The organism is Paraburkholderia podalyriae, from assembly GCF_014397785.1.
GTDB classification, from domain to species: domain Bacteria; phylum Pseudomonadota; class Gammaproteobacteria; order Burkholderiales; family Burkholderiaceae; genus Paraburkholderia; species Paraburkholderia podalyriae.
The window spans coordinates 1-99,979 of sequence record NZ_VZQQ01000023.1 but is presented as its reverse complement, the minus strand read 5'-3'; the positions used below and the strand labels follow the sequence as shown (position 1 = coordinate 99,979).

General features: G+C 64.4%; 89 protein-coding genes, 1 tRNA gene and 2 pseudogenes. 58 read left to right on the top strand and 34 right to left on the bottom strand.

Features of this window, described 5'->3' with window-relative positions; all coding sequences use genetic code 11:
- Together F6X42_RS24980 and F6X42_RS24975 are read right to left on the bottom strand one after the other, a co-directional pair.
- Window positions 1–209, bottom strand: a pseudogene (locus F6X42_RS24980) (hypothetical protein); the annotation flags it as partial.
- A 330-nt stretch (window positions 210–539) separates the two neighbouring features.
- Complete coding sequence (locus tag F6X42_RS24975) at window positions 540–1,736, bottom strand: M20 aminoacylase family protein (protein ID WP_187636760.1); 1,197 nt, start codon at window positions 1,734–1,736, stop codon at window positions 540–542.
- 187 nt (window positions 1,737–1,923) lie between these two features.
- On the opposite strand from F6X42_RS24975, the gene F6X42_RS24970 reads away from it, so the two are divergent.
- On the top strand, window positions 1,924–4,002 hold the full coding sequence (locus F6X42_RS24970; protein ID WP_187636759.1) for a molybdopterin-containing oxidoreductase family protein: 2,079 nt from the start codon (window positions 1,924–1,926) through the stop codon (window positions 4,000–4,002).
- A gap of 149 nt (window positions 4,003–4,151) precedes the next feature.
- Window positions 4,152–5,825: a long-chain fatty acid--CoA ligase gene (locus tag F6X42_RS24965; RefSeq protein ID WP_187636758.1), complete on the top strand. Its 1,674-nt coding sequence runs from the start codon at window positions 4,152–4,154 to the stop codon at window positions 5,823–5,825.
- Between the two features lie 125 nt (window positions 5,826–5,950).
- Here the strand turns inward: F6X42_RS24965 and F6X42_RS24960 are convergent, their stop codons facing one another.
- The gene (locus F6X42_RS24960) at window positions 5,951–7,120 is read right to left on the bottom strand and encodes a porin (protein ID WP_187636757.1); all 1,170 of its coding nucleotides are present in this window, start codon (window positions 7,118–7,120) and stop codon (window positions 5,951–5,953) included.
- A gap of 304 nt (window positions 7,121–7,424) precedes the next feature.
- On the opposite strand from F6X42_RS24960, the gene coq7 reads away from it, so the two are divergent.
- The 18 genes from coq7 to lpxC all read left to right on the top strand — a co-directional run bounded on the left by coq7 (window position 7,425) and on the right by lpxC (window position 27,878).
- Complete coding sequence (gene coq7 / locus F6X42_RS24955) at window positions 7,425–8,063, top strand: 2-polyprenyl-3-methyl-6-methoxy-1,4-benzoquinone monooxygenase (RefSeq protein ID WP_187636756.1); 639 nt, start codon at window positions 7,425–7,427, stop codon at window positions 8,061–8,063.
- Between the two features lie 457 nt (window positions 8,064–8,520).
- Complete coding sequence (gene mraZ, locus F6X42_RS24950; RefSeq protein WP_013090620.1) at window positions 8,521–8,949, top strand: division/cell wall cluster transcriptional repressor MraZ; 429 nt, start codon at window positions 8,521–8,523, stop codon at window positions 8,947–8,949.
- A 15-nt stretch (window positions 8,950–8,964) separates the two neighbouring features.
- Window positions 8,965–9,918 (top strand): 16S rRNA (cytosine(1402)-N(4))-methyltransferase RsmH, encoded by a 954-nt coding sequence (rsmH, locus tag F6X42_RS24945; RefSeq protein WP_187636755.1) that lies wholly within the window; start codon window positions 8,965–8,967, stop codon window positions 9,916–9,918.
- Entirely contained in the window at window positions 9,915–10,265 is a 351-nt protein-coding gene (gene ftsL, locus F6X42_RS24940; RefSeq protein ID WP_187636754.1) for a cell division protein FtsL, read from the top strand. Before rsmH ends, ftsL begins: the two co-directional genes overlap by 4 nt.
- Window positions 10,262–12,127, top strand: a complete 1,866-nt coding sequence (locus F6X42_RS24935) for a peptidoglycan D,D-transpeptidase FtsI family protein (protein ID WP_187636753.1) — start codon at window positions 10,262–10,264, stop codon at window positions 12,125–12,127. Before ftsL ends, F6X42_RS24935 begins: the two co-directional genes overlap by 4 nt.
- Window positions 12,124–13,686, top strand: a complete 1,563-nt coding sequence (locus F6X42_RS24930) for a UDP-N-acetylmuramoyl-L-alanyl-D-glutamate--2,6-diaminopimelate ligase (RefSeq protein ID WP_187636752.1) — start codon at window positions 12,124–12,126, stop codon at window positions 13,684–13,686. Before F6X42_RS24935 ends, F6X42_RS24930 begins: the two co-directional genes overlap by 4 nt.
- A complete protein-coding gene (locus tag F6X42_RS24925; protein WP_187636751.1) occupies window positions 13,683–15,095 on the top strand; it encodes a UDP-N-acetylmuramoyl-tripeptide--D-alanyl-D-alanine ligase in 1,413 nt (470 codons plus the stop codon). Before F6X42_RS24930 ends, F6X42_RS24925 begins: the two co-directional genes overlap by 4 nt.
- A gap of 17 nt (window positions 15,096–15,112) precedes the next feature.
- Window positions 15,113–16,282, top strand: a complete 1,170-nt coding sequence (mraY, locus tag F6X42_RS24920; RefSeq protein ID WP_187636750.1) for a phospho-N-acetylmuramoyl-pentapeptide-transferase — start codon at window positions 15,113–15,115, stop codon at window positions 16,280–16,282.
- 25 nt (window positions 16,283–16,307) lie between these two features.
- On the top strand, window positions 16,308–17,819 hold the full coding sequence (gene murD, locus F6X42_RS24915; RefSeq protein WP_187636749.1) for a UDP-N-acetylmuramoyl-L-alanine--D-glutamate ligase: 1,512 nt from the start codon (window positions 16,308–16,310) through the stop codon (window positions 17,817–17,819).
- Window positions 17,816–19,081, top strand: coding sequence for a putative lipid II flippase FtsW (gene ftsW, locus F6X42_RS24910; RefSeq protein ID WP_187636748.1), 1,266 nt, complete (start codon window positions 17,816–17,818; stop codon window positions 19,079–19,081). The genes murD and ftsW overlap by 4 nt, the downstream gene beginning before the upstream one ends.
- Window positions 19,078–20,202, top strand: a complete 1,125-nt coding sequence (gene murG / locus F6X42_RS24905) for an undecaprenyldiphospho-muramoylpentapeptide beta-N-acetylglucosaminyltransferase (RefSeq protein ID WP_187636747.1) — start codon at window positions 19,078–19,080, stop codon at window positions 20,200–20,202. The genes ftsW and murG overlap by 4 nt, the downstream gene beginning before the upstream one ends.
- The gene (gene murC / locus F6X42_RS24900; protein WP_187636746.1) at window positions 20,199–21,602 is read left to right on the top strand and encodes a UDP-N-acetylmuramate--L-alanine ligase; all 1,404 of its coding nucleotides are present in this window, start codon (window positions 20,199–20,201) and stop codon (window positions 21,600–21,602) included. The genes murG and murC overlap by 4 nt, the downstream gene beginning before the upstream one ends.
- Before the next feature lie 7 nt (window positions 21,603–21,609).
- A complete protein-coding gene (locus tag F6X42_RS24895; protein ID WP_376776422.1) occupies window positions 21,610–22,557 on the top strand; it encodes a D-alanine--D-alanine ligase in 948 nt (315 codons plus the stop codon).
- Between the two features lie 23 nt (window positions 22,558–22,580).
- The gene (locus F6X42_RS24890; RefSeq protein ID WP_187636744.1) at window positions 22,581–23,333 is read left to right on the top strand and encodes a cell division protein FtsQ/DivIB; all 753 of its coding nucleotides are present in this window, start codon (window positions 22,581–22,583) and stop codon (window positions 23,331–23,333) included.
- Between the two features lie 27 nt (window positions 23,334–23,360).
- Window positions 23,361–24,593, top strand: coding sequence for a cell division protein FtsA (gene ftsA / locus F6X42_RS24885; RefSeq protein WP_008921172.1), 1,233 nt, complete (start codon window positions 23,361–23,363; stop codon window positions 24,591–24,593).
- A 116-nt stretch (window positions 24,594–24,709) separates the two neighbouring features.
- Complete coding sequence (gene ftsZ, locus F6X42_RS24880) at window positions 24,710–25,912, top strand: cell division protein FtsZ (protein WP_184006597.1); 1,203 nt, start codon at window positions 24,710–24,712, stop codon at window positions 25,910–25,912.
- Between the two features lie 259 nt (window positions 25,913–26,171).
- Window positions 26,172–26,675 (top strand): peroxiredoxin, encoded by a 504-nt coding sequence (locus F6X42_RS24875; protein ID WP_187636743.1) that lies wholly within the window; start codon window positions 26,172–26,174, stop codon window positions 26,673–26,675.
- A gap of 285 nt (window positions 26,676–26,960) precedes the next feature.
- Window positions 26,961–27,878, top strand: a complete 918-nt coding sequence (lpxC, locus tag F6X42_RS24870) for a UDP-3-O-acyl-N-acetylglucosamine deacetylase (protein WP_187636742.1) — start codon at window positions 26,961–26,963, stop codon at window positions 27,876–27,878.
- A gap of 60 nt (window positions 27,879–27,938) precedes the next feature.
- Here the strand turns inward: lpxC and F6X42_RS24865 are convergent, their stop codons facing one another.
- Complete coding sequence (locus F6X42_RS24865; protein ID WP_187636741.1) at window positions 27,939–28,421, bottom strand: DciA family protein; 483 nt, start codon at window positions 28,419–28,421, stop codon at window positions 27,939–27,941.
- A 1,213-nt stretch (window positions 28,422–29,634) separates the two neighbouring features.
- Between F6X42_RS24865 and ltrA the strand changes: the two genes are divergently transcribed.
- The 5 genes from ltrA to mutT all read left to right on the top strand — a co-directional run bounded on the left by ltrA (window position 29,635) and on the right by mutT (window position 37,092).
- Window positions 29,635–31,335: a group II intron reverse transcriptase/maturase gene (gene ltrA, locus F6X42_RS24860; RefSeq protein ID WP_187636740.1), complete on the top strand. Its 1,701-nt coding sequence runs from the start codon at window positions 29,635–29,637 to the stop codon at window positions 31,333–31,335.
- A 201-nt stretch (window positions 31,336–31,536) separates the two neighbouring features.
- On the top strand, window positions 31,537–34,359 hold the full coding sequence (gene secA, locus F6X42_RS24855) for a preprotein translocase subunit SecA (protein ID WP_187636739.1): 2,823 nt from the start codon (window positions 31,537–31,539) through the stop codon (window positions 34,357–34,359).
- A 153-nt stretch (window positions 34,360–34,512) separates the two neighbouring features.
- Window positions 34,513–35,754, top strand: a complete 1,242-nt coding sequence (gene argJ, locus F6X42_RS24850) for a bifunctional glutamate N-acetyltransferase/amino-acid acetyltransferase ArgJ (RefSeq protein ID WP_187636738.1) — start codon at window positions 34,513–34,515, stop codon at window positions 35,752–35,754.
- Between the two features lie 37 nt (window positions 35,755–35,791).
- Window positions 35,792–36,661 (top strand): ATP-binding protein, encoded by an 870-nt coding sequence (locus tag F6X42_RS24845; RefSeq protein ID WP_184022871.1) that lies wholly within the window; start codon window positions 35,792–35,794, stop codon window positions 36,659–36,661.
- Window positions 36,658–37,092, top strand: coding sequence for an 8-oxo-dGTP diphosphatase MutT (gene mutT, locus F6X42_RS24840; protein ID WP_187636737.1), 435 nt, complete (start codon window positions 36,658–36,660; stop codon window positions 37,090–37,092). Before F6X42_RS24845 ends, mutT begins: the two co-directional genes overlap by 4 nt.
- An 87-nt stretch (window positions 37,093–37,179) precedes the next feature.
- On the opposite strand, the gene F6X42_RS24835 is transcribed toward mutT, so the two are convergent.
- The 9 genes from F6X42_RS24835 to F6X42_RS24795 form a co-directional block, all read right to left on the bottom strand.
- Window positions 37,180–37,383: a DNA gyrase inhibitor YacG gene (locus F6X42_RS24835; protein ID WP_187636736.1), complete on the bottom strand. Its 204-nt coding sequence runs from the start codon at window positions 37,381–37,383 to the stop codon at window positions 37,180–37,182.
- 123 nt (window positions 37,384–37,506) lie between these two features.
- On the bottom strand, window positions 37,507–38,262 hold the full coding sequence (gene zapD, locus F6X42_RS24830; protein ID WP_187636735.1) for a cell division protein ZapD: 756 nt from the start codon (window positions 38,260–38,262) through the stop codon (window positions 37,507–37,509).
- A 226-nt stretch (window positions 38,263–38,488) separates the two neighbouring features.
- The gene (coaE, locus tag F6X42_RS24825; protein ID WP_187636734.1) at window positions 38,489–39,103 is read right to left on the bottom strand and encodes a dephospho-CoA kinase; all 615 of its coding nucleotides are present in this window, start codon (window positions 39,101–39,103) and stop codon (window positions 38,489–38,491) included.
- 3 nt (window positions 39,104–39,106) lie between these two features.
- Complete coding sequence (locus F6X42_RS24820; RefSeq protein ID WP_187636733.1) at window positions 39,107–40,048, bottom strand: prepilin peptidase; 942 nt, start codon at window positions 40,046–40,048, stop codon at window positions 39,107–39,109.
- A gap of 27 nt (window positions 40,049–40,075) precedes the next feature.
- Window positions 40,076–41,314 (bottom strand): type II secretion system F family protein, encoded by a 1,239-nt coding sequence (locus F6X42_RS24815; RefSeq protein ID WP_187636732.1) that lies wholly within the window; start codon window positions 41,312–41,314, stop codon window positions 40,076–40,078.
- Window positions 41,311–42,567, bottom strand: coding sequence for a GspE/PulE family protein (locus F6X42_RS24810; protein ID WP_187636731.1), 1,257 nt, complete (start codon window positions 42,565–42,567; stop codon window positions 41,311–41,313). Before F6X42_RS24810 ends, F6X42_RS24815 begins: the two co-directional genes overlap by 4 nt.
- A gap of 147 nt (window positions 42,568–42,714) precedes the next feature.
- Complete coding sequence (locus F6X42_RS24805) at window positions 42,715–44,013, bottom strand: HlyC/CorC family transporter (protein ID WP_187636730.1); 1,299 nt, start codon at window positions 44,011–44,013, stop codon at window positions 42,715–42,717.
- Between the two features lie 221 nt (window positions 44,014–44,234).
- A tRNA-Pro gene (locus F6X42_RS24800) sits at window positions 44,235–44,311 on the bottom strand.
- A gap of 49 nt (window positions 44,312–44,360) precedes the next feature.
- Window positions 44,361–45,353, bottom strand: coding sequence for a polyprenyl synthetase family protein (locus F6X42_RS24795; protein ID WP_187636729.1), 993 nt, complete (start codon window positions 45,351–45,353; stop codon window positions 44,361–44,363).
- A gap of 283 nt (window positions 45,354–45,636) precedes the next feature.
- Here F6X42_RS24795 and rplU point away from each other — a divergent pair, with 283 nt between their 5' ends.
- From rplU to proB, 4 genes are all read left to right on the top strand, one after another.
- Window positions 45,637–45,948, top strand: coding sequence for a 50S ribosomal protein L21 (gene rplU / locus F6X42_RS24790; RefSeq protein WP_007180329.1), 312 nt, complete (start codon window positions 45,637–45,639; stop codon window positions 45,946–45,948).
- 25 nt (window positions 45,949–45,973) lie between these two features.
- Complete coding sequence (rpmA, locus tag F6X42_RS24785; RefSeq protein WP_008923994.1) at window positions 45,974–46,234, top strand: 50S ribosomal protein L27; 261 nt, start codon at window positions 45,974–45,976, stop codon at window positions 46,232–46,234.
- A gap of 236 nt (window positions 46,235–46,470) precedes the next feature.
- A complete protein-coding gene (gene cgtA, locus F6X42_RS24780) occupies window positions 46,471–47,592 on the top strand; it encodes an Obg family GTPase CgtA (protein WP_187636728.1) in 1,122 nt (373 codons plus the stop codon).
- A 68-nt stretch (window positions 47,593–47,660) separates the two neighbouring features.
- Window positions 47,661–48,779, top strand: coding sequence for a glutamate 5-kinase (gene proB, locus F6X42_RS24775; protein ID WP_187636727.1), 1,119 nt, complete (start codon window positions 47,661–47,663; stop codon window positions 48,777–48,779).
- Between the two features lie 131 nt (window positions 48,780–48,910).
- Here proB and F6X42_RS24770 read toward each other — a convergent pair whose 3' ends face one another.
- Both F6X42_RS24770 and F6X42_RS24765 read right to left on the bottom strand, forming a co-directional pair.
- Complete coding sequence (locus tag F6X42_RS24770) at window positions 48,911–49,468, bottom strand: CNP1-like family protein (protein WP_187636726.1); 558 nt, start codon at window positions 49,466–49,468, stop codon at window positions 48,911–48,913.
- Window positions 49,469–49,544: 76 nt separating this feature from the next.
- A complete protein-coding gene (locus F6X42_RS24765) occupies window positions 49,545–50,294 on the bottom strand; it encodes an RNA pyrophosphohydrolase (protein ID WP_187636725.1) in 750 nt (249 codons plus the stop codon).
- A 305-nt stretch (window positions 50,295–50,599) separates the two neighbouring features.
- Between F6X42_RS24765 and F6X42_RS24760 the strand changes: the two genes are divergently transcribed.
- Window positions 50,600–52,336, top strand: a complete 1,737-nt coding sequence (locus F6X42_RS24760) for a proline--tRNA ligase (RefSeq protein ID WP_187636724.1) — start codon at window positions 50,600–50,602, stop codon at window positions 52,334–52,336.
- 12 nt (window positions 52,337–52,348) lie between these two features.
- Window positions 52,349–52,948 carry a MarC family protein gene (locus tag F6X42_RS24755; RefSeq protein WP_187636723.1) on the top strand — a complete coding sequence of 200 codons (600 nt, stop codon included), beginning with the start codon at window positions 52,349–52,351 and terminating at the stop codon, window positions 52,946–52,948.
- Between the two features lie 90 nt (window positions 52,949–53,038).
- Here the strand turns inward: F6X42_RS24755 and F6X42_RS24750 are convergent, their stop codons facing one another.
- Window positions 53,039–53,590 (bottom strand): hypoxanthine-guanine phosphoribosyltransferase, encoded by a 552-nt coding sequence (locus tag F6X42_RS24750; protein WP_187636722.1) that lies wholly within the window; start codon window positions 53,588–53,590, stop codon window positions 53,039–53,041.
- A gap of 158 nt (window positions 53,591–53,748) precedes the next feature.
- Entirely contained in the window at window positions 53,749–55,116 is a 1,368-nt protein-coding gene (gene ffh, locus F6X42_RS24745) for a signal recognition particle protein (RefSeq protein ID WP_187636721.1), read from the bottom strand.
- A gap of 80 nt (window positions 55,117–55,196) precedes the next feature.
- Here ffh and F6X42_RS24740 point away from each other — a divergent pair, with 80 nt between their 5' ends.
- The 7 genes from F6X42_RS24740 (at window position 55,197) to F6X42_RS24710 (ending at window position 63,425) form a co-directional block, all read left to right on the top strand.
- Window positions 55,197–56,120, top strand: a complete 924-nt coding sequence (locus F6X42_RS24740; RefSeq protein ID WP_187636720.1) for a cytochrome C assembly family protein — start codon at window positions 55,197–55,199, stop codon at window positions 56,118–56,120.
- Window positions 56,121–56,130: 10 nt separating this feature from the next.
- Complete coding sequence (locus tag F6X42_RS24735) at window positions 56,131–56,439, top strand: PP0621 family protein (RefSeq protein ID WP_187636719.1); 309 nt, start codon at window positions 56,131–56,133, stop codon at window positions 56,437–56,439.
- Window positions 56,436–57,032: a 1,6-anhydro-N-acetylmuramyl-L-alanine amidase AmpD gene (gene ampD / locus F6X42_RS24730; RefSeq protein ID WP_187636718.1), complete on the top strand. Its 597-nt coding sequence runs from the start codon at window positions 56,436–56,438 to the stop codon at window positions 57,030–57,032. Before F6X42_RS24735 ends, ampD begins: the two co-directional genes overlap by 4 nt.
- 533 nt (window positions 57,033–57,565) lie before the next feature.
- On the top strand, window positions 57,566–60,568 hold the full coding sequence (locus F6X42_RS24725) for a ribonucleoside-diphosphate reductase subunit alpha (protein ID WP_187636717.1): 3,003 nt from the start codon (window positions 57,566–57,568) through the stop codon (window positions 60,566–60,568).
- A 560-nt stretch (window positions 60,569–61,128) separates the two neighbouring features.
- Window positions 61,129–62,364, top strand: a complete 1,236-nt coding sequence (locus F6X42_RS24720) for a ribonucleotide-diphosphate reductase subunit beta (protein ID WP_187636716.1) — start codon at window positions 61,129–61,131, stop codon at window positions 62,362–62,364.
- Window positions 62,365–62,451: 87 nt separating this feature from the next.
- A complete protein-coding gene (locus F6X42_RS24715; protein WP_187636715.1) occupies window positions 62,452–62,769 on the top strand; it encodes a hypothetical protein in 318 nt (105 codons plus the stop codon).
- A gap of 29 nt (window positions 62,770–62,798) precedes the next feature.
- Window positions 62,799–63,425, top strand: coding sequence for a histone H1-like DNA-binding protein (locus tag F6X42_RS24710; RefSeq protein WP_187636714.1), 627 nt, complete (start codon window positions 62,799–62,801; stop codon window positions 63,423–63,425).
- A 261-nt stretch (window positions 63,426–63,686) separates the two neighbouring features.
- Here F6X42_RS24710 and F6X42_RS24705 read toward each other — a convergent pair whose 3' ends face one another.
- The 10 genes from F6X42_RS24705 to F6X42_RS24660 all read right to left on the bottom strand — a co-directional run bounded on the left by F6X42_RS24705 (window position 63,687) and on the right by F6X42_RS24660 (window position 72,067).
- Complete coding sequence (locus F6X42_RS24705; protein ID WP_187636713.1) at window positions 63,687–64,163, bottom strand: outer membrane lipoprotein; 477 nt, start codon at window positions 64,161–64,163, stop codon at window positions 63,687–63,689.
- Window positions 64,164–64,188: 25 nt separating this feature from the next.
- Window positions 64,189–65,127, bottom strand: a complete 939-nt coding sequence (locus F6X42_RS24700; RefSeq protein WP_187636712.1) for a carbohydrate kinase family protein — start codon at window positions 65,125–65,127, stop codon at window positions 64,189–64,191.
- 93 nt (window positions 65,128–65,220) lie between these two features.
- Window positions 65,221–65,733, bottom strand: coding sequence for a thiol peroxidase (tpx, locus tag F6X42_RS24695; RefSeq protein ID WP_187636711.1), 513 nt, complete (start codon window positions 65,731–65,733; stop codon window positions 65,221–65,223).
- A gap of 72 nt (window positions 65,734–65,805) precedes the next feature.
- The gene (locus F6X42_RS24690; protein ID WP_187636710.1) at window positions 65,806–67,185 is read right to left on the bottom strand and encodes a zinc-ribbon and DUF3426 domain-containing protein; all 1,380 of its coding nucleotides are present in this window, start codon (window positions 67,183–67,185) and stop codon (window positions 65,806–65,808) included.
- 47 nt (window positions 67,186–67,232) lie between these two features.
- A complete protein-coding gene (gene prmA, locus F6X42_RS24685; protein ID WP_187636709.1) occupies window positions 67,233–68,135 on the bottom strand; it encodes a 50S ribosomal protein L11 methyltransferase in 903 nt (300 codons plus the stop codon).
- Window positions 68,136–68,138: 3 nt separating this feature from the next.
- Window positions 68,139–69,503, bottom strand: coding sequence for an acetyl-CoA carboxylase biotin carboxylase subunit (accC, locus tag F6X42_RS24680; protein WP_184006568.1), 1,365 nt, complete (start codon window positions 69,501–69,503; stop codon window positions 68,139–68,141).
- Between the two features lie 117 nt (window positions 69,504–69,620).
- Window positions 69,621–70,082, bottom strand: coding sequence for an acetyl-CoA carboxylase biotin carboxyl carrier protein (gene accB, locus F6X42_RS24675; RefSeq protein WP_187636708.1), 462 nt, complete (start codon window positions 70,080–70,082; stop codon window positions 69,621–69,623).
- Window positions 70,083–70,161: 79 nt separating this feature from the next.
- Window positions 70,162–70,617, bottom strand: coding sequence for a type II 3-dehydroquinate dehydratase (aroQ, locus tag F6X42_RS24670; protein ID WP_175149027.1), 456 nt, complete (start codon window positions 70,615–70,617; stop codon window positions 70,162–70,164).
- Window positions 70,618–70,824: 207 nt separating this feature from the next.
- Window positions 70,825–71,397: a TlpA family protein disulfide reductase gene (locus F6X42_RS24665; protein WP_187636707.1), complete on the bottom strand. Its 573-nt coding sequence runs from the start codon at window positions 71,395–71,397 to the stop codon at window positions 70,825–70,827.
- A gap of 19 nt (window positions 71,398–71,416) precedes the next feature.
- Window positions 71,417–72,067, bottom strand: coding sequence for a UDP-N-acetylmuramate--alanine ligase (locus F6X42_RS24660; protein ID WP_187636706.1), 651 nt, complete (start codon window positions 72,065–72,067; stop codon window positions 71,417–71,419).
- A gap of 188 nt (window positions 72,068–72,255) precedes the next feature.
- Between F6X42_RS24660 and mpl the strand changes: the two genes are divergently transcribed.
- The 16 genes from mpl (at window position 72,256) to pyrF (ending at window position 90,179) form a co-directional block, all read left to right on the top strand.
- Window positions 72,256–73,650, top strand: coding sequence for a UDP-N-acetylmuramate:L-alanyl-gamma-D-glutamyl-meso-diaminopimelate ligase (gene mpl / locus F6X42_RS24655; protein ID WP_187636705.1), 1,395 nt, complete (start codon window positions 72,256–72,258; stop codon window positions 73,648–73,650).
- Complete coding sequence (locus F6X42_RS24650; RefSeq protein ID WP_187636704.1) at window positions 73,647–74,261, top strand: YqiA/YcfP family alpha/beta fold hydrolase; 615 nt, start codon at window positions 73,647–73,649, stop codon at window positions 74,259–74,261. The genes mpl and F6X42_RS24650 overlap by 4 nt, the downstream gene beginning before the upstream one ends.
- Before the next feature lie 215 nt (window positions 74,262–74,476).
- On the top strand, window positions 74,477–76,606 hold the full coding sequence (locus F6X42_RS24645) for a ribonuclease catalytic domain-containing protein (RefSeq protein WP_187636703.1): 2,130 nt from the start codon (window positions 74,477–74,479) through the stop codon (window positions 76,604–76,606).
- Window positions 76,603–77,466, top strand: coding sequence for a shikimate dehydrogenase (gene aroE / locus F6X42_RS24640; RefSeq protein ID WP_187636702.1), 864 nt, complete (start codon window positions 76,603–76,605; stop codon window positions 77,464–77,466). Before F6X42_RS24645 ends, aroE begins: the two co-directional genes overlap by 4 nt.
- Window positions 77,467–77,491: 25 nt before the next feature.
- Window positions 77,492–78,226, top strand: a complete 735-nt coding sequence (gene mtgA / locus F6X42_RS24635; protein ID WP_187636701.1) for a monofunctional biosynthetic peptidoglycan transglycosylase — start codon at window positions 77,492–77,494, stop codon at window positions 78,224–78,226.
- A gap of 359 nt (window positions 78,227–78,585) precedes the next feature.
- On the top strand, window positions 78,586–79,614 hold the full coding sequence (locus tag F6X42_RS24630; RefSeq protein ID WP_187636700.1) for an IclR family transcriptional regulator: 1,029 nt from the start codon (window positions 78,586–78,588) through the stop codon (window positions 79,612–79,614).
- Window positions 79,611–80,726, top strand: a complete 1,116-nt coding sequence (locus F6X42_RS24625; protein WP_187636699.1) for a 2-dehydro-3-deoxygalactonokinase — start codon at window positions 79,611–79,613, stop codon at window positions 80,724–80,726. The genes F6X42_RS24630 and F6X42_RS24625 overlap by 4 nt, the downstream gene beginning before the upstream one ends.
- 45 nt (window positions 80,727–80,771) lie before the next feature.
- Window positions 80,772–81,452: a 2-dehydro-3-deoxy-6-phosphogalactonate aldolase gene (locus F6X42_RS24620; protein WP_187636698.1), complete on the top strand. Its 681-nt coding sequence runs from the start codon at window positions 80,772–80,774 to the stop codon at window positions 81,450–81,452.
- Window positions 81,449–82,237 (top strand): SDR family oxidoreductase, encoded by a 789-nt coding sequence (locus F6X42_RS24615; protein WP_187636697.1) that lies wholly within the window; start codon window positions 81,449–81,451, stop codon window positions 82,235–82,237. Before F6X42_RS24620 ends, F6X42_RS24615 begins: the two co-directional genes overlap by 4 nt.
- A gap of 120 nt (window positions 82,238–82,357) precedes the next feature.
- The gene (locus F6X42_RS24610; RefSeq protein ID WP_187636696.1) at window positions 82,358–83,356 is read left to right on the top strand and encodes an arabinose ABC transporter substrate-binding protein; all 999 of its coding nucleotides are present in this window, start codon (window positions 82,358–82,360) and stop codon (window positions 83,354–83,356) included.
- Window positions 83,357–83,508: 152 nt separating this feature from the next.
- Window positions 83,509–85,083 (top strand): L-arabinose ABC transporter ATP-binding protein AraG, encoded by a 1,575-nt coding sequence (araG, locus tag F6X42_RS24605; RefSeq protein WP_187636695.1) that lies wholly within the window; start codon window positions 83,509–83,511, stop codon window positions 85,081–85,083.
- A 54-nt stretch (window positions 85,084–85,137) separates the two neighbouring features.
- Window positions 85,138–86,154: an L-arabinose ABC transporter permease AraH gene (gene araH, locus F6X42_RS24600; RefSeq protein ID WP_187636694.1), complete on the top strand. Its 1,017-nt coding sequence runs from the start codon at window positions 85,138–85,140 to the stop codon at window positions 86,152–86,154.
- 42 nt (window positions 86,155–86,196) lie between these two features.
- Window positions 86,197–86,997, top strand: coding sequence for an SDR family NAD(P)-dependent oxidoreductase (locus F6X42_RS24595; protein WP_187636693.1), 801 nt, complete (start codon window positions 86,197–86,199; stop codon window positions 86,995–86,997).
- Complete coding sequence (locus F6X42_RS24590; protein WP_187636692.1) at window positions 86,994–87,935, top strand: SMP-30/gluconolactonase/LRE family protein; 942 nt, start codon at window positions 86,994–86,996, stop codon at window positions 87,933–87,935. The genes F6X42_RS24595 and F6X42_RS24590 overlap by 4 nt, the downstream gene beginning before the upstream one ends.
- Before the next feature lie 220 nt (window positions 87,936–88,155).
- Window positions 88,156–89,217 carry an aldose 1-epimerase gene (locus F6X42_RS24585; RefSeq protein WP_187636691.1) on the top strand — a complete coding sequence of 354 codons (1,062 nt, stop codon included), beginning with the start codon at window positions 88,156–88,158 and terminating at the stop codon, window positions 89,215–89,217.
- Between the two features lie 146 nt (window positions 89,218–89,363).
- The gene (pyrF, locus tag F6X42_RS24580) at window positions 89,364–90,179 is read left to right on the top strand and encodes an orotidine-5'-phosphate decarboxylase (RefSeq protein WP_187636690.1); all 816 of its coding nucleotides are present in this window, start codon (window positions 89,364–89,366) and stop codon (window positions 90,177–90,179) included.
- Window positions 90,180–90,230: 51 nt separating this feature from the next.
- Here the strand turns inward: pyrF and F6X42_RS24575 are convergent, their stop codons facing one another.
- From F6X42_RS24575 to thiL, 4 genes are all read right to left on the bottom strand, one after another.
- Window positions 90,231–90,761: a cupin domain-containing protein gene (locus tag F6X42_RS24575; protein WP_187636689.1), complete on the bottom strand. Its 531-nt coding sequence runs from the start codon at window positions 90,759–90,761 to the stop codon at window positions 90,231–90,233.
- A gap of 30 nt (window positions 90,762–90,791) precedes the next feature.
- The gene (locus F6X42_RS24570) at window positions 90,792–91,292 is read right to left on the bottom strand and encodes a CinA family protein (protein ID WP_187636688.1); all 501 of its coding nucleotides are present in this window, start codon (window positions 91,290–91,292) and stop codon (window positions 90,792–90,794) included.
- Window positions 91,293–91,399: 107 nt separating this feature from the next.
- Window positions 91,400–91,975, bottom strand: coding sequence for a phosphatidylglycerophosphatase A family protein (locus tag F6X42_RS24565; RefSeq protein ID WP_187636687.1), 576 nt, complete (start codon window positions 91,973–91,975; stop codon window positions 91,400–91,402).
- Window positions 91,965–92,966 (bottom strand): thiamine-phosphate kinase, encoded by a 1,002-nt coding sequence (gene thiL / locus F6X42_RS24560; protein ID WP_187636686.1) that lies wholly within the window; start codon window positions 92,964–92,966, stop codon window positions 91,965–91,967. Before thiL ends, F6X42_RS24565 begins: the two co-directional genes overlap by 11 nt.
- 140 nt (window positions 92,967–93,106) lie before the next feature.
- Here thiL and F6X42_RS24555 point away from each other — a divergent pair, with 140 nt between their 5' ends.
- The 3 genes from F6X42_RS24555 (at window position 93,107) to F6X42_RS24545 (ending at window position 96,859) form a co-directional block, all read left to right on the top strand.
- A complete protein-coding gene (locus F6X42_RS24555) occupies window positions 93,107–95,446 on the top strand; it encodes an NADP-dependent malic enzyme (protein ID WP_187636685.1) in 2,340 nt (779 codons plus the stop codon).
- Window positions 95,447–95,868: 422 nt separating this feature from the next.
- On the top strand, window positions 95,869–96,282 hold the full coding sequence (locus tag F6X42_RS24550) for a ribonuclease (protein ID WP_187636684.1): 414 nt from the start codon (window positions 95,869–95,871) through the stop codon (window positions 96,280–96,282).
- A 16-nt stretch (window positions 96,283–96,298) separates the two neighbouring features.
- Window positions 96,299–96,859, top strand: coding sequence for a barstar family protein (locus F6X42_RS24545; protein WP_187636683.1), 561 nt, complete (start codon window positions 96,299–96,301; stop codon window positions 96,857–96,859).
- Window positions 96,860–96,987: 128 nt separating this feature from the next.
- Here the strand turns inward: F6X42_RS24545 and F6X42_RS24540 are convergent, their stop codons facing one another.
- From F6X42_RS24540 to F6X42_RS45970, 3 genes and pseudogenes are all read right to left on the bottom strand, one after another.
- A complete protein-coding gene (locus tag F6X42_RS24540; RefSeq protein ID WP_187636682.1) occupies window positions 96,988–97,728 on the bottom strand; it encodes a 16S rRNA (uracil(1498)-N(3))-methyltransferase in 741 nt (246 codons plus the stop codon).
- A gap of 19 nt (window positions 97,729–97,747) precedes the next feature.
- Entirely contained in the window at window positions 97,748–98,161 is a 414-nt protein-coding gene (locus tag F6X42_RS24535) for a VOC family protein (RefSeq protein WP_187636681.1), read from the bottom strand.
- 103 nt (window positions 98,162–98,264) lie between these two features.
- Window positions 98,265–98,438, bottom strand: a pseudogene (locus F6X42_RS45970) (polyamine aminopropyltransferase); the annotation flags it as partial.
- Between the two features lie 82 nt (window positions 98,439–98,520).
- Here F6X42_RS45970 and F6X42_RS24530 point away from each other — a divergent pair.
- Window positions 98,521–99,672: an IS110 family RNA-guided transposase gene (locus F6X42_RS24530; protein ID WP_187636680.1), complete on the top strand. Its 1,152-nt coding sequence runs from the start codon at window positions 98,521–98,523 to the stop codon at window positions 99,670–99,672.
- Window positions 99,673–99,979 lie beyond the last annotated feature (307 nt).

The window sequence follows — 99,979 nt, the reverse complement described above, 5'->3', positions numbered from 1 at the left end:
GCATCGGCCAGGTAACTGGTCAGCAGCATGATCTGCGTGAGAGTCTGTGCGTCGCTCTTCGTGCCGACGCCGCGGCGCAGCGCATCGAGCGACAGATGAACTCGCAACGCGAGATCGTCGGCGATCTCGCGTGCGATAGGCAACAGCATGGCCTTGACATGCCGCGCGCGGGCAGCGCCACTGTTGCGGAAAGGAATCGGTTGTGCCATGGAGATCCGAGGGGTTTGCCTGAGCACATGCAATAACGGCGCGCTTCGCAAAAGGTTGAGCCTTCATTGCGCTTTGCCAGTTCACAGGCGACTGCGGCCCCGCCCCCAATCATCTGCTCGACAACCGATAGTTTCCGCTCCAATGGATGCCGTCGGTTCTGGCGCCAGGCGGTCAGCTCGACGGTCCGAGACGCCGTGTCCGTCTCCCCGCTGTTTGGGACAATGGCGGTCATTCGTGTCCTTCGCAGCCGATGATTGCACCTTCCAGGCAAGGGGGAACGGCACAGATTAGCTGCATACCCCCACGCGTCTCGATGCTTCACCAATTCACTACTTCCCCTGCGCCAAAAACTTTTGCGCCAGCCGAACCCAATACGTCGACCCGACCGGCAATAGCTCGTCGTTGAAGTCATAACTCGCGTTGTGCAGCATACAAGGGCCCGCACCGTGGCCGGCTTCTCGGTGGCCGCCAACGCCGTTGCCCAGGAACGCGTAGCAACCCGGTTTCGCCAGCAGCATGAACGAAAAATCCTCCGCACCCATGGTCGGTTCAACCGCGTCATCGACATTTTCCGCGCCCACGACCTCTTTCATGACCGACGCCGCAAAACGCGCTTCCTCGCTGCTATTGATCGTCGGAGGATAGTTCCGGTGGAAGTGGATCTGGACAGAGCAATCGTATGCTTCGGCTGTGCTCTGCGCGATCTTGCGCATGCGTGACTCGATCAGGTCGAGCGTTTCGGCGGCGAAGGTCCGCACGGTCCCAGCGATCCATGCGACATCCGGCACGATGTTGACCGCATCGCCGGCATGTATCTGCGTTATCGACAACACCGCGGTATCCAGCGGCTTTTTGTTTCGCGTGATGATGCTTTGCAGCCCGCTAGCAATTTGCACCGCCGTAAAGACTGGATCGTGGCCATTGTGCGGCAGCGCCGCATGCGAGCCGACGCCCTTGATTTCGATGCGAAATTCATTGCTCGACGCCATGATCGGGCCTTCGGTCACGCCGAAGTGGCCCGCCGGCATGCCTGGCCAGTTGTGAAGGCCGAACACGGCGTCCACGGGGAATTGGGTGAACAAGCCGTCGTCCATCATGGCCTTCGCGCCGGCGCCCCCTTCCTCGGCCGGCTGAAAAATGAACACGATCGTGCCGTCGAAATCACCATGTTTGGCCAGATAGTGCGCGGCGCCGAGCAGCATCGCCGTATGTCCGTCGTGGCCGCATGCGTGCATCTTGCCGTCGTTTTTCGAGCGATGATCGAAGCTGTTGAGTTCCTGGATCGGCAGCGCATCCATGTCGGCGCGCAGACCAATCGCACGCGCGCCGTTTCCGCGCTTCAATACGCCGACCACGCCGGTTTTGCCCAAACCGCGGTGGGTCTCGATGCCCCAGGATTCAAGCGAACGCGCGACGAGATCAGCAGTCGCCGTCTCTTCATAGCGCAACTCCGGGTGGGCATGGATGGTTCGTCGAAGGGTCTGGATTTCGCCGCGAGCGGCCTGAATTTCGGGGATGAGTTTCATGATGGAGTGATTAAGCGTTGGTGCTTGGCTAGCGTGACATCGCTGTGGACCAGGTCGGCCCGGGCACTTCGGATAATTCATTCTACGCCGAAGGCTTTCTTGGCGGCACCATCGAGGTCGGCCGGCTGTTGACGTAATAAAATTCCATTCTTTCGTACCGCTCACTGCTCACCAGGACAGATCGCCGATGAACGCCCCGACCGAATTCGCGCGCGCCGTGTGCCCGCACGATTGCCCCGACACGTGCGCGATGCGCGTGACCGTCGACAACGGACGGGCGATCAAGGTCGCCGGCGACCCCGACCATCCGCCGACTCAGGGCGTGCTGTGCACGAAGGTCGCTCGCTACGCGGAGCGTGTGTACCATCCCAACCGATTGACGACGCCGATGAAGCGCGTCGGCCGCAAGGGCGAGGGACGCTTCGAGCCGATCAGCTGGGACAAAGCTTTCGACCTTGCCGCAAGCCGCCTCGGCGAAATTGCCCATCGTGCGCCGGAAGCGATTCTGCCCTACAGCTACGCGGGCACGATGGGCCTGGTGCAGGGCGACAGCATCGCGCAACGCTTCTTCCACAAGCTGGGCGCATCGCAGTTAGATCGCACGATTTGCGCGGCCGCGGGCGCTGCGGGCCTCAAATACACGTACGGCGCCGGCATCGGTATGCACACCGAGTTTTTCGCCGAGAGCGAGGTGATCCTGATCTGGGGCGCCAATCCGATCGCATCGAACCTGCATTTCTGGACGCGCGCGCAGGAAGCCAAGCGTCGCGGCGCGCGGCTGATCGCAATCGATCCATATCGTTCGCTGACCGCGGAGAAATGTCATCAACACATTGCGCTGAAGCCCGGCACCGACGGGGCTCTCGCGCTCGGCATCATGAACGTGCTGATCACCGAGGATCTGCTCGACCACGCATACATCGCGTCGCATACGCTGGGCTTCGCCGACTTGAAGGTGCGCGCGCTCAGCTATCCAGTGTCACGCGTGAGTGAGATTTGTGGCGTTGAAGAACAGGAAGTCGCCGATCTCGCGCGACTTTACGCCAGTACGAAAAAAGCCGCGATCCGCCTGAACTACGGTCTGCAGCGGGTGCGTGGCGGCGGCAATGCGGTGCGCGCGATCGCCTGTCTGCCATCGCTGACGGGCGCATGGCGCGCGCGCGCGGGCGGGGCGCTATTGTCGTCGAGCGGCTGGGCGCCGGTCGACTCGCATGCATTGCAGCGTCCCGACCTGAAGCCGGGCTGGCCGTCGAAGCCGAGCCGCGTAATCAATATGAATGCGATCGGCGACGCATTGCTGCATCCCGGCGACGCCACGTTCGGCCCCAAGGTCGAGGCGATCGTCGTCTACAACTCGAATCCGGTCGCGGTCGCACCGGACTCCGAACGCGTCGCGGCCGGCTTTGCGCGTGAGGATCTGTTCACGATCGTGCTCGAGCATTTCCAGACCGACACCGCGGATTATGCCGACTTGCTGCTGCCCGCCACGATGCAACTCGAGCATCTCGATGTGCACAAGTCATACGGCCACACGCATGTGATGGTCAACCTGCCCGCCATCGCGCCGTTCGGCGATGCACGCCCGAATACCGAGATCTTCCGAGACCTCGCGCGCGGCATGGGCCTGACAGAACCGGCGCTCTTCGACAGCGACGAAGCCGTCGCTCGAGCTGCATTTCGCTGGGACGACAAGACGCTGGACGGTGTCGACTGGCCGACGCTGAAGCAAGCCGGCTGGGCCCGTCTCAATCTGCCCGACGCGCCATTTGCCGACGGCGGTTTTCGCACGCCATCCGGCAAGTGCGAGTTCTATAGCGAGCGCTTGGCACAGCAGGGCCTCGACCCGCTGCCGGACTATCTGCCACCCTACGAATCGGCCGACGGCGCGCCCGAACTGGCGGCCCGCTATCCGCTCGCGATGATTTCGCCGCCCGCGCGCAACTTCCTGAATAGCACCTTCGTGAACATCGAGAGTCTGCGCGCGACGGAAGGCGAGCCGCATCTGGACATCCACCCGGTCGACGCGCACGCACGCGACATCGGTGACGGCGATCAGGTGCGCATCTTCAACGATCGCGGCTCGATGCAGGCGCGCGCCCGCGTGACCGAACGGGCTCGCGAAGGCCTGGTCGTCGGGTTGTCGATCTGGTGGAAGAAGCTCGCGCCGGACGGCCGCAACGCGAACCAGCTGACGAGCCAGGCGCTGACCGATCTCGGCGGTTCCGCGACGTTTTATGACTGTCTCGTCGAAGTCGAGCGGGCCTGAAAACCGCGCCGCACCTTGAAGCTGGCGACCAGCCTGACGAGTTCGAGGCCGCCGTCTAACCTCATCGCTTTGGCCATTGGCCGCAATATGCCATGCTACGATTCGCTTTTAGCACGACCATTCGAAAATAATTCAGGAGACGCTGCAGCATGGAGAAAATCTGGCTGAAATCTTATCCGCCCGGCGTTCCCGCAGAGATCGACCCGACACGCTATTCGTCGGTGGCCGAGTTGCTCGACGAAGCCTTTCGCGAACACCGCGCGAAGCCGGCGTTCGTGTGCATGGGAAAGCAGATAAGCTACGGTGAACTCGACGAACTTTCGCGCAATCTCGCGGCGTGGCTGCAGTCGAAGGGGCTTGTGCGCGGCGCGCGTGTCGCGATCATGATGCCGAACGTGCTGCAGTATCCGGTCGCGATCGCCGCGATTCTGCGCGCGGGCTATGTGGTCGTGAATGTGAATCCGCTGTACACGCCGCGCGAACTCGAACATCAACTGAAGGACAGCGGCACTGAAGCGATTATCCTGCTCGAGAATTTCGCGGGGACCTTGCAGGCAATCGTGCGCAATACGCCGATCAGGCATGTGGTCGTCGCGGCGATGGGCGACCTGATGGGCATCAAAGGCCCGGTCGTGAACTTCGTCGTGCGCAAGGTAAAGAAGATGGTGCCGACGTGGAGTCTGCCCGGGCACGTCAGGTTCAACGACGCGGTCTCGGAGGGCGCGCGCCTGACGTTCGAGCCGGTCCGGCAGGGGCCCGACGACATCGCGTTTCTGCAATACACGGGCGGCACCACCGGCGTGGCCAAGGGCGCGACGCTGCTGCACCGGAACCTGATCGCGAATGTGCTGCAGTCGGAGGTCTGGCTCAATCCGGTGCGCGCAAACCGCACGGATATCGATCAGTTCATCACGGTCGTCGCACTGCCGCTATATCACGTGTTCGCGCTGACCGTGTGCGGGCTGCTGACGATCCGCACCGGTGGTCTCGGAGTGCTGATTCCGAATCCGCGCGATATTCCCGGCATGATCAAGTCGCTCGAGGGGTATGCGATCACGACGATTCCCGCGGTCAACACGCTTTACAACGCGATGTTGAACAGCCCCGACTTCCACAAGCTCGACTTCTCGAAGCTGCTGACCGCGAACGGCGGCGGCATGGCGGTGCAGGAGGCGGTCGCGAAGCGCTGGTTCGAGCTGACGCGCACGCCGATCGTCGAGGGCTACGGGCTGTCGGAAACGTCGCCTTGCGTGACCTGCAATCCCGTCACCGCCACCGAATACAACGGCACGATCGGCCTGCCGCTGCCGTCGACCGAAGTCTCGATCCGCGACGACGAAGGCAACGAAGTGCCGCCCGGTCAGCCCGGCGAGATCTGCATCCGCGGCCCGCAGGTGATGGCGGGCTACTGGAACCGGCCCGACGAAACCGCCAAGGTGATGACGGCGGATGGCTTCTTCAAATCGGGCGACGTCGGCATCATGAGCGCGGACGGCTTCGTGAAGATCGTCGATCGCAAGAAGGACATGATTCTGGTGTCCGGCTTCAACGTGTATCCGAATGAAGTCGAGGACGTCGTCGCAAAGCTGCCGGGCGTGTTCGAGGTCGCGGCGGTCGGCGTGCCCGATCAGCATTCGGGCGAGGCAGTGAAGCTGTTCGTCGTGAAGAAGGATCCGTCGCTGACCGACGAACAGATCTTCGCGTACTGCAAAACGCAGCTGACCGGCTACAAGCGGCCCAAGGTCGTCGAATTCCGCACCGAGCTGCCGAAGAGCAATGTCGGCAAGATTCTGCGCCGCGAACTGCGCGACGGCCGGGCTTGAGCGAGCAAGGAATGAAAAGCCCGGCGTACGAAAGTGCGCCGGGCTTTTTGTTGCCCCTCTTAAAACCCGCGCATAAAAAAAGGCGCCCGAAGGCGCCTTGAGACAAACTGCGTATTGACGACTTATTAGAACTTGTGGCGGATACCGATGCGAGCCGTGAACTGGTTGTTGGTCGTCGAACCGGTCAGGCCGTTGATGGCGGCCGTTGCCGTGACCACCTGGCCCGCTGTGTTGACCGTGTCGCCCAGAGCGTGCTGGTACACGCCGACCAGGTACACGTCGGTACGCTTGGACAGGAAGTAGTCCACGCCCAGTGCGCCCTGATGGTACTGAGCACGCGAGTTGCCTTCGATCTGCGTGCCGCGCGTGTAGTCATACGCCGCGCCGACCAGCAGTGCCGGGGTCAACTGATACTTGAAGTTGATTTCGCCGTTGTTGAACGTTGCCTTCTGGCCAGTGAACGGCGACGCGTAGGTCTTGCCGAGGTTGCCGAACTGGATGTTCGAATACGTCAGGCCGATGGTTGCCGCGCCAAACGTGTAAGCACCGCCCGCGCCGATGACCTGGTACGTGTTAGCCGATGCGAAGCCAGCGTAGACCGGGGTCGTCACAGCAGCAGCAGCGGCGGTCGTCGTGCCGCCGTTGTTGAACAGACCACCCGTCGCTGCCGGCGTACGTGCGTTCAGGTAACCAACGCCCAATTGCAGCGGACCGTTGTTATAGCCTGCACCCAACGACCAGATCTGGTTGCCGGAGAAGTTGCCTGCCTGGCCGCCGAAGCTATACGTGCCGCCGAACGTCAGGCCGCCGTAGTTCGCGCTCGTGTACTTGACCGTGTTGTTGGTGCGATACGCGTTGTTGAAGTTGTCGATGTCGCCCGGGTGAGCGGCGATGTAGCCGCCCCACTGATCACCCGATTCGAACGGACCCACGTAGTCGACGACGGAATCGTACTGACGACCCAGCGTGACCGTGCCGAAGTGGCTCGACAGACCGACGTATGCCTGACGACCGAACATCAGGCCGCCTTGACCGAGCTTGCCGTTCGTCGTGTCAAAGCCGTTTTCCAACACGAACAGGGCCTTCAGACCGCCGCCCAGATCTTCAGTGCCACGCAGGCCGAAACGCGAGCCTTGCAGGACACCGCTGGACATGTTGTACAGATGCTTACCACCCGAGTTGGTGTTCATATTGATACCAACGTCAACGATGCCGTACAGGGTCACGCTGCTCTGAGCATGAGCGACGCCTGCGAACGCGCCCAAGGCTGCGAGAGCGAGAAGCGACTTTTTCATCGAATGATCTCCAAGGAATACGAATCTTTTGTACAAGGCGAAATATTTAGTTAGTGCTGACGTCCTTGCTTGTCCAACTTCGCGAGAAGTTGCCACGTAATGTAACAAAAGGCATACATGGCACAAAGAAAAAGGAGCCGCGCCGGAAGGCTGCTGTTTCGTTTACGCAACATGGTCTAGAATCCGAAATTAACCGCCCGTTTCATGCGGATTCGTGCTTGCCGGAAGCGAGTTTCGCGTCGCAAGGCCTTGTCGCACGGACCTTCCTGAACCCTGCGGCGGTTGTCGAATCAGGGAGCGCTTTATGTTGCTGGACGAGTTGATTGGCGAGTTTGATCGGGGTTTACGCTCACTGACCGGAGTCTCGCGGATGAGCCGTCCGCTGCCGCTTGCGCAGACCTCCGCGGCGACGGCCGAGGCGTCCGAACTCTCGCCCGCGGAGCGCGCGCATGCGGCGGGTTTGATGCGTGTGAACCACGTCGGCGAAGTGTGCGCGCAGGCGCTTTACCAGGCGCAGAAACTCGCCACCGACTCGCCTTCATTGCGCGCCATGTTCGATCACGCCGCATCGGAAGAAGAAGATCATCTGGCGTGGACCGCCAAACGCCTCGAAGCGCTCGACTCGCGTCCGAGTCTGCTCAATCCGCTGTGGTACACCGGCGCGCTCGCGATCGGTCTCGCCGCGGGACGTCTCGGCGATCGCGTGAGTCTCGGCTTCATGGCCGAAACGGAGCGTCAGGTCGAGCAGCATCTCGACAGTCATCTCGATCAGTTGCCGGTCGCGGACCATGAATCGCGCGCGATCGTCGAGCAGATGCGCGTCGATGAAGCGCGGCACGGCAAGGCCGCGATGGACGCGGGCGGCATCGAGTTGCCGTTTCCGGCGCGTGCGTTGATGCGCGCGATGTCGAAGGTAATGACGCGCACCGCTTATTACATATGAGCCTGTCTGACGCTTTGCTGCGCCGACCGGAGCACCGCATGTATCGCCAGCACTGTCGCTGAACGCTTTCTTCGCAAGTGGGACGGCGCCGCGCGCGCCGTTCGTCATCCGTCCCCGCAACGCCATCTTTTCCCTTCCAGACGTCCTTAACGATCTCTTTCAATCCGTGCTGTTTCCTCGCACTTTTCACGTATTACCTTCACAAGTTGCACTAGCTCGTTCATTTATAACGATTTTCCGTTTTATCCGGGACGTGAAGGAGTCGCGCTAAGTCCTTGTTCTAGCAAACAAAATCCGCTCGAAAAGCGGGCCGCTCCCTTGACCCATGATTAGCGTTACTCTAAAGTGGGAGACAGTGTGAGAAAGTGTATTTTTGTGTGTTCCCGACATCACTTTCGGGTAGATTTTCACGGACCGGGCGAGCGGCGCAAATGGCGTCGCAATAGGGGAGAGCGAAGTGTTCCAAGGGGCGTCGGCGCTGACGCTCGATGCGAAAGGGCGGATGTCGATTCCCTCTCGTTATCGGGATGCGCTGCAAACACAGGCAGAGGGCCGGGTGACGATCACCAAGCACCCGGACGGCTGCCTGTTGCTCTTTCCGCGCCCCGAATGGGAAATCTTCCGTGACAAGGTCGACAAGCTGCCCATGAACGCGGCTTGGTGGAAGCGCATTTTTCTCGGCAATGCAATGGATGTGGATATGGACGGCGCAGGCCGCGTGCTCGTGTCGCCGGAGTTGCGCGCGGCTGGCTCGCTAGAGAAAGAAGTGACGTTGCTCGGCATGGGCCGTCACTTCGAGTTGTGGGATGCACAGATCTACGCCGCGAAGGAACAGGCGGCGATCGCCGAGGGCATGCCCGACGCGTTGAAAGATTTCACGTTCTGATCGCGGCTTATTTATATGGCACCTGCGATGAGAAACGAATTGCAGCATCGCACGGTGCTGTTGAACGAAGCGGTCGATGCGCTGGTCACGCGCGCCGACGGCACGTATGTGGACGGCACGTTCGGCCGTGGCGGTCATAGCCGCCTCGTGCTGGAGCGGCTCGGTGAAGCGGGGCGGCTGATCGCGTTCGATAAAGATCCGCTCGCGATCGCGACGGCGCAGAAGATCGCCGATCCGCGCTTTGCCATCGTGCACGAGAGTTTTGCTTCACTGCGCGCCGCGATGGCGGAGCGCGGAGTAGGGCGTGTGTCGGGGGTGTTGCTGGATCTGGGCGTATCGTCGCCGCAAGTCGACGATCCGGAGCGGGGCTTCAGCTTCCGCGCCGACGGCCCGCTCGACATGCGGATGGACCCGACGCGCGGCGAGTCCGCGGCTGACTGGCTCGCGCGGGCCACGGTGCAGGAATTGACGGAGGTGATACGAGATTATGGGGAAGAACGGTTTGCTTTTCAGATTGCAAAGGCGCTTGTTGCTCGCCGGGCAGAGTCCGACCGTCTTGGGCCTCTCGTCAGCACGGGCGAGCTTGCCCAAATCGTGGCTAACGTCGTCAAAACCCGTGAGAAGGGCAAGGACCCGGCAACCCGCACCTTTCAGGCTATACGGATTCACGTCAATCAAGAGCTTGCGGAGCTGCAAGTCGTTCTAGAGGCAGCGTTGTCGTTGTTGGAGCAAGGGGGGCGGCTGGTGGTCATCAGCTTTCATTCGCTCGAGGACCGGATCGTCAAGCGATTCATGCAGGCGCACTCGAGCACGCCGGCGGTCGACCGCCGTCTGCCGATCCGCGCGGTCGACCTGCCGAGCCCTCCGCTGAAAATCATCGGCCGCGTATTCGCGAGCGACGCCGAAGTCGCCGACAACCCGCGCGCCCGTTCTGCCGTGATGCGTGTGGCGGAGCGGATCGCGCCATGAACCGCCTCAATATTTTCCTGCTGATCATCGTGATGGGCTGTGCCTTGTCGGTCATCAACGCGACCAATCAGCAGCGTCAGATCTTTATTCAGCTGCAGCGCGCGCAGTCGCAGGAGCGCCAGCTGCAGCAGGACTATTCGCAGCTTCAATATCAGCAGAGCGCGCTGTCCAAGACCTCGCGCATCGAGCAGCTCGCCACCGCCTCGCTGAAGATGCAATCGGTCACCACCGGCCGCACCCAGTACCTGACGCTCGCCCCGGGTGCCGCGACGGCGATCGACGCCCCCATTCCGACTTCCGCGCCGGCCTCGGCGCCGGTCGCGACCCGTCGCGGAGCCACGCGATGAAAAAATCGTCGGCCCACAAGAGCGTTGCGTTTTCGGCCAATCCGATTCTGTCGGTGCGCCTGCCGATGTGGCGCTCGAAGCTCGTCGTGTTCCTGCTGTTCATGGCGTTCGTCGCGCTGGCCGCGCGCGCGTTCTGGATTCAGGGCCCGGGCAATGCGTTCTATCTGAAGCAGGGCGAAATCCGCTATCAGCGCCGCATCGACATGCCGGCCACGCGCGGCAAGATTCTCGACCGCAACGGCCTCGTGCTCGCCACGAGTCTGCCGGTGCGCGCAATCTGGGCGATTCCCGAATCGGTGCCCGACGACCTCGGCGCCGACAAGCTCGACGCGCTCGGCAAACTGCTCGGCATGACCACGAAGGAGCTGCGCGCGAAGCTGTCGGAAGACAAGACCTTCGTCTATGTGAAGCGCCAGGTGCCGGTCGACGTCGCCGACAAAGTCGTTGCGCTCGACATCCCCGGCATTTACTCGCGCGCCGAATACAAGCGCTTCTATCCGGAAGGCGAGATCACCGCTCACCTGATCGGCTTCACGAACGTCGAGGACGAGGGCCAGGAAGGTGTCGAGCTCGGCGACCAGAAGCTGCTCGCGGGTATGTCGGGCAGCCGTCGCGTGATCAAGGACCGGATGGGCCACATCATCGAGGACGTGGACGAGCAGGTCGTGCCGCACAACGGCCAGGACGTCGATCTGTCGATCGACAGCAAGATCCAGTACATCGCCTATACCAACCTGAAAGCGGCCGTCGAGAAATCCAGGGCAAAGGCCGGCGCGGCGATGGTGATCGACGTACGTACCGGCGAAGTGCTCGCGCTCGTCAACTACCCGACCTACAACCCGAACGACCGCTCGCACCTGACCGGCGACCAGCTGCGCAACCGCATCCTGACCGACACATTCGAGCCGGGCTCGATCATGAAGCCGTTCACGGTGTCGCTCGCGCTCGATCTGCACCGCGTGACGCCGACTACACTGGTAGATACGGGCAACGGCCACTTCGTACTCGACGGCGCGCAGATTACCGACGACAGTGGCTTCGGCGTGCTGACGGTCGGCGGCGTGATCCAGAAGTCGAGCAATATCGGCGCAACCAAAATCGCGATGCAGCTGCGGCCCGAAGAGATGTGGAACATGTATACCAGCGTCGGTCTCGGCCAGGCGCCGAAGGTCGGTTTTCCGGGCGCGGCGGCGGGCCGCCTGCGTCCGTGGAAGAGCTGGCGCCGCATCGAGCAGGCGACGATGTCGTACGGCTACGGCCTGTCGGTGTCGCTGTTCCAACTCGGCCGCGCGTACACCGCGATCGCGCACGACGGCGAAATCATGCCGGTGACGATTTTCCACGCGCCGGGCGACCAGCCGGCCACCGGTCCGCAGATCTTTTCGCCGACCACCGCGCGTGAAGTGCGCGCGATGCTCGAAACCGTGGTGTCGCCGCAAGGCACGTCGCCGGATGCGGCGGTGCCCGGCTATCGCGTCGGCGGTAAGAGCGGTACCGCGTACAAGCACGGGCCGCACGGCTACGACCACTCCAAATATCGCGCGTCGTTCGTCGGCATGGCGCCGATGCCGAATCCGCGCATCGTCGTCGCAGTGTCGGTCGACGAGCCGACCGCGGGCAGCCACTTCGGCGGCCAGGTGTCGGGTCCGGTGTTCTCGGGCATCGTCGGCGATACGCTGCGCGCGCTGAATGTGCCGCCCGACATGCCCGTCAAGCAGATGGTCGTATCCGACGATTCGGCGCCGGCCGCGCCCAGCGCGCCGGTCACGCAGTCCCAGGCCAAAAAGCTGTCGACGAGCCCCGGCGTGAAGAAGATGACCATTTCCGCCAACCCGAAAAACCATCCAGGAGTCGTGCGATGAGCGCGCTGCGCGAGCAACATCCAGCGCACCGGCAGATCGCCGACGCCCTCGCCTGGCTGCACGCGCACGTGCGGCCAGGCGCGCATCTGCACGCCGACACGCGCTCGCTCGCGGCCGGCGACGCGTTCTTCGCGTACGCGGTCGACGGCGCGGACAACCGCGCGTTCATCGACGCGGCATGCGAGCGCGGCGCGGCCGCCGTGCTGGTGCAACCCGAAGGCTTCCGCGGCACGCTCGATACATCCGTCGCCCACGCGGTGCCGGCGTTGAACGAACTCGCCGGCACGATCGCGAGCGCGTGGTATCGCGATCCGAGCGACGCGATGCTGGCGGTCGGCATCACCGGCACGAACGGCAAGACTTCGTGCAGCCAGTGGGTCGCCGCGGCGCTGTCCGCGCTCGGCACGCGCTGCGCGATCGTCGGCACGCTCGGCACCGGTCTCGTGGGCCAGCTCGTGGCCACCGGCTTCACGACGCCCGACGCACCGCAATTGCAACGCAGCCTCGCGCAATTGCGCGACGCGGGCGCGCAGGCGGTGGCGATGGAAGTGTCGTCGCATGCGCTGCATCAGGGGCGCGTGAACGGTACCGCTTTCGACATCGCAGTGTTCACGAACCTGACGCAGGACCATCTCGACTATCACGGCACGTTCGATGCGTATGAAGCCGCCAAGGCGCGCCTGTTTGCCTGGCCCGAGTTGCGCACGGCCGTGATCAATTGCGACGATGCCGCCGGCCGGCGTTTGCTCGCGAGCACGCGTGGTCACGCGCGCACGATCGCCTATGGCATCGAGGCTGGACAACACAGCGCTGACGCTGAACGCACATCGCAAGCCGACGCGTGGCTCACCGCATCGAACGTGCGTGCCACCGCAACCGGCACCGCGTTTCATCTGAACACGTCGGACTGGGGCAACGCCGAAGTCGAAGTGCAAACGCTCGGCCTCTTCAATGTCAGCAATCTGCTCGCGGTGTTCGGCGTGCTGCTCGCCGCCGACGTGCCGTTCGACGCGGCGCTCGCCGAACTGGCGAAGCTCGAACCGGTGAACGGCCGCATGCAGCGTTTGGGCGGCCGTCCGCAGAACGACGAACCGCTCGTCGTGATCGATTACGCGCACACGCCCGATGCGCTCGAAAAAACGCTCGAAGCACTGCGCCCGATCGCGACGGCGCGCGGCGGCGAACTCGTCTGCATGTTCGGCTGCGGCGGCGACCGCGATGCGACCAAGCGTCCGCTGATGGGCGCGATCGCCGAGCGGCTCGCGGACAACGTCGTCGTGACGAGCGACAACCCGCGCAGCGAAGATCCGCTCGCGATCATCGAGCAGATTGTCACGGGCATGCGGGACGCCTCGAAGGCGCGCCGCATCGAGGACCGCGCGAGCGCGATCCTGCAGGCGATCCGCGGCGCCGCGGGCGAAGACGTGATCGTGCTGGCCGGCAAGGGGCACGAAGCCACACAGGAAATCATGGGCAAGAAACGCGCTTTCTCCGATCAGGACCACGCGCGCCTCGCGCTCGCCGCGCGGGCGACACAAACACGCGGAGGTGGCGAATGACCATGTTCTCGCTACGGGCAGCTGCCGCGCAGATCCCCGGCGCGAGCGTCGTCGGCGACGACGGCGTGCGCTTCGAGCGCGTGTCGACCGACAGCCGCAGCGCCGGTCCCGGCGATCTGTTCATCGCGATCAAGGGCGATCGTTTCGATGCGCACGACTTCCTGCCGCAAGTGGCCGAGCGCAACGTCGCGGCCGTGCTCGTCACGCGCACGCCGCTGAACTGGAGCGTTCCCGCGATCCGCGTCGCCGACACGCGCGCAGCGCTTGGCGCGCTCGCGCGCGGCTGGCGTCGTCAGTTCGATCTGCCGCTCGTCGCGGTCACGGGCAGCAACGGCAAGACCACGGTCAAGGAAATGATCGCGTCGATCTTCGCGGCCGCGGTCGGCACGGATGCGCGTCTCGCGACCGCGGGCAATTTCAATAACGACGTCGGCCTGCCGCTCACGCTGTTCCGTCTGCACGCCGCGCATCGGCTCGCGGTGGTCGAACTCGGCATGAACCATCCAGGCGAAACCGAACAGATCGCGAAGCTCGCCGAGCCGACGGTCGCCGTCGTCAACAACGCGCAGCGCGAGCACCAGGAATTCATGGCGACCGTCGAAGCGGTCGCGCTCGAACACGCGAGCGTGATTCACACGCTGTCGCCGGAAGGCACGGCGGTATTCCCCGCGGACGACGCATACGCGAGCATCTGGCGCGTCGCCGCCACCGGCAGTCGCATCATCGATTTCGCGTTGAACAGCGCGGAGCGCACCACCGAAGCGGCAGTGAAGGGCAGGTTCGACGGCAAGCGTCTGTCCATCGGCACGCCGCAAGGCCATCTCGACGTCACGCTGCAGGTGCTTGGCAATCACAACGCGCACAACGCGCTCGCGGCGGCCTCGGCCGCGTTGGCAGCGGGTGTGTCGCTCGACGCGATCCAGCGCGGCCTCGAATCGTTCGGCGCGGTGAAGGGCCGTCTGCAGGTCAAGCAGGCCGCGCTCGGCACGCTCGCGGGCGCGACCGTGATCGACGACACCTACAACGCGAATCCCGATTCGATGCGCGCCGCGATCGACGTGCTCGCGTCGTGTGCATCGCCGCGTGTGCTCGTGATGGGCGACATGGGCGAAGTCGGCGACAACGGCCCGGCGTTTCATCGCGAAATCGGCGCGTATGCGAAAGAGCGCGGTATCGACGCGCTGTATGCAATGGGCGACGCGTCGCGCGACGCCTGCACCGCATACGGCGCGCTCGCGCACCACGTCGCCGATGTCGGCGCGCTGATCGCGCAACTGCAGCAGGCCGGCTTCGGCGCTGCGGCAACGCTTCTCGTGAAAGGCTCGCGCTTCATGCAGATGGAGCGCGTGGTGGACGCCGTTACGAGTCCACAACCCAACGCCGCGGGCACGACGCCCGCTGCACATTGAAATAGAAGGATCCAGGCATGCTACTGGCGCTGGCGCAATGGCTGCAGAATGACGCAAGCTTCTTGCGCGTGTTCAGTTATCTGACGTTTCGCGCGGTGATGGCGACCATCACCGCGTTGTTGATCGGGCTCGTCTGCGGCCCGGCGGTCATTCGCAAGCTGACCGCGATGAAGGTCGGCCAGGCCGTTCGCAAGGACGGCCCGCAAACTCACCTCGTCAAATCGGGCACGCCGACGATGGGCGGCGTGCTGATCCTGCTCGGCATCGCCGTGGCCACGCTGCTGTGGGCCGATCTGACCAACCGCTTCATCTGGATCGTGATCCTCGTCACGTTCGGCTTCGGCGTGATCGGCTGGGTCGACGATTACCGCAAGGTCGTCTACAAGGACCCGCGCGGCATGTCGTCGCGCGAGAAGTATTTCTGGCAATCGGTGATCGGCCTGTTCGCGGCGGTTTATCTCGCGTTCAGCGTCTCCGAGGCGAGCAATGTGCGCGTGTTCGACCTGTTCATGGCGTGGGTGCGCAGCGGCCTGTCGATGGGGTTGCCCGCGCGCGCCGATCTGCTGGTGCCGTTCTTCAAGTCGATCACTTACCCGCTCGGCGTGTGGGGCTTCATCGTGCTCACGTATCTGGTGATCGTCGGCGCGAGCAACGCGGTGAATCTGACCGATGGCCTCGACGGCCTCGTGATCATGCCGGTCGTGCTGGTCGGCGCGTCGCTCGGCGTGTTCGCCTACGTGATGGGCAGTTCGGTCTATTCGAAGTACCTGCTGTTTCCGCACATTCCCGGCGCGGGCGAATTGCTGATTTTCTGTTCGGCGATGGGCGGCGCGGGTCTGGCCTTCCTTTGGTTCAACACGCACCCGGCGCAGATGTTCATGGGCGACGTCGGCGCACTCGCGCTCGGCGGCGCGCTCGGCACGGTCGCGGTGATCGTGCGTCAGGAAATCGTGCTGTTCATCATGGGCGGCATCTTCGTTGCGGAAACGCTGTCGGTGATGCTGCAGGTCACGTGGTTCAAATACACGAAGCGCCGGTTCGGCGAAGGGCGGCGGTTCTTCAAGATGGCGCCGCTGCATCACCATTTCGAATTGTCGGGCTGGAAGGAAACGCAAGTGGTCGTGCGCTTCTGGATCATCACGTTGATGTTGTGCCTATTTGGTTTGTCCACGCTCAAATTGCGTTAAGCAGCAGTATTTAAGGAAGCAGGCGATGTTCGGCGAGAAGTTTCGGGATCGGCAAAAGCCGATGGTGCTCGTGCTGGGACTGGGTGAATCCGGTCTCGCGATGGCGCGCTGGTGCGCTAGGCACGGCTGTCGGCTGCGCGTGGCCGATACGCGCGAAGTGCCGCCGAACCTGTCCTCGCTCGAAGCGCATGGCGTCGATGCCGATTTCGTCGGCGGTCCGTTTTCGCCGGTGCTGCTCGAAGGCGTCGAGCTGGTCGCGATCAGCCCGGGACTGTCGCCGCTGGCCGCTGATCTGCTGCCGCTGATTACGGCGGCGCGCGAGCAGGGCATTCCGGTGTGGGGCGAGCTCGAACTATTCTCGCAGGCGCTGCGCACGCTCGGCGAGTCCGGCTACGCGCCGAAGGTGATCGCGATCACCGGCACGAACGGCAAGACCACGACGACGAGCCTGACCGGCTTGCTGTGCGAACGCGCGGGCAAGAAGGTCGCGGTGGCCGGCAACATCAGCCCGTCGCTGCTCGACAAGCTCTCCGGAGCGATCGACCAGACCGCGCTGCCCGAGGTGTGGGTGCTCGAACTGTCGAGCTTCCAGCTGGAGACGTCGCATACGTTTACGCCTGACGCGGCGGCCGTGCTGAACATCACGCAGGATCACCTGGACTGGCACGGCGGACTCGACGCATACGCGGCCGCGAAGGGCCGCATCTTCGGTACACAGACGGTGCGCGTGCTGAACCGCGACGACGCGCGCGTGATGGCGCTCGCGCCTGCAGGCGGCGACGCCGAGATCGTCACGTTCGGCGTGACCGAGCCGAAGAACGACGGCGACTACGGCCTGCTGCGCGACAACGGCATGGTGTGGCTCGTCGAAGCGCAAGATCGCGACGCGAGCAACGAAATCACGCCGAAGCGCCGCCGCAAGAACGAGGCGGCCGCCACGCCCGACATTGCGCTGAAGCGTCTGATGCCCGCGGACGCGCTGCGTATCCGTGGCTTGCACAACGCCGCCAACGCGTTGGCCGGGTACGCGCTCGCGCGCGCGATCGGCCTGCCCGGCGCACCGCTCTTGCACGGCCTGCGCGAGTATCGCGGCGAGCCGCACCGCGTGGAACTGATCGCGTCGATCGACGGCATCGACTACGTGGACGACAGCAAGGGCACCAACGTCGGCGCGACGGTCGCCGCGCTCGACGGTCTCGCGCAACGCGTCGTGCTGATCGCCGGCGGTGACGGCAAGGGCCAGCAATTCGAGCCGCTCGCCGCACCGGTGATGCGCTGGTGTCGCGCGGTGATGCTGATCGGCCGCGACGCGCCGCAGATTCGCGCAGCGCTCGAACATTGCGGCGTCGCGATGACCGATCACGCGACGCTGGAAGACGCGACACGCGCGGCCACCGCGCTCGCGCAGCCCGGCGATGCGGTGCTGCTGTCGCCCGCGTGCGCGAGCTTTGACATGTTCAAGGGTTACGCACACCGTGCGGCGGTATTCCGCAGCACGGTCGAAGATATCGCGGCCGAACGGGGGACGATGATATGAGCTGGTCGGAACGTTTCGGCTCGCGCGATGCCGCCGGCGGCAACGGCGCCGCCACCCGCACGTCCACCCGCACGGGCGGCAGCGGTCTCGCGAGCGCGGTCAACGGCGTGCGGCCGCTGCGCTCGCGCATGCTCGACTACGATCATTCGCTGCTGTGGGTCGTCGTCGCGCTGCTCGGGCTCGGCGTCGTGATGGTGTACTCGGCGTCGATCGCGATGCCCGATTCGCCGAAGTACGCGTCGTATCGTGATTGGGCGTTTCTCGTGCGCCAGATCGTCTTCGTGCTGATGGGCGCGGCGGTCGGCGTCGCGTCGTTCCGCATTCCGATTTCGACGTGGGACAAGTACGCGCCGAAGCTCTTCCTGATCTCGCTCGTCGCGCTCGTGATCGTGCTGATTCCGCACGTCGGCAAAGGCGTGAACGGCGCGCGCCGCTGGATTCCGCTCGGCATCACGAACATGCAGCCGTCGGAAATCATGAAGCTCGCGGTGACGATCTACGCGGCGAACTACACGGTCCGCAAGCAGGAATACATGCACAGCTTCGCGAAGGGCTTCCTGCCGATGGCGGTCGCGGTCGGTCTGGTCGGCATGCTGCTGCTGCTCGAGCCGGACATGGGCGCGTTCATGGTGATCGCCGCGATCGCAATGGGCGTGCTGTTCCTCGGCGGCGTGAACGGCAAGCTGTTCGGCGGCCTCGTCGCGACCGCGGTGGGCACGTTCACGTTGCTAGTGTGGGCGTCGCCATGGCGTCGCGAGCGGATCTTCGCGTACCTCGATCCGTGGGACGATCGCTACGCGCAGGGCAAGGCATATCAGTTGACGCACTCGCTGATCGCGTTCGGGCGCGGCGAGTGGTTCGGCGTCGGGCTCGGCGGCAGCGTCGAGAAGCTCAACTATCTGCCCGAAGCGCATACCGACTTCATTCTCGCGGTGATCGGCGAGGAGCTGGGTTTCGTCGGCGTGCTGGTCGTGATCCTGATGTTTTACTGGATCGTGCGCCGCTCGTTCGAGATCGGCCGTCAGGCGCTCGCGCTCGATCGCACGTTCGCGGGTCTCGTCGCGAAGGGCGTCGGCATCTGGTTCGGTGCGCAGACCTTCATCAACATGGGCGTGAACCTCGGTCTTCTGCCGACCAAGGGTCTGACCTTGCCGCTCGTCAGTTACGGCGGTTCGGGCATTTTGCTGAACTGCGTGGCGATCGCGGTGCTGATGCGGGTCGACTACGAGAACCGGGTGTTGATGCGCGGGGGCAAGGTATGACGGCTCTGCCACAACGCACGCTGATGGTGATGGCCGGCGGCACCGGGGGACATGTGTTCCCGGGGCTCGCGGTCGCGCATCTGATGCAGGCGTGGGGCTGGAAAGTCGTATGGCTCGGCAACCCCGCGGGCATGGAAGCGACGCTCGTACCGAAGCATGGCATTGCGATGGAGTACGTGCGCTTCGGCGGCGTGCGCGGCAAGGGTCTGAAGACCAAGCTGATGCTGCCGGTGAACCTGCTGCGCGCGTGCACGCAGAGCTTGAGCGTGCTGCGTCGCGTGAAGCCCGACGTCGTGCTCGGCATGGGCGGCTACATCACGTTCCCGGCCGGGCTGATGACCGCGCTGAGCGGCCGGCCGCTCGTGCTGCATGAACAGAATTCGATCGCGGGTCTCGCGAACAAGGTGCTCGCAAAGCTCGCGAAGCGCGTGCTGGTCGCGTTTCCGAATGCGCTGCCGCACGGCGAATGGACCGGCAATCCGATTCGTGAGGAACTTGCGCTCGCGAATGCACCCAAAGCACGCTACGCGCAGCGTAACGGTCCGCTGAACGTGCTCGTCGTGGGTGGCAGTCTCGGCGCCGCCGCGCTGAACGAAGTCGTGCCGCGCGCGCTCGCGCTGCTTGGCGCCAACGAGAGGCCGCGCATCGTGCATCAGGCGGGCGCCAAGCATATCGACGCGCTGCGCGAGAACTACGCGGCCGCGGGCTTGCAGGCGGGCGCGGACGTCTCGCTCGTGCCGTTCATCGACGACATGACGAGCGCCTACGCGCAGGCCGATCTGGTGATCTGCCGCTCGGGCGCGATGACGGTATCGGAGATTTCGGCGGTCGGCGTCGCGGCGCTGTTCGTGCCGTTCCCGTACGCGGTCGACGATCACCAGACCACTAATGCAGCGTTCCTCGCCGACAACGGCGCGGCGCTGGTCGTGCAACAACGCGATCTGTCGGCGGAAATGCTCGCCGACTGGTTGCGCAGCCAGACGCGGGAAAGTCTCGCGCAAATGGCGGAGCGTTCGCGCTCGCTCGCGAAACCGGACGCCACCGAACAGGTCGCGCAGATCTGCGCGACGGTGGCGGGCGCGGGTTCGGCGGCGGGCGTGAGCCCAGAAGGAAAGCAATGAAACACATCGTCAAACACATTCATTTCGTCGGCATCGGCGGCGTCGGCATGAGCGGCATCGCCGAAGTGCTCGTCAATCTCGGCTATCAGGTGAGCGGCTCGGATCTGTCGGGCAACGCGGTCACCGAGCGCCTCGCCGCACTCGGCGCGCGCATTTCGATCGGGCACACGGCGGAGAACATCGAGGGCGCGAACGCGGTGGTGGTGTCGAGCGCGGTGCGCAGCGACAACCCGGAAGTGCTGGCCGCGCGTCATCGCCGCATTCCGATCGTACCGCGCGCGGTGATGCTCGCCGAGCTGATGCGTCTGAAGCAGGGCATCGCGATTGCCGGCACGCACGGCAAGACCACGACCACGTCGCTCGTCGCGAGCGTGCTCGCCGCGGGCGGGCTCGATCCGACCTTCGTGATCGGCGGGCGGCTGATCAGCGCGGGCGCGAATGCGCGCCTCGGCACCGGCGACTTCATCGTCGCCGAGGCGGACGAATCGGACGCGTCGTTCCTGAACCTGTTCCCAGTGATCGAAGTCATCACGAACATCGACGCCGATCATATGGACACCTATGGTCATGACTTCGCGCGTCTGAAGCAGGCGTTCATCGAATTCACGCACCGTCTGCCGTTCTACGGCATCGCGGTGCTGTGCGTCGACGATCCGAACGTGAAGGAGATCCTGCCGTTCGTATCGAAGCCGATCATCCGCTACGGTTTCGCGGCCGATGCGCAGGTGCGCGCGGTCAACGTCGAAGCGCGCGAAGGCCGCATGCATTTCACCGCGATGCGCGAAGACGCGGCGCCGCTCGACATCACGCTGAACCTGCCGGGCGAGCACAACGTGCAGAACGCGTTGGCCGCCATTGCAATTGCGACTGAACTCGAAGTGAAAGATGCCGATATCCAGCGAGCGCTCGCGGATTTCAACGGCGTCGGCCGGCGCTTCCAGCGCTACGGCGAAGTGCCGGTTGTCGTCGACGGCCAGGCCGCGGGCTGCTACACGCTGGTGGACGACTACGGTCATCACCCGGTCGAAATGGCCGTCACGGTCGCGGCGGCGCGCGGCGCATTCCCGGGTCGGCGTCTGGTGCTGGCGTTCCAGCCGCACCGCTTCACGCGCACGCGCGACTGCTTCGAGGATTTCGTCAAGGTGCTGTCGACCGTCGACGCGCTCGTGCTGACCGAAGTCTACGCGGCCGGCGAAGCGCCGATCGTTGCCGCGGACGGCCGCGCATTGGCGCGCGCGCTGCGCGTGGCGGGCAAGGTCGAACCGGTGTTCGTCGACACGGTGGACGAAGTGCCGGACGCGCTGTCCACGGTGGTGCGCGACGGCGATGTGGTGATCACGATGGGCGCGGGTTCGATCGGCGGTGTGCCGGTTCGGCTCGCTCAGGAACAGAAGGTGTGACATGAACATGATTCATTCGGAAGAACTCGCGAAAAAATTTGGCAAGGTCGCAGTGCTGCTTGGCGGTGATTCCGCCGAGCGCGAGGTGTCGCTCAATTCCGGGCGTCTCGTGCTGCAAGGTCTGCGCGACGCCGGCGTCGACGCGCATCCGTTCGATCCGGCCGAGCGTCCGCTGTCCGCGTTGAAGGATGAAGGCTTCGTGCGCGCGTTCAACGCGCTGCATGGCGGCTACGGCGAGAACGGCCAGATCCAGGGCGCGCTCGACTTTTACGGCATCCGCTACACCGGTAGCGGCGTGCTCGGCTCGGCGCTCGGTCTCGACAAGTTCCGCACCAAGCTCGTGTGGCAGCAACTCGGCATTCCGACGCCACCTTTCGAAGCGGTGCTGCGCGGTGACGACTACGAAGCGCGCGCCAGGGAGATCGTCGCGAAGCTCGGTCTGCCGCTGTTCGTGAAGCCGGCGAGCGAAGGTTCGAGTGTTGCCGTGATCAAGGTGAAGAGCGCGGACGCGCTGCCGGCCGCGTTGATCGAAGCCGTGAAGCACGATCGGATCGTCGTGGTCGAGAAGAGCATCGAAGGCGGCGGCGAGTACACCGCGTGCATCGCCGGCAATCTGGACCTGCCGGTGATCCGCATCGTGCCGGCCGGCGAGTTCTACGACTACCACGCGAAGTACGTCGCCAACGACACGCAGTATCTGATTCCGTGCGGTCTCGGCGCCGAAGAGGAAGCGCGCCTGAAGGTGCTCGCGCGCCGCGCGTTCGACGTGCTCGGCTGCACCGACTGGGGCCGCGCGGACTTCATGCTCGATGGCGAAGGCAAGCCGTACTTCCTCGAAGTGAATACAGCGCCTGGCATGACCGATCACTCGCTGCCGCCGAAAGCGGCGCGCGCGGTCGGCATCAGCTATCAGGAACTGGTGGTCGGCGTGTTGGCGCTGACGCTGCAGGATTAACCAAGGCAATCGCAAGCAACACCATGTGGAACAACGTTCGCCAGCTCAATCTCGCCAGCAATGCGTTGCACGCATTGCTGGTGCTCGTGCTGCTGGCGGCGGGCGGTTACTGGCTGATCCAGCGCCCGAATTTCGCGCTGCGCGAGATCCAGATCGACGGCGACACCGAGCACATCAATTCGCCGACGGTGCGCGCCGGCGTCGTGGGGCGCCTGAAGGGCAACTTCTTCACGGTCGATCTCGACGTCGCGCGGCAGGCGTTCGAGCAGATGCCGTGGGTGCGTCACGCGAGCGTGCGGCGCGTGTGGCCGAATGCACTGGCTGTCACGCTCGAGGAGTACAAGCCGCTTGGCACGTGGGGCAGCGATCAGCTGGTGAGCGTCGACGGCGAGCTGTTCACCGCGAACCAGGGCGAGCTCGACGGAGACCTGCCGGCGTTCGACGGCCCGGACGGTACGGCGAAGGAAGTCGTCGCGCGCTATCACGACTTCCAGAAGTGGTTCTCGGCGATCCACGAGACGCCCGAGGAAGTGACGCTGTCGCCGCGCTACGCGTGGACGGTGAAGCTGTCGAACGGCACGCAGGTGGAGTTGGGCCGCGAACGCAATCAGGACACGCTGGCCGATCGCAGCAAACGCCTGACCGCGGCATGGAGCGCGGTGACGCAACGTTGGGGAAAGGATATCGAGTATGCGGACTTGCGCTATCCGAACGGTTTCGCGATTCGTGCCGCTGGCATGCGCTTCATCAGCGAATCCGACAAGGGCAAGAAGTAAACGGACATCACACGCACTGAGCACGCTATGAGTAAAGACTATAAGGATCTGCTGGTCGCCCTCGACATCGGGACGTCGAAGGTAGTGGCCATCGTCGCCGAGTTGAAGGGCGAGGGTCACTACGAGGTGATCGGTCTCGGCCAGAGCGAATCGAAGGGGCTCAAGAAGGGCGTGGTGGTGAATATCGAAGCCACCGTGCAGTCGATTCAGCGCGCGCTCGAGGAAGCCGAGCTGATGGCCGACTGCAAGATCACGAACGTGTTCACCGGCATCGCCGGCAGCCATATCCGCAGCTTCAATTCGAGCGGCATGGTCGCGATCAAGGAGAAGGAAGTCACGCAGGCGGACGTCGCGCGCGTGATCGAAACGGCCAAGGCGATCAACATCCCGACCGACCAGCAGGTGCTGCATATCCTCACGCAGGAATTCATCATCGATGGTCAGGAAGATGTGCGCGAACCGATCGGCATGAGCGGCATCCGTCTCGAAGTGAAGGTGCATATCGTCACCGGAGCGGTCAGCGCGGCGCAGAACATCGTCAAGTGCGTACGCCGCTGCGGTCTCGAAGTGAACGACCTGATTCTGCAGCCGCTCGCGTCGTCGCTCGCGGTGCTGACGGAAGACGAAAAGGAACTAGGCGTGGTGCTGGTCGACATCGGCGGCGGCACGACGGACATCGCGATCTTCAGCGAAGGCGCGATTCGCCACACGGCCGTGATTCCGATCGCCGGCGACCAGATCACGAGCGACATCGCGATGGCGCTGCGCACGCCGACGCCGGATGCCGAAGACATTAAGGTCGACTACGGCATCGCCAAGCAGGCGCTCGCCGATCCGGACGAGATGATCGAAGTGCCGGGTCTCGGCGAGCGCGGTCCGCGCACGCTGTCGCGCCAGGCGCTGGCGGCCGTGATCGAGCCGCGCGTCGAGGAGCTGTTTTCGCTCGTGCAGCAGGTGGTGCGCGAGTCGGGTTACGAGGAATTGCTCAGCTCGGGCGTCGTGCTGACGGGCGGCGCGTCGATGATGATCGGCATGGTCGAGCTTGGTGAGGACATTTTCCTGAAGCCGGTGCGCATTGGCGTACCAGAGTATGCGGGCGGTCTCGCCGACGTCGTGCGCAATCCGCGCTATTCGACGGCGATGGGCCTGCTCGTCGAAGGACGCTCGCAGCGTATGCGCGGGCGCAAGGTTGCGGTGCAGTCGGGGTCGATGGGACAGGTGTTCTCGCGCATGAAGGACTGGTTCCTCGGCAACTTCTGACCACGGGTTTCGAGAAATTCGCGCTGGTGCCGGCGGCCGGCGCGCGACAGGGGGTTGCCCGATCTCCTGCCGGATAACGCCGAGTGGCGGTAACTTTTTATCTTGACGGAGGCAACATGGAATTCCAGATGCTGGAAACCGAAACGAGCGGCACGATCATCAAGGTCGTCGGAGTCGGTGGCGCTGGCGGCAATGCCGTTCAGCACATGATCAACAAAGGCGTGCAAGGCGTCGATTTCATCGTGATGAACACGGACGCGCAGGCGCTGTCGCGTTCGCGCGCCACCGCAGTGATCCAGCTCGGCAACACGGGTCTGGGCGCGGGCGCCAAGCCGGAAATGGGCCGCGCCGCCGCTGAGGAAGCACGCGAGCGTATCGCCGACGCACTGCGCGGCGCGCACATGGTGTTCATCACCGCCGGTATGGGTGGTGGCACCGGCACGGGCGCGGCACCGGTCGTCGCGCAGATCGCAAAGGAAATGGGTATTCTGACCGTTGGCGTCGTCAGCAAGCCGTTCGAATTCGAAGGCGGCAAGCGTATGCGCGTGGCGGAAGCCGGTTCGCAGCAACTGGAGGATCACGTCGACTCGCTGATCGTCGTGCTGAACGACAAGCTGTTCGAGGTGATGGGCGACGACGCCGAGATGGACAAGTGCTTCCAGTGCGCTGACGACGTTCTGAACAACGCGGTCGCGGGTATTGCGGAAATCATCAACGTCGACGGTCTCGTCAACGTCGACTTCGAAGACGTGAAGACCGTGATGGGCGAGCAGGGCAAGGCGATGATGGGCACGGCGACCGTTGCCGGCGTCGATCGCGCGCGTCTCGCGGCCGAACAGGCCGTCGCGAGCCCGCTGCTGGAAGGCGTCGATCTGTCGGGCGCGCGTGGCGTGCTGGTCAACATCACGTCGAGCCGTTCGCTGCGTCTGTCGGAAACGCGCGAAGTGATGAACACGATCAAGAGCTATGCCGCGGAAGATGCAACGGTGATCTTCGGCGCCGTGTACGACGATGCGATGGGCGACGCGCTGCGCGTGACGGTCGTCGCAACGGGCCTCGGCCGCGCGGCGAAGAAGCAGCAATCGGCACCGATGACGCTGCTGCGCACCGGCACCGACAACCAGCCGATCGGCGCGATGGCGCATGCGGCGTACGCACCGGCGGCAGGCCATGCCAGCACGGCCGACTACGGCGCGCTCGATACGCCGGCAGTGTGGCGCACGTCGCGCGACACGGCGGCCTCGCATGTGCAGGCGCTGCAGGAAAAGGGCGTCGATACGTACGACATTCCGGCATTCCTGCGCAAGCAGGCGGACTGAGCGCACGGGCTTCGTTGCCGCGCTGCGAGTTGTGCCGCAGTGCAGCGCTGGCGGACGAATGCACGAGCGTGGCGGGTGAACGGCAAGCAGGTCGCGTATCGTCTGATTCGCGGCAGGGGCAACTACCCTCTGCGAATTAGCGAAGCGGACGGAGTGACTGCCGCCGAACGGCATGGCCTGGAGTTGAATGGGCCGAACCGGAATTCACTGCGACACGAGGACGTGCGAGCGTGCTTCGCATCGATGCAAAGGACTGAGCATGATCAAGGAAGGTGAAAAGCTGCCCGACGCGACGCTTTTCGAGTACGTCGAAGACGACCGGGCGGGCTGCACGATCGGACCGAACAGTTTCGACGTGCGCGAGCAGACGGCGGGCAAGCGCGTGGCGATCTTCGGATTGCCCGGCGCGTTCACGCCGACCTGTTCGGCCAAACATGTACCGGGCTATGTCGAGCATGCCGAGCAGTTGCGCGCTGCCGGCATCGACGAAATCTGGTGCGTGTCCGTCAACGACGCGTTCGTCATGGGCGCGTGGGGACGCGATCAGCACACCTCGGGCAAGGTGCGCATGATGGCGGACGGTAGTGCGGCTTTCACACGGGCGCTTGGTCTGGAGCAGGATCTGTCGGCGCGCGGCATGGGAGTCCGTTCCCTGCGCTACGCGATGGTGGTCGACGACGGCGTGGTCAAGACGCTGAACGTCGAGGCTGCCGGCAAATTCGAAGTCAGCGATGCGGCGAGTATTCTCGCCACGTTGAGCTAGTTGCTGAGCTCGCACCTTCGCCGCGACCCGCGCTTATGCCGCGTGGCGCCATGGCAACGGTGATTGCGACGCTTTTGTGACAGGCCGTTACGCGGGCCGATGACCGGAAACGCCTCCGTTCCGGGGCATCGGCCCATCACGCTTTGCGTCGCTGTGCCCCGCTGGTAATGCAGCGAAACAGTTTGATACGTTCCTCGCAAAGACGATGGTTTGGGGATTGGAGTATAATTCGTGCTATGAATTAAAAAGTCCTGATTAGGATTTTCAATCGAATAGAAGACCACCATGTTGAAGCAGCGCACAATCAAATCGATCGTCAAGACTGTCGGCATCGGCTTGCACTCCGGCCGCAAAGTCAATCTGACGCTCCGTCCGGCGGCGCCGGGCACTGGCATCGTGTTTTCGCGCGTGGATTTGCCCACGCCGGTGGACATTCCTGCGTCGGCGATGGCGATTGGCGATACGCGTCTGGCTTCCGTGTTGCAGAAAGACGGCGCGCGCGTGTCGACCATCGAGCATCTGATGTCCGCCTGCGCCGGTCTTGGCATCGACAATCTTTACGTCGAGGTCACCGCCGAGGAAATCCCGATCATGGACGGCAGCGCGGGTTCGTTCGTGTTCCTGATCCAGTCGGCGGGAATCGAAGAACAGAACGCGCCGAAGAAATTCATCAAGGTCACGAAGCCGGTCGAAATTCGCGACGGCGACAAGTTCGCACGCCTCGATCCGTACTTCGGCTTCAGGCTCAAATTCACGATTGACTTCCGCCACCCGGCTGTGGACAAAACCGGCCAGGCGCTGGAAGTGGATTTCGCCAATACGTCGTATGTACGCGAAATCGCGCGTGCCCGCACGTTCGGCTTCGCGCATGAAGTGGAAATGATGCGTGAGCTCGGCCTCGCGCGCGGCGGCAGCATGGACAACGCGATCGTGCTCGACGAATACCGCATCCTGAACAACGACGGCCTGCGTTACGAGGACGAGTTCGTCAAGCACAAGATGCTCGACGCGATCGGCGACCTGTACGTGGTCGGTCACCCGCTGCTCGCGTCGTACACCGCGTACAAGTCGGGCCACGGTCTGAACAACGCGCTGCTGCGCGAACTGCTCGCGCACGAAGACTCGTACGAAATCGTCACATTCGACGACACACAGAAGGCCCCGCGCGGCTTCGCGTACGAAACGCAGACGGCGTTCGCATAACGCCGGTGTGACTGGCAAGCAGATGAAAACGGCCCCGCGGGGCCGTTTTTCGTTGAGTGTTCAGCGATTGCGCCGATGCCGCGCGGCCATGCGCGCGAGTGCTTCCTGCAGCGGTGATGGCGCGAGCGATTCGCTCAACGCCCGCAGCGCGTCGGCGCCGGCCGGCGTCATGCGCGCCTGCTTGACGGGCGGCGGTTCCTTCAGCGGCTGAGGCCGCACGCGAATCTTCAGCGCCTGCACGGGCCAGCCGCGCTGCTGCAAATCCGCCAGCAGCCGCGGCTCCAGATGCCGCAGACGGGCCGCGAGCGCGTTATGCGCGGCGAACAGAGCCAGTACGCCTTCCTTGATGAAGCCGGGTTCGACGCTCGTCGCCAGATAATCGGGCAGCAGCTCGCGCAGATCCTTCTCGAGCGCGGCGATCTGCTCGACGCCCGCGCGCAGCGCGGCGAACGCATCCGTGCGGCCGAGTACCTCGGCAAGCGGTTGCGGGCGGCGCCGATCGAACTGCTTCGGCGGCCTTGAAAAGGACGAAAAACGGCTCATGTTTGGGATTGACGACCCGAGCTCGCCCCATGCGCGCTCACCCCGAGATTGTACCGCGCGGGCAGCTCGCCAAACCGGTCCGCGGCGCGCTGGAGATTGCCGGGCGGGGCTGGCGGAGGCCGGCGCCGTCAAGCCTGTGACACGAGCGCAGCCGGAGGCGCGTGCTAAAATGCCCGATTCGGTGCGACACGCACGCTCGTGTCCGGCTGCTCCACGTTACGGAGCATCGACTAGAGGGTTATTGAGGTAACTCACCATGCCCTCCGCAGGCGGCCCCCCTGTGGGCCGCACTTTAGGAAGCGGATGCAACCCTATGGGAAGCATCCTTGTAGTGAAATTGGAAACCGGAGCAATCAGCCGGGAACCTTGTTGCATGGGCTTGATTACCGTCAGGTCCCGCCCAGTCAGCGGCTTCACCTCCGCCGACAGGGCGGGGTGATGTTTGCAATTCCCGAGCCTTCAGGCAAGGGTTTCGCTAAACGATACGAGCGAAAGCTCGGTGTGTCATTGTTCGACCTCGTTTGTTGGAAGACGAGGGTAGTGAACCTGCTGTACGACCAGCAGTAGCCTAGGAAGACATGCGTTACTGGCAACGGTGGGGTGTGAAGCTCTTCTGACAATGTAGCCCCCGGACGTTTCGGGCAGATTGGTTCCGCGAGGAGGCGGTCTGGATACTCCTAGCAGCAAGGGGGTAAGGCGCTAGGCTGGCTGATAGGGTTAACGGAAGTGAACTGCTGATAAACCTCGTTAGCATTGTGTGCCAAAGCTGCTGATAGGCACTAACCAAAAGGTATGCGGTTGGATAGCCCGCTCGAATCTCGGGTTACGTCGTTCGTGATACCGCCGGGGAATAGGCAGAACCTAAGTCAGTCGTGTGACATGCCGGGAACGTGGTAAGCCTGTATGGTTGCCAGCGCAGTAAGGCTGGCAGGCGAACCGCAAGGGACGCTGTTGATTGTGCAGGTATGGGAGGACGGAAAAAGCGAAAGCCGGGCTGTAATGGTTCGGATAGGGGTTGGAACATCACCCCACGCGAAAGCGGGCAGACTTCCGTCTGGTCTACCGTCGCAAGACGGCTGACTACCCTCTGTAACTTGGTCAGATGCAGGTGCATGCGCCTGCATTGAGTTTTGTTGTTCCCCAGCGGGGTGTATCTACCCCGCTGGGGGAGATGCGCCTTCTGTCTGGGGACTTTTCCAGGTAGGAGAGCAGCATGAAAGTATCTGGTCGAAAGACCGGATCTGCGCTTTCCCGCGCGCCGGACAACTGGTACGCCGTAGATTGGCGACGGGTTGAGCGGAACGTGAGAGGGATGCAGATTCGAATTGCGAAGGCGACGCGGGAAGGTGACTGGCGCAGGGTGAAAGCCCTGCAACGGATGCTAACTCGCACGTTGTCTGCGAAGCTGTATGCGGTACGACGTGTTACGCAAAACCAGGGTGCGCGAACGGCTGGAGTCGATCGCGAGCTATGGGATTCGCCTGAGAGCCGGTGGGAAGCCATCGGCAGGTTGAAGCGGCGCGGATACAAGCCTCTGCCATTACGGAGAGTCTTTATCCCCAAGGCAAATGGGAAGGAACGTCCACTGGGCATTCCGACCATGCGGGACAGGGCGATGCAAGCTCTGCATCTGCTGGCCTTGGAGCCAGTGTCGGAATCGACGAGCGACCTGAACTCTTACGGGTTCAGGTTGAATCGTTCGACAGCCGACGCGATGTCCCAAATCCGCGTCTGTATGTCCCAAGAGGCCTCGGCCAAGTGGGTGCTAGAAGCGGATATCAAGGGGTGCTTCGACCACATCAGTCATGACTGGTTGGAAACCAATGTCCCGATGGACAGAGGAATCCTCCGGAAATGGTTGAAGGCCGGCCTGATTTATCAAGGCCGGCTACGGGCGACTGAGGCCGGTACGCCGCAGGGAGGCATCATCTCCCCGACGTTGGCTAACGTAACGCTGAACGGGCTGGAACGAGAACTGGCGGTGCATCTCGGTGCAAAACTGGGGATCATGAAAGCCCGAAGGCTGAAGGTAAATGTGGTGCGGTACGCGGACGACTTCGTGATAACCGGTGACTCGAAAGAGATACTGGAGCAAGAGGTCCGACCTTGGGTGGAGGCATTCCTTGCGGTTCGAGGGTTGCAGTTATCGGAGGAAAAGACGCGGATCACTCACATTGACGACGGCTTTGATTTCCTTGGGTGGAATTTCCGGAAGTACTCGGGAAAGATGCTCATCAAACCGAGCAAAAAGAACGCGAAAGCGTTCTACAGCAAGGTGGCGGAAACGATTAGCAGCAACAAGACGGTGAAGCAGGAGGAGATGATCCGACTGCTAAACCCAATGTTGCGCGGATGGGCGCAGTATCACCATCCGGTTACGGCCAAAAAGGCGTACACCCGCATGGAGCATCTGGTGTTCCGGAGGCTCTGGTGGTGGTCCAAGCGGCGACATCCGCGAAAGAGCAGCAGTTGGGTGCGACAGAAGTACTTCCACTCAATCGACGCTCGACAGTGGGTGTTCGCGGTCCGGACGGTTCGAGACGATGGCAGTTGGGGCCTGATGGAGTTGTACCAACTCAGCGGTACGGCGATCAGGAGACACAAGAAGATCCAAGGAGAATTCAATCCCTTTGATCCGAAGTGGGAGCAATATGGCGAGCAACTGCGGCAGACGCGTCTGTGGGATTCGATGCGCTACCGGAAACAGTGGGCAAAGCTGTACATGTCGCAGAGCGGGTTGTGTGCGCACTGCGGCTGTGCCTTGACGGACGAAACAGGCTGGCACGACCATCATCTGGAATATCGGATGCATGGCGGGTCAGACAAGTTGTCCAACCGGGTCTTGCTTCACCCGCACTGTCACCAGCAGGTACACGTTGGTAAACTTGTAGTAACTAAGCCGGTTCTGTCGTAGACAGAACTTTGTTTGTAGATTTGAGCCGTATGCGGGGAAACTCGCACGTACGGTTCTCGGGGGGCCCGATCTTCGCAAGAAGGTCGGGCTACCCGACAATTCACTCTTGGACTAAGCCGCCGAGGACTTTCCGACCGAGGCGCGGTAGGCGCGAAGCGCACACCGCGAGCCAGCCGAAGCCGCGACGCAGACACCGATCCGATGACCACCGGTTTTCTACAGAAGATTTTTGGCAGCCGTAATCAGCGGCTAGTCAAGCAATATCAAAAGACCGTCGCGGCGATCAATGCGCTCGAGCCGCAGATCGAGCAATTGACGGATGACCAACTGCGCGCCAAAACGGGTGAATTCCGCCAGCGCGTCGCGAGCGGCGAATCGCTCGACAAGATCCTGCCGGAGGCGTTCGCGGTCTGCCGCGAGGCCAGCAAGCGGGTGCTGAAGATGCGCCACTTCGACGTGCAGCTGATCGGCGGTATGGCGCTGCACTACGGCAAGATCAGCGAAATGCGCACCGGTGAGGGCAAGACGCTCGTCGCGACGCTGCCGGTCTACCTGAACGCGCTGTCGGGCCGCGGCGTCCACGTGGTCACGGTCAACGACTACCTCGCGCAGCGCGACGCGGAATGGATGGCGCGTCTGTATAACTTCCTCGGTCTGTCGGTCGGTATCAACCTGTCGCAGATGGAGCACACGGCGAAGCAGCAAGCGTACGCCGCTGACATCACCTACGGCACCAACAACGAATTCGGCTTCGACTACCTGCGCGACAACATGGTCTACGAGACCGACGCGCGCGTGCAGCGCAGCCTGAACTTCGCGGTCGTCGACGAGGTGGACTCGATCCTGATCGACGAAGCGCGTACGCCGCTGATCATCTCCGGCCAGGCCGAAGATCACACCGAACTCTACGTGCGCATGAACGCGCTGCCGCCGCTGCTCGAGCGCCAGATCGGTGAAGAGAAGGCGGACGGCACCGGCGTCGAGAAGCCGGGCGACTACACGCTGGACGAAAAAGGCCGTCAGGTCTTCCTGACCGAGTCGGGCCACGAAAAGGCCGAGCGCCTGCTCTCTGAGTGGGGCCTGATCGGCGACGGCGAAAGCCTGTACGCGCCGCAGAACATCACGCTGATGCACCACGTGTACGCCGCGTTGCGTGCGCACACGCTGTTCTTCAAGGATCAGCACTACGTCGTGCAGAACGGCGAAGTGATCATCGTCGACGAATTCACCGGCCGTCTGATGGCCGGCCGCCGCTGGTCGGACGGTCTGCACCAGGCGGTCGAGGCGAAGGAGCACGTGAAGATCCAGAGCGAGAACCAGACGCTCGCATCGATCACGTTCCAGAACTACTTCCGCATGTACGCGAAGCTGGCCGGCATGACCGGCACGGCCGACACCGAAGCGTACGAATTCAACGAGATCTACGGTCTCGAAACGGTCGTGATCCCGACCAACCGTCCGCCGAAGCGGATCGACAAGCAGGATCAGATCTACAAGACCGCGAAGGAACGCTACGACGCGGTGATCCGCGACATTCGCGAGTGCTTCGAACGCGGTCAGCCGGTGCTGGTCGGCACGACGTCGATCGAGAACTCGGAGCTGCTGTCGCATCTGCTAAAGCAGGTCAGCTTGCCGCACGAAGTGCTGAACGCGAAGCAGCACGCGCGCGAAGCGGAGATCGTCGCCGAGGCGGGCCGTCCGCAGCGCATCACGATCGCGACCAACATGGCCGGCCGTGGTACGGACATCGTGCTCGGCGGCAACGCGGAGAAGCAGGCGTCGTTCATCGAGCAGGACGAAACGCTCGCCGAGGACGAAAAGCAGCGCCGCATCCAGAAGCTGCACGACGAATGGCAGACGCTGCACGATCAGGTGAAGGCCGCAGGCGGTCTGCACATCATCGGTACCGAGCGTCACGAGTCGCGCCGTATCGACAACCAGTTGCGCGGCCGTGCGGGCCGTCAGGGCGACCCCGGTTCGTCGCGCTTCTATCTGTCGCTGGAAGATCCGCTGCTGCGCATTTTCGCGGGCGATCGCGTGCGTGCGATCATGGACCGGCTGAAGATGCCGGAAGGCGAGGCGATCGAAGCGGGCATCGTGTCGCGCTCGATCGAATCGGCGCAACGCAAGGTCGAGGCGCGCAACTTCGATATTCGTAAGCAATTGCTCGAATACGACGACGTGTCGAACGACCAGCGCAAGGTGATCTACCAGCAGCGCAACGAATTGCTGGAAGCGAACGACATCACCGAGACCATCACGGCGATGCGTCACGGTGTCATCAGCGACATCGTGCATCAGTTCGTGCCGGCGGGCAGCATCGAAGAGCAGTGGGACGTGCCCGAGCTCGAGGAAGTGCTGCGCAACGAATGGCAGCTCGACCTCGCGATCCAGGAAATGATCAACGAGTCGAACTCGATCAGCGTGGAAGAGATTCTCGAAGCGGTCGAGGCCGCCGCGGACGAAGGGTACGAGGCGAAGGTCCAGTTGGTCGGCCGCGAATCGTTCAGCGCGTTCGAGCGCTCGATCATGCTGCAGACACTCGACCGCGCATGGCGCGAGCATCTGGCCGCGCTCGATCATCTGCGTCAGGGCATCCATCTGCGCGGCTATGCGCAGAAGAACCCGAAGCAGGAATACAAGCGCGAGGCGTTCGAACTGTTCGCTGCGATGCTCGACGCCGTGAAGCTCGAAGTCACGCGCATCGTGATGAACGTGCAGATCCAGTCGCCGGAGCAGCTCGAAGCGGCCGCGGAGCACATGGAAGAGCAGGGCGGTCATCTGGAGAACGTCGAATTCCGTCATGCCGAGTTCGCGGAAGCCGGCGCCGCGGCGCCCGTCGCGGCCGAAGCGGCCACCGCCGCGATGATCGGCGACGCGATGAGCCACGGTCACGGCCACGGCGCCGCGCCGCAGGCGGCCGTGCGCATGAACACCGACAGCGTGCCGAAGGTCGGCCGCAACGACCCGTGCCCGTGCGGCAGCGGCAAGAAGTACAAGCAGTGCCACGGCAAGATCGCCTGATGGCGATGCGGCGCGCTTCCGGGCGCGCCGTGTCGTTTTTGAGCGCCGCTTGGCCGTTTTGATTTCGCGGGTGACCCGGCAGCACGCCCGGATCATCAGTTCCGTTTCCCCGATGCCGGCGTCCGCCGGCATTTTCTTCGACAGGTCGCGACCATGGCTGTCAACTTTCCCTCGATCGATCCCCCTCAACTCCACCCCGTAGCCGGCGTCTCGCTCGGCTGGGCGGAAGCGAATATCCGCAAGCCGAACCGGAAGGACGTGCTCGTCATTTCCTTCGACGAAGGTGCGACGGTAGGCGGCGTGTTCACGCAGAACCGCTTCTGCGCGGCGCCCGTCACGGTCTGCCGCGAGAACCTGCAGCGCGTGCGCGCGGGCGGCAAGCCGATTCGCGCGCTGGTGATCAACACCGGCAACGCGAACGCGGGCACCGGTGAGCCGGGCCTCGCGGCGACGCGCGAAACCTGCGCGGAACTCGCTCGTCTCGCCGACATCGCGCCCGAGCAGGTGCTCCCGTTCTCGACGGGGGTGATTCTCGAGCCGCTGCCGGTCGATCGTCTGAAGGCCGGTTTGCCGGCCGCGCTCGCGAATCGCAAGGAAGCGAACTGGTACGACGCGGCGCAGTCGATCATGACGACCGACACGCTGCCGAAGGGGAGCTCGCGCCAGGTCACGATCGACGGTCACACGGTCACGCTGACCGGCATCAGCAAGGGCGCTGGCATGATCAAGCCGAACATGGCGACCATGCTCGGCTTTCTCGCGTTCGACGCGGCCGTCGCGCAGCCGGTGCTGGACGAGCTCGTGAAGCACGTCGCGGACCGCTCGTTCAACTGCATCACGATCGATGGCGATACGTCGACCAACGATTCGTTCATCCTGATCGCGTCGGGCAAATCGAGCCTGTCCGCGATCACGTCCACCGATTCGCCCGCTTATGCAGCGCTGCGCGACGCGGTGACCGACGTCGCTCAGAACCTCGCGCAACTGATCGTGCGCGACGGCGAAGGCGCGACCAAATTCATGACCGTGCATGTCGAAGGCGGTTCGAGCGTCGGCGAATGCCGCCAGATCGCTTACGCGATCGGCCACTCGCCGCTCGTCAAGACGGCCTTCTATGCATCGGACCCGAACCTCGGCCGCATTCTCGCGGCCATCGGCTATGCCGGCGTGGACGATCTCGATGTCGGCAAGATCGATCTGTATCTGGACGACGTGCTGGTCGCGACTGCCGGCGGCCGCAACCCGACCTACCGCGAAGAAGACGGGCAGCGCGTGATGAAAAAGAGCGAGATCGGCATCCGCGTCGTGCTCGGCCGCGGCAATGCGCAAGCCACGATCTGGACCTGCGATCTGTCGCACGACTACGTGAGCATCAACGCCGACTACCGCTCGTAATCAGGTTCAAAGCGCGGCCGCGGGCCGCCTACTTACCATGGACAAACTCGAACAGTTTCTGAACCGGGCCGAAGCCGTGCTCGGCCGCCTGGAAGCGATGCTTCCGCCCGCCGCGCCGGACATCGATTGGTCGGCTGCGGTCGCTTTCCGCTGGCGCAAGCGTCAGGGGCGCGGCTACTTGCAGCCGGTGCACGCCATTTCGCCGATCACGCTCGACGACCTGCAGAACATCGATCGCCAGAAAGGGTTGATCGAACAGAACACGCGCCAGTTCGTGCGCGCTCAGCCGGCCAACAATGTGCTGCTGACGGGCGCGCGCGGTACCGGCAAGTCGTCGCTGATCAAGGCGTGTCTGAACGCGTACGCGAAAGACGGCCTGCGCCTGATCGAAGTGGACAAGGACGATTTGCACGACCTCGGCGACATCGTCGATCTGATCGCCAAACGTCCGGAGCGCTTCGTCGTGTTCTGCGACGACCTGTCGTTCGAAGAAGGCGAGTCGGGCTACAAGGCGCTGAAGGTCGCGCTCGATGGCTCGGTCGCGGCGCAGTCCGACAACGTGCTGATCTACGCGACGTCGAACCGCCGCCATCTGCTGCCCGAGTACATGAGCGACAACGAGACCTATAAGCACACCTCGGACGGCGAAATTCATCCGGGCGAACTGGTCGAAGAGAAAATCTCGCTGTCCGAGCGTTTCGGGCTGTGGGTCAGCTTCTATCCGTTCAAGCAGGACGACTACCTGACGATCATCGCGCACTGGCTGCGCCATTTCGGTTGCGACGACGCCGAGATCGAATCGGCGCGCGGCGATGCGCTGGTGTGGGCGCTCGAACGCGGCTCGCGCTCGGGGCGGGTCGCGTGGCAGTTCGCGCGCGACTGGTCCGGCCGTAAGACGCCAGCATGAGCGAAACACGCGAGAACGCCGGCAAAATCGGCGCGGGCCGTCCGGTCACCGAAGTCGCGGTCGGCGTGCTGATGCAGCCAGATGGGCGGTATCTGCTTGCGCAGCGTCCGGCCGGCAAGCCGTACGAGGGCTACTGGGAGTTTCCGGGCGGCAAGCTCGAAGCGGGTGAATCGGTCGAGGCCGCGCTTGTGCGAGAGTTGCACGAGGAGTTGGGAATCGAGGTCGAGGTGAGCCATCTGTGGCATACGCTCGAACACGATTATCCGCACGCCTATGTGCGCCTCTTCTTTTGCAAGGTGACGCAGTGGTCGGGCGAACCACACGGGCGGGAAGGACAGGCTTTCGCGTGGCAGAGCTTGCCTGCGGATGTCTCGCCGCTGCTGCCGGCCACGATCCCGGTGCTGGAGTGGCTCGCGGCCGAGAAGAAGTGATCGATTGAACGAAGTGGTTGAAAAGGCCAGGCGGTAGCGGGCGCTGTCTCGGCAGCGTCGGTCCGCGTGGCTTTTTTACCGGCCCGCTCAGTGCGGGTTGTAGTCGCCGCGCGGGGTTTCCTCTTCGGACGAAGACCCTTCCTGTTCGTTGCCGCCAATGCGGTATTTTTCGGCGGCCCATGCGCCGAGATCGGTCTGCTTGCAGCGCTCGGAGCAGAAAGGACGGAAGCGGCTCTCAGGGGTCCAGCGGACATCTTTACCGCAGGTAGGACATTTGACGACGGTAGGCATACGGTCGGACGGTCAATCGCGAACGGAACAAGTAACGAATATAGGGCTATTTCGCGCCGCTTCAAAGGCGCGTTCCGTCAAATTCGGCGTGCGCTTCTGGATGCGGCGGTAGTTGATCATCCGTTACAAACTGCACAGCGTAAGCTGGAACGGCACGTCGACGTCGACCGCGCGTGGCCGCAGATCGCCGTCCTGCACTGTGAAGCGCACCCACAGCATGTACTTGTTGGCGCTCGCTTCAGGAATCACGCGCAATTCAGGAGCAATGCGAACCTGCATCAATTGATACGAGCGGCCCGACAGCATTTGCTGATAGCTGCCTTGCATCGCCATGACCTTCGACGCCTGGCCCGACTCGCGCGCGAGCCGCAGCACGATCGTGGCCGCGTCGCGCAGCGGCAAAAGCGGTGTCACCCACTTGGCGATGTCCTGGCGACGCTGATCGGGATGCAACTGTTGCCAGGCGTAATACGACGGCAGGTCGAATTTGCAGGTACCACCGGGGATGATTGCGCGGCTGCGAATGCTCGCGAGCCACTCGTTGTCTGCAAGATGCTGGCCGGTTTTGCCTTGCATCTGCGTGAGACCCGCGAGGGTCTGCTCGATTTCGCCGAGCACCGCTTCGAGCGCGCTCTGCTCGATGCCCGGATTGCCCCGAAACGGCGCGAGCGTTTGCCGTTGCCGCTCGAGCTCTTTCATCAGATCCGACTTCAGATCCGCGCGACCCGCCACTTCGGAGATTTCGAATAGCGTTGTCAGTGCGACGTGATGTTCCCTCGCGTCTTCCTGAGTCAGAAAGAACGTGAAACGCTCGAACAGATCTTCGAGCCGCAACAGCGTCCGGATTCGCTCATTGAAGGGGTACTCGTAAAGGATCAAGCGGGCTCGCCTCGGGCGTGGTCGGTGACAGGAATGCAAAACATTCTAATGCCGCGGGACTACCCAAGCAATCACGCACTTTTTCTGCGCGCTTTTGCAACTTTTTTCGTGAGTTCACGGTGTTCCTGAGCGCTTCGGCTCTCGCGTGCGCGCAAAGTTCTCCTTCACAGGGCGTCGTATGCGCTTCATGCCCGCGGCGAAATGGCCGACCTGTGCCCGGCGCGCGCTATAACTCGGCGTCGCCCTTCGCAAGCGACAGATACGCTTGATGGTGAGCGTCCACCTGCGCCTCGAGTTCCTCGAGCGGCGCATTGTCATTGACGATCACGTCGTCGGCGGCGGCGAGGCGCGCTTCGCGCTTGACCTGGCGCGCGATGATCGCGAGCACCTGCTCACGGCTGAAGCCGTTGCGGCTCATCACACGCGCGATCTGCGTGTCGACGGCGCAATCGACGGTGAGCACGCGATTCACCCGGTTCTTCCATGTCCCGGACTCGACCAGCAACGGCACCACGACGATCACATAGGGCCCTTGCGCTTCGCGCTCTTCGCGCTCGGTTTCCGCGCGAATCAACGGATGCGTGATGGCTTCGAGACGCTTGCGCGCGGTCTCGTCGCTGAACACGAGCGTGCGCATGCGCGCGCGATCGAGCGAGCCATCGGCGGCGACGAACTCCGCGCCGAATTCGGCGGCAATGTGCGGCATCGCCAGGCCATGCGGCGCGGTGATGCGATGCGCGATCACGTCCGTGTCGACGAGCGGTACGCCGCGCACGGCGAACAGATTGGCCACCGTCGATTTGCCACTACCGATGCCACCTGTGAGTCCGACAACGAACATGGTTCAGCCTCCGAGAGCCAGGTAAAGCGGCGTGCCGACAAATAGCGTGAGCGCACCGCCAGCAGCGAGAAACGGCCCGAACGGCAGCGGCTCCTCGAAGCGCATACGGCCGCGCCACGTCGCCGCGAGGCCGATCACGGCACCGGCCACCGCGGCGATCAGCACGATCTGCGGCAGTGCGGGCCAGCCGAGCCACGCGCCGAGCGCGGCGAGCAGCTTGAAGTCGCCATAGCCCATGCCTTCGAAGCCGCGCACGAGCCTGAAGACCCAATGTACGGCCCACAACACCAGATATCCGAAGATGGCCCCGAGCACCGCGTCGTGCAGATTCGTGAACATGCCGTTGAAATTGACGATCAGGCCGGCCCACAACAGCGGCAGCGTCAAGGAATCGGGCAATAGATGCGTGTCGATGTCGATCGCGCTCATCGCGAGCAACGTCGCACACAGGCCGAAGGCGGCGAGTGCCATCAGCGTCGGGCCGAACGCTGTCAGTGCGCCTGCCGCGAAAGCGGCGCTCGCAATTTCGAGCAGCGGATAGCGCGCGCTGATGTGCGTGCCGCACGCGGAACAACGGCCGCGCAACAGCAGATAGCTCAGCACCGGCAAGTTTTCCCAGGCGCTCAACACGTGGCCGCAATGCGGGCACGCACTACGGGGCACCCACAGGTTGTAGCGCGCGGGCAGTCCGTCGTCGGGCTGCGGCTCGTCGGTGGCCTCGTTGATTTCGGCGAGCCACGCGCGCTCGAGCATGATCGGTAACCGATGCACGACCACGTTCAGGAAGCTGCCAATCACGAGGCCGAGCGCGATCGCGAACGCGACCTGCACGCCGGCGGGCAGGCTCGCGAACGCGACGCCGATATCGCTGGCAAAGCGGCCCGGCAGTAAGCCCGCGAGCAGGCTGGAAGAAGTTTGTGACACGAGCGGAGGAGGAGCCTGCATGGTGATGGAGTGGATTCGGCTGCGATGCTACACCACGTTGCCGAGTTGAATAATGGGAAGATACATCGCGATGACGAGGCCGCCGACCAGCGTGCCGAGCACGACGATCACGAGCGGTTCGCACAGGCTCGATAGCGTGCCGATCCTGTCGTCGACCTGGCGATCCGCAAGCGACGCGACATCGAGCAGCATTCTGTCGAGCGCGCCGGATTCCTCGGCGACCGCAACGGGCTGCACGACCTCGGGAGGAAAGCAGTGGGCCGCGCGCATCGCCGCGGCGAGTCGTTCACCGCGGCGCAGTCTCATGGCGATGGTTGCCGTTGCACGATCGAAGAATGCATTGCCGGTCGCCTGCGTGAGCGAATCGAACGCGTCGGCGAGCGGTGTACCGGCGGACAGCAACGTGCCGAGCGCGCGACTCCAGCGCGCGGCGCACAACGTGCGCAGCAGCGGGCCGGCCACCGGCAGGTTGAGCGACACGCGCCCGAAGCGGATGCGCGCGCTTGCCGAACGGCGCAGCACCAACGAGATGGCCGAACTCGTTGCGACCATCAGTACGAACAGCGGCACACTCCAGCGCGCGGCGGCCGTCGAGAGCGCCAGCACGAACTGCGTCGGCGCGGGCAGCTTCGCGCCGAAGCCATCGAAAATCTGCTTGAACGTCGGCACGACCCACACCAGCAACGCAGCGGTAATCGCGACCGCGAGCAGCAGGATCGCGACCGGATAGGTGAGAGCCGCGCGCACTTTCGCGCGCTGCGCGGCGGCGCGTTCGCGATCGTCGGCGAGGCGGGCGAGCACGGTGACGAGCGCACCTGCCGCTTCGCCCACTTCGACGAGCTGGCAGTACAGCGCATTGAACTGCGCCGAGTGCCGCTGCAAGGCCGCCGAAAAGCGCAGGCCGGCGGTGATGTCGCGCGCGACGGTGCCGACGATGCGCGGCATGCCTTGCCGCTGGCCCGACGTCGGCGCCTGCGCGAGTAGCTCAAGCGCGGGCGCGAGCGGCAAACCGGCACGCAGCAGACTGGACAGTTGTCGCGTGAATAGCGTGACATCGGCAGCGCTGGTCTTCGGGAGTGGCGCCGGCCCTTGCGTTGCGAGTTCGACGATAAAGAGGTTGTCGCGTTTGAGTATCGTGCGCGCGGCGCTCGCGTCGGGTGCGATCAGCGTGCCGCTGCGGCGCACGCCGTCCGCGTCGACGCCGCGCCATTTGAAGCGCAGTTCGGCTGCGACCGGCTGTGTCGGTGACAGCGCGGCGGTACTCATGCGACCTCCGTGGCGGCGAGCGCTTCAGCGAGACTTGTGGTGCCGTCGCGCACACGCGCAAGCGCCGCGTCGCGTAACGTAGCGACCTGTTCGGTCTGGGCGAGGCGTGCCAGCTCGTGCGCCCCCGCGCTTGCGACGATCAGCTCGCGCATCGCATCGGACACCGGCATCACCTGATGGATGCCGACGCGCCCCCGATAGCCGATACCGTGGCAAACCGCGCAGCCGGTCGCCGCATACGGTTGCCAGCCGTCGAGCGCATGTTCGCCGAAGCCCGCGGCATGGAGCGCAGCCGCTGAATGCGGCGCGGGCGCGCGGCACGCGACGCACAGTCGCCGCACGAGGCGCTGCGCGGTCACTATGCGCAGTGCCGCTGCAAGGTTGTACGGCTCGACACCGATATCGATGAGCCGCGCGATGGCCGCGGGCGCGTCGTTCGTATGCAGCGTGGACAGCACGAGATGACCGGTTTGGGCGGCCTTCACGGCGACGTCGGCGGTTTCGTTGTCGCGAATTTCGCCGACCATGATGATGTCCGGGTCCTGACGCAGGAAAGCCCGCAGCGCGACCGCGAAAGTCAGTCCGGCTTTTTCGCGCACGCTGACCTGGTTGATGCCGGCCAGCTGGATCTCGGCCGGGTCTTCCACTGAGCAGAGGTTGCGCGCCTCGCCATTCAGCAGATTCAGGAAGCAGTACAGCGACAGCGTCTTGCCGCTGCCTGTCGGTCCGGTGACGAGCATCAGGCCGTGCGGTGCGCGGATCGCGGCGTCGACGGTATCACGCTGTGCCGGATTGAGGCCGAGCGAATCGAGCGAGAGATCGGCGGGCAACGCGTCGAGTCGCCGTAGCACGAGCTTTTCGCCGAACAGCGTCGGCAGCGAATTGACGCGGTAATCCTCGAACCGTCCTGGCGATGTCGCGAGGCGTAGCCGGCCGTCCTGCGGCACGCGTCGCTCGGCGATGTCCATGCGCGCGAGCACCTTCACACGCGTGACGAACGCGTCGCGCAGATGCGCGGGCGGCCGCGGGATTTCATGCAGCACGCCGTCGATACGTAGCCGCACACGCCAACCATGCTCGGCCGGCTCGATGTGGATGTCCGACGCATTGCGCCGCGTCGCTTCGTGCAACGTGTCGGTCAACAGACGCACGGCTGGGGCGTTGTCGGGATCGTTCAGACTCGTTGCGCTGGTTTCGCCGTCGACAGCGGGTGGGCGCGGCAATGCCGCGGCGGTGGCAAAGGGTGTTTGCATGAGAGACCGGTGATGAGCCGCCTGTAGAACATGACGGCTTCATCTTCCGGTTGCGGGCGTCCGAATGCCATTCGGCCATTCGGCTAATGGTGCGTGTCGCGAGCCTGTGCGATGCTGACTGTGAATCAGCGAGCGCCGGCGACAGGTTCAGCTGGACCGTGCTTTACCGGTCTTCGTGCGCGACGGCGATTTGAACAGCTTGACGGTGCGGATCGCCTGATCGTCGCTGCGCATCACTTCGAGCTTGGTGTCGCCGATGCGCACGCAGACGTCGCCGTCGGGGATGTCTTCGAGGATTTCGAGAATCAGGCCGTTGAGGGTCCTGGGGCCGTCGGTGGGCAGCGCGAGTTGCAGCCAGCGGTTCAGCTCGCGCAACGGCATGCTGCCCGCGACGATGCATTCGCCCGCCTCGTTCCAGCCGCCGCGCGAACTGGCGCCACGCGGAATCGACGTGGTGAATTCGCCGATCAACTCCTCGATGATGTCCTCTGGCGTGACGAGACCTTGCAGTTCGCCGTATTCATTGACGACGAGCGCGATCCGCTGCCGGCTCTCCTGAAAGTATTGCAGCTGCTGGAACACCGGCGTGCCGCTCGGCACGAAGTACGGCTCGGCGAGCAGCTCGCGCAGGGTATCGCGTTCAAGCTCCTGGTTGTGCAGCGCTGACAGCGTCTTGCGCACGTGTAGCACACCGAGCACGCGGTCGATGTCGCCCTGGTAGACGATCAGCTTGTTGTGATAGCAGGTCTCCAGTTGATGCAGGATCTGTTCGAACGGGGCGTCGAAGTCGAGCGCCTCGATACGGCGGCGCGGGATCATCACGTCATCGACGGAGATGTTTTCGAGGTCGAACAGGTTCAGCAGGATGCTGCGGTGTTTGGTCGGCATGAAGCTGCCCGACTCGAGCACGATGGTGCGCAGTTCCTCGGTGGACAGCCGCTGGTCGCGCGCGCCCTTCGTATTGATGTGCAGCACGCGCAGGATGCCGGTGGCGAACAGGTTGACGAACCAGATCAACGGTCTTGCGACGCGCATCAGCGGGGCAATCAGCAGGCTCGCGGGTAGCGCGATTTTCTCGGGAAACGTCGCGCCGACGATCTTTGGCGTGATTTCCGCGAAAACGATGATGAGGAATGCGACGATACCGGTCGCTATCGACAGCACGAGGCTATTGCGGCCGAACGTATGCAACGCGACAGATGTGGTCAGTACCGGAATGATCGTGTTGAACAGGTTGTTGCCGATCAGGATCACGCTCAGCAACTGATCGGTTTTCGCGAGCAGGCCTTGGGTCGTTTTCGCGCCGAGCGTGTTTTTGCTGGCGAGATGTTTGAGGCGATGACGATTGAGCGCCATCATCGCTGTCTCGGAAATGGAAAAGAAGGCGGAGCAGACGAGCAGCAGAAGGACGGCGCCGATCTGCGCCCATAAAGGAAGTTGTTCCACGCGTCGGGAAAAATAAGGGAAAGGATGGAGAGAATATAGCAGAGGGGGCTGTGCGTTCCACCGTGGACGGCGGCTGCCGCGAGAGCTGCGATATGCGCGCCGCCAGAAGGGAAAGACAGCGGCGCAGCGCAGTATTGAAGCAGCGAAATTCGCCGCGCAAAACAAAAAACCGCCGAGCAATGCTGCGGCGGTTTTTGAAACCTGAGTGAACAAGGTGAATCTGGTCGGGGTGAGAGGATTCGAACCTCCGGCCTCTACGTCCCGAACGTAGCGCTCTACCAGGCTAAGCTACACCCCGATTTGGTACTGCCGACTCGACTCGGACTGATTCGCCGGTTCAGTCTCGTTCAAGACTGCCTTGCCGTCGAGTAAGAGCATAATTCTAGCAGGCTCTCTTTAAAAATGGAATGGGGAAACGAGGAAATTGCTGCTGCGGCTGCCTGAGCTTCCTGTTTCGCGCACTCGAGAGTGTGGTCGAGTGCGCCCGAGCGCGTGATCGCGTCGAAAATCGTATCGAACCGGTCGGTGCCGCCTTGCTCGATTGCTTCGCGCGCGAGCGCCGACTGCTCCGGCGTACCGCGTTCGATCAGATAGATGAGCGGAAGCGTCGGTTTGCCTTCGCGCAGATCGTCGCCGGCGTTCTTGCCCATCGACTCGGCCGTACCCGTGTAATCGAGCCAGTCGTCCATGATCTGGAACGCGGTACCGATGCGGCGGCCGTATTCCGCAGCGGCGGCTTCGGTTTTCGCGTCGGCGCCGGCCAGCACCGCGCCGAGCTGAGCGGCCGCCTCGAACAACTTTGCGGTCTTGTAGCGGATCACCTGCATGTATCGGGCTTCGTCGACGTCCGCATCGTGCATGTTCAACAACTGCAGAACTTCGCCTTCGGAGATGATGTTGGTCGCCTCCGACAGGATCTCCATCACGCGCATCTTGCCCACGCCGACCATCATCTGGAACGAGCGTGAATACAGAAAATCGCCGACCAGAACGCTCGCGGCATTGCCGAACAACGCGTTGGCGGTCTGGCGACCGCGCCGCAGGTCGGACTCGTCGACCACGTCGTCATGCAGCAGTGTGGCCGTGTGGATGAATTCGACGACCGCGGCCAGCTCGTGCCGGTGCCCCGTCGTGTCGCCAAGCGCGCCCGCCACCAGCAACAACAGCGCGGGCCGCAGCCGCTTGCCGCCGGCGCTGATGATGTACTCGGAAATCTGATTGATCAGCATCACGTCCGACGCAAGACGTTGCCGGATGACGCGATTGACCTGCTGCATGTCTTCGGCGATCGGAGCAAGCAGGCTGGCGACGTTGGGGGAGGGGGTGGCAGTCGACGACATGATGGCTGAATTGGGTAGTGCCGCGAATTATAAGGTGATCGGGGCGTTTCCGGGTCGTCGGGTGCGGCGCGGATGCGTTTCGCATGGCGCAAGGACTGCCCCCGAGGCCGTCTGCGGGGCACCGCGCGTCGCTGGTTACCGCATGCGACCATCTGTGAGAAAGCGAGAAGCCGGACAGTAGACGGTTTGGTGAGCAGGTTTTGACCGAGCAGCTAACTCTATGTATAATCGACAGTTTCCGCGCGCGGTGCGTGGGAAAAATGAATACAGAGTGAGGTTCTCAATGTACGCGGTCATAAAAACCGGTGGCAAGCAGTACAAGGTTGCCGTCGGCGAAAAACTTAAAGTAGAACAGATACCGGCAGACATTGACGCTGAAATCACGCTCGACCAGGTTCTCGCAGTGGGCGAAGGCGAATCGATTAAGTTCGGTACGCCGCTGGTCAGTGGGGCTTCCGTCAAGGCTACCGTCGTGTCGCAAGGTCGTCACGCCAAAGTGACGATCTTCAAGATGCGTCGCCGGAAGCACTACCAGAAGCATGGCGGCCACCGCCAGAACTATACCGAACTGCGCATCGACGCGATCAACGCGTAAGCGCATCGGTTAAGGAGCAAATCAAATGGCACACAAAAAGGCAGGCGGATCGTCCCGGAACGGCCGCGACTCTGAATCGAAGCGCCTCGGCGTCAAGGTTTACGGCGGCCAGGCTATCAATGCTGGTGGCATCATCGTGCGTCAGCGCGGTACGCGCATGCACGCTGGTGAGAACGTCGGCATGGGCAAGGATCACACCCTGTTCGCGCTGAAGGACGGCCACGTCCAGTTCTCGACGAAGGGCGCGGCGAAGAAGCACACCGTTTCCGTCGTCCCGGCAGCCTGAGTTTTATCAGGCACGGGCTTCAGGACCGGAAAAGGCCCCGCGAAGTTCGCGGGGCCTTTTTTATTGCGGCGCCTCTTTCGAGTGGCGGCGAAGCCGCGCAGCTAACCGCTTGTCGCCGGCGACTATGCCGTTCGGTCGATTGATCAATGCACGGCGCGCGCGGCAAAATAGCAGAATCCAATCAGTATCAACCCCCTGCATCGAATCGGGCAGTACACCACGGGATGGAGTAACGCATGAAGTTCATTGACGAAGCGAGGATTGAAGTCATCGCCGGCGACGGAGGGGATGGCAGCGCGTCGATGCGCCGCGAGAAATTCGTTCCGTTCGGCGGTCCCGATGGCGGTGACGGCGGCCGGGGCGGCAGCGTGATCGCGGTTGCTGACCGCAACATCAACACGCTGATCGATTACCGCTACGCCAAAAAACATCTGGCGCGCAACGGCGAAAACGGCCGCGGCTCGGATTGTTACGGCAAGGGCGGCGACGACATCACGTTGCGCATGCCGGTCGGCACCACCATCACGGACATGGAAACCGGCGAACTGATCGCCGATCTGACTGAGCACAACCAGAGCGTGCAGATCGCGCAAGGCGGAGCCGGCGGCCTCGGCAATCTGCATTTCAAGTCCAGCACGAACCGCGCGCCGCGTCAGAAGACCGACGGCAAGCCGGGCGAGCGCCGGATGGTGCGCCTTGAACTCAAGGTGCTGGCCGACGTCGGTCTGCTCGGCATGCCGAATGCCGGCAAGTCGACGTTTATCTCGTCGGTATCGAACGCGAAGCCGAAAATCGCCGATTACCCGTTCACTACGCTCGCGCCGAATCTCGGCGTCGTGCGCGTGGGGCCGAGCCGCAGTTTCGTGATCGCCGACATTCCGGGGCTGATCGAAGGCGCGGCGGAAGGCGCCGGCCTCGGCCATCAGTTCCTGCGTCACCTGCAGCGCACTGGCCTGCTGCTGCACATCGTCGACATTGCGCCGTTCGATGAATCGATCAATCCGGTCGTCGAAGCGAAGGCCATCGTCAACGAACTGCGCAAGTACGACGATGAGCTTTACCAGAAGCCGCGCTGGCTCGTGCTAAACAAGCTGGACATGGTGCCTGAGGACGATCGCGAAGCGCGCGTGGCGGCTTTCCTCGAAGGTTTCGGCTGGGACGGTCCGGTGTTCGAGATCTCGGCGCTGACAGGTCAGGGCTGTGAAAATCTTTGCTACGCGGTGTTCGACTACCTCGCCGAGCATTCCGACGCGCAACGCGCGGCCGAAGCCGAAGACCTCGCCTCCGACGTGCGTTTCCGCGAGGGGACGCAAATACCGGCCGCGACCGGCGAAGCCGGCACCGATCCGCAGGAATAACAAATCGAGCGCCGGCGCCAGCGGCGGGCGTCGACATGCGTACGCATCATCTTGGGAGGCAGCGCACAATGCGTTCCGTCATCGCAGATTCACGGCGATTGGTCATCAAAGTCGGTTCGAGCCTCGTCACGAACGACGGGCGCGGCCTCGATCATGCGGCGATCGGCCGCTGGGCCGCGCAGATTGCCGCGCTGCGCGCGCAGGGCAAGGAAGTGGTGTTGGTCAGCTCGGGTGCGATCGCCGAGGGCATGCAGCGGCTTGGCTGGACGAAGCGGCCGCGTGAAATCGATGAGTTGCAGGCGGCCGCGGCGGTCGGTCAGATGGGCCTCGCGCAGGTGTACGAAAGCCGCTTCGCCGAGCATTCCATCCAGACCGCGCAGATCCTGCTTACGCACGCCGACCTCGCCGACCGCGAGCGCTATCTGAATGCGCGCTCCACGCTGCTCACGCTGCTGCGACTCGGTGTCGTGCCGATCATTAACGAGAACGACACGGTCGTCACCGACGAAATCAAGTTCGGCGACAACGACACGCTCGGCGCGCTGGTCGCCAATCTGATCGAGGGCGACGCGCTGATCATTCTGACGGACCAGCAAGGCCTCTTCACCGCCGATCCGCGCAAGGACCCGAACGCGACGCTCGTCCAGCAGGCCGACGCCGGCGCGGCAGAACTGGAGGCGATGGCGGGTGGAGTGGGCTCGAGTCTCGGCCGCGGCGGCATGCTGACCAAGATTCTCGCCGCGAAGCGCGCGGCCCATAGCGGCGCCAATACGGCGATCGCAAGTGGGCGCGAGGCGGACGTGCTGCTGAGGCTGGCGGCGGGCGAGGCGATCGGCACGCAACTGATCGCGCGCACCGCGCGCATGGCGGCGCGCAAGCAATGGATGGCCGATCACCTGCAGGTGCGCGGCCACGTAGTGATCGACGACGGCGCGGTCGAAAAACTGACCGCCGGCGGCAAGAGCCTGCTGCCCATCGGCATCGTCGGCGTGCAGGGCGCGTTTGCGCGCGGCGAGGTGATCGCCTGCCTGAGCGCGTCGGGGCGCGAGGTCGCACGTGGTTTGACGAACTACAGCAGCGCGGAAACCAAGCTGATCCAGCGGCGTCCGAGCGGTGAGATCGAGTCGGTGCTCGGCTATATGCTCGAGCCAGAGCTGATTCATCGCGATAATCTCGTGCTGATTTGATCTCCTAGGCGGCACGCGCATCGTTCACATAAAGAGCCCGCAAAAAAGCCGTTCCAGCGCAGGCTAGAACGGCTTTTTGTCGTCACGCGCAAGGAACTCGCCTGAACCAGGCGCGTGCCGCGCAAACGGAGTCAATGAATCTGCGACGTCTGCGTGCGCTTGTAGCGAATATTCTCGACGATGTGCTGCGCTGTGCCGGTCGGAATCTTGTTCGCGCACATATAGTCCTGATACAGCGCGGCCTGGTACGCGTTCAGCGCGCCGTTTTCGATCCGCGAAAACTGGTTGGCGACCGTGGTGTCCCAGCCGTCGTGATCGGCGTTCAGGCCCGCGTACTGGCGCCATTCATACGTGTCGCAGCGAATGCCCTCGTAATTGACGTTGCGCGCGCCGCCCGGGCTCGTGACGACCACCGTGTAACGCACGACGCCGTCATCGCCGACGCTGACCGACTTCGGGTCGACCGCGAATTGCAACGGCGTATTGCCGGAGACCTCGAATGGCAGCAGGTTCGCGTCGGTGGGGAGCGGCGGCAACGTGTCGACCTTGTTTTCAACCCAGTTGCTCTTGCGATCGAGCAGATAGGTGAACGCGCCGTCGTCTTTGTTGGTCGGTTTGCCGGCGCTCGAACAGCCTGCCAGCAGAGCGCCGGTGGCGACGCACGCCACGGCGAGTGCAAATGCTTTCAATATGATTCCCTCGAAAGACGGACGCGGCTCGAAAGCCGCGCCAGAGAGAGGCGGCGTGAGCCGCCGCCTGGAATGGTTAATCGCGCACGCCTCGTCGGACTAACGGGGCGACTGCCTCGTCGGCTTCGGCCGTTTCGCGCTCGTGCTCCGGTCTCACGTTCGCATCCCGTGGGCCGGGACCGCAATCCGGCACGACCAGCACGCGCGTCGAAGTTTCGACACTGACTGAACTAACGGTCGTGACGGTAGTGACCATCGTGCCTACCATGGAATCCGGCGGGCTTTGCATCGACGACGCTATCCGGGGATAACGCGACCCATGATGCCCGCCAGGTCTTTCCGCACGCGGCGCAGGCCGGCGCATGAAACGGGACAGCTCCGTCAGCGCCAACTGATACACATCCCGCTTGAACTCGATCACACAGTCGAGCGGCACCCAATACTCGTTCCAACGCCACGCATCGAACTCAGGGTGGGCGGTGGCGCGCAAACAGATGTCGCAGTCGCGTCCTACCATCCGGAGCAAAAACCAGATTTGTTTCTGGCCGCGGTAATGACCGCGTACTTCGCGCTTTATGAACTTGTCAGGCACCTCATAACGCAACCAGTCGCGCGTGCGACCGATCACCTTGACGTGCTCAGGAAGCAGCCCGGTTTCTTCGTGTAACTCCCGATACATCGCTTGCACGGGGGTCTCACCATATTTGATGCCCCCTTGCGGAAACTGCCAGGAATGTTCACGGAGCCGTTTGCCCCAAAACACCTCGTTGTGCGCGTTCAAGAGGATGATGCCGACGTTCGGGCGAAAGCCTTCACGATCCAGCATACAACCACCTTCGAATCCTTTAAAATTGCTTTGATTATAAACAGATAACGGACCCTACGCACCGGAACGCATAAGGATGGAGCGATTCGCCGCAACAAGCCCGTGTTTGCGGTAGCCTGTCGGTTTTCCGTGCCGATCCCTTGTCAGAGAGGCTTTGCGCGGCGGTTTCGGCGCCGTGCGGGGGCAGCGCGCCGCCGGTCGCGCGAACCGTACCGGCTGCGCCACCGGATCTGTGTCGATTTTTCCCATGTTTTCACCCTTTTTTGGCGGTCCCCACCGGAAGCCGCCGCTTTTGGACACTTTGAATGAAAGCCTCCCGTTTCTTTATCGGCACCCTCAAAGAAGCGCCCGCCGACGCCGAAATCGTCAGCCACAAGCTCATGGTGCGCGCGGGCATGATCCGTCGCGTCGCGGGCGGTATCTATAACTACCTGCCGGTCGGCCTGCGTTCGATCCGCAAGGTGGAAGCAATCGTGCGCGAGGAAATGAACCGGGCAGGCGCCATCGAGCTCTTGATGCCGGCCGTGCAGCCGGCCGAACTGTGGCAGGAATCGGGCCGCTGGGAGCAGTACGGTCCCGAGCTGCTGCGCTTCAAGGACCGCAAGCAGGCCGATTTCGTGATGGGCCCGACGCACGAGGAAGTGGTCACCGACATCGCGCGCAATCAGATCAAGAGCTATCGCCAGCTGCCGGTCAACTTCTATCAGATCCAGACGAAGTTCCGCGACGAGATCCGTCCGCGGTTCGGCGTGATGCGAGGCCGCGAGTTCATGATGAAAGACGCGTACTCGTTCGACAAGGACGCTGAGGGTCTGCGCGAGTCGTATCGCAAGATGTACGACGCGTACGTGCGCATCTTCACGCGCCTCGGGCTCGAGTTCCGCGCGGTGGCGGCGGACAACGGCTCGATCGGCGGCAGCGGCTCGCATGAATTCCACGTGATCGCCGATATCGGCGAAGACGACATCGCGTATTGCCCGACCTCGGATTTCGCCGCGAACGTCGAGGCAGCCGAAGCGCTGCCGCTGATCGCAGAGCGCGCGGCGCCGGCAGAAGAGATGAAGAAGACCGCGACGCCCGGCAAGGCGAAGTGCGAGGCGGTTGCCGAACTGTTGAACATTCCGCTCGAACGCACGATCAAGTCGGTCGTGCTCGCCACTGAGAACGAAGGCGCCGAGCCGACGATCTGGCTGCTGATGCTGCGCGGCGATCACGATCTGAACGAGATCAAGGCGGCCAAGCTACCGGGCCTCGGTATTTTCCGTATGGCGACCGAAGCCGAGATCGTGGAGACGTTCGGCACGCCGCCGGGCTATCTCGGTCCGATCAACACGAAGAAGCCGGTCAAGGTGATCGCGGACAGCACGGTCGCGAACATGAGCGACTTCGTGGTCGGCGCGAACGAGGTCGACTATCACATTACCGGTGTGAACTGGGGCCGCGACCTGCCGGAGCCGGTCGTCGCCGACATCCGCAACGTGAAGAAGGGCGATCCGTCGCCGGACGGCAAAGGAGTGCTCGACATCTGCCGCGGTATCGAAGTGGGCCACGTGTTCCAGCTCGGCACCAAGTACTCGGAAGCGATGAACGCGACCTGCCTCGACGAAACCGGCAAGCCGCGGCCGATGGAAATGGGCTGCTACGGCATCGGCGTCACGCGTATTCTCGGCGCCGCGATCGAACAGAATTTCGACGACAAGGGCATCATCTGGCCGGAGTCGATCGCGCCGTTTGAAGTCGTGCTGTGCCCGATGGGCTACGACCGCAGCGACGCGGTGCGCGAGCAGGCCGACAAGCTGTACGCGGAGCTAGTCGCGGCCGGCATCGACGTGATCCTCGACGATCGCGGCGAGCGTCCGGGCGTGATGTTCGCCGACTGGGAACTGATCGGCGTGCCGCATCGACTGGTGATCGGCGACCGCGGTCTGAAGGACGGCAAGATTGAGTATCAGGGCCGCCGCGATGCCGAAGCGACGCTGCTGCCGGTCGCGGACGCCGCGCAGACGGTGATCGTCAAAGTGCGCGCGGCGCTCGCGAACTAAGCGGAGCGGGCAGTGGAGTACACCTTCCTGTCCGCGACCGTGCTGCTGATCCTGATCACCGATCCGCTCGGCAACATCCCGATCTTCGTCAGCTGTCTGCGGGGTGTGTCGCCGGAGCGGCGCACGATCGTGATCCTGCGCGAGGTCGCGATCGCGTTTGCGATCCTGCTGGTGTTCATGGTGCTCGGGCAGAGCTTTCTGCGCATGATGAGCCTGAGTGACCAGTCGCTGCGGATCGGCGGCGGCATCGTGCTGTTTCTGATCGCGCTGCGGATGGTGTTTCCGCATCCGGACGGTCCGTTCGGCGGCGACGCGCGCGGCGGCGAGCCGCTGATCGTGCCGCTGGCGATTCCGGCGCTGGCGGGCCCGTCGGCGCTCGCAACGGTCATGCTGCTGACCTCGCAGGCGCCGGGCAAGACATTCGAGTGGGTCGGCGCGTTGACCGTCACGATGATCATCTGCGCGATCGTGCTGATGCTCGCCGAGCGCATTCAGGCGCGGCTCGGTGAACGGGTGATGGCGGCGTTCGAGCGGCTGATGGGCCTCGTACTCGTCGCGATTTCGGTCGAGATGATGCTCGGTGGTATCCGCTCTTTCGTGCACAAGCTGTGAAGCGGGAGTCGGCTTGCGAGTTGCCATCGTCGCAGCAATAAAAAGCAGCCATCCAGGCTGCTTTTTTTCGCCGGTTCGCGGATGCGCCGCTCACGCCCCCTCGGTCAGCGCCCGAATGGTCGGGAGGTTGCGCCAGTAGCCTTTCGCATCCATCCCGCAGCCGAACACGTACCGGTCCGGCACTTCGAAGCCGCAGTAATCGGGGCGCAGCGGCTTCGCCTTCGGAATGATCTTCTCGCACAGCACCGCGGACAGGAAGCGCTTCGCGCCCATCGCGAGAATGCGGTCGCGGATCGCGGCCATCGTCTCACCTTCGTCGAGGATGTCGTCGAGCACGAGCACCACACGATCCTTGACCGCCTCGGCCGGCGCGACGCGCCATTGCATCTCGTTGCTGCCCTTCGTCGTATTGCGGTAGCGCGTCAGGTGGATGTAGTCGAACTCGAGCGGGAAGTCGAGGTGCGGCAGCAGCATGCCGGTGAATACCGCGGCGCCGCCCATCACCGACAGAACGAGCGGGAAGTCCTCGCTGATCTCGTCGCGGATGGCGGCCGCCATGCGGGCGATCGACGCAGTGACGTCCGAGGCCGAAACGATCTCTTCGGAGCGTTGAAAAATATGGAGGGCTTCTTCGCGGTTCATGACGTCTGACGGACGGTAACTGTATACATGGTGTGGGAGGCAACATCCCGGGGGACATTCCTGCGAGAGGCGACGCGATGCGCTACAGAATAAACCCGCACGATGCCGAAGTCAGCCGCGCCGCGCATCGGCGCGCGCGAGCGCCGTTCCCATCCAGCTTAGCGCATGCCGGGCATCATGCCTTTCATGCCGCGCATCATCTTCTGCAGGTTGCCGCCCTTGAGCTTCTTCATCATCGTGCGCATCTGTTCGTACTGGTTCAGCATGCGGTTGACTTCCTGCACCTGCACGCCCGCACCCGCGGCGATGCGGCGCTTGCGGGTCGCCTTGATCAGTTCGGGCTTGGCGCGCTCCGCCGGCGTCATCGAGTTGATGATGCCTTCCATGCGGCGCATCTGCTTCTCGGCCTGGCTCATGTCGGCGCCGGCCGCGGCCTGCTGGAACTGCGCGGGCAACTTGTCCATCAGCGACGACAGGCCGCCCATACCCTTCATTTGCGTGAGCTGCGCGCGGAAATCGTTGAGATCGAAGTCGCCGCCTTTCTTGACCTTGTCGGCGAGCTTCTGCGCGGCCTGCACGTCGACGCCACGCTGCGCTTCCTCGACCAGCGCGAGAATGTCGCCCATGCCGAGAATCCGGCTCGCCATGCGGTCCGGGTGAAACACTTCGAGGCCGTCGAGTTTTTCGGCGACACCCACGAACTTGACCGGTTTGCCCGTCACGTGACGCACCGACAGCGCCGCGCCCCCGCGCGAATCACCGTCGAGCTTGGTCAGCACGACGCCGGTGAGCGGCAGCGCGTCGCTGAACGCCTTCGCGGTGTTGACCGCGTCCTGGCCAAGCATCGCGTCGACGACGAACAGCGTTTCGGCCGGCTTCAGCTCGGCGTGCAGCGCGGCGATTTCATTCATCATCGCTTCGTCGATACCGAGACGGCCGGCCGTGTCGACGAGCAGCACGTCGTGATAGTGGCGCTTGGCCCAGTCGAGCGCAGCGCGCGCGATGTCGACCGGCTTCTGGTTCGGCTCCGACGGGAAGAAGTCCGCGCCGACCTGCTCAGTCACCGTTTTCAGCTGCGCGATAGCGGCGGGACGATAGACATCGCACGAAACGGTCAGCACCTTCTTCTTGTACTTCTCGCGCAGCAGTTTTGCGAGCTTGCCGACCGTGGTGGTTTTGCCGGCGCCCTGCAGGCCCGCCATCAGGATGACTGCGGGCGGTGTGACGGCGAGATTGAGTTCGGAGGCCTTGCCTTCGTAATCGCCGCCGATCACCGCGGTCAGTTCGCGCTGCACGACGCCGACGAGCGCCTGACCCGGCGACAGGCTGGAGATCACTTCCTCGCCGAGCGCCTTCTCCTTGACCTTCGCGATGAACTCGCGCACGACGGGCAGCGCCACGTCGGCCTCGAGCAGTGCGAGACGCACTTCGCGCAGCATTTCCTGGGTGTTCGCCTCGGTGAGCCGGGCTTCGCCGCGCAGCGTCTTGACGACGCGCGCCATCCGTTGAGTCAGATTGTCGAGCATGGGGAGCGATGAACGTGGAGCCCGCGCAGCGCGCGAAGCGCAAGACGTCGCGGAGCAGGGCCCTAGTGTAAACTTCGAATATGGATATTGTACTGTATGCCCTCACCGCGCTTCTCTATGGCGGCCTTTCCGTGGCCGGCTGGCGCTCGCATCGGCACGCGGCTGTGCGGCCGCTGCTCGAGAGCGTGCCGCCGCTGCCCGCTCATGCCGCCGGCGCGGGCGCTTCGGTGGCCTCCGGCGTGAGCGCGCCAGGGCGCGCGCTGCTGTTGGTCGCGCTGCTCGCTCACGGCGTGCTGCTGCATACCACGATCTTCCCGCAGAACGCGATGGTGTTCGGTTTCGCGTTCGCGCTGTCGGCGATGTTCTGGCTCGGCGCCGGCATTTACTGGATCGAGAGTTTCTTCTTCCCGCTCGACGGCTTGCGGCTGCTGGTGTTGCCGCTCGCGTGCGTCGCCTCGCTGCTGCCGCTCGCGTTCGGCGGCGTGCGCGTGCTGCCGTATGCGGCCGCGCCGATGTTCAAGCTGCATTTCCTGATCGCGAATATCGCATACGGTCTGTTCGCGATCGCGGCACTGCACGCGGTGCTGATGCTGGCGGTCGAGCGGCGCTTGCATGCGATGCGCGGTGCTCTCGCGCAGCGCCACGCGGCGGCGGGCAACGGCTGGTGGTCGAGCTGGCTCGACACGCTGCCGCCGCTGCTCACGCTCGAGAAGCTGCTGTTCCGTCTGATCGGCGCCGGCTTCGTGCTGCTCACGCTGACGCTGCTGTCGGGCATCCTGTTCAGCGAGCAGTTGATCGACCGCGCGTTGCGGCTCGATCACAAGACCGTCTTCGCGATTCTTTCGTGGGTGATGTTCGGCGCGCTACTGACCGCGCGCAAGGTGTCCGGCTGGCGCGGCCGTGCGGCATTGCGCTGGGTGCTGGCCTCGTTCGTCGCGCTGTTGCTCGCGTACGTCGGCAGCCGTTTTGTTTTCGAGGTGCTGTTGCACCGGCCTGTAGTGTGAGCGTGTCCCCATGCGACAAATCTTTTTGCTGATTCTGCTGTTCATCGTCGGTCAATGGCTCGTGAAGGCGCTGCGCCGCCACGACGCGCACACCGCGCAACGCACCGGTGCCCGTGGCGCTAACGGTGCCGGCGCCGCGAATGGCGGCGTGCATGCGTCGAACGGACAGCCGCAGCTTGCCGAGCCGATGATCCGCTGCGTCGAGTGCGGCGTGCATGCGCCGGAGAGCGACTCGGTCAGCGTCGCCGGGCAGGCGTTCTGCTGCGCCGCGCACGCACAGCGCCACGGCGCGCGTCCGAGCGGTCGCGACGCCCGATGAGCGGCGCGTTCACCGTCGATGCCGACGGTTGGGTTGCCGCCGCACGCAAGCTCCCCTCGCCGAATTTCGAAGCGCGGCCGCAAGGCGCGGTGCCGACGCTGATCGTCGTCCACAACATTAGCCTGCCGCCGAACGAGTTCGGCGGCACCGCGATTGCCGAGCTGTTCCAGAACACACTCGACTGCGACGCCCACCCGTACTACGACACGCATCTGCGCGGCGTGCGCGTGTCCGCGCATTTCGTGGTTCATCGCGACGGCGCACTCGAGCAGTTCGTGTCGTGCAACGAGCGCGCGTGGCACGCCGGGCCGTCGAATTTTTTCGGCCGCGAGCACTGCAATGATTTCTCGATCGGCATCGAGCTCGAAGGCAGCGACACCACCGCCTTCGAAGCGGCGCAATACCGCACGCTCGCCGCGCTCGTGAGCGCACTGAAGGCGCGCTATCCGATCGACGCGCTTGCCGGTCACTCCGACATCGCGCCCGGCCGCAAGACCGATCCCGGTCCACATTTCGAGTGGCCGCGACTGCAGCGCGACACCTCGCTCGACGGTCGGTATTTCCCCTATCTCAAGTTTTTCGAAACGCGGTAATCCCCCTTCGCACGATCTTGCGTGATCCATAGAGAACGAGGCGCAGCCTGCTTCTGCGGGGAGCTTCTGCGCGCCGCACGAGGCAAAAGTCAAGACGGGCGACGCAAATAAAACGATTTGACCTGTCTTGAATCTCCACTATACTTGGTGCCGACAACTGAGTTTCGCACTATATCTTGTGTTGTGCGGTGAATAACCATGTGCATAACCGAGTGAATAAGAGTGGATATGTCCGCGGTGCCCCGCTCCTCGAGCATGGCGCCGCAAGCATTCCAGGCAGCGAAAAAAATTCCTGGGGCGCAGCCGGTAGGGGATCTCCGGCCGCATCCACAAGCATTCACGAAAGGACCAGCCAGTGATCGCGACCCACCCGATGAAGACCGCCATCAAATCGAACCAGGCTTCCTCGCAGTTGCATCCCGCCAACCGGCGTAGCCGGCCTTCCTGCACCTCATCGCTCGCGCACGCGGCGGCGCGGCGTTCGATTTAATCCGCGGCACCCGCCGCCATTTCCAAGACCAGGAGCTTTGCACATGCAAACCACCGACAACGTGACGACCCGGTACGAGGGCTCACCGACTGGCCAGGCGTTCGGCCAGACTCAAGGCGCGCAGGCGCTCGCGCCGCAAGCGAACTACGCCGACTACAAGGTGATCCGCCGCAACGGCAGCGTGGTGTCGTTCGAGCCGTCGAAAATCGCGATCGCCGTGACGAAGGCGTTCCTCGCCGTCAATGGTGGTCAGGGCGCGGCATCGGCGCGTGTGCGTGAACTGGTCGAGCAACTCACGCAGAACGTGGTGCGCGCGCTGGTGCGCAGCCGTCCGAACGGCGGCACGTTCCATATCGAAGACATTCAGGATCAGGTCGAACTCGCGCTGATGCGCGGCGGCGAACACAACGTCGCGCGTGCTTACGTGCTGTATCGCGAGAAGCGCAACCAGGTGCGCGCGCATGACGAGCATGCGGACGCGGCCAACACGCCCGGTCTGACCGTGACCGACAACGGCATCACGCGTCCGCTGGATATGGCTGCGCTGCAGGGCATCATCGAATCCGCGTGCGCGAACCTCGGCGACGCGGTGAGCGCCGAGCCGATCGTCGCGGAAACGGTGAAGAACCTGTACGACGGCGTGCCGATGAGCCAGGTGTACGACTCGGCCATCCTCGCTGCCCGCACGATGATCGAAAAGGACCCGGCCTACAGTCAGGTCACCGCGCGTATCCTGCTGCACACCATCCGCCGTGAAATCCTCGAAGAGGAAGTCACGCAAGCCGAAATGGGCGAGCGCTATGCCGAGTACTTCCCGCAGTTCATCAAGCGCGGCGTGCAAGCCGAGCTGCTCGACGACAAGCTGCTGCAGTTCGACCTGAAGCGCCTCGGCGCCGCGCTCGACGCGGACCGCGACCTTCAGTTCGGCTACCTCGGTCTGCAGACGCTGTACGACCGCTACTTCCTGCATCACGACAACGTGCGTATCGAGATGCCGCAGGCATTCTTTATGCGTGTCGCGATGGGTCTGTCGCTGAACGAGATCGACCGCGAAGCGCGCGCGGTCGAGTTCTACAACGTGCTGTCGAGCTTCGACTTCATGAGCTCGACGCCGACGCTGTTCAACTCGGGCACGCGCCGCTCGCAGCTGTCGTCGTGCTACCTGACCACGGTCGACGACGACCTCGACGGCATCTACGAAGCACTGAAGGAAAACGCGCTGCTGTCGAAGTTCGCCGGCGGCCTCGGCAACGACTGGACCCGTGTGCGCGCGCTCGGCTCGCACATCAAGGGCACCAACGGCAAGTCGCAGGGCGTCGTGCCGTTCCTGAAGGTCGTCAACGACACGGCGGTCGCCGTCAACCAGGGCGGCAAGCGCAAGGGCGCGGTGTGCGCGTACCTCGAATCGTGGCACCTCGACATCGAGGAATTCCTCGAGCTGCGCAAGAACACCGGCGACGACCGTCGTCGCACGCACGACATGAACACCGCGAACTGGATTCCCGATCTGTTCATGAAGCGGGTGATGGAAGGCGGCGACTGGATACTGTTCTCGCCGTCCACCTGCCCGGATCTGCACGACAAGTTCGGTGCCGAATTCGAAGCGGCTTACACGGCTTACGAAGCCAAGGTCGCGCGCGGCGAGATCAAGCTGTTCAAGAAGATCCCGGCGGCGCAGCTGTGGCGCAAGATGCTTGGCATGCTGTTCGAAACCGGCCATCCGTGGATCACGTTCAAGGATCCGTGCAACGTGCGCTCGCCGCAGCAGCACGTCGGCGTCGTCCATTCGTCGAACCTGTGCACGGAAATCACGCTGAACACCAGCGACGCCGAAATTGCCGTCTGTAACCTCGGCTCGGTGAACCTCGTCGCGCACCTGAAGGAACAGGCCGACGGCACGCTCGCGCTCGACCACGACAAGCTGAAGCGCACGATCAGCGTCGCGATGCGCATGCTCGACAACGTGATCGACATCAACTACTACGCGGTCGCCAAGGCGCGTAACTCGAACCTGAAGCACCGTCCGGTCGGCCTCGGCATCATGGGCTTCCAGGACTGCCTGCACGTGCTGCGCACGCCGTACGCGTCGCAGGAAGCGGTCGAGTTCGCCGATCGCTCGATGGAAGCGGTTTGCTACTACGCGTACTACGCGTCGACCGAGCTCGCCGAAGAGCGCGGCCGCTACTCGAGCTACCGCGGCTCGCTGTGGGATCGCGGCATCCTCCCGCAGGATTCGGTGGCGCTGCTCGCTGAAGCGCGCGGCGGTTATGTCGAGGTCGATTCGAGCGAGTCGATGGACTGGCCCGCGCTGCGCTCGCGCATCTCGACCTACGGCATGCGCAACTCGAACTGCGTCGCGATCGCGCCGACCGCGACGATCTCGAACATCATCGGCGTGTCGGCGTGCATCGAGCCGACCTATCAGAACCTGTACGTGAAGTCGAACCTGTCGGGCGAGTTCACGGTGGTCAACGACTACCTGGTGCGCGACCTGAAGGCACGCGGCCTGTGGGACGAAGTGATGGTCGCCGACCTGAAGTACTTCGACGGCACGCTGTCGCGCATCGACCGCATCCCGGCCGATCTGCGTGCGATCTACGCGACCGCGTTCGAAGTCGATCCGGTATGGCTCGTCGAGTCGGCCTCGCGTCGTCAGAAGTGGATCGACCAGGCGCAGTCGCTGAACATCTACATGGCGGGCGCATCGGGCAAGAAGCTCGACGAGATCTACAAGCTCGCATGGCTGCGCGGTCTGAAGACCACCTATTACCTGCGCACGATGGCGGCGACGCACGTCGAGAAGTCGACGGTCGCGCACGGCGCGCTGAACGCGGTGAGCTCGGGTCATGACGGCTCGGGTGGCGCGGCAGGCGGCTTCGGCATGGACGGCGGCGCAGCGGGTGGTGTGGGCGGCGGCTTCCAGGCTGCTGCAGCGGTCGCAGCGACTGCCGCGGTCGCGGTCGAAGCGGCACCCGAAGCGGAGGGTCCGGTCTGCATGATGCGTCCGGGCGATCCGGGCTTCGACGAGTGCGAGGCTTGCCAGTAAAGAGAGGCAAGCAGCGGGAGCGATGCTTGCTGATTGCACGCGAGGGTCGTAGGAGCTATCCCGCAGACGGCGAGCCACAGCGTCGTCGATGAAGTAGAAGCAGGTCGATGAGCGGTGAGCCGTATCGAAGTCTCACCGCTCATCGATGCAGCGAAGCAACACAGCAGTTGGCAACACCAGACGATCGCTCGACATGACATCGCACTTCACCCGCCAACGCTGACGCAAGATGGTCAACGCGGCTCACCGCCGACCCTCGCGATGAGCGGCTCGCGCGGCACCGATCAGTCAACCGATGCCGCGAACGCACTGCGCAATACATATAGATAGAGCAACGAAACGTCGTGTCGAAACGTTGCTCTTCGAGTTCGCGAAGGACCTCGGCAACACCTGTTCAACACGCGTTCATCACGCGTCACTCGACGCCTCACGCACAGCATGTCGAACAAAGTGTTGTATGAACGTAGCAACGCGAATCGAAAACAGGAATTTTCGCGAGTGAACTCTTTTATCGCTCGTGAAAAGATGGTACAAACCGTTCTAAATTGATGGTGACATTTATGCTCAACTGGGATGACGAGATCGCTGCCGTAACTCCCTCGAGCGCGACGCAACCGAACGTGTTGCGCAACGCTGCGGGGTCGGCTGTGGATTCGCAAATCGGAACGCGCTCCGCTCGGCATGCTCCCTCCGCTCAAGAAGTCTTCGCGAACGACATCGCTGTCGCTCCCGTCGCTCATGTTGGCAATGCGGCTGACAACGCGGCGGCTGCTTCGGAAGCGCGCGTCAATGTCGCCGACAAGCGCATCATCAACGGCCAGACTGACGTCAATCAACTGGTGCCGTTCAAGTACAAGTGGGCCTGGGAAAAGTATCTGGCGGGTTGCGCCAACCACTGGATGCCGCAGGAAGTGAACATGTCGCGCGACATCGCCCTGTGGAAAGACCCGAACGGGCTGACCGAAGACGAGCGCCGCGTCGTCAAGCGCAACCTGGGCTTCTTCGTGACGGCCGACTCGCTCGCCGCCAACAACATCGTGCTGGGCACCTACCGCCACATCACGGCGCCCGAATGCCGCCAGTTCCTGCTGCGCCAGGCGTTCGAAGAGGCGATCCATACGCACGCTTACCAGTACATCGTCGAGTCGCTGGGTCTCGACGAGGGCGAAATCTTCAACGCGTATCACGAGGTCCCGTCGATCCGCGCGAAAGACGAATTTCTGATTCCGTACATCCACGTGCTGACCGACCCGGCCTTCAAGACCGGTACGCTCGAAGCAGACCAGACGCTGCTGCGCTCGCTGATCGTGTTCGCCTGTGTGATGGAAGGCCTGTTCTTCTACGTCGGCTTTACGCAAATCCTGGCGCTCGGCCGCCAGAACAAGATGACCGGCGCGGCGGAGCAGTACCAGTACATCCTGCGCGACGAGTCGATGCACTGCAACTTCGGCATCGACCTGATCAACCAGATCAAACTCGAAAACCCGCACCTGTGGACGGCTGAGTTTCGCGCCGAAATTCGCGCGATCTTCCAGCAGGCGGTCGAGCTCGAATACCGCTACGCCGAAGATACGATGCCGCGCGGCGTGCTCGGCCTCAACGCGTCGATGTTCAAGAGCTATCTGCGCTTCATCTGCAACCGCCGTTGCCAGCAGATCGGTCTCGATCCGCTGTACCCGAACGAGGAAAACCCGTTCCCGTGGATGAGCGAGATGATCGACCTGAAGAAGGAACGCAATTTCTTCGAGACGCGAGTGATCGAATATCAGACTGGCGGTGCGCTGTCCTGGGAGTAAGCCGGGATTCGCGTCGCAGATGTATTCATTGATGGGGATGCCGCCGCCTGTGGCCGCGGCGCCCCGGGTTAGGAGCAGAACGGCCTGATGCAAAGCGTGCCCGGTGCCTTGACGGCCCACAAACATGACAGGCACTTTGCGGACCCTTCAGTGGGATGGGCAAACTTCCCCCCGGAAAAAGCCGTTGGCGTCGTTGCCGGCGGCCCGATCAAGCAATTGCCGGCGTCGCCTTGCGACGTCGACCAGATTTGGCGCGCGGTGCCTTGGGGCACGGCGCGCCTTACCGCATTCATTAGCGTAAGCGCGCCGCACCTGCGTACGCCGATGAATAGCCCGCTTCGTAGCGCGCGCCCTGAGAAGCGTCCGCGGGAAGCGGGTTTTGACGAAGGGTGTAGTTTGAACTGACCTCATCTGAAAACCTGAAGGAGAAAATGATGGCAACTGCAAAGAAAGCCGCGGCCAAGAAGTCCGCAGCAAAGAAGACCGTAGCCAAGAAGGCTGCTCCGGCCAAGAAGGCTGCTCCGGCCAAGAAGGTCGCCGCGAAGAAGGTCGCAGTGAAGAAGGTCGCAGCCAAGAAGGTTGCAGCCAAGAAGGTTGCAGCCAAGAAGGTCGCGGCGAAGAAGGCAGCGCCGGCGAAGAAAGCCGCAGTGAAGAAGGTCGCGGCGAAGAAGGTCGCGGCGAAGAAGGTTGCGGCGAAGAAAGTCGCGGCGAAGAAGGCAGCACCGGCGAAGAAAGCCGCGGTGAAGAAGGTCGCAGCGAAGAAGGCGGCACCGGCGAAGAAGGCCGCGGCGAAGAAGGCGGCACCGGCGAAGAAGGCCGCTGCCAAGAAGGCGGCGCCTGCGAAAAAGGCTGCAGCCAAGAAAGCCGCACCTGCCAAGAAGGCTGCCGCGAAGAAGGCCGCCGCGCCTGCGAAGAAGGCTGCGCCTGCGAAGAAGGCTGTCGCCAAGAAGGCCGCGCCTGCTCCCGCTGCGCCTGCTGTCTCGAGCGCACCGGCGGCGACGGTGAAGACCGCGCTGAACCCGGCAGCGGCATGGCCGTTCCCGACGGGCAGCCGTCCGTAAGCAGTAGCAATAGCAGTAGCAGTAGCAGTAGCAGTAGCAGTAGGTCGACACGTCGCACGATGTGTCGGATGACCGGGTCGTGCTCGAGTTCGTGCGAGCGCCACCCGGTCAACGTCCCGTTACCGGTGTGCCGGTGGCGCGTTTTTTTTGCCCGTCGTTCCAAAAAGAGAAAACACGCATGAACCCGCGAGGGCGCATGCGTGTGAAGTCGTCGTCGCGGCGCCAAACTACGCGCGGTCGCTCGAGAGAGGGAAGCTGCGCTTAGTGCGTGACGCGCGTGACGCCGCCGCTGGACAGCAGCCTCACGCGATCACCGGCGCGGAAGATCTCGCCGGTCGCAGTTTGGGTGATGGCGCGCATATCGCCGTTGTCGAGCCGCACGGTGATTTCAATACCGTCGCGCATCGCGACGCGGTTTTCGACTGCATTGCCGGCGACCGCACCACCGATGCCGCCGACGATACCCGTCGCGACCGAGCCACGTCCGCCGCCGATCGTACTGCCGGCGAGCGCGCCGAGCGCCGCGCCACCGAGCGCGCCGACCCCGCTCGGCTGACCGTTGTTCGCACTGATCCGCACCGCGCGCACGCTATCCACCGTAGCCATGCGAACCGTCTGTTCACGTTGCGCCTGCGAAGCGGTGAAAACGTCGGGAGAGCTGCTGTTGACCGCACACCCCGACATGGCCAGCGAACCGGCGATCAGGCTGGCGACGATCAGGCGACTCGGTGTTCTCATTCCCAAACTCCCATAGCACGCGATATCAGTGCAGGTCGTATCCGAAGGCCTGCTTGAACCGCTCGTTGATTTCCGCCCGGCTGGGCGCGTAGTTTTGCGGGCCTTGATGCTCGATCTTCAGAGCGCCCATCAGGCTGGCGAGACGGCCGGTCGTGGTCCAGCCGAGGCCCTTCTCGATACCGTAGAGCAGGCCGCCGCGAAACGCGTCGCCGCAACCGGTGGGATCGAGCACCTGTTTCGCCGTGACCGCCGGAATCTCTTCGATACCGCCGCCGTGATGAATCTGTGCACCCTTCTCGCCGAGCGTGATGATTAGCGCGTCGACCTTGCTGGCGATCTGTTCGATCGACCAACCGGTCTTGTTGCTCACCAGCCTGGCTTCGTAATCGTTGACCGCAACATAGGTGGCAAGTTCAATGATGCGCCGCAGCGTCTCGCCGTCGAACAGCGGCAAACCCTGGCCGGGATCGAAGATGAACGGCACGCCCGCGGCGGCAAGCTGTTCGGCGTGCTGAACCATGCCGTCGTAGCCGTCCGGGGCGACGATGCCGAGCGTCAGGCCTTCCACTTCGTCAGCGCGGTTCAGATGCGACTGCATCATCGCGCCCGGATGGAACGCGGTGATCTGGTTATTCTCGAGGTCGGTCGTGATCATCGCCTGCGCGGAATAGGTGTCGGGCACGACGAGCACGCTTTGCGTCGACAGGCCGAGCTGCGCGAGGCGGTCCAGATAGAGCTGCGCGTCGACGGCGCCGATCGCGCCCATGATGCGCGCGTCGCCGCCGAGCAGATTCAGCGCATAGGCGATGTTGCCCGCGCAGCCGCCGAACTCGCGACGCATGGTCGGCACGAGAAAGCTCACGTTCAGGATGTGGACCTGCTCGGGCAGGATGTGCTCCCGAAAGCGGCCTTCGAAGGTCATGATGTTGTCGTACGCGAGCGAGCCGCAGATGAGCGTAGCCAAGGCGAGCATTCCTGTATCAAAGCGGTGGGAAGACACGCGACGCAGCGACAGCGCCGCGCGAGGCGTGGTGCTGTCGTTCGTGCGCGAGAGGGCTTACTTCAGCGCGGCGAGCGCTGCGTCGTAGTTCGGCTCGTTCTTGATTTCGCCAACCAGCTCGGCGTGCACGACCTTGTCGTTTTCGTCGAGCACGACGACCGCGCGCGCGGTCAAGCCGGTCAGCGGACCGCTCGTCATGTCGACGCCGTACGCTTGCGCGAACTCGTGGCCGCGGAACGTCGATGCGGTCACCACGTTCTCGATGCCCTCGGTCGTGCAGAAGCGCGACGCCGCGAACGGCAGGTCGCCCGAGACGACGATGACGGCCGTGTTGCTGAGCTTCGCGGCGGCTTCGTTGAACTTGCGCGTCGACGTCGCGCAGGTCGGCGTGTCGAGGCTCGGGACGATGTTGAGCACCTTGCGCTTGCCGGCGAAGTCGGCGAGCGTCAGCGGCTTCAGGTCTCGGCCGACCAGCGAGAACGCGGCGGCCTGCTGGCCGATCGACGGGAACGTGCCGCTTACTTCGATCGGGTTGCCACCCAGCGTGACTTGACTCGTGACTTGACTCATGTGTTGTGCTCCGAAAAAGGTGTCAGTGATGACAATGATGCGCCCGCTCGGGAGCGGGCGCGCGAGGGTACGCTACGGATAAAAAATCTGTACGCGAAAATTGGAGGCGATCGCCGTGCCGGTGTCGAGGTGCACGATCATCGTTTGCGTCGCGTGCGCGGGCAGGCCGGACGCGATTACGGTGCCGGGCGGCACGTAATCCTGCGGCCACAGCACGCGCCGCACAGCGACGTTGTTCTGATCGTCGAGCAGCGTGAGTTCGATCGCGGGGTAAGCGAGCGCGATGTTCAGGCGGTTGTGCAGCGGCATCTTCAGTTCGAGCTTGTGCGGGCCGTCGATCTGCCGCAAATCGGAAGGCTCGACCAGCAGGCCTTCGATGTCGTGCGGCGGCGTCAGCTGACAGCCGAGACGCGCACAGACCTGCGCGTACAGGATCTGCGAGCGCGGCAGGTTGATCATCACGGTCTCGCGTTGCCACCACGCGAGTTGCGCGAGCAGTGCGATGACGAGCAGCGTGGCGAGCACCACGCCGGCCACGATCCAGCCGACGCGCCCGGCGTCCGCGGGGCGGGTTTCTCGCACGACCGGGAACGGATCAGCGCCGTCGCCGACGGGAGGGTTGACCGAGAACGGTTCACCGCTCGATGCAGCGGGCGAAGGACCGTTCGGCGGCCGCGGACCGCCGGGACCGCCGGCGCCAGAACCACGCGCGGCGCCCGGGCCTGCGGCGGCGCCGAAGCTGGCCGGCCCCGCACCGACCGGTCCGAAGCGCGGCTCGTTGTCGGGTATGCGATGCAGGCTTGCTGGTTCGCGCAACGCCGGTTCGTCGAGCGTGGACGGCTCGGGGCGCTCGATCTTGTGCCAGACGCGCGGCGCTTCGTCTTCGACTCGCGGTCGGGCAGGAGGGGTGGTGGGCGCGACGACGGGCGGTTCATCAAGCGCGTCGTCAGACGGATAGGCAAACGGATCGAGCGGCGCGTCGGCCAGCGTCGGCTCATCGTCCTCGGGTAGCGGCGCCGTGAAAGCGCCGGCGCGCAATTGCGGTTCGGTCGGCTGGCGCGGAGTGCCTGATGTGACGGGTGCGTGCTCGTTGCCAGGCGGTAGCGTCGCGAGCGGCACGCTGCTCGCGTGGTCGCGCAAACGGCTGTCGAGCGTGCTGCCGGCAATGCTGGTGGAGACCTGGTCAGAAGCCGGCGCCTGCGGGCCCCACGCGTCGTTGCTGAAGTCCGGCCGCTGCTGCCGCACACCGGACAGCGCCTCGATCGCCGCAGCGGCGGCAACCGGTTTGGCCGTGGAAAAATCGCCGCCTTCGGAGACGTCGAACAGACTGCTCGACGCGTCGAAGACTTCCTCGCAATGCCCGCACCGCACGAGGCCGCGGCGCTGCGCAAGCTGCGCCGGTTGCAGACGGAAGACAGTTTCGCAGAAGGGGCAGCGCGTCGCCAGGTGCATATCGAGCCGATGAGCCTGAGGCCGTTGGGTTGACAATACGCCTTATTCTAATTGCTTTCGCGGCGCGTTCCGGCGAGGCACACCCAACCTTCATGTTCGCGCCATACGCTGATATCGATCCAGCGCGCGTAGACCTGCGCGACCTCGTCGGCCTGACGCGCGAGAATGCCCGACAACGCGATGCGCCCGCCCGCCTTCACCTTCGACGACAGCATCGACGCCATCAGCTTCAGCGGATTCGACAGGATGTTCGCGACCACGACGTCGAACTCGCCGGCCGGGCAGGCATCGGGAAGGCCATAGGTGACTTCGGCGTGATTGCGCTCGCTATTGTGACGCGCCGATTCGACTGCCTGCGGATCAATGTCGATGCCGATCACCGGATCGGCGCCGCACTTCTTCGCGAGAATCGCGAGGATGCCCGAGCCGCAGCCGTAGTCGAGCACAGACTGGCCAGCCTTGACCGACTGCTCGATCCACTCCATGCACAGACGCGTAGTGGGGTGACTGCCAGTGCCGAACGCGAGGCCCGGATCGAGTTCGAGCACGAGCGCGCCAGGGTCCGGCGCATCGTGCCACGACGGCACGACCCAGATGCGCTCGCCGATCTGGATCGGATCGAACTGCGACTGCGTGAGCCGCACCCAGTCCTGCTCCTCAACCTCGCGCACGGTATACGCCGGCGCGGCGTCGAGTCCGATTTCGTTGGCCGCGGCGCTCAGCAACACGGCCGGATCCTGTTCCGGCGCGAGCAGCGCGATCACGCGCGAGTGCTGCCACGCCGTGCGATCCGGCGTGAGACCGGGCTCGCCGAACAGCGGCTGCTCGTCGGGCGTGTCCGCGTCGGCGTCTTCGACCGACACGGACAGTGCGCCCAGCTCGAGCAATGCGTCGGACAACTCTTCCGCGTGCTCGCGCGCCAGTTCGGCAACCAGTTCCCGATAGCTCATGACTTACGCTTCTTCCGCGACCTGCTGACGCGCGGCCAGCCGGTTTTCGAGGTAGTGGATGCTGGTGCCGCCTTCGACGAACTTCGCGTCGAGCATCAGCTCACGGTGCAGCGGGATGTTGGTCTGAATACCTTCGACCACCATTTCCGACAGCGCGATGCGCATCCGCATGATCGCCTGTTCGCGCGTCGCGCCGTAAGCGATCAGCTTGCCGATCATCGAATCGTAGTTCGGCGGCACGAAATAACCATTGTAGGCGTGCGAATCGACGCGGATGCCAGGACCACCAGGCATGTGCCACGACGTCAGGCGTCCCGGCGACGGCGTGAACTTGAACGGATCTTCGGCGTTGATCCGGCATTCGATCGCATGGCCGCGGAACTGTATGTCGCGCTGACGGAACGTGAGCTTCTCGCCGGCCGCGATGCGGATCTGTTCCTGCACGATGTCGACACCGGTGATCAGTTCGGTCACCGGATGCTCGACCTGTACGCGCGTGTTCATCTCGATGAAGTAGAACTCGCCGTTTTCATACAGGAACTCGAAGGTGCCCGCGCCGAGATAGCCCATCTTCTTGCACGCGTCTGCGCAACGATCGCCGATGCGGTCGATCAGACGGCGCGCGATGCCCGGTGCCGGCGCTTCCTCGATCACCTTCTGGTGACGGCGTTGCATCGAGCAGTCGCGCTCGCCGAGCCACACGGCGTTCTTGAACGAGTCGGCCAGCACCTGGATTTCGATGTGCCGCGGGTTCTCGAGGAATTTCTCCATGTAGACCTGCGGGTTGCCGAACGCGCGGCCGGCTTCCTCGCGGGTCATGATGACCGCGTTGACGAGCGCCGCTTCCGTGTGGACCACGCGCATGCCGCGGCCGCCGCCGCCGCCCGCCGCCTTGATGATGACCGGATAGCCGATCTGGCGGGCGATCTTCACGATCTCCTTCGGATCGTCGGGCAGGGCGCCTTCCGAACCCGGCACGCAAGGCACGCCGGTTTTGATCATGGTCTGCTTCGCGGTGACCTTGTCACCCATCATGCGGATCGTTTCCGGACGCGGGCCGATGAAGGTAAAGCCGGACTGCTCGACGCGCTCGGCGAAGTCGGCGTTCTCCGACAGGAAGCCGTAGCCGGGGTGGATCGCTTCGGCGTCGGTGACTTCGGCCGCGCTGATCAGCGCGGGCATGTTCAGATAGCTCAGATTCGACGGTGCCGGGCCGATGCAGACCGCCTCGTCGGCGAGCTTCACGTACTTGGCTTCCTTGTCGGCTTCCGAATAGACGACGACCGTCTTGACGCCGAGCTCGCGGCAGGCGCGCTGGATGCGAAGCGCGATCTCGCCACGATTGGCAATGAGGATTTTTTCAAACATAGCGGGTTTTCGACTCATCAATGGGCGCCGGGGTCGGTCACGACGCCGGCTGCCGCAGAGGATCGGTCGCGCGCCTGGGGATGAGCGGCGCGCGGGCGGCGGATAGTGCGTGCCGCGTTAGCCGACCACGAACAGCGGTTGGCCGTACTCGACCGCCTGACCGTTTTCGACGAGGATTTCCTTGACCACGCCGGACTTGTCCGACTCGATCTCGTTGAGCAGCTTCATCGCTTCGATGATGCAGATGGTCTGGCCTTCCTTGACCGTGTCGCCGACCTGGACGAATGGATCGGCGCCCGGCGACGGCGCGCGGTAGAACGTGCCGACCATCGGCGAAGTCACGACGTGACCCTGCGGCGCAGCGGCGGCCGGGATGGCCGGAGCGCCTGCGGTGGCCGGCGGCTCGACAGCTGCCGGTGCGGCTTGCTGGAATTGCGGTGCGTAGGCAGACGGTTGAACGTAAACTGGCGGCGCATTCTTGACGATGCGGACCTTGCCCTCGCCCTCGGTCACTTCGAGTTCGGAAATACCGGACTCCGAGACGAGGTCGATCAGAGTTTTTAGTTTACGTAGATCCATCAGGGTGCCCCTTTTCAATGCGTTGTGTGCCGGCGTGTGCAAGCGTGCAGTAGCCGGCTCAAATTGGACGTGCTTGGATTCAGCCGCGCGACGAGCCGGCCGCGAGCCGGTCGAGCGCGAATTCGAGTGCGTACAGATACCCCTTCCAGCCGAGGCCGCAGATGACGCCCTCAGCCTGATCGGAGAAATACGAGTGATGCCTGAACGGTTCCCGGCGATGCACGTTCGACAGATGAATCTCGACGAACGGGATGCCGACACCGGCCAGTGCGTCCCGAATGGCCACGCTCGTGTGCGTGTACGCGGCGGGATTGATCAGAATGAAATCGGTTTTCTCGGTGCGGGCCGCCTGAATGCGGTCGACCAGCGCGCCTTCGTGGTTGCTCTGGAACGACGCGAGTTCGACGCCTGCGTCGGCTGCGCGGTCCGCCAGCGCCTGATCGATCTGCGGCAGGGTCACGCGACCGTAGACCTCGGGTTCCCGTGTGCCGAGAAGATTCAGGTTGGGTCCGTGCAGTACCAGCAGTCGCGTCATGGTCGCTTCTTTTTCCGTGGAATTGCGCGCACTTTAGCGCTGATTAGAGAAACTTGTCTAGTTTCGTGCGCGTACGCGGCGGCGGGCCGCGCTGGCGGCCGCGTGGCCGTGGGAACAACTTCACTCAAATTCGGGAATCATCCGCGTATTTTTGCGCGTTCTGCACGGAATCGGATGGCAAAAAGCGCAGCGCGAGAAATCGGAAATTTACAGGGTATCGAGCGTCCGGCGCAGCGCCGCGGGGTCGATCTGGCCCAATTTTGTCGAGCGGATGTTGCCTTTTGCGTCGATCACGACGGTAAAGGGCAAACCGCCCGCATTGTTACCGAACGCGCGCGCGAGGTCGGCGCCGCCGAAGCCGGTCACGTAGATGGGGTACGCGACCTTGACCCTTTGCAGGAAGGTCTGGATGTTTTGTTCCGAGTCGACGCCGAGGCCGACGAACTGGATGCCTTTCTTCGCGTACTCGCGCTGGATCTGAGACAGCGCCGGCATTTCCTCGACGCACGGACCGCACCACGACGCCCAGAAGTTGACGACGATCGGGTGGCCCTTGAGCAGGCTCAGCGACTGAGGCTTGCCGTCGAGGTTCGTGACCGGTGCGCTCCACAACTGCTGGACGGGGTTCGCACGGGTGTCGGACTGTGACCCGGACTGTGCGTCGGCTTGCGACGCGTACGCGACGTCGGTGCCGCGATTGAGCCAGTGATTGGCCAGCACGCCGCCGCCGGCGGCGGCCAGCGCGACGACCACGCCCACCAGCATACGTCTCGTATTCATCGTGCTCCGTTCCGTCTGATCAAGTGGTGAAGGACGGCACTTCGTCACCGTCGAGCAGCGCCTGCACCGCCTGCAGATTCGCCCGCGCCGTGCGGCCGCGCGCGTCGGCGCGCACCGCGCCGCGCAGATCGTCGGTTTCGTACAGCGCGACGTGGATGCCGACCGGCTCGGCGTTGCGCTCGCCCGCGGGGCGCCACAGGAAGCTCAGCGTCTCCACGTAGCCGCGGCCCGCGAAGTGGCGCGTTTCCGACACGTCGTACTGGATGTTTGCATTGAGCATGTAGATCGCGACTTCTTTCGGGTTGTCGCAAAACACCTGCAGATGCACGTCCGAATGCTCGCCGGCCGTGCCGCCGAGCACCGCGCCCGTCAGATATGGATTGAACGGCGCGAGCCGCTCCATCCAGTCGACCGCGATCATGCGCAGGCGCCGCAGCAGCGCCGGCTGGCTGTCGCTCTGGAACAGCGCCTGATATTCGCGGATTTCTTCTTCGATCTGATCGTTGTCCGGCAGCCATTCGCCGGCAACACGAGTCTCGCCGACGACCTGCCGGGCCGCCTTGCGCTTCGCGCTGGCATAATCCAGGCCGTCTTCGGCAACCAGGCGTGCCGCCGCGATTGCGATTTCCTCGCGCACGCGCTGCGGATCGAAATGTGATTTGCGGACCATCTTTGCATGATACTCGATCGAGCCTGGCGACGCGGTTCGGCGGCCCGCACGGGGCGGCGTCGGGCACGGCCGGCAGGGGGCAGCGCGCGCCGCGTCGGTTACAATAGGCGTCCTTTGCAGACGGTCGTTCCGGCCGTCCTGTGGCTCTCCCATCCCTCGCAAGAAACGCCCCCGCGGCACGACAGCTTATGCATATCCACATCCTCGGCATCTGCGGCACGTTCATGGGCGGTCTCGCGGTGCTCGCGCGCAATGCGGGCCACACGGTGACCGGCTGCGACGCCGGCGTCTATCCGCCGATGAGCACGCAGCTCGAGGCGCAAGGCATCCGTCTGATCGAGGGTTACGACGCGGGCCAGCTGAACGGCCTGGACGCGGATCTGTTCGTGATCGGCAACGTGGTCACGCGCGGCAACCCGCTGATGGAAGCGATTCTCGACCGCGGCCTGCCGTACGTGTCCGGTCCGCAATGGCTCGGCGAGCACGTGCTGAACGGCAAGTGGGTGCTGGCTGTGGCCGGCACGCACGGCAAGACCACCACGAGCTCGATGCTGACCTGGCTGCTCGAAGACGCGGGCCTGAACCCGGGCTTCCTGATCGGCGGCGTGCCGCTGAATTTCGGCGTGTCGGCGCGGCTCACCGATTCGAGCTTTTTCGTGATCGAAGCCGACGAATACGACACCGCGTTCTTCGACAAACGCTCGAAGTTCGTCCATTACCGCCCGAAAACAGCGGTGCTGAACAATCTCGAATTCGATCACGCCGACATCTTCCCGGATCTCGCCGCGATCGAAACGCAGTTCCATCATCTGATCCGCACGGTGCCACGCCTCGGGCGCGTCGTCACGAACGGCCGCGAGGACGCGCTCGAGCGCGTGCTGACGCGCGGTTGCTGGAGCGAGGTCGAGCGCTTCGGCGTACAGGGCGGCTGGGAAATTCAACCGGCGGAACAGGGCGTGCCCGTCGATGAACGCTTCGCCGTCTATCACAACGGCGAGCGCGTCGGCGTGGTCGACTGGCAGGTGCAGGGCGAGCATAACCGCATGAACGCGCTCGCCGCGATCGCCGCCGCGCGCCACGTCGGCGTGCCGCCCACGCAGGCCGCAAAGTCGCTGTCAGGCTTTCGCAACGTGAAGCGCCGCATGGAAGTGCGCGGCAGCGTCGACGGCGTGACCGTGTACGACGACTTCGCGCATCACCCCACCGCGATCGGGACGACGGTGGCCGGGCTGCGCGCGCGCGTCGGCCGCGACCACACGCGGATTCTCGCCGTGCTCGAACCGCGCTCGAACACGATGAGGCTCGGCGTGATGAAAGCGCAACTGCCGGCGAGCCTCGCCGACGCCGACCTCGTGTTCGGCTACGGTGCGCCGAGCGGGCGCGACGCGCTCGGCTGGAACCTTGGCGAAGCGCTCGCCCCGCTCGACGGCAAGGCCCAGGCGTTCGACAATCTCGACGCGCTCGTGAAGGCGGTGGTCCACGCGGCGCGCCCCGGCGATCAGATTCTGGTGATGAGCAACGGCGGCTTCGGCGGCGTGCATCAGAAGCTGCTCGATGGTCTTTCGACGCGAGGCGCGGCGTGATTCTTTATCTGCACGGTTTCCGTTCGTCGCCCAATTCGTTCAAGGCGCGCCTGCTTGCGGCGCGTCTCGCCGAGCTGGGGCGCGCCGACGAGTGGTGCTGCCCGATGCTGCCGGTGTCCCCGTTCGAAACCGTGGCGCTCGCCGAATCGTTGGTGGCCGAGGCACGCGCGAAGGGCGATGCGCAGCCGGTGACGGTGATCGGCAGTTCGCTCGGCGGCTACTTCGCCACGCATCTGGCCGAGAAGCACGGCTGGCGGGCCGTGCTGCTGAACCCGGCGGTCGTGCCGCAGCGCGATCTGAGCGCCTATCTCGGCGAACAGCCGTTGTGGCACGGTGGCGGCAGCATCGTCGTCGAGCGGCATCATCTGGATGAATTGCGCGCGCTTGGCGTCGCGTCGATCACGCGACCCGAACGCTATTATTTGATGGCAGCCACTGGCGACGAAGTGCTCGACTACCGTGAAATGCTCGCGCATTATCCGGGCGCACGCACGACGTTGATCGAAGGCAGCGACCATGCGATCAGCGAGTTCGCGCAGTATCTCGGCGACGTACTGGCCTTTTGCGACGTCGCACACGTCGAGCCGCCGGTGCCGCGCGCGGCGGCCTGACGGCAGGCAAGGGCGGCGGCATCGTTCCCTGCAAGGACGTCAGTCAGAAAGACATACCGACCGCCACCGCTGGTCGCAGCATCCAACCCGCTGGCACGCGCAGTGCGCGCCGCGGATTCATTATCACGAACAGGTTGCCGAGCCGCGCATGCAGTGATCGATCGCCACAGAGCATCGGGCGCGCCGGCAGATGCAAGTCAGAACGAGAGTATTGAGTGAACGTTTTCTTCGAGGAATCGGGCAGTTTCAAGGCCGGCAGCGTGCTGTCGCGCCAGGGCGACGCGTTTCAGGTCGAGTTGCCGGGCGGGCGGCGCGCGAAGGTGCGCGCGAAGGACGTGCTGATCGAGTTCGACAAGCCCACCGCCGCCGAACTGATGCAGCAGGCCGACGCGTTGGCGCAAGAGATCGATCTCGACTTCCTGTGGGAATGCGCGCCGGACGACGAATTCCCGTTCGCGACGCTGGGCGCCGAGTACTTCGGCGCGAGCTTCGGCGCGATCGAGCGCGCGGCGCTGGTGCTGCGCATGCACGGCTCGCCGGTGTACTTCCGCCGCAAGGGCCGCGGCATGTACCAGCGCGCGCCGCAGGAGCAGCTGAAGATGGCGCTCGCGGGCCTCGAGCGCAAGCGTCAGCAGGCGCTCGTGCAGGCGCAGTACGAGGAAGAACTGAAGGAAGGCCGGCTGCCGGAAGCGTTCGCGGGTAGCAAGGGACTCGCGCTGCTGACGAAGCCCGACAAGAACACGATCGAATACAAGGCGCTCGAGGGCGCCGCTGCCGCGCGCGGCATCTCGCAGGCGCGGCTGATGCTCGAATGCGGCGCGATCGCGTCGCCGCGCGCGCTGCACGAGGCGAAGTTCCTGTCCGAGTTCTTCCCGCACGGCACTGCCTTCCCGCCCGTCGCGGCGGCGATCGTGCCCGACGATCTGCCGCAGGCCGACGTCGAAGCGTTTTCGATCGACGACATCACCACGACCGAAATCGACGACGCGTTCTCGGTCGAGCATCTGGCCGACGGCCGCGTGCGCATCGGCGTGCACATCGCCGCGCCGGCGCTCGGCATCCAGCGCGGCGACGACGTCGACGCGATCGCGCGCGCGCGTTTGTCGACGGTCTACATGCCCGGCGACAAGATCACGATGCTGCCCGACAGCGTCGTCGAAACCTTCACGCTCGCCGAAGGCGGGTATCGACCGGCGCTGTCGCTGTACGTGATCGTCAATCGCGACACGCAGGAGATCGTCGCGAGCGAAACGCGCGCCGAGCGCGTGTTCGTGAAGAACAACCTGCGCCACAACACGCTCGACGAAATCGTCACCGAAGCAGCGCTTGCCGAAGGCACCGGCGAGTATCTGCACAAGGACGATATCGCCGTGCTGTGGCCGTTCGCGCAGGGGCTGTTCGAAAAGCGCCAGGCCGCGCGCGCGGGCTACGGTCTGCGCCGCGAAGTGCAGCGCAATACCGACTTCAATTTCTACGTCGACGGCGAGCACGTCACGATCACGCCGCGCCGGCGCGGCTCGCCGCTCGACACGATCGTCGCGGAACTGGCGATTCTCGCGAACTCGTCGTGGGGCGCGTTCCTGCACGATCACGGCGTGCCGGGCATCTATCGCACACAGCGCGCGTTCGGCGCGCCGAGCGGCCCGAAGCGCACGCGCATGCAGACCAACGCCGCGCCGCACGAAGGGCTCGGCGTCCCGCAATACGCGTGGAGCACATCGCCGCTGCGTCGCTACGTCGACCTCGTGAATCAGTGGCAGTTGATCGCGTGCGTGCAGCATGGCGTGACCGCCAAGCTCGCCGCGCCGTTCAAGCCGAAGGACGCCGATCTGTTCGCGGTCGTGCAAGGCTTCGACGACACCTACACCGCGTACGCGGACCACCAGCGCCGCATGGAGTACTTCTGGTGTCTGCGTTGGCTCAGGCAGGAAAACCGCAAGCAGGTGGTCGCGTCGGTGGTGAAGGGCGATCTCGTGCGTCTCGAGGAAATTCCGCTGCTGCTGCACGTGCCGGGCCTCGGCGTGCACGCGCGCGGCACGCGTTTGCAGATGGAAGTGATGTCGATCGATGAGCTGACGATCGAAGCGTCGGTGCGTCTGTTGCACGTGCTCGATGCGCCGACCGTCACGAGCGGCGCCGAAGCCGAAGAAGGCGAGGACGAGGGCGACGAAGCGCTGCTCGACGCATCCGATGACAGCGCCGAAAGCGAAGCCGAAGCCGAAGCCGAAGCCGACGGCGACAAGCCCAACGACAACCCCGGCGCTGACGAATCCGCGGCGAGCGGCGACGGCAACGACGCCGCGAACCCGGCCGACGATCAACACATCACGGAGCCGGGACAATGAGCGGCAACCCCACGCGCGACCGCTACGCAGTCATCGGCAACCCGGTCGGGCACAGCAAGTCGCCGTTCATCCACGGCCGCTTCGCCGCGCAAACCGGCGAGGCGGTCGACTACGGCCATCTGCTCGCGCCAGTCGACGCGTTCGTGCCGCACGTGCGCGCGTTCATCGAAGCGGGCGGGCGCGGCCTGAACGTGACGGTGCCGTTCAAGCTCGACGCGCATGCGTTCGCGAACACGCTGTCGCCGCGCGCGGCGGCGGCTGGCGCGGTGAATACGTTGCGTGTCGACGCCGACGGCATCTACGGCGACAACACGGATGGCTTCGGCCTCGTACGCGACATCGAGGTGAATCTCGGCGTGCCGCTGAAAGACGCGCGCATCCTGCTGCTCGGCGCGGGCGGTGCCGCGCGCGGCGTCGTGCTGCCGATGCTCGAGCGGGCGCCGCATACGCTGACGATCGTCAATCGCACGGCGCAGAAGGCCGAGGCGCTGGTCGACCAGTTCGCGCAGGCCGCGTGCGACGCGCACTGCCGGCTGACGGGCGGCAGCGCCCGCGCGATCGAAGCGGGCCAGTACGACGTGATCGTCAACGCGACCGCAGGCAGCCTCGACGCCTCGTTGCCCGAGTGCGACGACCGTGCGTTCGGCAACGGCACGCTCGCCTACGACATGATGTACGGCGCGCATCCGACCGTCTTCATGCAGCACGCGGCGAAGCTCGGCGCGCGCGGCGCCGACGGCCTCGGCATGCTGGTCGAGCAGGCCGCCGAATCGTTCTATGTGTGGCGCGGCGTGCGTCCCGACGGCGCGCCGGTGCTCGCCGAATTGCGCGCGCTGCTGGCGGCGCCGTCGCCCGTGTAACGCCAGCGCGCGGACAGCACGCACCATGACAGCGACGCGGCGCGCTAGCGGTTCGCGCGGCCAGGCCGGCCCGCTGCGCTGGCTCGCCTGGCTGATCGCGGTCGTGGTCATCGCCTGGCTCGCGACGCAGGCGTACTACTTCGCGCAGATCGCGATCTGGAACGTCGTCAATCCGCGCTCGACCGCGTTCATGCGCTCGGACGCGTGGCGTCTGTCGCAGGACCGGCCGGATCTGTCGGTGCAGCGCACGTGGATGCGTTACGACCAGATCTCGCGCAATCTGAAGCGCGCGATCATCGCGTCCGAGGACGCCAACTTCGTCAACAACAAAGGCTACGAAACCGACGCGATCCTGCAGGCATGGGAGCGCAACAAGGCGCAGGGCCGGATCGTGCGCGGCGGCTCGACGATCTCGCAGCAGCTTGCGCGCAACCTGTTCCTGTCGCGCGAGAAAAGCTATATCCGCAAAGGCCAGGAGCTGATCATCACGTGGATGCTCGAAACCCTGATGGACAAGCAGCGCATCTTCGAGATCTATCTGAACTCGGTCGAATGGGGCAACGGCGTGTACGGCGCCGAAGCGGCCGCGCAGTACTACTTCAAGACGTCGGCGAGCAAGCTCACGGCCGCGCAGTCGGCGCGGCTCGCCGTGATGTTGCCGCGCCCCAAATATTTCGATGAACACAGGAATTCGGCGTATCTCGCGCAACGCGCGCGGGTGATCGCGCGGCGTATGGGCGCGGCCGAATTGCCGGATTGAACGAGCCTCGATGAAGTTGGCCTGCTCCGAAGCCCGCCTCGCGCGGGCTTTTTTGCGTCCGCAGAGAGGGACGCGACGGTTCGCTAAACACTCGATCACCACTAAAATCTCATTATCTGGACTCAACATTCACATATTGGTGATTCTCAAAAGTCGCCCTACAATCCAAACCAACATGCATCGCGAGTCGCCGCGCCAGCGCGCCGATACACCGAACCGCGACAGAAAAAAACGGAGACGAGACCGACCATGTCTGGCAGCCAACCACAGCAGCCGCGCGAGCGCGGCGCCGCACGCATTCCCGCCCTGTTCTCCGGCCCCGCGCGCTAAGCGCAGAAACCATCCGAAAGCGAATCGCCATGAACAAAGCGATGCCCACTCACGCCGCCAGCGCGGCCGAGGCCGCGCAGGGGTCGAACGGCAGGCCGAACAGCGCGCCGAATCCCGCGCCCAATTCCGCGCCGCGCGAGGCTTCTGCCGTCACCGCCAATGTCGCCGCCAGTGCGTCCGCTACCGCGAGGGCGTCGCGCCCGGTGGCGCGCGCGGCGACCGTCGACGGACTCGGGCTGCCGGTCACGCTGCTGGAAATCACGCCGCAGCAGGCCGGCACGCAGACACTGCTGCGCGGCCTCGCGATTCTCGAAGCGGCCGCGGCCGGCGTGCGCGACCTGCGCAGCTTCGGCGCCGCGCTCGGCACGACCCGCAGCACCACGCACCGGCTCGTCAGCAGCCTCGTGCAGGCGCGCTATCTGCGCCAGGTGCAGGGCGGCTATCTGCTCGGGCCGAAGCTGATCGAGCTCGGCACGATCGCGCTCGAACAGATGCCGCTGACGGCGGTCGCGCGTCCGCACCTGGAGTCGCTCGCCGAGCAGACGCTCGACACGATCCACCTCGGCGTGCGCGACGGCGACGACGTGCTGTACATCGACAAGATCCCCGGCACCCGCGGCCTCGAAATGCGCTCGCGCGTCGGCCATCGGATGCCGCTCGCGTCGACCGGCATCGGCAAGGCGATGATGCTCGACCTCGCGCCGGACGCGTGGCAGTCGCTGTTCGACGCGTCGCGCCGCGCGCTCGCGGGCGTCAGCTTCAAGCCGGACAACCGCCCCGACGCGCCGACCTTCCTGCAGCGCATGACCAGCTACGCGGCCGGCGGCTACACGTTCGACCTCGAGGAGAACGAAGCGGCGATCCGCTGCGTCGCGGCGCCGGTGCGCGACGCGTCGGGCGCGATCGTCGCGGCGCTGTCGGTCGCGAGCACGATTCCCTATATGCCGCTCGAACGGATGGACGAGCTGATTCCGGTCGTGCAGCGCGAGGCGCGCGCGATTTCGGAAGAACTCGGTTGGCGCGCACCGCAACCCGCCACGCGCAGGATCAAGCGATGAAACAAGCGGGCACCGCCACGCTGGCGAACCACCAGGCGGCCGCCGCGCCCGACACGGGCGTGAAGCCGGACGCGGTCGATGCCGCCGATAGCGCCGCCGTCGATTTCACGCACGCCGCGCTGATCGCGCTCGACTGGGGCACGACGTCGCTGCGCGCCTATCTGTTCGACGCGCACGGTCGCGTGTTGGCGACGCGCGCATCGCCGGCCGGCATCATGAATTTGCCGCGTAGCGCGGCCGACGGCGGCTTCGACGCCGCGTTCGACGACGCCTGCGGCGCATGGCTCGAACACGCGCGCGGCGTGCCGGTGATTGCAGCGGGGATGGTCGGCAGCGCGCAGGGCTGGCTCGAAGCGCCGTATATCGATACACCCGCGAACGCCGATGCACTGGTGGCCGGTATCGTCCGCGTGCAGACCGCGAGCGGCGCGACGCTGCACATCGTGCCGGGCGTACTGCAGCGCGGCGAGCTGCCCAACGTGATGCGCGGCGAGGAGACCCAGATTTTCGGCGCGCTCGGCGCGGACGCGAATGGCGCCGCAGGCGCGAACTCCGTCGACAGCAACGCCCGCTCACTGATCGGCTTGCCCGGCACGCATGCGAAATGGGCGGTCGTGCAGGCAGAGCGCATCGAGCGTTTTCATACGTTCATGACCGGCGAGGTGTTCGCCGCGCTGCGCGAGCACACGATTCTCGGGCGCACGATGGTCACGCCGGATCGTCCGGATACCGGGGCATTTCTGCGCGGCGTGAACATCGCGCGCGAGAACGGCCAGGCAGGCGTGCTCGCGACCGTATTCAGCACGCGCACGCTGGGCTTGACCGGCGAGCTGTCGAGCGAGGCGCAGCCCGACTATCTGTCGGGCCTGTTGATCGGACACGAACTCGCCGGCCTGGAAGCGGTACTCGCGCAGCAAGGCAGCTCGCTCGCGCAGCAGAGTCTGCGGCTGATCGGCAACGATGCGCTGTGCGAGCGCTACCGCCTCGCGCTCGCGCAATTCGGCTGTCTGCGCGCGGAGCCGGTCAGGCACGCGACCGAGCGCGGCCTGTGGCGCGTCGCCGTCGAAGCGGGGCTCGTGCGGCCATCCGCCCAGGCTGCGCGCGCCGGCTGACCGGCGGCGGAGCCCCTCACGACGCTCACGAAACAAGGAACCGACATGCAACCACACATCAATCCGCCCGCACCGTATATGCCGCACGCGGGTCTGATCGCCGCGTTCGAAGCCTGCCCGCTGATTGCGATTATGCGCGGCGTCACGCCCGCCGATGCGGCCGATCACGGCCAGGCCCTGTACGAAGCGGGGTTCCGCATCGTCGAAGTGCCGCTCAATTCGCCGCAGCCGTTCGACAGCATCTCGGCGATCCGCAAGGTGCTGCCTGCCGACGCGATCGTCGGCGCGGGCACGGTGTTGCATCCGCTGTTCGTCGACGACGTGAAGTCGGCGGGCGGCGAGCTCATCGTGATGCCGCACAGCGATCCCGAAGTCGTCATCGCCGCGAAGGCGCGGGGCCTTGCCTGCGCGCCCGGCGTCGCGACGCCGACCGAAGCGTTCATCGCGCTGAAGAACGGCGCGGACGTGCTGAAGATGTTCCCCGCCGAGCAACTCGGCTGCCAGGTCGTCAAAGCGTGGCGCGCGGTAATCGCCGCGCAGGTGCCGCTCGTGCCGGTCGGCGGCATCACGCCGGACAACATGGGGCCGTTCCTCAGCGCCGGCGCGAACGGTTTCGGCCTCGGCTCGGCGCTGTACAAGCCGGGCCAGAGCGCGGCGGTGACCGCGTCGCATGCGAAGGCGTTCATCAACGGTTTGCGGGTCGCCCGCGCGGGCGCGAAGAAATGAACCGGCTCGCCGGCAAAGCCGCTCTCGTGACGGGCGCTGGGCGCGGCATCGGCGCGGCGATCGCGCTGGCGTTCGCGCGCGAGGGCGCGGCGGTCGTGCTGGCGGAACTCGACCTCGAGCTGGCGCAGCGCACGGCCGCGCAGATCGAGTCAGAAGTTGGCACCGGCGCCGGCGCGCGCGTGCTCGCGGTGCAGACCGACGTGACGCAACCCGCGTCGGTGCAGCATGCGGTCGGCGAAGGGCAACGCGCATTCGGCGCGCTCGACATCCTCGTCAACAACGCGGGCATCAACGTGTTCTGCGATCCGCTGACGATGACCGACGCCGACTGGCGGCGCTGCTTCGCGGTCGATCTCGACGGCGTGTGGAACGGCTGTCGCGCGGTGCTGCCGGGCATGGTCGAGCGCGGCGCGGGCAGCATCGTGAACATCGCGTCGACGCACGCGTTCAAGATCATTCCGGGCTGCTTTCCGTACCCGGTCGCGAAGCACGGCGTGATTGGCCTCACGCGCGCGCTCGGCATCGAGTACGCGCCGCGCAACGTGCGCGTGAACGCGATCGCCCCGGGCTACATCGAGACGCAGCTGACGCACGACTGGTGGAACGAGCAGCCCGATCCGGCCGCCGCGAAGCAGGCGACGCTCGATCTGCAGCCGATGAAGCGCATCGGCCGCCCGGAGGAGGTGGCGATGACCGCGGTGTTCCTCGCGTCGGACGAAGCGCCGTTCATCAACGCGAGCTGCATCACCGTCGATGGCGGGCGCTCGGTGCTTTACCACGACTGAATTCGCGTCGCCAGGAGACGCACAGAACACCGGACGACGCGCTGGCCGCGTGTGTCATACCGGTACAAGAAGACGCGGCCGATTACCTTCTCGTTATCAATTAGTCAGGAGACACGTATTATGAAACGCAGAATTTTCCTCACGCTGGCAGCGGCGGCGACGGGTGTGCTCTTCAACGCACCGGTCGTACAGGCCGCCGATTCGGTCAAGATCGGCTTCCTCGTGAAGCAGCCGGAAGAGCCGTGGTTCCAGGACGAATGGAAGTTCGCCGAGATGGCGGCCAAGCAGAAGGGCTTCACGCTCGTGAAGATCGGCGCGCCGTCGGGCGAGAAGGTGATGAGCGCAATCGATAACCTCGCCGCGCAGAAGGCGCAGGGCTTCGTGATCTGCACGCCCGACGTCAAGCTCGGGCCGGGCATCGTCGCGAAGGCGAAGGCTGACGGGCTGAAGATGATGACGGTCGACGACCGCCTCGTCGACGGCGCGGGCAAGCCGATCGAAGCGGTGCCGCACATGGGCATCTCGGCGTATAACATCGGCAAGCAGGTCGGCGACGGCATCGCGGCTGAAATCAAGAAACGCGGCTGGGACATGAAGGACGTCGGCGCGATCGACGTGACCTACGAGCAGTTGCCGACCGCGCATGACCGCACCACCGGCGCAACCGACGCGCTGGTCGCAGCGGGCTTCCCGAAAGCGAACATTATTACCGCGCCGCAGGCGAAGACCGACACGGAAAACGCGTTCAACGCCGCCAACATCGCGCTGACGAAGAACCCGCAGTTCAAGCACTGGGTCGCTTACGCGCTGAACGACGAAGGCGTGCTCGGCGCGGTGCGCGCAGCGGAAGGCCGTGGCTTCAAGGCCGACAACATGATCGGCATCGGCATCGGCGGTTCGGAGTCCGCGATGAACGAGTTCAAGAAGCCGCAGCCGACGGGCTTCTTCGGCACCGTGATCATCAGCCCGAAGCGCCACGGCGAGGAAACCTCGGAACTGATGTACGCGTGGATCACGCAGGGCAAGGAACCGCCGCTGCTGACACTGACGACCGGCATGCTGGCGACGCGCGACAACGTGGGCGAAGTGCGCGAGAAGATGGGCCTCGCGTCGAAGTAAGCGCAAGACTTGCGGTGGTATGAAGTACACCGCCGGCGCGTCGCTTTCCCTGCCTATCGCAGGAGACGGCGCGTCGGCGGCGACAGAAGATCTGCGGTAGCCAGACGGATCGCGCGCGATACGCGTACGGTCAACATGAAGAAGGAGGCGAAGTGTCAGCGACGCTACGTTTTGACAATATCGGCAAGGTTTTTCCAGGCGTGCGTGCGCTCGACGGTGTGTCCTTCGACGTCAACGTCGGCCAGGTGCACGGCCTGATGGGCGAAAACGGCGCCGGGAAATCGACGCTGCTGAAAATTCTCGGCGGCGAGTATCAGCCCGATTCGGGCCACATGATGATCGACGGCAACGAGGTGCGCTTTCCGAGCGCGGCCGCGTCGATCGGCGCCGGCATCGCGGTGATTCACCAGGAACTGCAGTACGTGCCCGACCTCACGGTCGCGGAGAATCTGCTGCTCGGCCAGTTGCCCAATGCGCTCGGCTGGGTCAACAAGCGCGAGGCGAAGCGCTTCGTGCGCGAACGGCTCGAAGCGATGGGCGTCGCGCTCGATCCGAACGCGAAGCTGCGCAAGCTGTCGATCGCGCAGCGGCAGATGGTCGAAATCTGCAAGGCGCTGATGCGCAACGCGCGCGTGATCGCACTCGACGAGCCGACCAGCTCGCTGTCGCATCGCGAGACCGAGGTGCTGTTCAAGCTGGTGCGCGATTTACGCGCCGACAACCGCGCGATGATCTACATCTCGCACCGCATGGACGAGATCTACCAGCTGTGCGACGCGTGCACGATCTTCCGTGACGGTCGGAAGGTCGCGTCGCATCCCACGCTCGAAGGCGTGTCGCGCGACACGATCGTCAGCGAGATGGTCGGGCGCGAAATTTCGGATATCTACAGCTATTCGGCGCGGCCGCTCGGTGAAGTGCGCTTCGCGGCGAAGGCGATCGAAGGTCATCCGCTCGCCCAGCCGGCGAGCTTCGAGGTGCGGCGCGGCGAGATCGTCGGCTTCTTCGGACTCGTTGGCGCGGGCCGCAGCGAACTGATGCATCTGGTGTACGGCGCCGAACATAAAAAGAGCGGCGAACTCACGCTCGACGGCAAGCCGATCAAGGTGCGCAGCGCGGGCGAGGCGATCAAACACGGCATCGTGCTATGCCCCGAGGATCGCAAGGAAGAGGGCATCGTCGCGATGGCGAGCGTCGCGGAGAACATCAACATCAGCTGCCGCCGTCACTATCTGCGCGCGGGCGTGTTTCTCGATCGCAAGAAGGAGGCGCAGACGGCCGACCGTTTCATCAAGCTGCTGAAGATCAAGACCCCGCATCGCCGGCAGAAGATCCGCTTCCTGTCGGGCGGCAACCAGCAGAAGGCGATTCTGTCGCGCTGGCTCGCCGAGCCCGATCTGAAAGTCGTGATTCTCGACGAACCGACACGCGGCATCGACGTCGGCGCGAAGCACGAGATCTATAACGTCATCTATCAGCTTGCGGAGCGCGGCTGCGCGATCGTGATGATTTCGTCGGAATTGCCCGAAGTGCTCGGCGTGTCCGACCGGATCGTCGTGATGCGCCAGGGCCGCATTTCCGGCGAGCTCGCGCGCAAGGACGCGACCGAGCAGTCGGTGCTGAGCCTCGCGCTGCCGCAAAGCTCGACCGCGCTGCCTGATAACGCAAACCCGAACGCAAATGGGAATGCCGACGCCGCCAACCAGAGCGCGTCGCGCGCGGCCTGAACCTTATCCGGACGTGAGTCCGCAACCCGTGGGGAACGGGGAGGAGTATTGAACATGCAAGCCAGAGAAAACCTCGCGCAGCAGACCGCCAAGAGCGCGGCCGACGCGCTGATTCCGCAGACCAGCGACAAGGCCAAATGGTGGCAGCAGATCACCGAATACAGCCTGATCGTGATCTTCATCCTGATGTTCGTCACGATGTCGCTGACCGTCGATCATTTCTTCTCGATCGAGAACATGCTCGGCCTCGCGCTGTCGATCTCGCAGATCGGCATGGTCGCGTGCACGATGATGTTCTGTCTCGCGTCGCGCGATTTCGACCTGTCGGTCGGCTCGACCGTCGCGTTCGCCGGCGTGCTGTGCGCGATGGTGCTCAACGCGACGAACAGCACGCTGATCGCGATCGTCGCGGCGGTCGCGGCGGGCGCGGTGATCGGCTTCGTCAACGGCGCGGTGATCGCTTATCTTCGCATCAACGCGCTGATCACGACGCTCGCGACGATGGAAATCGTCCGTGGCCTCGGCTTCATCGTGTCGCATGGGCAGGCGGTCGGCGTGTCGTCGGATACGTTCATTGCGCTCGGCGGGCTGACGTTCTTCGGCGTGTCGCTGCCGATCTGGGTCACGCTGATCTGCTTCATCCTGTTCGGCGTGATGCTGAACCAGACCGTGTACGGCCGCAATACGCTAGCGATCGGCGGTAATCCGGAAGCGTCGCGGCTCGCCGGTATCAACGTGGAGCGCACGCGCGTCTTCATCTTCCTGATCCAGGGCGCCGTCACGGCGCTCGCCGGCGTGATCCTCGCGTCGCGTATCACGTCGGGTCAGCCGAACGCCGCCGAAGGCTTCGAGCTGAACGTGATCTCCGCGTGCGTGCTCGGCGGCGTGTCGCTGCTGGGCGGCCGCGCGACGATCTCCGGCGTCGTGATCGGCGTGCTGATCATGGGCACGGTAGAGAACGTGATGAACCTCTTGAACATCGACGCGTTCTACCAGTACCTGGTGCGCGGCGCGATCCTGCTCGCGGCGGTGTTGCTCGACCAGTTGAAGAACCGCGGGTCGCGCGATTGAGTCGCTTTCACCTTATCCCCAAGCACATAAAGGAATCGAACGATGTCGTCTCCGGCCAATGCAAACGCCAGTCTCGCTGACACCGCGTACGCGCGCTATCCGAGCCTCGTCGACCGTACGGTGCTGATCACGGGCGGCGCGACCGGCATCGGCGCATCGTTCGTCGAGCACTTCGCGGCGCAGGGCGCGCGCGTCGCGTTCTTCGATATCGACGCGAGCGCGGGCGAAGCCCTCGCCGACCAGCTCGGCGATTCGAAGCACAAACCGCTCTTTCTGGCCTGCGATCTGACCAACATCGACGCGCTGCAAAAAGCGATCGCCGACGTGAAGTCCGCGCTCGGTCCAATCCAGGTGCTGATCAACAACGCGGCGAACGACAAGCGCCATCAGATCGGCGACGTGACGCGCGAGTCGTTCGACGCGGGCATCGCGGTCAACATCCGCCATCAGTTCTTCGCGGCGCAGGCCGTGATGGAGGACATGAAGGCCGCGCGTAGCGGCTCGATCATCAACCTCGGCTCGATCAGCTGGATGCTGAAGAACGGCGGCTATCCGGTGTACGTGCTGTCGAAGTCCGCGGTGCAGGGGCTCACGCGCGGGCTCGCGCGCGACCTGGGCCACTTCAATATCCGCGTCAACACGCTGGTGCCGGGCTGGGTGATGACCGACAAGCAGTTGCGCCTGTGGCTCGACGATACCGGCCGCCGCCAGATCAAGGAAGGCCAGTGCATCGACGCCGAGCTGATGCCGGCGGACCTCGCGCGCATGGCGCTGTTCCTCGCCGCCGACGACAGCCGTATGATCACCGCGCAGGACATCGTCGTCGACGGAGGCTGGGCGTGAGCGCCAAGCCGCGCGTACAGCGGGCCACGCTGCTGCTCGACGCGCAATGCGAACTCGGCGAAGGCGCGACCTGGTGTGCGCAGAGCGGCCGCTTCTACTGGACCGACATCGAAGGCGCGCGGCTGTGGCGCTACGATCCGGCCGACGGCCGCAGCGATTCGTTCGACATGCCCGAGCGGCTCGCCACCTTCGCGCTGTGCGAAAACCCGCGCTACGTGCTGGTTGGGCTCGCGTCGCATCTCGCGTTTTTCGATCTGCAGACCGGCAATACGCGGCGGATCGTCGACGTCGAGCCCGGCATCAACACGCGCGTGAACGATGGCCGCTGCGATCGGCAAGGGCGCTTCGTGTTCGGCACCAAGGACGAGAGCGGGAAGCTGCAGGCGGTCGCCGGCTTTTATCGGTTGAATCACGATCTGTCGCTCGAACGTTTGCCGTTGCCAGCACCGGCGATTTCGAACAGCATCGCATTCAGTCCCGACGGCGCGACGATGTATTACTGCGATTCGCCGACGCGTGAAATCCGCGCGTGCGACTATCGCGCGGAGGGCGGCATCGCGAACGATCGCCTGTTCACTCGCCTGAGCGATGCGAACGGCATCCCCGACGGCTCGACCGTCGACAGCGACGGCGGCCTGTGGAACGCGCAGTGGGGCGGCGCGCGCGTGGTGCGCTACGGTCCCGATGGCGTGGAAACCGAGCGCATCGATGTGCCGACCACGCAGCCGAGCTGCGTCGCGATCGGCGCTGCGGCTCTCGGCCAGGCCGCGGGCAGCGCCCAGGCCGAAACGCCACTCGACACGCTGTACATCACGAGCGCCTACGCCGAGCTCGATGCGACGGCCCGCGCGGCCGATACGCTCGCGGGCGACGTGTTCGTTGCGACGCTCGCGCGGCGCGGTGTGGCCGAGCCGCTGTTCCAGGGCGCGCCGCTGTAGCGCAGAATGGCGCAGCCCCGGCCGCGCGCCGGGGCCGCGATCCTGAAGGTGAAGCAAAAGTCGATGTGGCAGTTTCGGTCTGCGAGCGACACGCACGCGACCGGCCGGCAACGTATCGGCAGCATGCAGTTCGGACTCGAGGCGAATTCGTCAGAAACTATCGCCCGCCACACCCGTCAATCCTGACGGCAACGTCCCACGCCTCTCGATGGAGCTAGATATGACTGTTGCGAATCTCGTTTCAGCCTCATCCACAACCTCTCAAACGCGACGCTCGCGACTTGCCGCGGCGGCCAGCCCCGTGCTGGCGGGCCCGAGCACGTCGGCGGTGGCCCTCGGCGAAGGCAGCGCCGGCGATGTCGCGTGCATCACGCTCGCCAACTCGCAATTGCGTCTCGATGTCGCGCCGACGCTCGGCGGTGGCGTGACCCGCTTCGACTGGCGCGACGACGGCGCGCTGACACCGATCTTCCGGCGTTGCCGCCACGTCGGTGTCGACACGCAACCGAACCAGCTCGCCTGCTATCCGCTGCTGCCGTACTCGAATCGCATCGGCGGCGGCCATTTCAGCGTGGCCGGGCGGCGCGTCGAGGTGCCGCGCAACCGCGCCGACGAGCCGCTACCGATTCACGGCGACGGCTGGCTCGCGCAATGGCAGGTGCTCGAAGCGGACCGCGAGCACGTGCGGCTCGCGCTCGATCGCCACGACGGCAAGCCGTACGCGTTCCGCGCGACGCAAACCTACACGCTCGACGGCCCGTCGCTCGTCGTCGCGCTCGACATCGAAAACGCTGGCCGCGAGACGCTGCCGTTCGGACTCGGCGTGCATCCGTTCTTCGTGCGCGACGCGGACACCGAGCTGTCGGCGGCGGCCGGCGGCCTGTGGCTGTCGGGCGACGACTGGCTGCCGGTGCGCCATGTGCAGGCGCCGCCCGCGTGGCAGTTCGGCGTCGCATATCCGCTGCCGGAGACGATCGTCAATCACGCGTTCACCGGCTGGAGCGGCCAGGCGGCCGTGGTGTGGCCGAAGCGCCGGCTGTCGCTGAACATCGCCGCCGACACCGACTATTACGTGCTGTACACGCCGCCCGGCGAAGACTTCTTCTGTTTCGAGCCGGTCGACCATCCGATCAACGCGATGAACCTCGCCGGTGGCGCGAGCCAAAACGGCATGACCCTGCTCAAGCGCGGCGAACGGTTGACGCGTACGTTCCGTTTTACGGTCGAGCGTACCGGGTTGCGCTCGATGCCGGGCGGGCGTGGCGCGCGGCGCAGACAGTAGCCGAAGCCGCCGCCAGCGGTACGGGCGCTGGGCGCGGCTACCGCAAATGCGGCGCGGGACCGAGCGGGCCGCGATCGACGGACGGCGATCGCGGGACAGGTAAAATACGCGCCTCCTCCGATTACCGGCTCGCCGCGAGACTCACCATGTCCCATTTCATCCAGACACTCAACGACGCCTGGCAGCGCACGAACTCGCTGCTGTGCGTTGGCCTCGATCCCGAGCCCAGCCGATTCCCGGGCGCGCTCGCGGGTCGCGCCGACGCGATCTTCGATTTTTGCCGCACGATAGCCGATGCGACCGCGCCGTATGCATCGTCGTTCAAGCCGCAGATCGCCTACTTCGCCGCGCATCGCGCGGAGGACCAGCTCGAGCAGCTGATCGCTCACATTCATGCGAACCATCCGGGCCTGCCAGTGATTCTCGACGCGAAGCGCGGCGATATCGGCAGCACGGCAGAGCAGTACGCACGCGAGGCGTTCGAGCGCTACCAGGCCGACGCGGTAACGGTCAATCCGTACATGGGTTTCGATTCGATCGAGCCGTATCTCGAATACGCAGGCAAGGGCGTGATCGTGTTGTGCCGCACGTCGAACGCGGGCGGTTCCGACCTGCAATTCCTCGAGACGGGGGGCCGGCCGTTGTACCAGGTCGTCGCGCAATTGGCCGCGCAGAAGTGGAATGCGAGCGGCCAGCTCGGGCTCGTGGTCGGCGCGACGTTTCCGAAGGAAATCGAAGTGGTGCGCGGGATCGTCGGCGACATGCCGCTGCTGATTCCGGGCATCGGCGCGCAAGGCGGCGACGTGCAGGCCACCGTGAGCGCCGGCCGGATCGCGAACGGCACCGGCATGCTGATCAATTCGTCGCGTGCGATCATCTACGCAGGCAAGGGCGACGATTTCGCGCAAGCGGCCGCGCAGGCCGCAAAGGATACGCGCGACCGGATCAACGCGTTTCGTTGAACCGCCGGGCGATCCCGCGGCGGGCGATCCCGGGACGGGCGGCCCGGCGCGTCAATCCGCCGCTCGCAGCCGCCCGATCAACCTCGCATGGCGCGGATGCCGCGCCTTCAGCGCGTCCACATCCGCGAGCTCGAACTCGCTGAATTCGAAGCCAGGCGCGACCGTGCAGCCGACCAGCGCGAACGACGCCGGATCGGCGCACTCTGCCGCGAACCACAAGCCGGCCGGCACGACTGCCTGACACACCGTATCGGGATGCGTGATCGGATTGCCGAGCCGGTGCGTGACGAGCGCACCGCTGGCAGCGCTTTCATCCAGCACGTGGACCAGCAGCGGCTCGCCAGCGTAGAAATGCCACACTTCGTCGGAACGGATCCGATGCCAAGCCGACTGCGCGCCGTCGCACAGCAGGTAGTAGATCGCGGTCGATGCCGCGCGCGTGTCGTCAGCCTCGCGCGGTTCGCCGACGCGCAGCACGCGAGCGGCCGACCGGTAGGTCTCCGCGAAAAAGCCGCCTTCAGGATGTGGCTTCAGATCGAAGCGGCGGATCAGTTCATCTGCAATCGCGCGCGGTTCCGGCATAGCCGCCTCTTCAGTGATGGTCAGCGCCGCTCAATGCTCGCGCTCGTCGAGCAGTGCCAGCAGGCCGCGCAGCGCGTGCGCCGCGGCCTGCACGCGGATCTGCTCGCGGTCGCCCCTGAAATTCTTCGTTTCCGCCGACGTATGCAGCCGGTTGCTCCAGCCGAACGACACCATGCCGACCGGCTTGGTTTCCGTGCCGCCGCCGGGTCCGGCGACGCCGGTGACCGACAGCGACACCTGCGCGCGGCTGTTGCGCAGCGCGCCTTCGGCCATCGCGCGTGCGACCGGTTCGCTGACCGCGCCGTGCTTTTCGATCAGGTCGGCCGGCACACCGATCATTTCGCTCTTCGCCTGATTCGAATACGTGACGAAGCCGCGCTCGAACCAGCCGCTGCTGCCGGAGATGTCGGTGATTGCGGTCGCGACCATGCCGCCCGTGCAGGACTCGGCGGTCACGAGCATCAGGCGCTCCTCGCGCAGACGGTTGCTCACACGGATGGCGAGCTGATGAACGACGGAATCGGTGGGCATGGCGTCAGTGAATCCGGAAAACGAAGCCGGCCGCGAGGCGCGGCGAGCGGCAAGGGTGGGCGGCGACCGAAAAGAGTCGAACGCACTCGAAGGTGATCAGGCAGTGCTCAAACCGACATCCGCCACAGCGCAATCACGAGCAACGTAAAGAATGCGGCGACCAGGTCATCGAACATGATGCCGAAACCACCTTTCAGCCGGCGGTCGAAGTAGCCGATCGGTGGTGGCTTCACCATGTCGAAGAAGCGGAAGATCACGAACGCCCACACCTGGCCGGTGAGCGTGGCAGGCGTGACCATCAGCAGCACGAGCCAGAACGCGACGATTTCGTCCCACACGACCGCCGACGGATCCTCGACGCGGAGCCGCTTCGCGGTAAAGCCGCACAGCGCGATGCCACCGAGAAAGCCGACGGCGATCAGCGCGCCCCACTCGATGACCGTTAGATAGCGGCTCAGCACCGCGAACGAGGCCCACGCGAACAGCGTGCCGAGCGTGCCCGGCGCGACGGGCGACAGGCCGCTGCCAAAGCCTAGCGACAGGATATGGACCGGGTGCGACAGCATGAAGCGCGCGGTCGCGCGGCGCGGCTGAACAGGCTTCGGCGCGCGCGGTCCAGGCGCCTGAGGTGGCTCGCCGCCGAGGAAGTCGTCGGCGGGACCGAGCGAAGGGTCATTCTGCATGAAAGTGATCGAAACCTTGCAACGTCACAGTGAGCGGCGCGCCGGTGGCGTTGCGCCACGCGATGGCCGGGCGGTCGGTGGCCGCCTCCAGTGCGCTTATTGTACCGATGCGTGTGACCGGCACGGACGCCTTCTGCGCGGCGTCCTCGACCGCGGCGCGGGCGGCGGCGGGCGCGGTGAAGCACAGCTCGTAGTCGTCGCCGCCCGCGAGCGTGCAGCGCTGCTGTACGTCGGGCGCGAGGCGGCGTAGCGCGGCCGAGCGCGGCACCGCATCGACGTCGACGCTCGCGCCCACCGACGAGCGCTCGAGGATATGCAGCAGATCACCGGCAAGCCCGTCCGACACATCGAGCGCCGCATGTGCGATGCCGCGCAGCGCGAGGCCGAGCGCGATGCGCGGCTCGGGGCGTTCGAGCGCCTGGCGCAACGTCGCGGTGTCGCTCGCGTTGGCGGACCATTCGCCGCGTCGCACGCCGAGGCCGGCGCGCGCGTCGCCTAGCGTGCCGGAGACCCAGATGTCGTCGCCGGGTTGAGCGGCATCACGCCGCAACGCCGTTTGCGGCGGCACGCTGCCGAATACCGTAATGCACAGATTCAGGGGCCCGCCCGTCGTATCGCCGCCGATCAACTCGCAACCGTAACGCTCGGCCAACGCGAACAGGCCTTCGCTGAAGCCCGAAAGCCAGGCTTCGTCGGCTTTTGGCAGCGAAAAGGCGAGTGTGAACGCTTGCGGCTGCGCGCCCATTGCGGCGAGATCCGACAGATTGACGGCGAGCGCCTTGTGGCCGAGCGCTTCGGGATCGATATCCGCGAAGAAATGACGCCCTGCGACGAGCATGTCCGTCGATATCGCCAGCATCTCGCCGGCAGGCGGTGCCAGTAACGCGCAATCGTCGCCGATGCCGAGCGTGCCGTCTTCAGCACGGGATGGCCGCGCGGCGGCGGCGCGGCGGGCGAAGAAGCGGTCGATCAGCGAAAACTCAGAAAGCATGGCGGACGATGAGCGAAGAACGAGGGTACGAGTAGCGCGGAGCGGGTTGATCGAGCGCGGGGCGCAACGCGCTTTCACGCTATTTCAGTCGCGGCTGTTGTACCCGTATTGAAGGAATTGCGTAGGCAATTGGGGCTACAATGCCGTCGAACGTCTATTCTAATCTGCACTGCGAAGCCCGCCTTATGTCGAATCCCGTCAATACCAAACTCCGCGAAGCCGCTCTCGATTACCACGAGTTCCCGACTCCCGGCAAGATCGCGATTGCCCCGACCAAGCAGATGCTCAACCAGCGCGACCTCGCGCTGGCTTATTCGCCGGGTGTCGCGTTCGCGTGCGAGGAAATCGTCGAGAGCCCGCTGAACGCCGCGCGCTTCACCGCGCGCAGCAACCTGGTCGGCGTCGTCACGAACGGCACCGCGGTGCTGGGTCTCGGCAACATCGGGCCGCTCGCGTCGAAGCCGGTCATGGAAGGCAAGGCCGTGCTGTTCAAGAAGTTCGCTGGCATCGACGTGTTCGATATCGAGATAAACGAAACCGATCCGCACAAGCTGGTTGAGGTCATCGCCGCGCTCGAGCCGACCTTCGGCGGCATCAACCTCGAAGACATCAAGGCGCCGGACTGCTTCATCGTCGAACGCGAATGCCGCAAGCGCATGAAGATTCCGGTCTTCCACGACGACCAGCACGGCACTGCCATCGTCGTCGCGGCCGCGGTCACCAACGGCCTGAAGGTCGTCGGCAAGGACATCAAGGAAGTCAAGCTGGTCTCCTCCGGCGCGGGCGCGGCGGCGCTCGCATGTCTGGACCTGCTCGTCGACATCGGCCTGCCGCTCGAAAACATCACGGTGACCGACCTCGCGGGCGTGGTCTACAAGGGCCGCACCGAACTGATGGACCCGGTCAAGGAGCGTTTTGCGCAGGAAACCGACGCGCGTTCGCTCGCCGAGGTGATCAACGGCGCGGACATTTTCCTCGGCCTGTCGGCTGGTGGCGTGCTCAAGCAGGACATGGTCAGGCAGATGGCCGCCAAGCCGCTGATTCTCGCGCTCGCGAATCCGACGCCGGAAATCCTGCCGGAACTCGCGCTCGAAGTGCGTCCGGACGCGGTGTTATGCACGGGCCGCACCGACTACCCGAACCAGGTGAACAACGTACTCGTGTTCCCGTTCCTGTTCCGCGGCGCGCTCGACGCCGGCGCGACGACGGTCACGCGCGAGATGGAAATCGCCGCGGTCAACGCGATCGCCGAACTGGCGCGCCAGGAGCAGAGCGATATCGTCGCAACCGCGTACGGCATCCAGGATCTGTCGTTCGGACCGGAATACCTGATTCCCAAGCCCTTCGATCCGCGTCTGATCGTCAAGGTCGCGCCCGCAGTGGCGAAGGCCGCGATGGACTGCGGCGTCGCCGAGCGTCCGATCGAGGACATGGACGCGTACGCGCAGCATCTGCAGCAGTTCGTCTACCACAGCGGCACGACGATGAAGCCGATTTTCCAGCTCGCGCGCAGCGTCGAGCCGGAAAAGAAGCGCATCGTGTTCGCGGAAGGCGAAGAAGAACGTGTGCTGCGCGCAATCCAGATCGTCGTCGACGAAAAGCTCGCCAAGCCGATCCTGATCGGCCGGCCAGCGGTGATCGAGCAGCGTATCGCGCGTTATGGCCTGCGGCTCGTCGCGGGGCAGGACTACACGGTCGTCAATACCGATCATGACGAACGTTATCGCGAGTTCTGGCAGGAATACGCGAAGATGATGTCGCGCAAGGGCATCACCACGCAGATGGCCAAGCTCGAGATGCGCCGCCGCACCACGCTCATCGGCTCCATGATGGTCAAAAAGGGGGAGGCGGACGGCATGATCTGCGGTACGGTCAGCACGACGCACCGCCACCTGCACTTCATCGACCAGGTGATCGGCAAGAAGCCGGGCGCGAAGGTCTACGCGGCGATGAATGGACTGGTGCTGCCGAATCGGCAGATTTTCCTCGTCGATACGCACGTGAACGTCGATCCGACGCCGGCCGAGCTGGCCGAGATCACGATCATGGCGGCCGAGGAAGTGCGCCGTTTCGGTATCGAGCCGAAGGTTGCGCTCGTGTCGCATTCGAACTTCGGTTCGAGCAATGCGCCGACCGCGCAGAAAATGCGCGATACGCTGGAGATCCTGCGCGAACGTGCACCGGAGCTGCAAGTTGACGGCGAAATGCACGGCGATGTCGCGCTCGACGCCAACCTGCGCCGCGAGGTGCTGCCTGATTCGACGCTCGAAGGCGACGCGAACCTGCTGGTGCTGCCGAACATCGACGCGGCCAACATCTCGTACAACCTGCTGAAGACGGCGGCCGGCAACAACATCGCGATCGGCCCGATCCTGCTCGGCGCGGCCCAGCCGGTGCACGTGCTGACGCCGTCGGCGACGGTGCGCCGGATCGTCAACATGGCCGCGCTGCTGGTTGCGGACGTCAGCGCAACCCGCTAACTGCATATTGCTACGGGCCGCGACAGGCCCGGCGCCGGTTCTCCAACCGACGTGCCCTGAAAAAAAGGGCGTGCCCGCAATCGGCACGCCCTCGGGGCAAGCTGGGGATCGCCACCCCGAAAAATGGCAATGACACAGCCTTTCGGCTGAGTAGTTCCAGGCTCTAACAACCGGAATCGAACGCCTCGGCCAGCGGCCGCTTGCACCGCCTGCGCGCTGTGTTCGGTCACGGCTGAGCTCAGTTTAGCCCGATCGAGCTAAACATACTGTCAAAAGTCGTCAAAGTCCCGACCACCGGCTTCTCCGCGGCGCGCGGCGGGTGTCGTCGGTCCGTCGAACGTTGATTCCAAAGGCTATTAGCGATACCCTTACGACTTTCATGGTCGTCAAACTCGTGGTCTGACAGCGGGGAAACCTGATACATGGCACGCAACTGGTTGCGCATGAAACGCGTGCTGATCGGTGCTGCCGCGCTCTGCGCGTTGTCCAGTTCCGCGCCCGAGGCGCTAGCGCGAGAGTATTCGGCGCCCGCTGAGGCGCAAGCGCAGGTAGGCACTATCGCGCTGGCGCAATTGCCGCGCGAGGCGGTCAATACGTTGAACCTCGTTGCCGCCGGCGGGCCTTATCCGTATCAGAAGGACGGCATCGTATTCGGCAACTACGAACGGGTGCTGCCCGCCCATCGGCGCGGTTATTACCACGAATACACCGTCCCCACGCCTCACGCGCGTAATCGCGGGGCGCGCCGCATCGTCTGCGGAGGTCCGCTACAGCGGACCGACAATTGTTATTACTCGGACGACCATTACACCAGTCTTAATCGTATTGTTGAATGACATCGGGATGAATGGCATGAGCGACAACATCTACGCGCACGATTCCGGAGTCGCGACGGATCTTTTCGCGGCCGGCGACGGCAATTTATTCCAGCGCGTCATGAAGATGCGCGCCGACGAGCAGGGTCGCGACAATCAAAGCGAGGCTGGCACGGTGGTTTCATCGAACGAGGAGCCCATGAGCCTTTTCAGGACGGTGCGGCCGAATATCGTGCAGTCGATCCGCGCGTTCCGCGTGCAGGATCTCGCCGATGAGGCGAACCAGCTGGGCCAGCACTTCCTGTATGCATACTGCGCGAACGCCGCCTCGAAGCAGGAAGTGCTCGAGACGATCGCGACGTCGTTCCTGTTTCCCAAGCATTTCGGCAAGAACTACGACGCGCTTTACGATTGCTTGACCGACCTCGTGCACAAGGCCGGCGCGCAGCCCGGCTTCGTGATCGTGCTCGAACACCTGCCGATCGCGCAGAAATTCGACAAGGAAGGGCGCGAGACGCTGCTCGACGTGTTCCGGGAAGCGGCCGAATTCTGGGCCGAGCGCAAGGTCGCGTTCCGGGTGTTTTACTCGTTCGCTTGAGCTTCGTCAGACTTCGCTTCTTCAGGCGCTTTGCTCGAATCTGGCAGCGAACGTCGCGGTAAAAACGGCAAAGGCCCGCTAACTGGCGGGCCTTTGCTTTTGCGCGCGCTGCTCAAGCCAGTTCCCGCTTACCAACCGCCCCAACGCGCCGCCAGCGCTGCCAGCACCGCGATCCCCGCGGTTTCCGTGCGCAGCACACGCGGACCCAGGCCCACGGCGGTAAAGCCCTGTTCGACGGCGGCGGCTTCCTCGTCGGCGGAAAGTCCTCCTTCGGGGCCGATCAGCAGTGTTACGCCGCCGTGCGGCGGCGCGTCGGGCAACGCTGCAAAGCCGATGTTCGCGCGCGGCGACAGCAGCAGGCGCAACTCGTCGGGCGCGGGCTCGCGCGGCAGCGTATCAAGCCACGCGCCTAGTTCCCGCACCGGCATCACCTCCGGCAGACGATTACGCCCACACTGCTCGCACGATGCCCGCACCACCCCCTGCCAGTGCTGCTGCCGCCGCTGCGCGCGCTCGCCGGTGAGCCGCACGACGCAGCGAGCGGTCGTGAGCGGCGCGAAGCCCGAGGCGCCGAGTTCGACCGCCTTCTCGATCAGCCAGTCCATCTTGTCGCCGCCGGCAATGCCTTGGGCGAGCATCAGCCGATACGGCGGCTCGACCTCGACCGCGCGAAACTCGCCGATTTTCACGCGAGCCGAACGGCGTTCGACCTCGACGAGTTCGGCGCTGTATTCGCCGCCCTGGCCGTTGAACAGCACGAGCGAATCGCCAGGCTGTAGGCGCAGCACGGCCACGTGGCGCACCACGTCGTCGGGTAGCGCGATCACGTCGTCGGGGTAAAGCGGCGTATCGACCAAAAAACGGGGCATCGACGAAAGACTCTCGAATTCAGGAAAGGTGGCGGGCAAGTGCCCAGCGATAGCCGTCGATATCCTCGACCTGCGCGAAGCGGTCGCCCCAGAATTGGTCCTGCGGTTCGCTCAGCGACCTGGCGCCGGCCACGAGCGCGCGAGCATACACGGCGTCGACGTCTTCGACATACACATAGAACGATTGCGGCGCGATCGTGTCTGCGCTTTTCGGCGTCTTCGCGGTCGAACCGAACGCGCCTTCGGGCGCGAACATCACGATCAACTGGCCTTGATAGGTCATCTCGACGTGCATGACGACCCCGTCGTCCTGCACGCTGTCGCGCACTTCGAAGCCGAACGCCGCCGAAAAGAAAGCCGTCGACGCGCGCGCGTCGCGCACCGTTAGATAGGGGGTCAGCCAGGGCACACCGGCGGGGCGGGGGGCGGTCATGGAGTTCTCCGGAGCTCGTGGGGCGCGAGGCCACTGTTGCAGTTTACGGTCGGGCGCGGCATGCGGACATCGCTCGAACCGATTCGCACACGGTGTCCACGCTTCAAATGGACGACTTCATCAATGGGCTCAGTTTATCGCGCACCGATCGCGCTGCCGAGAATAGCCCCGCGTGCAGGGCTGGTTCGTAATGGCGCAGCGAATCGATGCCGCGCGCGGCCAGACGCCCGGCCAGCGCGTCGGCGCTCAGCGCGGCGGGGTCGAGCGTGTCGCTGGCGATAGATCCTATGAAGCATCCAGGTCGTCGACTGGCTAACGCCTAAAATCGGCGTACCGAGGTTTGCTCACGGGAGAGCATCATGCGTACAGATCAGGGATACACGCGTACTGCGGAACCGGCGCTGGCGGTGTCACTCGAACTCGCTGCGGCGAAGTGGAAGGTAGCGTTGCACGACGGGCAGCGGGAGCAGCCGGCGGTGTACACCGTAGCGCAACCGCAAGCCCCCGCGCGCCTACAGGCCGTGCTGGAAGTGATCGAACAACAGAAGCTGAAGTGGTCGCTGCCCGCGGGCGTGCACCTTGTCGTGAGTTATGAAGCCGGCCAGGACGCGTTCTGGATCTATCGGGCGCTACGGGCACGCGGTATCGAGTGTCATGTGGTCGATCCAGCGAGCATTCCGGTCGAGCGCCACAAGCGGCGTGCCAAGACTGACCGGCTTGATGCAATCAGGCTGGTGATCAGCCTGCGCGCGTGGCTGCGCGGCGAGCGCGACCGCATGCACGTGGTGCACGTGCCGTCACCGCAGGACGAAGCGTCCCGCCATCTGATGCGCGACCGAGGGGAACTGCAGAAAGAGGTGCTACAGCATCGTGACCGGATGCGCAAACTGCTTGTCACGCTCGGCTGCTGGGATGAGGTTGACCACAAGGCCTTCGCCGCCCGCCTCGCCCGTGACCAGGTGCGGTGTCACGACGGTGCGCCACTGCCGCGCGAGCTGCGGGAGCGGCTGCTGCGCGAGTGCGAACGGCTGGCGCTGGCCGTGCAGCAACTCGCGGCACTCGAGAAAACGCAACACGCTGGCCTGCCCGCACCCGCACGCGAAAGGATCGATCTTCTGACGCAGCTAAATGGCATTGGCCCGGTGGGTGGCTCGCGTCTAGCGCTCGAGCTGTTCTGGCGGGACTTCCATAACCGGCGCGAAGTTGGGGCCTGCGTAGGGCTGGTTCCACAACCCTACGACAGTGGCGAGAGCCAGGTGGACCAGGGGATCAGCAGGCAGGGCAACCGTCGCGTGCGCGCACTGCTGATTGAGATGGCGTGGTGCTGGATCCGTTACCAGCCTGGCAGTGCACTGGCGCAGTGGTTCAACCAGCGCACGCAAGGCACGGGACCGAATCGCCGCGTGCGGCGCATTGCGATCGTCGCAGTAGCACGACGCCTCGCGATCGCGCTGTGGCGCTACTTGAAGGACGGCGTGATACCCGAAGGCGCACAACTGAAGTCAGTCTGAGCCCGAAAGGTATCGCGACAACGCAATCAAGGGTGGAACGATACCTGTCGATCGAGAGTTTGAAGTGAACATGCCCGTGTTGATGGCGGGTTGCTAACGCGACCGATTAAACAGATGGGGCATGCTCCCGGAACAGGTTCCGGCGTAACGCGCATAAAGGATGAGGCTGGCCATACGCCAGCGGATAGATGCTATGAAAGGGACGCGATAACGCGGAGCCCTACAATTCCCACATCGCATCGGTTCGCGTTAAAGGAGGGCATCATGCGAAATTCCGCTTACGCAGCTGGCAGAGAGGAACTCATAC

What these genes read in the sequence shown, in the direction of transcription:
- F6X42_RS24865 (WP_187636741.1), bottom strand. Translation starts at nt 28,421, where the DNA reads ATGAGCCGTTTTTCGTCCTTTTCAAGGCCGCCGAAGCAGTTCGATCGG.
- rpmA (WP_008923994.1), top strand. Translation starts at nt 45,974, where the DNA reads ATGGCACACAAAAAGGCAGGCGGATCGTCCCGGAACGGCCGCGACTCT.
- F6X42_RS24735 (WP_187636719.1), top strand. Translation starts at nt 56,131, where the DNA reads ATGCGACAAATCTTTTTGCTGATTCTGCTGTTCATCGTCGGTCAATGG.
- ffh (WP_187636721.1), bottom strand. Translation starts at nt 55,116, where the DNA reads ATGCTCGACAATCTGACTCAACGGATGGCGCGCGTCGTCAAGACGCTG.
- F6X42_RS24620 (WP_187636698.1), top strand. Translation starts at nt 80,772, where the DNA reads ATGCAACCACACATCAATCCGCCCGCACCGTATATGCCGCACGCGGGT.
- F6X42_RS24535 (WP_187636681.1), bottom strand. Translation starts at nt 98,161, where the DNA reads ATGACCGCCCCCCGCCCCGCCGGTGTGCCCTGGCTGACCCCCTATCTA.
- F6X42_RS24720 (WP_187636716.1), top strand. Translation starts at nt 61,129, where the DNA reads ATGCTCAACTGGGATGACGAGATCGCTGCCGTAACTCCCTCGAGCGCG.
- F6X42_RS24820 (WP_187636733.1), bottom strand. Translation starts at nt 40,048, where the DNA reads ATGCAGGCTCCTCCTCCGCTCGTGTCACAAACTTCTTCCAGCCTGCTC.
- araH (WP_187636694.1), top strand. Translation starts at nt 85,138, where the DNA reads ATGCAAGCCAGAGAAAACCTCGCGCAGCAGACCGCCAAGAGCGCGGCC.
- F6X42_RS24630 (WP_187636700.1), top strand. Translation starts at nt 78,586, where the DNA reads ATGAACAAAGCGATGCCCACTCACGCCGCCAGCGCGGCCGAGGCCGCG.
- F6X42_RS24895 (WP_376776422.1), top strand. Translation starts at nt 21,610, where the DNA reads ATGATTCATTCGGAAGAACTCGCGAAAAAATTTGGCAAGGTCGCAGTG.
- coq7 (WP_187636756.1), top strand. Translation starts at nt 7,425, where the DNA reads ATGTTGCTGGACGAGTTGATTGGCGAGTTTGATCGGGGTTTACGCTCA.
- F6X42_RS24715 (WP_187636715.1), top strand. Translation starts at nt 62,452, where the DNA reads ATGCAAAGCGTGCCCGGTGCCTTGACGGCCCACAAACATGACAGGCAC.
- F6X42_RS24835 (WP_187636736.1), bottom strand. Translation starts at nt 37,383, where the DNA reads ATGCCTACCGTCGTCAAATGTCCTACCTGCGGTAAAGATGTCCGCTGG.
- F6X42_RS24660 (WP_187636706.1), bottom strand. Translation starts at nt 72,067, where the DNA reads ATGGTCCGCAAATCACATTTCGATCCGCAGCGCGTGCGCGAGGAAATC.
- cgtA (WP_187636728.1), top strand. Translation starts at nt 46,471, where the DNA reads ATGAAGTTCATTGACGAAGCGAGGATTGAAGTCATCGCCGGCGACGGA.
- ftsA (WP_008921172.1), top strand. Translation starts at nt 23,361, where the DNA reads ATGAGTAAAGACTATAAGGATCTGCTGGTCGCCCTCGACATCGGGACG.
- pyrF (WP_187636690.1), top strand. Translation starts at nt 89,364, where the DNA reads ATGTCCCATTTCATCCAGACACTCAACGACGCCTGGCAGCGCACGAAC.
- murG (WP_187636747.1), top strand. Translation starts at nt 19,078, where the DNA reads ATGACGGCTCTGCCACAACGCACGCTGATGGTGATGGCCGGCGGCACC.
- F6X42_RS24710 (WP_187636714.1), top strand. Translation starts at nt 62,799, where the DNA reads ATGGCAACTGCAAAGAAAGCCGCGGCCAAGAAGTCCGCAGCAAAGAAG.
- F6X42_RS24890 (WP_187636744.1), top strand. Translation starts at nt 22,581, where the DNA reads ATGTGGAACAACGTTCGCCAGCTCAATCTCGCCAGCAATGCGTTGCAC.
- F6X42_RS24765 (WP_187636725.1), bottom strand. Translation starts at nt 50,294, where the DNA reads ATGCTGGATCGTGAAGGCTTTCGCCCGAACGTCGGCATCATCCTCTTG.
- F6X42_RS24925 (WP_187636751.1), top strand. Translation starts at nt 13,683, where the DNA reads ATGACCATGTTCTCGCTACGGGCAGCTGCCGCGCAGATCCCCGGCGCG.
- F6X42_RS24565 (WP_187636687.1), bottom strand. Translation starts at nt 91,975, where the DNA reads ATGCAGAATGACCCTTCGCTCGGTCCCGCCGACGACTTCCTCGGCGGC.
- thiL (WP_187636686.1), bottom strand. Translation starts at nt 92,966, where the DNA reads ATGCTTTCTGAGTTTTCGCTGATCGACCGCTTCTTCGCCCGCCGCGCC.
- F6X42_RS24615 (WP_187636697.1), top strand. Translation starts at nt 81,449, where the DNA reads ATGAACCGGCTCGCCGGCAAAGCCGCTCTCGTGACGGGCGCTGGGCGC.
- aroE (WP_187636702.1), top strand. Translation starts at nt 76,603, where the DNA reads ATGAGCGGCAACCCCACGCGCGACCGCTACGCAGTCATCGGCAACCCG.
- F6X42_RS24610 (WP_187636696.1), top strand. Translation starts at nt 82,358, where the DNA reads ATGAAACGCAGAATTTTCCTCACGCTGGCAGCGGCGGCGACGGGTGTG.
- accB (WP_187636708.1), bottom strand. Translation starts at nt 70,082, where the DNA reads ATGGATCTACGTAAACTAAAAACTCTGATCGACCTCGTCTCGGAGTCC.
- F6X42_RS24965 (WP_187636758.1), top strand. Translation starts at nt 4,152, where the DNA reads ATGGAGAAAATCTGGCTGAAATCTTATCCGCCCGGCGTTCCCGCAGAG.
- F6X42_RS24575 (WP_187636689.1), bottom strand. Translation starts at nt 90,761, where the DNA reads ATGCCGGAACCGCGCGCGATTGCAGATGAACTGATCCGCCGCTTCGAT.
- F6X42_RS24845 (WP_184022871.1), top strand. Translation starts at nt 35,792, where the DNA reads ATGGACAAACTCGAACAGTTTCTGAACCGGGCCGAAGCCGTGCTCGGC.
- F6X42_RS24750 (WP_187636722.1), bottom strand. Translation starts at nt 53,590, where the DNA reads ATGAACCGCGAAGAAGCCCTCCATATTTTTCAACGCTCCGAAGAGATC.
- mraY (WP_187636750.1), top strand. Translation starts at nt 15,113, where the DNA reads ATGCTACTGGCGCTGGCGCAATGGCTGCAGAATGACGCAAGCTTCTTG.
- coaE (WP_187636734.1), bottom strand. Translation starts at nt 39,103, where the DNA reads ATGTTCGTTGTCGGACTCACAGGTGGCATCGGTAGTGGCAAATCGACG.
- ltrA (WP_187636740.1), top strand. Translation starts at nt 29,635, where the DNA reads ATGAAAGTATCTGGTCGAAAGACCGGATCTGCGCTTTCCCGCGCGCCG.
- ampD (WP_187636718.1), top strand. Translation starts at nt 56,436, where the DNA reads ATGAGCGGCGCGTTCACCGTCGATGCCGACGGTTGGGTTGCCGCCGCA.
- rplU (WP_007180329.1), top strand. Translation starts at nt 45,637, where the DNA reads ATGTACGCGGTCATAAAAACCGGTGGCAAGCAGTACAAGGTTGCCGTC.
- F6X42_RS24540 (WP_187636682.1), bottom strand. Translation starts at nt 97,728, where the DNA reads ATGCCCCGTTTTTTGGTCGATACGCCGCTTTACCCCGACGACGTGATC.
- F6X42_RS24935 (WP_187636753.1), top strand. Translation starts at nt 10,262, where the DNA reads ATGAAAAAATCGTCGGCCCACAAGAGCGTTGCGTTTTCGGCCAATCCG.
- mutT (WP_187636737.1), top strand. Translation starts at nt 36,658, where the DNA reads ATGAGCGAAACACGCGAGAACGCCGGCAAAATCGGCGCGGGCCGTCCG.
- murC (WP_187636746.1), top strand. Translation starts at nt 20,199, where the DNA reads ATGAAACACATCGTCAAACACATTCATTTCGTCGGCATCGGCGGCGTC.
- prmA (WP_187636709.1), bottom strand. Translation starts at nt 68,135, where the DNA reads ATGAGCTATCGGGAACTGGTTGCCGAACTGGCGCGCGAGCACGCGGAA.
- ftsL (WP_187636754.1), top strand. Translation starts at nt 9,915, where the DNA reads ATGAACCGCCTCAATATTTTCCTGCTGATCATCGTGATGGGCTGTGCC.
- F6X42_RS24795 (WP_187636729.1), bottom strand. Translation starts at nt 45,353, where the DNA reads ATGTCGTCGACTGCCACCCCCTCCCCCAACGTCGCCAGCCTGCTTGCT.
- ftsZ (WP_184006597.1), top strand. Translation starts at nt 24,710, where the DNA reads ATGGAATTCCAGATGCTGGAAACCGAAACGAGCGGCACGATCATCAAG.
- proB (WP_187636727.1), top strand. Translation starts at nt 47,661, where the DNA reads ATGCGTTCCGTCATCGCAGATTCACGGCGATTGGTCATCAAAGTCGGT.
- F6X42_RS24690 (WP_187636710.1), bottom strand. Translation starts at nt 67,185, where the DNA reads ATGCACCTGGCGACGCGCTGCCCCTTCTGCGAAACTGTCTTCCGTCTG.
- F6X42_RS24975 (WP_187636760.1), bottom strand. Translation starts at nt 1,736, where the DNA reads ATGAAACTCATCCCCGAAATTCAGGCCGCTCGCGGCGAAATCCAGACC.
- tpx (WP_187636711.1), bottom strand. Translation starts at nt 65,733, where the DNA reads ATGAGTCAAGTCACGAGTCAAGTCACGCTGGGTGGCAACCCGATCGAA.
- F6X42_RS24810 (WP_187636731.1), bottom strand. Translation starts at nt 42,567, where the DNA reads ATGCAAACACCCTTTGCCACCGCCGCGGCATTGCCGCGCCCACCCGCT.
- ftsW (WP_187636748.1), top strand. Translation starts at nt 17,816, where the DNA reads ATGAGCTGGTCGGAACGTTTCGGCTCGCGCGATGCCGCCGGCGGCAAC.
- F6X42_RS24760 (WP_187636724.1), top strand. Translation starts at nt 50,600, where the DNA reads ATGAAAGCCTCCCGTTTCTTTATCGGCACCCTCAAAGAAGCGCCCGCC.
- F6X42_RS24705 (WP_187636713.1), bottom strand. Translation starts at nt 64,163, where the DNA reads ATGAGAACACCGAGTCGCCTGATCGTCGCCAGCCTGATCGCCGGTTCG.
- rsmH (WP_187636755.1), top strand. Translation starts at nt 8,965, where the DNA reads ATGGCACCTGCGATGAGAAACGAATTGCAGCATCGCACGGTGCTGTTG.
- F6X42_RS24550 (WP_187636684.1), top strand. Translation starts at nt 95,869, where the DNA reads ATGGCACGCAACTGGTTGCGCATGAAACGCGTGCTGATCGGTGCTGCC.
- F6X42_RS24930 (WP_187636752.1), top strand. Translation starts at nt 12,124, where the DNA reads ATGAGCGCGCTGCGCGAGCAACATCCAGCGCACCGGCAGATCGCCGAC.
- F6X42_RS24970 (WP_187636759.1), top strand. Translation starts at nt 1,924, where the DNA reads ATGAACGCCCCGACCGAATTCGCGCGCGCCGTGTGCCCGCACGATTGC.
- mtgA (WP_187636701.1), top strand. Translation starts at nt 77,492, where the DNA reads ATGACAGCGACGCGGCGCGCTAGCGGTTCGCGCGGCCAGGCCGGCCCG.
- F6X42_RS24725 (WP_187636717.1), top strand. Translation starts at nt 57,566, where the DNA reads ATGCAAACCACCGACAACGTGACGACCCGGTACGAGGGCTCACCGACT.
- F6X42_RS24960 (WP_187636757.1), bottom strand. Translation starts at nt 7,120, where the DNA reads ATGAAAAAGTCGCTTCTCGCTCTCGCAGCCTTGGGCGCGTTCGCAGGC.
- F6X42_RS24875 (WP_187636743.1), top strand. Translation starts at nt 26,172, where the DNA reads ATGATCAAGGAAGGTGAAAAGCTGCCCGACGCGACGCTTTTCGAGTAC.
- secA (WP_187636739.1), top strand. Translation starts at nt 31,537, where the DNA reads ATGACCACCGGTTTTCTACAGAAGATTTTTGGCAGCCGTAATCAGCGG.
- F6X42_RS24815 (WP_187636732.1), bottom strand. Translation starts at nt 41,314, where the DNA reads ATGAGTACCGCCGCGCTGTCACCGACACAGCCGGTCGCAGCCGAACTG.
- mpl (WP_187636705.1), top strand. Translation starts at nt 72,256, where the DNA reads ATGCATATCCACATCCTCGGCATCTGCGGCACGTTCATGGGCGGTCTC.
- aroQ (WP_175149027.1), bottom strand. Translation starts at nt 70,617, where the DNA reads ATGACGCGACTGCTGGTACTGCACGGACCCAACCTGAATCTTCTCGGC.
- lpxC (WP_187636742.1), top strand. Translation starts at nt 26,961, where the DNA reads ATGTTGAAGCAGCGCACAATCAAATCGATCGTCAAGACTGTCGGCATC.
- F6X42_RS24570 (WP_187636688.1), bottom strand. Translation starts at nt 91,292, where the DNA reads ATGCCCACCGATTCCGTCGTTCATCAGCTCGCCATCCGTGTGAGCAAC.
- F6X42_RS24555 (WP_187636685.1), top strand. Translation starts at nt 93,107, where the DNA reads ATGCCGTCGAACGTCTATTCTAATCTGCACTGCGAAGCCCGCCTTATG.
- F6X42_RS24585 (WP_187636691.1), top strand. Translation starts at nt 88,156, where the DNA reads ATGACTGTTGCGAATCTCGTTTCAGCCTCATCCACAACCTCTCAAACG.
- F6X42_RS24625 (WP_187636699.1), top strand. Translation starts at nt 79,611, where the DNA reads ATGAAACAAGCGGGCACCGCCACGCTGGCGAACCACCAGGCGGCCGCC.
- F6X42_RS24595 (WP_187636693.1), top strand. Translation starts at nt 86,197, where the DNA reads ATGTCGTCTCCGGCCAATGCAAACGCCAGTCTCGCTGACACCGCGTAC.
- F6X42_RS24665 (WP_187636707.1), bottom strand. Translation starts at nt 71,397, where the DNA reads ATGAATACGAGACGTATGCTGGTGGGCGTGGTCGTCGCGCTGGCCGCC.
- murD (WP_187636749.1), top strand. Translation starts at nt 16,308, where the DNA reads ATGTTCGGCGAGAAGTTTCGGGATCGGCAAAAGCCGATGGTGCTCGTG.
- F6X42_RS24530 (WP_187636680.1), top strand. Translation starts at nt 98,521, where the DNA reads ATGCGTACAGATCAGGGATACACGCGTACTGCGGAACCGGCGCTGGCG.
- argJ (WP_187636738.1), top strand. Translation starts at nt 34,513, where the DNA reads ATGGCTGTCAACTTTCCCTCGATCGATCCCCCTCAACTCCACCCCGTA.
- F6X42_RS24740 (WP_187636720.1), top strand. Translation starts at nt 55,197, where the DNA reads ATGGATATTGTACTGTATGCCCTCACCGCGCTTCTCTATGGCGGCCTT.
- F6X42_RS24545 (WP_187636683.1), top strand. Translation starts at nt 96,299, where the DNA reads ATGAGCGACAACATCTACGCGCACGATTCCGGAGTCGCGACGGATCTT.
- accC (WP_184006568.1), bottom strand. Translation starts at nt 69,503, where the DNA reads ATGTTTGAAAAAATCCTCATTGCCAATCGTGGCGAGATCGCGCTTCGC.